The 115343-nt window shown below is 59.8% G+C and carries 100 protein-coding genes, 1 tRNA gene and 7 pseudogenes (1 of these 108 running past the window's edge); 49 read left to right on the forward strand and 59 right to left on the reverse strand.

Annotated elements, in window-relative coordinates; genetic code table 11:
- The first annotated feature begins 239 nt into the window (after positions 1–239).
- Both KVH01_RS25910 and KVH01_RS25915 read left to right on the forward strand, forming a co-directional pair.
- The gene (locus KVH01_RS25910; protein WP_217883378.1) at positions 240–770 is read left to right on the forward strand and encodes a GNAT family N-acetyltransferase; all 531 of its coding nucleotides are present in this window, start codon (positions 240–242) and stop codon (positions 768–770) included.
- Positions 771–913: 143 nt separating this feature from the next.
- The gene (locus KVH01_RS25915; RefSeq protein ID WP_217883379.1) at positions 914–2317 is read left to right on the forward strand and encodes an MFS transporter; all 1404 of its coding nucleotides are present in this window, start codon (positions 914–916) and stop codon (positions 2315–2317) included.
- On the opposite strand, the gene KVH01_RS25920 is transcribed toward KVH01_RS25915, so the two are convergent.
- Together KVH01_RS25920 and KVH01_RS25925 are read right to left on the reverse strand one after the other, a co-directional pair.
- A complete protein-coding gene (locus KVH01_RS25920; RefSeq protein ID WP_217883380.1) occupies positions 2304–3164 on the reverse strand; it encodes an alpha/beta fold hydrolase in 861 nt (286 codons plus the stop codon). The two genes, KVH01_RS25915 and KVH01_RS25920, sit on opposite strands and share 14 nt — an antisense overlap.
- Positions 3157–4143: a DMT family transporter gene (locus tag KVH01_RS25925; protein ID WP_217883381.1), complete on the reverse strand. Its 987-nt coding sequence runs from the start codon at positions 4141–4143 to the stop codon at positions 3157–3159. The genes KVH01_RS25920 and KVH01_RS25925 overlap by 8 nt, the downstream gene beginning before the upstream one ends.
- Before the next feature lie 92 nt (positions 4144–4235).
- On the opposite strand from KVH01_RS25925, the gene KVH01_RS25930 reads away from it, so the two are divergent.
- Complete coding sequence (locus KVH01_RS25930; RefSeq protein WP_217883382.1) at positions 4236–5144, forward strand: LysR substrate-binding domain-containing protein; 909 nt, start codon at positions 4236–4238, stop codon at positions 5142–5144.
- 30 nt (positions 5145–5174) lie between these two features.
- Here KVH01_RS25930 and KVH01_RS25935 read toward each other — a convergent pair whose 3' ends face one another.
- From KVH01_RS25935 to KVH01_RS25945, 3 genes are all read right to left on the reverse strand, one after another.
- Positions 5175–6467, reverse strand: coding sequence for a PQQ-dependent sugar dehydrogenase (locus KVH01_RS25935; RefSeq protein WP_217883383.1), 1293 nt, complete (start codon positions 6465–6467; stop codon positions 5175–5177).
- A complete protein-coding gene (locus tag KVH01_RS25940) occupies positions 6464–6889 on the reverse strand; it encodes a DUF2231 domain-containing protein (RefSeq protein ID WP_043051653.1) in 426 nt (141 codons plus the stop codon). The genes KVH01_RS25935 and KVH01_RS25940 overlap by 4 nt, the downstream gene beginning before the upstream one ends.
- A gap of 88 nt (positions 6890–6977) precedes the next feature.
- A complete protein-coding gene (locus KVH01_RS25945) occupies positions 6978–7301 on the reverse strand; it encodes a hypothetical protein (protein ID WP_043051654.1) in 324 nt (107 codons plus the stop codon).
- A 224-nt stretch (positions 7302–7525) separates the two neighbouring features.
- On the opposite strand from KVH01_RS25945, the gene KVH01_RS25950 reads away from it, so the two are divergent.
- From KVH01_RS25950 to KVH01_RS25960, 3 genes are all read left to right on the forward strand, one after another.
- Positions 7526–8005, forward strand: a complete 480-nt coding sequence (locus tag KVH01_RS25950) for an AAA family ATPase (protein ID WP_217883384.1) — start codon at positions 7526–7528, stop codon at positions 8003–8005.
- Positions 8002–8787 (forward strand): nucleotidyltransferase domain-containing protein, encoded by a 786-nt coding sequence (locus KVH01_RS25955; protein WP_217883385.1) that lies wholly within the window; start codon positions 8002–8004, stop codon positions 8785–8787. The genes KVH01_RS25950 and KVH01_RS25955 overlap by 4 nt, the downstream gene beginning before the upstream one ends.
- A gap of 741 nt (positions 8788–9528) precedes the next feature.
- The gene (locus KVH01_RS25960) at positions 9529–9978 is read left to right on the forward strand and encodes an NUDIX hydrolase (RefSeq protein ID WP_217883386.1); all 450 of its coding nucleotides are present in this window, start codon (positions 9529–9531) and stop codon (positions 9976–9978) included.
- A 5-nt stretch (positions 9979–9983) separates the two neighbouring features.
- On the opposite strand, the gene KVH01_RS25965 is transcribed toward KVH01_RS25960, so the two are convergent.
- Both KVH01_RS25965 and KVH01_RS25970 read right to left on the reverse strand, forming a co-directional pair.
- Positions 9984–11027 carry an NAD(P)/FAD-dependent oxidoreductase gene (locus tag KVH01_RS25965; protein WP_217883387.1) on the reverse strand — a complete coding sequence of 348 codons (1044 nt, stop codon included), beginning with the start codon at positions 11025–11027 and terminating at the stop codon, positions 9984–9986.
- Positions 11028–11040: 13 nt separating this feature from the next.
- Positions 11041–11271, reverse strand: a pseudogene (locus tag KVH01_RS25970) (isochorismatase family protein); the annotation flags it as partial.
- 337 nt (positions 11272–11608) lie between these two features.
- Between KVH01_RS25970 and KVH01_RS25975 the strand changes: the two are divergent.
- From KVH01_RS25975 to KVH01_RS30370, 6 genes and pseudogenes are all read left to right on the forward strand, one after another.
- Positions 11609–15112 (forward strand): AAA domain-containing protein, encoded by a 3504-nt coding sequence (locus tag KVH01_RS25975; protein WP_217883388.1) that lies wholly within the window; start codon positions 11609–11611, stop codon positions 15110–15112.
- Positions 15113–15256: 144 nt separating this feature from the next.
- Positions 15257–17455, forward strand: a complete 2199-nt coding sequence (locus tag KVH01_RS25980) for an OsmC domain/YcaO domain-containing protein (RefSeq protein WP_217883389.1) — start codon at positions 15257–15259, stop codon at positions 17453–17455.
- 354 nt (positions 17456–17809) lie between these two features.
- On the forward strand, positions 17810–18061 hold the full coding sequence (locus KVH01_RS30110) for a transposase (RefSeq protein WP_225924372.1): 252 nt from the start codon (positions 17810–17812) through the stop codon (positions 18059–18061).
- Positions 18062–18149: 88 nt separating this feature from the next.
- Positions 18150–18536, forward strand: coding sequence for a hypothetical protein (locus KVH01_RS30115; RefSeq protein WP_225924373.1), 387 nt, complete (start codon positions 18150–18152; stop codon positions 18534–18536).
- A gap of 69 nt (positions 18537–18605) precedes the next feature.
- Positions 18606–18683: pseudogene (locus KVH01_RS30365) on the forward strand (hypothetical protein); the annotation flags it as partial.
- A gap of 39 nt (positions 18684–18722) precedes the next feature.
- Complete coding sequence (locus KVH01_RS30370) at positions 18723–18932, forward strand: integrase core domain-containing protein (protein WP_264083781.1); 210 nt, start codon at positions 18723–18725, stop codon at positions 18930–18932.
- Positions 18933–19362: 430 nt separating this feature from the next.
- On the opposite strand, the gene KVH01_RS25990 is transcribed toward KVH01_RS30370, so the two are convergent.
- The 5 genes from KVH01_RS25990 to KVH01_RS26010 form a co-directional block, all read right to left on the reverse strand.
- On the reverse strand, positions 19363–20529 hold the full coding sequence (locus KVH01_RS25990) for a cystathionine gamma-synthase (RefSeq protein WP_217883390.1): 1167 nt from the start codon (positions 20527–20529) through the stop codon (positions 19363–19365).
- Positions 20526–21902, reverse strand: coding sequence for a pyridoxal-phosphate dependent enzyme (locus KVH01_RS25995; RefSeq protein ID WP_217883391.1), 1377 nt, complete (start codon positions 21900–21902; stop codon positions 20526–20528). The genes KVH01_RS25990 and KVH01_RS25995 overlap by 4 nt, the downstream gene beginning before the upstream one ends.
- A 280-nt stretch (positions 21903–22182) precedes the next feature.
- The gene (locus KVH01_RS26000) at positions 22183–22665 is read right to left on the reverse strand and encodes a VOC family protein (RefSeq protein ID WP_217883392.1); all 483 of its coding nucleotides are present in this window, start codon (positions 22663–22665) and stop codon (positions 22183–22185) included.
- 54 nt (positions 22666–22719) lie between these two features.
- Positions 22720–23121, reverse strand: coding sequence for an ester cyclase (locus tag KVH01_RS26005; protein ID WP_217883393.1), 402 nt, complete (start codon positions 23119–23121; stop codon positions 22720–22722).
- Between the two features lie 16 nt (positions 23122–23137).
- A complete protein-coding gene (locus KVH01_RS26010) occupies positions 23138–24343 on the reverse strand; it encodes an MFS transporter (RefSeq protein ID WP_217883394.1) in 1206 nt (401 codons plus the stop codon).
- A gap of 94 nt (positions 24344–24437) precedes the next feature.
- Between KVH01_RS26010 and KVH01_RS26015 the strand changes: the two genes are divergently transcribed.
- From KVH01_RS26015 to KVH01_RS26025, 3 genes are all read left to right on the forward strand, one after another.
- A complete protein-coding gene (locus KVH01_RS26015; RefSeq protein ID WP_217883467.1) occupies positions 24438–25331 on the forward strand; it encodes a LysR substrate-binding domain-containing protein in 894 nt (297 codons plus the stop codon).
- Between the two features lie 107 nt (positions 25332–25438).
- Positions 25439–25861, forward strand: a complete 423-nt coding sequence (locus tag KVH01_RS26020) for a hypothetical protein (protein ID WP_217883395.1) — start codon at positions 25439–25441, stop codon at positions 25859–25861.
- Between the two features lie 212 nt (positions 25862–26073).
- A complete protein-coding gene (locus KVH01_RS26025; protein ID WP_217883396.1) occupies positions 26074–27288 on the forward strand; it encodes an aldose 1-epimerase family protein in 1215 nt (404 codons plus the stop codon).
- A gap of 104 nt (positions 27289–27392) precedes the next feature.
- Here the strand turns inward: KVH01_RS26025 and KVH01_RS30715 are convergent.
- A pseudogene (locus KVH01_RS30715) lies at positions 27393–27629 on the reverse strand (thioredoxin family protein); the annotation flags it as partial.
- Positions 27630–28024: 395 nt separating this feature from the next.
- Between KVH01_RS30715 and hchA the strand changes: the two are divergent.
- Together hchA and KVH01_RS26040 are read left to right on the forward strand one after the other, a co-directional pair.
- Positions 28025–28903 carry a glyoxalase III HchA gene (hchA, locus tag KVH01_RS26035; RefSeq protein WP_217883398.1) on the forward strand — a complete coding sequence of 293 codons (879 nt, stop codon included), beginning with the start codon at positions 28025–28027 and terminating at the stop codon, positions 28901–28903.
- A 23-nt stretch (positions 28904–28926) separates the two neighbouring features.
- A complete protein-coding gene (locus KVH01_RS26040) occupies positions 28927–29619 on the forward strand; it encodes a PA1136 family autoinducer-binding transcriptional regulator (RefSeq protein WP_225924374.1) in 693 nt (230 codons plus the stop codon).
- Between the two features lie 109 nt (positions 29620–29728).
- On the opposite strand, the gene KVH01_RS26045 is transcribed toward KVH01_RS26040, so the two are convergent.
- Positions 29729–30481 carry a class I SAM-dependent methyltransferase gene (locus KVH01_RS26045; protein WP_217883400.1) on the reverse strand — a complete coding sequence of 251 codons (753 nt, stop codon included), beginning with the start codon at positions 30479–30481 and terminating at the stop codon, positions 29729–29731.
- A gap of 316 nt (positions 30482–30797) precedes the next feature.
- Between KVH01_RS26045 and KVH01_RS26050 the strand changes: the two genes are divergently transcribed.
- Positions 30798–32228: an IS1182 family transposase gene (locus KVH01_RS26050; protein ID WP_217881616.1), complete on the forward strand. Its 1431-nt coding sequence runs from the start codon at positions 30798–30800 to the stop codon at positions 32226–32228.
- 395 nt (positions 32229–32623) lie between these two features.
- On the opposite strand, the gene KVH01_RS26055 is transcribed toward KVH01_RS26050, so the two are convergent.
- Positions 32624–32797: a DMT family transporter gene (locus KVH01_RS26055; RefSeq protein ID WP_318836588.1), complete on the reverse strand. Its 174-nt coding sequence runs from the start codon at positions 32795–32797 to the stop codon at positions 32624–32626.
- On the opposite strand from KVH01_RS26055, the pseudogene pdxR reads away from it, so the two are divergent.
- Positions 32787–33743 (forward strand): annotated as a pseudogene (gene pdxR / locus KVH01_RS26060) (MocR-like pyridoxine biosynthesis transcription factor PdxR); the annotation flags it as partial. The gene KVH01_RS26055 and the pseudogene pdxR overlap by 11 nt on opposite strands.
- 83 nt (positions 33744–33826) lie before the next feature.
- On the forward strand, positions 33827–34420 hold the full coding sequence (locus KVH01_RS26065; protein WP_217883401.1) for an LOG family protein: 594 nt from the start codon (positions 33827–33829) through the stop codon (positions 34418–34420).
- Positions 34421–34673: 253 nt separating this feature from the next.
- Here the strand turns inward: KVH01_RS26065 and KVH01_RS26070 are convergent, their stop codons facing one another.
- From KVH01_RS26070 to KVH01_RS26085, 4 genes are all read right to left on the reverse strand, one after another.
- On the reverse strand, positions 34674–35561 hold the full coding sequence (locus KVH01_RS26070; RefSeq protein WP_217883402.1) for a serine hydrolase domain-containing protein: 888 nt from the start codon (positions 35559–35561) through the stop codon (positions 34674–34676).
- A gap of 266 nt (positions 35562–35827) precedes the next feature.
- On the reverse strand, positions 35828–37258 hold the full coding sequence (locus KVH01_RS26075) for an IS1182 family transposase (RefSeq protein WP_217881616.1): 1431 nt from the start codon (positions 37256–37258) through the stop codon (positions 35828–35830).
- Positions 37259–37315: 57 nt separating this feature from the next.
- Positions 37316–37786 (reverse strand): bleomycin resistance protein, encoded by a 471-nt coding sequence (locus KVH01_RS26080; protein ID WP_217883403.1) that lies wholly within the window; start codon positions 37784–37786, stop codon positions 37316–37318.
- Positions 37787–38021: 235 nt separating this feature from the next.
- The gene (locus tag KVH01_RS26085; protein ID WP_217883404.1) at positions 38022–38609 is read right to left on the reverse strand and encodes a TetR/AcrR family transcriptional regulator; all 588 of its coding nucleotides are present in this window, start codon (positions 38607–38609) and stop codon (positions 38022–38024) included.
- A gap of 135 nt (positions 38610–38744) precedes the next feature.
- Between KVH01_RS26085 and KVH01_RS26090 the strand changes: the two genes are divergently transcribed.
- From KVH01_RS26090 to KVH01_RS26100, 3 genes are all read left to right on the forward strand, one after another.
- Positions 38745–39776: an NADP-dependent oxidoreductase gene (locus KVH01_RS26090; RefSeq protein ID WP_217883405.1), complete on the forward strand. Its 1032-nt coding sequence runs from the start codon at positions 38745–38747 to the stop codon at positions 39774–39776.
- Between the two features lie 57 nt (positions 39777–39833).
- Positions 39834–40280 (forward strand): GNAT family N-acetyltransferase, encoded by a 447-nt coding sequence (locus KVH01_RS26095; RefSeq protein WP_217883406.1) that lies wholly within the window; start codon positions 39834–39836, stop codon positions 40278–40280.
- A 113-nt stretch (positions 40281–40393) separates the two neighbouring features.
- Positions 40394–40729 (forward strand): hypothetical protein, encoded by a 336-nt coding sequence (locus KVH01_RS26100; protein ID WP_217883407.1) that lies wholly within the window; start codon positions 40394–40396, stop codon positions 40727–40729.
- A 93-nt stretch (positions 40730–40822) separates the two neighbouring features.
- On the opposite strand, the gene KVH01_RS26105 is transcribed toward KVH01_RS26100, so the two are convergent.
- A complete protein-coding gene (locus KVH01_RS26105) occupies positions 40823–41482 on the reverse strand; it encodes a hypothetical protein (protein WP_217883408.1) in 660 nt (219 codons plus the stop codon).
- A 152-nt stretch (positions 41483–41634) separates the two neighbouring features.
- On the opposite strand from KVH01_RS26105, the pseudogene KVH01_RS26110 reads away from it, so the two are divergent.
- A pseudogene (locus KVH01_RS26110) lies at positions 41635–41802 on the forward strand (mannonate dehydratase); the annotation flags it as partial.
- Between the two features lie 97 nt (positions 41803–41899).
- On the opposite strand, the gene KVH01_RS26115 reads toward KVH01_RS26110, so the two are convergent.
- On the reverse strand, positions 41900–42517 hold the full coding sequence (locus KVH01_RS26115) for a LysE family translocator (RefSeq protein ID WP_217883409.1): 618 nt from the start codon (positions 42515–42517) through the stop codon (positions 41900–41902).
- 3 nt (positions 42518–42520) lie between these two features.
- Between KVH01_RS26115 and KVH01_RS26120 the strand changes: the two genes are divergently transcribed.
- The 3 genes and pseudogenes from KVH01_RS26120 to KVH01_RS26130 all read left to right on the forward strand — a co-directional run.
- Positions 42521–43048 carry a pyrroline-5-carboxylate reductase family protein gene (locus KVH01_RS26120; protein WP_225924375.1) on the forward strand — a complete coding sequence of 176 codons (528 nt, stop codon included), beginning with the start codon at positions 42521–42523 and terminating at the stop codon, positions 43046–43048.
- A gap of 87 nt (positions 43049–43135) precedes the next feature.
- Positions 43136–43801, forward strand: a complete 666-nt coding sequence (locus KVH01_RS26125) for a TIGR02466 family protein (RefSeq protein WP_217883410.1) — start codon at positions 43136–43138, stop codon at positions 43799–43801.
- Between the two features lie 30 nt (positions 43802–43831).
- Positions 43832–44035 (forward strand): annotated as a pseudogene (locus KVH01_RS26130) (zinc-binding dehydrogenase); the annotation flags it as partial.
- Here the strand turns inward: KVH01_RS26130 and KVH01_RS26135 are convergent.
- From KVH01_RS26135 to KVH01_RS26250, 24 genes are all read right to left on the reverse strand, one after another.
- Positions 44022–45173 carry a sensor histidine kinase gene (locus KVH01_RS26135; protein ID WP_217883411.1) on the reverse strand — a complete coding sequence of 384 codons (1152 nt, stop codon included), beginning with the start codon at positions 45171–45173 and terminating at the stop codon, positions 44022–44024. The pseudogene KVH01_RS26130 and the gene KVH01_RS26135 sit on opposite strands and share 14 nt — an antisense overlap.
- A gap of 359 nt (positions 45174–45532) precedes the next feature.
- Complete coding sequence (locus KVH01_RS30505) at positions 45533–47026, reverse strand: methyl-accepting chemotaxis protein (RefSeq protein WP_217883412.1); 1494 nt, start codon at positions 47024–47026, stop codon at positions 45533–45535.
- Positions 47027–47208: 182 nt separating this feature from the next.
- Positions 47209–49362, reverse strand: a complete 2154-nt coding sequence (locus KVH01_RS26145) for a TonB-dependent siderophore receptor (RefSeq protein ID WP_217883413.1) — start codon at positions 49360–49362, stop codon at positions 47209–47211.
- A 293-nt stretch (positions 49363–49655) separates the two neighbouring features.
- Positions 49656–52223, reverse strand: coding sequence for an autotransporter family protein (locus KVH01_RS26150; RefSeq protein WP_217883414.1), 2568 nt, complete (start codon positions 52221–52223; stop codon positions 49656–49658).
- 250 nt (positions 52224–52473) lie between these two features.
- Positions 52474–53235 (reverse strand): PIG-L deacetylase family protein, encoded by a 762-nt coding sequence (locus KVH01_RS26155; RefSeq protein WP_217883415.1) that lies wholly within the window; start codon positions 53233–53235, stop codon positions 52474–52476.
- Between the two features lie 179 nt (positions 53236–53414).
- Positions 53415–54074 (reverse strand): glycosyltransferase, encoded by a 660-nt coding sequence (locus KVH01_RS26160; RefSeq protein WP_217883416.1) that lies wholly within the window; start codon positions 54072–54074, stop codon positions 53415–53417.
- Positions 54071–54670 (reverse strand): SAM-dependent methyltransferase, encoded by a 600-nt coding sequence (locus KVH01_RS26165; RefSeq protein ID WP_217883417.1) that lies wholly within the window; start codon positions 54668–54670, stop codon positions 54071–54073. The genes KVH01_RS26160 and KVH01_RS26165 overlap by 4 nt, the downstream gene beginning before the upstream one ends.
- A complete protein-coding gene (locus KVH01_RS26170; protein WP_217883418.1) occupies positions 54667–55425 on the reverse strand; it encodes a PIG-L deacetylase family protein in 759 nt (252 codons plus the stop codon). The genes KVH01_RS26165 and KVH01_RS26170 overlap by 4 nt, the downstream gene beginning before the upstream one ends.
- Positions 55422–56420: an acyl-CoA dehydrogenase family protein gene (locus KVH01_RS26175; protein WP_217883419.1), complete on the reverse strand. Its 999-nt coding sequence runs from the start codon at positions 56418–56420 to the stop codon at positions 55422–55424. The genes KVH01_RS26170 and KVH01_RS26175 overlap by 4 nt, the downstream gene beginning before the upstream one ends.
- Position 56421: 1 nt before the next feature.
- Positions 56422–58581: a glycogen debranching protein GlgX gene (gene glgX / locus KVH01_RS26180; protein WP_043047734.1), complete on the reverse strand. Its 2160-nt coding sequence runs from the start codon at positions 58579–58581 to the stop codon at positions 56422–56424.
- Between the two features lie 121 nt (positions 58582–58702).
- A complete protein-coding gene (locus tag KVH01_RS26185; protein ID WP_043047733.1) occupies positions 58703–58972 on the reverse strand; it encodes a DUF2934 domain-containing protein in 270 nt (89 codons plus the stop codon).
- Positions 58973–58995: 23 nt separating this feature from the next.
- The gene (locus KVH01_RS26190) at positions 58996–61746 is read right to left on the reverse strand and encodes a malto-oligosyltrehalose synthase (protein WP_217883422.1); all 2751 of its coding nucleotides are present in this window, start codon (positions 61744–61746) and stop codon (positions 58996–58998) included.
- Complete coding sequence (gene malQ, locus KVH01_RS26195) at positions 61743–63827, reverse strand: 4-alpha-glucanotransferase (protein WP_217883424.1); 2085 nt, start codon at positions 63825–63827, stop codon at positions 61743–61745. Before malQ ends, KVH01_RS26190 begins: the two co-directional genes overlap by 4 nt.
- Positions 63824–65569 carry a malto-oligosyltrehalose trehalohydrolase gene (gene treZ, locus KVH01_RS26200; protein WP_217883425.1) on the reverse strand — a complete coding sequence of 582 codons (1746 nt, stop codon included), beginning with the start codon at positions 65567–65569 and terminating at the stop codon, positions 63824–63826. Before treZ ends, malQ begins: the two co-directional genes overlap by 4 nt.
- Positions 65570–65589: 20 nt before the next feature.
- Positions 65590–67146, reverse strand: a complete 1557-nt coding sequence (gene glgA, locus KVH01_RS26205; RefSeq protein WP_217883426.1) for a glycogen synthase GlgA — start codon at positions 67144–67146, stop codon at positions 65590–65592.
- 498 nt (positions 67147–67644) lie between these two features.
- The gene (locus KVH01_RS26210; protein WP_217883427.1) at positions 67645–68598 is read right to left on the reverse strand and encodes a D-2-hydroxyacid dehydrogenase family protein; all 954 of its coding nucleotides are present in this window, start codon (positions 68596–68598) and stop codon (positions 67645–67647) included.
- A 25-nt stretch (positions 68599–68623) separates the two neighbouring features.
- The gene (locus KVH01_RS26215) at positions 68624–69625 is read right to left on the reverse strand and encodes an alpha/beta fold hydrolase (RefSeq protein ID WP_217883428.1); all 1002 of its coding nucleotides are present in this window, start codon (positions 69623–69625) and stop codon (positions 68624–68626) included.
- A gap of 45 nt (positions 69626–69670) precedes the next feature.
- On the reverse strand, positions 69671–70114 hold the full coding sequence (locus KVH01_RS26220) for a YqaA family protein (protein WP_217883429.1): 444 nt from the start codon (positions 70112–70114) through the stop codon (positions 69671–69673).
- Positions 70115–70117: 3 nt separating this feature from the next.
- Complete coding sequence (locus tag KVH01_RS26225; RefSeq protein ID WP_217883430.1) at positions 70118–70564, reverse strand: DUF411 domain-containing protein; 447 nt, start codon at positions 70562–70564, stop codon at positions 70118–70120.
- Positions 70565–70646: 82 nt separating this feature from the next.
- Entirely contained in the window at positions 70647–71105 is a 459-nt protein-coding gene (locus KVH01_RS26230) for an SRPBCC family protein (RefSeq protein WP_043047699.1), read from the reverse strand.
- Between the two features lie 90 nt (positions 71106–71195).
- Positions 71196–73190 (reverse strand): methyl-accepting chemotaxis protein, encoded by a 1995-nt coding sequence (locus KVH01_RS26235; protein WP_043047698.1) that lies wholly within the window; start codon positions 73188–73190, stop codon positions 71196–71198.
- Positions 73191–73379: 189 nt separating this feature from the next.
- A complete protein-coding gene (locus tag KVH01_RS26240; RefSeq protein WP_217883431.1) occupies positions 73380–74906 on the reverse strand; it encodes a M91 family zinc metallopeptidase in 1527 nt (508 codons plus the stop codon).
- 122 nt (positions 74907–75028) lie between these two features.
- Entirely contained in the window at positions 75029–76531 is a 1503-nt protein-coding gene (locus tag KVH01_RS26245; protein ID WP_217883432.1) for a M91 family zinc metallopeptidase, read from the reverse strand.
- A gap of 168 nt (positions 76532–76699) precedes the next feature.
- The gene (locus KVH01_RS26250; RefSeq protein ID WP_217883433.1) at positions 76700–77605 is read right to left on the reverse strand and encodes an AraC family transcriptional regulator; all 906 of its coding nucleotides are present in this window, start codon (positions 77603–77605) and stop codon (positions 76700–76702) included.
- A 103-nt stretch (positions 77606–77708) separates the two neighbouring features.
- Here KVH01_RS26250 and KVH01_RS26255 point away from each other — a divergent pair, with 103 nt between their 5' ends.
- From KVH01_RS26255 to KVH01_RS26280, 6 genes are all read left to right on the forward strand, one after another.
- Positions 77709–78269 carry a carboxymuconolactone decarboxylase family protein gene (locus KVH01_RS26255; protein WP_217883434.1) on the forward strand — a complete coding sequence of 187 codons (561 nt, stop codon included), beginning with the start codon at positions 77709–77711 and terminating at the stop codon, positions 78267–78269.
- A 40-nt stretch (positions 78270–78309) separates the two neighbouring features.
- Positions 78310–79371, forward strand: coding sequence for an acyl-CoA dehydrogenase family protein (locus tag KVH01_RS26260; RefSeq protein ID WP_217883436.1), 1062 nt, complete (start codon positions 78310–78312; stop codon positions 79369–79371).
- Complete coding sequence (locus tag KVH01_RS26265) at positions 79368–80171, forward strand: ABC transporter ATP-binding protein (RefSeq protein ID WP_217883437.1); 804 nt, start codon at positions 79368–79370, stop codon at positions 80169–80171. Before KVH01_RS26260 ends, KVH01_RS26265 begins: the two co-directional genes overlap by 4 nt.
- Positions 80158–81357 (forward strand): ABC transporter substrate-binding protein, encoded by a 1200-nt coding sequence (locus tag KVH01_RS26270; protein ID WP_217883439.1) that lies wholly within the window; start codon positions 80158–80160, stop codon positions 81355–81357. Before KVH01_RS26265 ends, KVH01_RS26270 begins: the two co-directional genes overlap by 14 nt.
- 17 nt (positions 81358–81374) lie before the next feature.
- Positions 81375–82124 carry an ABC transporter permease gene (locus KVH01_RS26275; protein ID WP_217883471.1) on the forward strand — a complete coding sequence of 250 codons (750 nt, stop codon included), beginning with the start codon at positions 81375–81377 and terminating at the stop codon, positions 82122–82124.
- A 117-nt stretch (positions 82125–82241) separates the two neighbouring features.
- A complete protein-coding gene (locus KVH01_RS26280; RefSeq protein WP_217883440.1) occupies positions 82242–82436 on the forward strand; it encodes a hypothetical protein in 195 nt (64 codons plus the stop codon).
- A gap of 1 nt (position 82437) precedes the next feature.
- On the opposite strand, the gene KVH01_RS26285 is transcribed toward KVH01_RS26280, so the two are convergent.
- Positions 82438–82818, reverse strand: a complete 381-nt coding sequence (locus tag KVH01_RS26285; protein WP_217883441.1) for a fe2+ zn2+ uptake regulation protein — start codon at positions 82816–82818, stop codon at positions 82438–82440.
- A gap of 235 nt (positions 82819–83053) precedes the next feature.
- Between KVH01_RS26285 and pvdQ the strand changes: the two genes are divergently transcribed.
- Both pvdQ and KVH01_RS26295 read left to right on the forward strand, forming a co-directional pair.
- Positions 83054–85333, forward strand: a complete 2280-nt coding sequence (gene pvdQ / locus KVH01_RS26290; protein ID WP_217883442.1) for a bifunctional acylase PvdQ — start codon at positions 83054–83056, stop codon at positions 85331–85333.
- 213 nt (positions 85334–85546) lie between these two features.
- A tRNA-Cys gene (locus KVH01_RS26295) sits at positions 85547–85620 on the forward strand.
- A gap of 242 nt (positions 85621–85862) precedes the next feature.
- Here the strand turns inward: KVH01_RS26295 and KVH01_RS26300 are convergent.
- On the reverse strand, positions 85863–86825 hold the full coding sequence (locus KVH01_RS26300) for a bifunctional GNAT family N-acetyltransferase/nucleoside diphosphate kinase regulator (RefSeq protein WP_217883444.1): 963 nt from the start codon (positions 86823–86825) through the stop codon (positions 85863–85865).
- Positions 86826–87176: 351 nt separating this feature from the next.
- On the opposite strand from KVH01_RS26300, the gene KVH01_RS26305 reads away from it, so the two are divergent.
- Positions 87177–87992 (forward strand): META and DUF4377 domain-containing protein, encoded by an 816-nt coding sequence (locus KVH01_RS26305; RefSeq protein ID WP_217883446.1) that lies wholly within the window; start codon positions 87177–87179, stop codon positions 87990–87992.
- Positions 87993–88136: 144 nt separating this feature from the next.
- On the opposite strand, the gene KVH01_RS26310 is transcribed toward KVH01_RS26305, so the two are convergent.
- Positions 88137–88670, reverse strand: coding sequence for a hypothetical protein (locus KVH01_RS26310; protein ID WP_217883448.1), 534 nt, complete (start codon positions 88668–88670; stop codon positions 88137–88139).
- Positions 88658–88924: a helix-hairpin-helix domain-containing protein gene (locus KVH01_RS26315; protein ID WP_217883449.1), complete on the reverse strand. Its 267-nt coding sequence runs from the start codon at positions 88922–88924 to the stop codon at positions 88658–88660. The genes KVH01_RS26310 and KVH01_RS26315 overlap by 13 nt, the downstream gene beginning before the upstream one ends.
- 230 nt (positions 88925–89154) lie before the next feature.
- Between KVH01_RS26315 and KVH01_RS26320 the strand changes: the two genes are divergently transcribed.
- The gene (locus KVH01_RS26320; RefSeq protein WP_217883450.1) at positions 89155–89322 is read left to right on the forward strand and encodes a hypothetical protein; all 168 of its coding nucleotides are present in this window, start codon (positions 89155–89157) and stop codon (positions 89320–89322) included.
- 62 nt (positions 89323–89384) lie between these two features.
- On the opposite strand, the gene KVH01_RS26325 is transcribed toward KVH01_RS26320, so the two are convergent.
- On the reverse strand, positions 89385–89639 hold the full coding sequence (locus tag KVH01_RS26325) for a hypothetical protein (protein ID WP_043047685.1): 255 nt from the start codon (positions 89637–89639) through the stop codon (positions 89385–89387).
- A gap of 323 nt (positions 89640–89962) precedes the next feature.
- On the opposite strand from KVH01_RS26325, the gene KVH01_RS26330 reads away from it, so the two are divergent.
- Positions 89963–90571: a LysE family translocator gene (locus tag KVH01_RS26330; protein WP_217883451.1), complete on the forward strand. Its 609-nt coding sequence runs from the start codon at positions 89963–89965 to the stop codon at positions 90569–90571.
- A gap of 363 nt (positions 90572–90934) precedes the next feature.
- Positions 90935–91918: a GlxA family transcriptional regulator gene (locus KVH01_RS26335; protein ID WP_217883472.1), complete on the forward strand. Its 984-nt coding sequence runs from the start codon at positions 90935–90937 to the stop codon at positions 91916–91918.
- Positions 91919–91957: 39 nt separating this feature from the next.
- On the opposite strand, the gene KVH01_RS26340 is transcribed toward KVH01_RS26335, so the two are convergent.
- From KVH01_RS26340 to KVH01_RS26360, 5 genes are all read right to left on the reverse strand, one after another.
- Complete coding sequence (locus tag KVH01_RS26340; protein WP_217883452.1) at positions 91958–93205, reverse strand: NAD(P)/FAD-dependent oxidoreductase; 1248 nt, start codon at positions 93203–93205, stop codon at positions 91958–91960.
- 2 nt (positions 93206–93207) lie between these two features.
- On the reverse strand, positions 93208–94779 hold the full coding sequence (locus tag KVH01_RS26345; RefSeq protein WP_217883453.1) for an aldehyde dehydrogenase (NADP(+)): 1572 nt from the start codon (positions 94777–94779) through the stop codon (positions 93208–93210).
- A 132-nt stretch (positions 94780–94911) separates the two neighbouring features.
- A complete protein-coding gene (locus KVH01_RS26350; RefSeq protein ID WP_124378063.1) occupies positions 94912–95859 on the reverse strand; it encodes a dihydrodipicolinate synthase family protein in 948 nt (315 codons plus the stop codon).
- A gap of 35 nt (positions 95860–95894) precedes the next feature.
- Positions 95895–96821, reverse strand: a complete 927-nt coding sequence (locus KVH01_RS26355; RefSeq protein WP_217883454.1) for a 4-hydroxyproline epimerase — start codon at positions 96819–96821, stop codon at positions 95895–95897.
- Between the two features lie 11 nt (positions 96822–96832).
- Positions 96833–98458: an APC family permease gene (locus KVH01_RS26360; protein ID WP_043047679.1), complete on the reverse strand. Its 1626-nt coding sequence runs from the start codon at positions 98456–98458 to the stop codon at positions 96833–96835.
- A gap of 186 nt (positions 98459–98644) precedes the next feature.
- Between KVH01_RS26360 and KVH01_RS26365 the strand changes: the two genes are divergently transcribed.
- On the forward strand, positions 98645–99454 hold the full coding sequence (locus tag KVH01_RS26365; protein ID WP_217883455.1) for an AraC family transcriptional regulator: 810 nt from the start codon (positions 98645–98647) through the stop codon (positions 99452–99454).
- A gap of 1153 nt (positions 99455–100607) precedes the next feature.
- Entirely contained in the window at positions 100608–102671 is a 2064-nt protein-coding gene (gene treS / locus KVH01_RS26370) for a maltose alpha-D-glucosyltransferase (protein ID WP_217883456.1), read from the forward strand.
- A gap of 87 nt (positions 102672–102758) precedes the next feature.
- Here the strand turns inward: treS and KVH01_RS26375 are convergent, their stop codons facing one another.
- Positions 102759–103187, reverse strand: coding sequence for a glycine zipper domain-containing protein (locus KVH01_RS26375; RefSeq protein WP_043047676.1), 429 nt, complete (start codon positions 103185–103187; stop codon positions 102759–102761).
- Positions 103188–103415: 228 nt separating this feature from the next.
- Here KVH01_RS26375 and KVH01_RS26380 point away from each other — a divergent pair, with 228 nt between their 5' ends.
- Positions 103416–103874, forward strand: a complete 459-nt coding sequence (locus tag KVH01_RS26380; protein ID WP_043047675.1) for an Hsp20 family protein — start codon at positions 103416–103418, stop codon at positions 103872–103874.
- 49 nt (positions 103875–103923) lie between these two features.
- Here the strand turns inward: KVH01_RS26380 and KVH01_RS26385 are convergent, their stop codons facing one another.
- Complete coding sequence (locus KVH01_RS26385) at positions 103924–104820, reverse strand: LysR family transcriptional regulator (RefSeq protein WP_043047674.1); 897 nt, start codon at positions 104818–104820, stop codon at positions 103924–103926.
- A gap of 282 nt (positions 104821–105102) precedes the next feature.
- Between KVH01_RS26385 and moaB the strand changes: the two genes are divergently transcribed.
- Positions 105103–105642, forward strand: coding sequence for a molybdenum cofactor biosynthesis protein B (gene moaB / locus KVH01_RS26390; RefSeq protein WP_217883457.1), 540 nt, complete (start codon positions 105103–105105; stop codon positions 105640–105642).
- Entirely contained in the window at positions 105639–106844 is a 1206-nt protein-coding gene (locus KVH01_RS26395; RefSeq protein ID WP_217883458.1) for a molybdopterin molybdotransferase MoeA, read from the forward strand. The genes moaB and KVH01_RS26395 overlap by 4 nt, the downstream gene beginning before the upstream one ends.
- Positions 106845–107195: 351 nt before the next feature.
- Here the strand turns inward: KVH01_RS26395 and KVH01_RS26400 are convergent.
- Both KVH01_RS26400 and moaA read right to left on the reverse strand, forming a co-directional pair.
- A pseudogene (locus tag KVH01_RS26400) lies at positions 107196–107413 on the reverse strand (MoaD/ThiS family protein).
- A gap of 46 nt (positions 107414–107459) precedes the next feature.
- Positions 107460–108458 carry a GTP 3',8-cyclase MoaA gene (gene moaA / locus KVH01_RS26405; protein WP_217883459.1) on the reverse strand — a complete coding sequence of 333 codons (999 nt, stop codon included), beginning with the start codon at positions 108456–108458 and terminating at the stop codon, positions 107460–107462.
- Between the two features lie 411 nt (positions 108459–108869).
- Here moaA and KVH01_RS26410 point away from each other — a divergent pair, with 411 nt between their 5' ends.
- The 5 genes from KVH01_RS26410 to pstC form a co-directional block, all read left to right on the forward strand.
- The gene (locus tag KVH01_RS26410) at positions 108870–111194 is read left to right on the forward strand and encodes an FdhF/YdeP family oxidoreductase (protein WP_217883460.1); all 2325 of its coding nucleotides are present in this window, start codon (positions 108870–108872) and stop codon (positions 111192–111194) included.
- A 132-nt stretch (positions 111195–111326) separates the two neighbouring features.
- On the forward strand, positions 111327–112748 hold the full coding sequence (locus KVH01_RS26415) for a cytochrome ubiquinol oxidase subunit I (RefSeq protein WP_217883461.1): 1422 nt from the start codon (positions 111327–111329) through the stop codon (positions 112746–112748).
- Positions 112749–112763: 15 nt separating this feature from the next.
- On the forward strand, positions 112764–113780 hold the full coding sequence (cydB, locus tag KVH01_RS26420) for a cytochrome d ubiquinol oxidase subunit II (RefSeq protein WP_217883462.1): 1017 nt from the start codon (positions 112764–112766) through the stop codon (positions 113778–113780).
- A 179-nt stretch (positions 113781–113959) separates the two neighbouring features.
- Entirely contained in the window at positions 113960–114991 is a 1032-nt protein-coding gene (pstS, locus tag KVH01_RS26425) for a phosphate ABC transporter substrate-binding protein PstS (protein ID WP_043047667.1), read from the forward strand.
- Positions 114992–115066: 75 nt separating this feature from the next.
- Positions 115067–115343 carry the 5' end (the start) of a phosphate ABC transporter permease subunit PstC gene (gene pstC, locus KVH01_RS26430; protein WP_217883463.1) on the forward strand. 692 nt of this gene lie beyond the right edge of the window, so 277 of the gene's 969 nt are visible here — the first part of the coding sequence; the start codon lies at positions 115067–115069; the stop codon falls past the right edge of the window.

The raw sequence follows: 115343 nt of genomic DNA on the forward strand, positions 1-115343 counted from the left end.
CAATAGCAGCCGTTACCGCAGGAATGGATATGTACTCGGTCTGATCCAACATTCTGGTCGGCTGTCAGGCCGCCATCGGGAGCAAGCCCCCTCCCACATTTGATCTTCGCTGCCTTAAGCATTTCGTTCACTTAACTGACAGGCATTAGAGCAATCCCCCATATTGTTGAGCTTCCACGATAGCGATATTGGCTAAACTCGGTTCGCAGGTTCATGCCGTAAATCGGGACGTCATTTGTATGCAAAACCGCCATTCACGCCTCATCTACCGCCAACCGCAGCCCGCTGATGTTCAGCGACTGCTCGAGATTTTCGGCGACCCGCAGACCAATTTGTTCAACCCGGCCGGGCCCATGCCTGATCTTGCAGCGGCCCAGCGCTTGCTGGCTCAGTGGATGGAACAATGGGCCACTCACGGCTACGGCTGGTGGGCGATTGCCCGTAAAGAAGCGCCCGGACACATCATCGGGTTTGGCGGCATTGCGCCGCTAAACTATCTGACACAACGACGCGTCAACCTCGGCTATCGCTTTGCCGTCGAAGCCTGGGGGCAGGGCTACGCCACCGAGGTGGGGCGTGATGCGTTGGTGCTGGCGTTTGAAACCCTTGGCCTGCCGGAAGTCTTCGGCCTGGTACGACCCGACCATGTTGCGTCGATCCGTGTGCTGGAAAAGATCGGCATGCAACCTTTCGGACTGTTGGACGACGTGCCAGGCCAAGCACCTAGCTTGGTGATGCGGGTTTGTCATCCTACAACTGCTCAAGACTGACATTTTTTATACTCATCTGTTTCCCGGATAACCGGCCCTTTTTCTGATTGACACTGCGCAGGCGTCCCGATATAAAAGTCGCAGTTGTACGACGACATATGACGTTACATATGTCCTATCTAACAAAAATAAAAAGTGATGCCATGAATCTGAACGAGCCCATCAGTGCCCATCGTGTCGGCCAGGCAGTCGGCAGTTATCGCTGGACGATCTGCGCGATGCTGTTTTTCGCCACCACTGTCAACTACCTCGACCGCCAGGTGCTCAGCCTGTTGGCACCGCAACTCTCGACACAATTTGGCTGGAGCAACACCGACTACGCCAACATCGCGGCGGTGTTCCAGTTTGTCTATGCCATCTCCATGCTGTTTGCCGGGCGGTTTGTCGACAAGATCGGCACCAAGACCGCGTATGTAGTGGCGATTGGGATCTGGTCCACCGGGGCGATCATGCATGCTTTCTCGGTGCCGATGGGCGAGGGCATCGCCGCGATCAGCGGGGCAATCGGCCTGGCGGTGATCCCGGTGTCGATTGCCGGTTTCATGTTGTCCCGGGCAGTATTGGCGATTGGTGAAGCAGGCAACTTTCCCATTGCGATCAAGGCGACTGCCGAATATTTCCCCAAGAAAGAACGCTCCCTGGCCACCGGCATTTTCAACTCCGGTGCCAACGTCGGTGCGATCCTGGCGCCGATCTGTGTGCCACTGATTGCCGGCCTGTGGGGCTGGGAAGCGGCCTTTATGGTCATCGGCATGCTGGGGTTCCTGTGGGTCGCGGTCTGGGCCGCGGTATACGAAAAACCGGAACAGCAAAAACGCCTGTCGGCCGAAGAACTGGCCTATATACGCAGCGACCAGACCCTACCACCGTTGACTCCAGCGCCTACGGGCACCACCGCAAAGAAAGTTTCCTGGTTCAAGCTGCTGACCTACCGCCAGACTTGGGCGTTCGCTTTTGGCAAGTTCATGACCGATGGCGTGTGGTGGTTCTTCCTGTTCTGGCTGCCCACCTACCTGTCGGCACAGTACGGCATGAAAGGCGCCGATATCGTCATGCCGCTGGCGGTGCTGTACAGCATGACCATGGTCGGCAGCATCGGTGGCGGCTGGTTCCCCAGCTATTTCATGGCGCGTGGCGATGCGCCCTATGACGGGCGCATGAAAGCCATGCTGGTGATTGCGCTGTTCCCGCTGGTGGTGTTGCTGGCGCAGCCGCTCGGTTACCTGAGCTTCTGGGTGCCGGTGCTGCTCATCGGCGTGGGCGCCTCGGCGCACCAGGCGTGGTCGTGCAATATCTTCACCACCGTGTCCGACATGTTCCCGCAGAAAACCGTGGCCTCGGTGGTCGGCATCGGTGGCATGGCCGGTGGCCTGGGCGGCGTGGTCATGACCAAGATCGGCGGCTGGGTGTTCGACTATTACAAGTCGATCAACGACATCCACACCGGCTACATGATCATGTTTGCCATTTGCGCCCTGGCCTACCTGGTGGCCTGGAGCGTGATGAAGGCACTGGTGCCGCGCCACAAGGAAATCACTGATCTCTAGTGGCCGCTGTGGGCAAGCGTAGAAACTCCATCAGCGCGGCAACTATGGACTCTGGAGCATCTTCTTGCACCAGATGCCCGGCATGGGGGACGCGCAGGTAGCGTGCCCCGGCCAATCTGCCAGCCAGTGCATCGCCTCGCGCCACCGGGATCCACTGATCCTCCTCACCCCAGAGCAACTGCACCGGGCAGCGGATGCTGGCAAGCTTCACTTCAATGGCGTCGGTATAACGCTGATCCATTTGTGCAATCTGACGGTAAAAGGCTGCCTGGCCACTCTCGCCTGTCCATGGCGTGACATAGGCGTGCAGCACCTCGGCAGGCAGCGGCTTGAAGGCGGCGCCCTGGAGATACGCGCGCACAATCGCCTCATGGATATACGCCGGCGCGTCGCTGAATGCCTGTTCATGGCGGCGCACATGCTGGACCAGCGGCGAACCCCAGGGCGCGAGGGCGACGGGATCGATCAAGGTCAGGCTGGCGTAGTCGCAGCCATCCAGCAGATGTGCCCGTAGTGCCGTGGCACCGCCAAAGTCATGTGCGAGCACATGGGGCCGCTCCAGCCGCCAGTGTTGGAGCAGCGCGGCGAGCAGGATGTTTTGCACGCCGAGGGAGACGTCCTGGCCCGAGGCTTTTTCCGACTGGCCGTAGCCAAGCAGGTCGTAATAGAACACGCGACAGTGCCGGGCGAACAATGGCGCGATGCGTCGCCATACGTGGGCAGAGAAGGGCGTGCCGTGCACCATCACCAGGGCCGGCCCCTGGGTGCCGAGCTGGCCCCAGCGCACGACGTGGCCACGGAAATCAAAGGCTTCGGGCAGTGCCAGGGCGTCACTTGAGTCAGTCATGTTGCAGTTCTCCCAAAGTCTGGTGGGTTGCCGCAGGTTTTGCCTGCGCCAGGATGATACGCACCGCCACCACCACGCCAATCAGCACGGCGGCCAGGCCCGCGACCTCCAGGAGCGTCGGCCAGCGCTGGTGAAACCAAAGGCCGAGCAGGGTGGCGAACAAGGATTCAAGGGCAATCAATTGACCGCTCAACACCATGGGCAGGCGCCGCGTCGCTGCGTTCCAGGCCCACGCGCCGACGACGGTGGACATCACCGCGATCACCAGGCTCCAGGCATACAACGGCCATGCCTGGCTCCAACCAGCGCCAAGGGATGGCAACTGCAATAAGCCTAGCGCGTATATCCAGGGCAGCAGGCACAGCGCCGCTACGCCTGCACCCACCAGCATCAAGGCGGTCCAAAGACCGGTTGCGCCGGCTGGCAGGCGCGCCAGCTGCTTTTGGTTGATCACGCTGAACCCCAGCCATAAGGCCACCGCACCCAACGAAAAGCACAGTCCGGCCAACCAGGAGCCGCTACCCAGCGAGGGCTGGTGCAGGCTGCTGATGTTGGCCAGCAACAGCCCCACCGTGAGGCAAGACAGCGGCATCACCAACTGGCGCCAATGCAGGGTCTTATGGCTGGCGTTGCCTACCAGCGCCAGTAGCACCGGGACCATGCCGACGCAGGCTGGCGTCAATACCGGGCCGCCGAATATCACGCCGGCGGCAATACAGACCCCATAGCCCAGGCAACCCGATGCGCCCAGTACCGCCGCGAACAGCCGCTGGCCTGGGCTTAGCACAGGCAGTTGCGCCCGGCACAGGATCATCCAGACGACACCGAGCCCACCGGCTATCAAGAAGCGCACGGCCATCAGGTCGTAGAGGCTGTAGGCCCCGGTGACGTAGGGCGCAATAAAATTCAGCGCCCAGCCGAGGGTGGCGACCACCGCGAATATCACGCCGATAGAAACCGAGGTTGGGGAAGTGCTCATCAGGCTGATCCATGAAGTAATGCATCCATGGTGCCCAGCCACGTGGGTGTGCTACAAACGAGTTCTCGGCCTTGAATGCATAACCTCAGATTATGAATCTACTCGGCAAAACCCTACCGCCCCTCGCCAGTTTGTTGCCGTTTGAAGCGGCGGCGCGCCTGGAGAGTTTCTCCAAGGCGGCCGAAGAGCTGCACATCACCCAGGCGGCTGTCAGCCGGCAGATTCGCGGGCTGGAAGACAATCTGGGGGTGAAACTGTTCATCCGGCGCAACCGTGCGGTGTTCCTCACGCAAGAGGGGCGTGAGTTGGGGCGGGTGGTCAGCCTTGCGTTGCAAAGCATCAGTGATGGCGCGGCTAACCTGCGCGCCTCCCCGCAACGCAACCGGGTGGTGTTGCTGTGCCAATTGTGCGAGGCGTTCTATTGGCTGATGCCGCGTTTGTCGACGTTTCACCAGCAATACCCGCAGATTGAAATCCAGGTAGTGACCTGCACGCGGCCTATCACCCAGTTCGATGGACATTTCGATGTGGCCCTGCAAAGTACCCGGCGCGCCAGTGGCGCCCATAGGCTGATGTTCACCGCCTCCGACGAGGTATTCCCGGTGTGCAGCCCGGCCTACCTTTGCCCGGAACAGCCGTTACCGCTGACGCAATTACAGCCCTGCACGTTTTTGCACCATAGCTCCGAACCTCCGCACCTGATGGAGTGGAATGAGTGGCTGCAGGTGTTCGGTCGGGTGTTGGCCAGGGATGCGCGCAGTGCCACCTTCGACAGCTACCCGCTGATGTTGCAGGCCGCGGTGGAAGGGCACGGTGTCGCCATGGGCTGGCGTCGTACCGCAAGCCGGTTGATCGAGAGTGGGGCGTTGGTCCGGCCCTGCGCTGAAAGCGTATTTCTGCCTGAGGCAATTTCGGTCTACAGGCAGCAAGGGGCGGGCAGTCGAGGCGAGGTCGAAGCGCTGCTGGCGTGGCTGCAAGCGCAATTGCACAGTGACGGCTGACAGGGGCGTCGCCACCCCTGTCATATCCGGTTAACGGTTACGGGTGACTCGCCAAACCGTATTGGCCAGGTCATCGGCAATGATCAGCGCACCTTTGGGGTCCACCGTCACGCCCACCGGACGCCCACGGGTTTTGCCATCATCACCACGAAATCCGGTGGCGAAGTCGATGGGCTCGCCAGCGGGCTTGCCATTGCTGAACGGCACGAAGATCACCTTGTAGCCCACCGGATTGTCGCGGTTCCAGCTGCCGTGTTCGCCGACAAACACACCATCGGCGAATTTTTCACCCATGGCCGGGATGGAAAAATCCACGCCCAATGCCGCCACATGGGAGCCCAGGCTGTAATCCGGCTTGATCGCCGCGGCCACCTTGGCCGGGTTCTGCGGTTGTGCGCGTGGGTCGACGTTCTGGCCCCAGTAGCTGTACGGCCAACCGTAGAAGGCACCTTCGCGCACCGAGGTCAGGTAGTCCGGCACCAGGTCTGGGCCGAGTTCATCGCGTTCGTTGACCACCGTCCACAGTTGCCCGGAACCCGGCTGGATGGTCAGCGCCGTGGGGTTGCGCAAGCCGGTTGCGTAGGGCCTGTGGGCACCGGTGGCCGCGTCGATCTGCCAGACCATGGCGCGGTCAATCTCCACTTCCATGCCGCGTTCGGTGATGTTGCTGTTGGAGCCAATCCCCACATACAGCTGGCGTCCGTCGTCGCTCACGGCCAATGACTTGGTCCAGTGGTGGTTGATCTGCGCCGGCAGGTCGGTGACTTTGACGGGCGGGGCGCTGGCCTTGGTCTGGCCATCGGCATAGTCGAAGCGCACCAGTGCGTCCTGGTTGGCTACATAGAGTTTGCCGTCGGCGAACGCCAGGCCATAGGGTGCGTTGAGGTTATCGGCGAACACCGTCTTGAGCTCATAGGTACCGTCACCGTCGGCGTCGCGCAGCAGGGTAATGCGGTTGCCGCCCTTGACCTTGGTATTGCCCTGGGCCTTGATCACGCTGGCGATCACATCCTTGGGCTTGAGCTTGGCCGCACTGCCGCCACGGCCTTCGGCCACCAGGATGTCACCGTTGGGCAGCACCAGAGTCTGGCGCGGGATCGCCAGGTCGGTGGCGATGGCGGTCACGCTGTAGCCTTCGGGCACCTTGGGTTTTTGTTCGCCCCATGGGGTGGGCTCGGCGATCTTCATGCTCGGCAGCAGGCTGCTTTGTTGTTCGGGCAGCTTGGGATCGGGGCCGCGGGCCTGGGTTTTTTCGCCTTCACCACCGCAGGCACTGAGCAGCAGGGCGGCGCTGAGCAAGGTCAGTGTGTTGAGGGGCTTCATCGGGCAACTCCTGAGCGCAGGTTGGTCAAGCCGATCCAGGTCGCGATGATCGCCATCACAGTGACAATCGCCGACAGCACCAGGCCGGTGGGCATCATGGCGTAGGCGTCCTTGGCATGCTGGAACGCATTGACCAGCCCAAGCACCCAGGTGCCCAGCAACAGCAGGAAGTAAGCCACAGGCCGCCCGCCCTTGTGCTCGGCGCGCACCAGGTTGACCAGCGCAAACAGCAGGGCAAAACCGCAGAACACCAGCGCCCCGGCGATCAGCCACGAGGCGAAGTTGGCCCATTGGATCTGGTAGGTCTGGCCGTAGGCGATATCACTGAGCAAGGCCCCGAGAAACAGCGGCACGGTGCCTGCCAGCAAGGTCCCATGCAATGGGCCAGGTCTGACGACGGGGTAAGTGGGGAGGGTAGTCATGGGGGTGGCGGCTCCTTATCGTTCTGCACCCTGGGCTCAGGGTGCGCTGACTTCGCATAGGAAAGGAGCATGGCATTTGTAAGAAAGTTCACTGGGAGGTCGTGTCGAGATGTTTTTCGAACCATGCCGCGTAGGGGGTATTGCTGACTTTGCAGCGGTTGTAATCCGGAGCGCCGTCGTGCCACCACGCCGGCCCACGCTCGCCCAATGCCACCTTGGCATGCTGCACCTGCTGCCGCGCGGCTTTCAATGCCTGGGCGTCAGTGTCGCCCTTGGCCGCTTTGACCGCTCGGCGTGCATCCATCAGTACATTAACCCAATGCTGGCGGGTTGCCTCATCCAAGGCCGGATTGGTACAGCGCCACAGTTGCCCCTTGACCACAAAATAACGGCCGTCCGGTGTGCTAAGCATGATGCCGGTGCAGCACCCGCAGCACGCCCCACAGCATCGACATCACAATTGCCATCCAACCGGCAAACAGGCTGAAGAGTGTCATTGCAAGGTTCATCACAGTCTCCCCATTGCGTTGTTGTCTCTTTATAGGTGACCTCGCTCGTACACCAGGATTCAACTGGATGTGTTTACGGCTGCGGCTGCATGATTCATCCTGCCGGGCCGACAAGAGGAAACGCCTTATGCCAACCCTGCATCTGCTGTGCGGCAAGATCGCCTCCGGCAAGTCCACCCTCGCCAAGACCCTGGGCGCCGAGCACCGAGCCATTGTGCTCAGCGAAGACCACTGGCTGGCCAGTCTTTACCCCGGTGAAATCCAGGCCATCGCCGACTACCTGCGCTGTGCCCAGCGGGTGCGCGGTGTACTCGGGCCGCTGGTGGTCAATCTGTTGGAATCCGGCGTGAATGTGGTCCTGGATTTCCCGGCCAACACCCTGGCCAACCGTGAGTGGTTGCTCGGCCTGGCCCAAACGGCCAAGGTGCCCCACCGTCTGCATTATCTGGAACTGGACGATGCGACCTGCCGTGCCCGCCTGCACGCGCGCAACGCCCAGGGCGAGCATGACTTTGCTGCGACTGACGCCGAATTTGACCTGATCACTCGCCACTTTGGTGTGCCGAGTGAAGAGGAAGGCCTGGTGATTGAGGTGCATCGCCCGTGACCCTCCTGCAAAGCACGGGCGTCGATGCCGACGGGTTTATCCTCACCGTCGCCGATGTTCCCGTACAAATCGAGTTCCAGCCCGTGCTGGCGGATGTCTGCGCAACCCTGTCCCAGGCGGCGTTCGGGCTGCATGGGATTTATCTGTATGGCAGCGTCGCACGAGGCCAGGCCGAGGTCGGTTTTTCTGATCTCGACCTCTCGTTGATCCTCAACGATCCCCCGGATGCCGCGGTGCTCGAGCAAATTGAAACGACCCGAACTGCCTTGGAGCAACGGCATCCGCAAGTGACCAAGATCGACTTCGATATCGGTCATCGCGTTCAAGTGTTGGCACCGGAAAACCGCAACAGTTGGGGCTTCTGGCTCAAGCATCATTGCCGCTGTGTATGGGGCGAAGACCTTGCACCGCACTTCGACCCGTTTCGCCCGTCCCGCGCCATCGCCATGGCGGTCAATGGTGACTTCGAGCAAGCGCTCACGGCGTATCTCGTGCGTATCGAACAGGCCGGTACTGAACACGCACGTCATCGCCTGCAGCGTGAAGCATCGCGGGCCTTGATCCGGGCCACTCACACCTTGCGCGCAGACGATGCGCAAATGTGGCCGCACACCCTGGAAGAGTACGTCGCGCTGTTTGTTCAGCTGTACCCCTCGATGCGCGTGCAAATCGCGTACTTCCTGTTTGAAGCGCGTAACCCCAGCGCTGAGTGCGAGGTGTTTTCCACGCGGCTGCGGGTGTTTTTGAGTTGGATGGTTCAAGGCAGTGATAGGCGGGCATGAGGGCAACTGGATATTGCATAGGATAATCCTACGCAACACCCATTGCGATTTGGCTGCAGATAAAGGTTTGCAAGCGTACTACCCTCTAATGAACAGGGTATCTACCTTTGAAACCATTAACACCCTAATTTCGGCACACCGTTACAGTTTTGAAGTTTTGGAATCTGATAAGACATCCATTGGGTTGTAGTATCTATACGGTTTTGTATTTCTCTGGATCGAGGCTTGTCGGGCTCTTCAAGATGGGTGCCTGGAGCCTCACAAGATAAAGGAAGCGTACAAACAGGGTGGTGTTGAAATTGTGGATCTGGTGGCGGAGACTCTGGAATCGAAGCGGTGGTATTAAGCCTACAAGTGTTTCTGGCCCCATTGTTACTGGCCCACGCGTCGTCACATTGGTTGGCTTGAGCAATGCTTGAAAAAGCCAAGGCAAAGAGTACGGAAGAAATAGTCATGCAAATATTGGCAAAGCGCATTTGGAATAACCTCCTAACCAGATAAACGAAGAATACGTAAATAAGCATTTTTAGCTCAATTTTTCTACTTTCTGCCCACTTAGCTTGCACCGGGTTGTTGTGAAATGAACCTGTGAAAAGTCACAGTTTTTTATGCTTATTTGAACTGAGCTCTATTCGAAAGCTGCACGTGCTCTATTCACCAGGTAAACCGGTACATTACTTACCTGGAAGACGTCGACCCCTTAGAATGGCGGTCACTTTTGATGAAGAACGGATCAATCAGATGCGTGTACGTAATGCTGCGAGACTACTAGTTATAAACCCCGCCAGGCAGGTGCTACTGTTCCGCTTCGTGCATAAAGACGGCGCATTGGCCGGCAGGAATTACTGGGCCACGCCGGGCGGTGGCGTTGAAGCCGGGGAAACCTATCACAGCGCCGCAATCCGTGAACTGCGCGAAGAGACTGGCATCACTGTCAGCAGCGTTGGAGAGTCTGTAGCAGAAAGTAGCTTTGAATTGATGCTGCCCAGCGGCGAAACCGTGCTGGCGGTCGAGCGCTACTTCGTGGTGCAGGCGCCCAGCGAGGCGCTGTCCAGGGCCGAGTGGACGGCGCAAGAGACCCAGGTGATGGCGGATCATCGTTGGTGGTCGGCAGAGGAACTGCGCACTACGACGGACACGGTGTGGCCGCAGGGGCTGGTGGAAATGCTCGAGGAGGCCGGCGCCTTCTAACCGTTTTAAGCTTGGAAGAACCGCTCGGGCCGACAAGGCGCCAGGGCAGGGCAGACCCTATCCTCCATGATCTCTTCGCTGGCAAGACGCCCCACGATGGCTGCCAGCGTCACGCCAGGATGCATCGCGCAGACGTACACACCGCTGATGCCTGGCAAATGGCCAATGATCGGAATGCCATCGGCCGGGATGGGCCGCAGCCCGACGCAGGCCAATTGTGGCTCGATGAACGTGACCCCTTCGAGTTCACCCGCAATAGCCTGGGCGGTGCGCCGAGCGATGGCGGCCGCCTGGTTTTCCGGGGCGTCGCCCAGATAGTCTTCGGCTGCCAGCCAGATCCCCTCTGCACTTTCGCGCACCTCCATTGCAGGGTTGGAAATAAGCGTGCGCACGATGCCGGGTGGGGCGTTGTAGCGGATAAAGATCGCGGGAGAGGCTTCAATCGGCAGGGGCATACCCAACAGCTTCGTCAGCGCTGGGATCCCGGTGCCGGCTGCGAGCACCACCACGTCGGTATCGATGACGCCCAGGCTGGTTTCAACGCCGGTGACCTGTGAGCCGTGCATCCTGAAACCCAACACCTGGGTGTGTGTCAGCAGCGTGGTACCGTGGGCCTGGGCACCTTCCATTAAGGCATGGGTGGTGTGTACCGCGTCGAGTGCACCTTCTTCGGCTTTGAATTGGGCCTGTTCAGGCGGGTTTCTCAAACGCGGCTCAAGTGCCTGGATACGCTGGCGAGTGATCCGTGAATCCGCCCCAGGCTGAATGTCTGCGCCGTAACACAGGGCGCCTGTCCAGCGAATTTTCACGGCGGGCAGCTCATGCTCCAGGCGGTGATACGCGTCAATTGCTGCGCTGCGCAAAGCGGCAATGGGGTCGGGTGCGTCGTGGGTCGTGTTGAGCCAGGCAAACGAGGTGGCCGTGACCCCGGACGCGACTTCGCCGGCCTCGACCACCGTCACATTCGCGCCCTTGCTGGCGAGGTGATAGGCCAGTGAAGCCCCCACGATACCGGCGCCAATCACCACAATACGCTTGCCCTGATGCATATCCGCTTCCTTGTTAATGATTCGCCAGGATCTCGCTGGTCTGGAACACCCGGGCATAGTCCATCGCCAGGTTACTGAGCGACAACGCGTGTACATCTTCAGCCGGCCACAGGCGTCCCGACAAGTCGGTTTGGTCGAAAGTAAAACAGGCGTCCGCCGCCACGATCACATCAAACCCCAGGTTGCCGCCTGAGCGCACGGTGGCCTCCACGGAGTTATTGGTGATGACCCCGACGATCACCAGTGCAGCGTTCGTCGCTAACGGTTCCATGGCCTGTCCTTTTGCGGGTGAGGCGCGAAACATATCAGCCGATGCGGGGCTTATACAGTGGCCTGTTCGAAAATATGACGGGCCAATGGCAGTTTGACGCTTGACCGTTATTCAACTGGCCTGGCGCAATCTAAATGTGGGAGGGGGCTTGCTCCCACAGAAGATCGCCCTGACCCTCGGCGCTTGCTGAGCGCCAGGCAATCAGCGAACGGCTCTGGATTGGCCATCTGGCTGCTGAAACGCTACCCTCGTTCTCAATTCCCCAGCCACCGGCTGTGACAGTGAGTCACGGTCTGCATGAATCAGGACGATGAACGATTATTCTCTGAAGCTCGCGAACTACTGGCGAAACTCCCTGGCCGATGCCGAAAACGGCAATGGCGCTTTATTCAACAGCCATGTCAAAGCCTATACGGTCTCGCCCATGGCCGCCCTGGCCGCGGGCTGTTTGCCGGCTGAGCAGGTGGAGCTGCTATTTGCCGGCGAACCAGCGCAGTTACTGCACGTCGACGTGACCTTACGACCGTTTGTCTATGCCTCGCGTCCGGAACACCGCAAGGCGCGCAATGGGTTGCCGGCGTTCATCACACCGATTCTTTGCCGTGTGTCGGTCACCCGCGACGGGCGCATCTACGCGACCGGGCCGGCGTTGGTGCCGCGTGACATCCTCGAGCCGTTGGATCATGACAATTTCACCCTCGGGGCGCAGTACGACTTGGACCGCTTTCTGGCCACCCAAGAGGCGCCCCGGTTCGAACCGCCTGCCTCCGGTACCGACGTGGACCCGGAGCAGTATCGCGAAAAGTGGATCAGCTACCTGCGCTACTGCAAGAACATGTTCCACACGGTGTGCAACGCTTGGGACGGTGTGGAAGACGGCTTCGACCCGGTCAACTACTGTTACCTGTTCAAGGAGCAGAAGGCTGACGGTTTCAGCTTCAACATCGTTGCGCTCTACGATCACCTGCGTGCCAGCAAACCCGATGTGCCATTGTTCGAGCGCTTTGCACAGCGTGGGTCCACCGCCGATGAGCCGTGCCTTGCGGCCAACAGCCTGTTCGCCAGCCGACGCGGGCATGCCGGTGACGAATACGCGCTGGCGCCTGCCCAGCGCGACAGCCTGGCGCACCTTTTGGCCGGGAACGCCGGGGATATACTGGCGGTCAACGGGCCCCCGGGCACCGGGAAAACCACCTTGGTCCTGTCCGTGGTGGCTTCGCTCTGGGCCAAGGCTGCCGCAGAGGGCGGCGAACCGCCGGTGATTGTCGCCAGCTCGACGAACAATCAAGCGGTCACCAATATCATCAAGGCGTTCGGTAAAGACTTCGCCGCGGGCACCGGGCCCTTCGCCGGGCGCTGGTTGCCCGACATCAATAGCTTCGGCGCTTACTTTCCCAAGGCCTCGGCGGAAGCGGAGATGGCGCGCACTTACCAGACCAAGAGCTTCTTCCTTGAGCTTGAGTCGCACGCCTATCTCGACAAGGCCCAGCAGGCTTACCTGGGCCGCGCGGCGATGGCTTTTGCTGGCGACCCGCAACCCACGCTGAAAAATACCGTGGACAAGCTCCAGGCCGAAATTCGCCTGCGCCAGCAGCAACTCGCCGCGATCGAACACACTTGGCCACGGCTGGTGGCTGCCCGCAAAGCTATTCAGGATCTGCTCGGCAATGATCCACGGGCGGCCATCGGCCGCCTTGAAACCCAGCAGCGGTTGCAGACTGAACAGCTGGCGAACACCCAGGCACGCTTGAAAGACTTCAAGCACTACCTGGCCCATGAATCGTTGATCTACACGCTGTTTGGCTGGTTCGGCCCGATTGCCGCCAAGCGCTTGCGCCTGGCCAAGCTTCACGTCGATGAGGCAGACACTGAGCTGCAAAGCGCCGTCGATGTGCATGACATGGAGCGCCGTCTGACCGCCGCCGTGAGCCACGCCGCGCAAAGCCTGAGAACACTCCAAGCCCAGCGGGAACGGGTAGATGAGTTGCTGCGCGACGAACAGCGCGAGCTGTTGAACTGGCAGGCGGTGATTGGCGTATTGCCCGGCGCGGCCGGCAAGCCTGCCGCACAGGTGACGCTGGAGGACTGCGACGCCTGGGCGGACACTTCGTTGCGCTTCGAGACCTTCCTGCTGACCACCCATTATTGGGAGGGGCGTTGGTTGATGGAAGTCGCCGAGGAGTTGCCGCTGATCCTCAAAAACCGTAAAAAAAATGGCCGCAAGACCCTGGAAAAAAACTGGCGGCGCTGGATGAAGCTCACGCCCTGTGTGGTCGCGACATTCCACCGATTACCGGGCGAACTGTCGTGCAGCCGTCGTGATGGCGATGGTTATGTCAAAGACTATGCGCTGAATTTCATCGACCTGCTGATCGTCGACGAAGCGGGGCAGGTGCTCCCCGAAGTGGCGGCGCCGTCTTTCGCCCTGGCCAGGCAAGCTCTGGTGATCGGCGACACTCAGCAGATCGAACCCATCTGGTCGATCCCGGCAGCAGTGGATATCGGCAATTTGCTCAGCGCCGGGCTGTTGTCACGCAGCAGCGTGGACGACGATTACGAGGCGTTCTGTGACAGCGGGCGCAGCGCCGCCAATGGCAGCGTCATGGCGATTGCGCAGTCGACCAGCCGCTATCACTACGACCCTGACCTGGCGCGCGGCCTTTACCTCTACGAACACCGCCGTTGCTATGACTCGATCATCGATTACTGCAATGCCCTCTGCTACAAGGGCAAGCTGCAACCGCGCCGGGGCGCCAAGCCCGAAGGTGGCTTGCCTGGGCTGGGCTACCTGCATATCGACGGGATGTGCCAGCAGAAACAGGGTGGCAGCCGTCATAACCTGCTTGAGGCACAGACCATTGCTGCCTGGATCAAGGCCAACGAACAGCAGCTCGTTGAGCGCTACGACAAAGCGCTCTGGGAGATTCTTGGGGTGATAACCCCCTTCGGCGCCCAGACCCGAGCGATCATCGAGGCGTGCAGCGCATTGGGCATTCGCACCGGCAAGCTCGACGGTGAAATGACCGTCGGCACGGTGCATTCTTTCCAGGGCGCCGAGCGGCCCGTGGTGATTTTCTCGGCGGTGTACTCCAAGCACGCCGACGGCGCGTTTATCGACCGTCGGGACAGCATGTTGAACGTGGCTGTATCTCGCGCCAAAGACAGTTTCCTGGTGTTCGGCGACATGGACCTGTTCAGCCAGATACCCGCCAGTAAGCCTCGTGGTCGCCTGGCCCAGTACCTGTTGCACAGCCCGGAAAACGCATTGGCGTTCGACTTCCAGCCCCGGGTGGACCTGCTCACGGCGCGCACCGGCTTGAGCCACCTGCATGAATTTGCCGAGCATGACCGGTTCCTGTTGCGCACCCTGGAAACGGCACGCCAGCAGGTGCAGATCGTGACGCCTTGGGTCAAGTTGCGCGGGATGCGCGAAAGCGGCGCCTTGGATGCAATGGTCGGCACGGTGCAGCGGGGCGTGCCGGTGACGGTCTACACCGACTTGCGCTTCAACACCGACATCAACCCCGGCAGGTCCGAAGGCAACCCGGGCAAAATCGCTGAATTCAAGGAGGCGGTTGCGGCGCTCAAACACCATGCCGTACAGGTGCGTGTGGTCAACAAGGTGCACAGCAAGCTGGTGATGGCCGATGAGGAATTACTTTGCGTCGGCTCATTCAACTGGTTGAGCGCCGCACGTTCGGGTGATTACGTGCACCACGAAACGTCCATGGTCTATCACGGGCCGGACGTCAGCAGTGAGCTGACCATCAACCGCACGAGCCTGGCGCGACGCCTGAGCTCAAGCCAGCCTTAGCCTGGCGCAATGCTATGCCAGGGGCCACAGGCTGCTGGCATAGCGACACCGATCGGCAGCCCACACGCAAAACCCTGAGACTTCCCGGCGAAAATCTTCATAATGGCGGCCAATTCGTTTAGCTCGTTATTCTGGTGTGCCCGCATGGAAATTAAGGTCAACTTTCTCGACAACCTTCGGCTTGAAGCCAAGTTCGATGACTTCACGGTCATTGCCGACCAGCCCATCCGCTACAAGGGCGATGGTTCGGCACCGGGGCCATTCGATTACTTCCTGGCTTCGTCGGCGTTGTGTGCGGCGTACTTTGTGAAGTTGTACTGCCAGACGCGCAATATTCCCACGGAGAATATTCGTCTGTCGCAGAACAACATCGTCGACCCGGAAAACCGCTACAACCAGATTTTCAAGATCCAGGTCGAGCTGCCTACGGATATCTCCGACAAGGATCGCCAGGGCATCCTGCGTTCCATCGACCGATGCACCGTGAAGAAGGTGGTGCAGGCCGGGCCGGAGTTTGTGATTGAAGAGGTAGAGAATCTCGACGCCGACGCCCAGGCATTGCTGATGCCCAACTCGACGTCTGAGGCCGGCACCTACATCGCCGGCAAGGACCTGCCGCTGGAGCAGACCATCGCCAACATGTCCGCGATCCTCGCCGGCCTGGGCATGAAGATCGAGATCGCTTCGTGGCGCAATATCGTGCCCAACGTCTGGTCGCTGCATATCCGCGATGCCCATTCGCCGATGTGCTTTACCAACGGCAAAGGCGCAACGAAGGAGGGCGCCCTGGCGTCGGCGCTGGGCGAGTTCATCGAACGGCTCAACTGCAACTTCTTCTACAACGACCAGTTCTGGGGCGAGGAGCTGGCCAATGCGCCGTTCGTGCATTACCCGGATGAGCGCTGGTTCCAGCCGGGCAAAAACGACGAATTGCCGAGTGAAATCCTCGATGCCTACTGCCTGAAGATTTACAACCGCGATGGCGAGCTGCGCGGCTCACATCTGTTCGACACCAATTCCGGTAACGAAGCCCGCGGCATTGTCTCGTTGCCGTTTGTGCGCCAGTCCGACGGTGAAGTGGTGTATTTCCCTTCCAACCTGATCGAAAACCTCTACCTGAGCAACGGTATGAGCGCCGGCAACACCTTGGCCGAAGCCCAGGTGCAGTGCCTGTCGGAGATTTTCGAGCGGGCGGTGAAGCGCGAAATCATCGAAGGCGAATTCGCGCTGCCGGACGTACCGGCCGAAGTGTTGGCCAAATACCCTGGCATCCTCGCCGGCATTCAGGGCCTGGAAGCCCAGGGCTTCCCGGTGCTGGTCAAGGATGCGTCCCTGGGCGGTGAGTTCCCGGTGATGTGCGTGACCTTGATGAACCCACGCACCGGTGGCGTGTTCGCCTCGTTCGGCGCGCACCCAAGCCTGGAAGTGGCGTTGGAGCGCAGCCTCACCGAGCTGCTGCAAGGCCGCAGCTTCGAAGGCTTGAACGACCTGCCGCAGCCGACCTTCGAAGGCCAGGCGGTCACTGAGCCGAACAACTTCGTCGAGCACTTTATCGACTCCAGCGGTGTGGTGTCGTGGCGCTTCTTCAGTGCCCAGTCCGATTATGAATTCGTCGAGTGGGACTTCTCCGGCCACGGCGAAGATTCCAACGCCCAGGAGGCCGCGACGCTGTTCGGCATCCTCGAAGGCATGGGCAAGGAGAGCTACATGGCGGTGTACGAACACCTGGGCGCCACCGCCTGCCGTATCCTGGTACCGGACTACTCGGAAATCTACCCGGTGGACGACCTGATCTGGGACAACACCAACAAGGCGCTGTTTTTCCGCGAAGACATCCTCAACCTGCACCGCCTCGATGAGGACGAGTTGCAGGCACTGGTCGAGCGCCTGATCGAAAGCGAGCTGGATGACTACACCGATATCACTACCCTGATCGGCATCGAGTTCGACGACAACACCGCGTGGGGCCAACTGACCATCCTGGAGCTGAAGCTGCTGATCTTCCTGGCCTTGAAGCAGTGTGAAGAGGCCAAGGAATGCGTGGAGATGTTCCTGCAGTACAACGACAACACCGCCGAGCGTGGCCTGTTTTACCAGGCGATGAACGCAGTGTTGGAGATGGAGCTGGATGACGACCTGGAGCTGGCCGACTACGAAGCCAACTTCCGGCGCATGTTTGGCAACGAGCGCATGGATGCGGTGATCGGCTCGGTGGACGGCAGTGTGCGGTTCTATGGATTGACGCCGACCAGCATGAAGCTGGAAGGACTGGATCGGCATTTGCGGCTGATTGACAGCTATAAGAAGCTGCATGCGGCGCGGGCCAACGTAATCTCGAGCTGATTGCGCACTCAATGTGGGAGGGGGCTTGCTCCCGATAGCGGTGGGTCAGTTGCAAATAAGCTGACTGATGCACCGCCATCGGGGGCAAGCCCCCTCCCACATGTTGATCGATGTTTGGCGTTAGATGTGCGCCAGGGCTTGGGCCAGATCCGCGCGCAGATCCTCAACCCGCACCAACATAATTTCGAGCTGATTCTGCGTTCAATGTGGGAGAGGGCTTGCTCCCGATAGCGGTGGGTCAGTTGCAAATAAGCTGACTGATGCACCGCCATCGGGGGCAAGCTGAACTGGCCTAATGATTTTGGACACTTCAATCGGGCGCTATGATAGCGCCCAAATATGAGGTGTTTGGATATGCGTAAATCTTATTCGAGTGAGTTCAAGCTCAAGGCTGCCAGCATGGTGCTGGATGAAGGCCAGCCGGTTACTGAGGTCTGTGCCAGCCTGGATATCGGCCCCACAGCCCTACGCCGCTGGATCGATCAAGTGCAAAAAGAACGCTTGGGCTCGACTCCGGTAGGGGCCAAGGCGATTACCGCTGATCAACGAGAAATCCAGAGGCTCAAAGCTCTGCTTAGAAGAAAGACCTGGATATCGAAATCCTAAAAAGCCCAGTGCTCTCTGCTGGACGCCAAAGATCATTCACGCTGATCGATGAGCTGGACGAGCAGTACGGCGTTAAAGGTGTTGTCGGGTGTTTGGGATCAACCGCAGTAGCTTCTACACTTGGCGCCAGCGCAAAGGCAGAGCAAATCCCGAACGGGACAAGCTCAAAGCCGCGCTGGTCAGGCACCACAAGGCGTCAGAGTCGGCCGGCGCACGTACTTTGTCCAAGGGCTACAAGCCAAAGGGCATCGTATCGGACGTTACATGGCTCGCGGTTGTGCGTGAAGCTGGCATCGCTAGTCGTCAGCGCAGGCGCCATAAGTACAAGTCGCCGGGCGTGGAGGCTTTGGTAGCGCCGCACATGCTCAAGCGGAAATTTGACGTGACGGCGGTTAATCAGGTGTGGTGTGGCGACGTGACTTACATAAGGTCGGCAAGCGGTGGATGTACTGCGCAGCCTATTTTGGATCTATAAAGCTCGCAGGATCGTAGGCTGGTCGTTCTCGATGATTTCGATGCCAACCTGACCTGCGAAGCACTAGGCATGGCAGTGGAGCTACGTGGCCATCCTCAGGATGTGTTGTTTCATTCTGACCAAGGTTGTCAGTACACCAGTCATAAATTCAGAAATTTGCTGCTGAAACATGGATTTAGGCAAAGCATGAGTCGTAAAGGCGAGTGCTGGGACAACGCTCCAATGGAGCGTTTCTTTGGCAGTTTGAAGTCGGAGTGGGTGCCTGAAGCGGGTTACAAACTCGAACATGAGGCCCGAGCAGACGTGCAGCGCTATGTCTCGCGCTACAACATCAGCAGACCTCATAGCTACAACGACTACCGGTCGCCGGTCTCGAAGGAAAGGTTGGCGGCGTGAACCTTAATCAGTGTCCAAGATTACTTGACCAGTTCAAGCCCCCTCCCACATGTTGCTCGATGTTTGGCGTTAGATGTGCGCCAGGGCTTGGGCCAAATCCTTGCGCAGATCCTCAACCCGCACCAACATAATTTCGAGCTGATTCTGCGTTCAGGGGGGCTTGCTCCCGATAGCGGTGGGTCAGTTGCGCTGCTGATACCTAGCAAGCCCCCTCCCACATGTTGCTCGATGTTTGGCGTTAGATGTGCGCCAGGGCTTGGGCCAAATCCTTGCGCAGATCCTCAACCCGCACCAACATAATTTCGAGCTGATTCTGCGTTCAATGTGGGAGGGGGCTTGCTCCCGATAGCGGTGGGTCAGTTGCAAATAAGCTGACTGATGCACCGCTATCGGGAGCAAGCCCCCTCCCACATGTTGCTCGATGTTTGCGTTAGATGTGCGCCAGGGCTTGGGCCAGATCCGCGCGCAGATCCTCCACATCTTCAACCCCCACCGACAACCGCACCAACCCATCGCCAATCCCCAACTGCGCCCGCGTCGCCGCCGGGATGCTCGCATGGGTCATGATCGCCGGGTGTTCGATCAGGCTTTCCACGCCCCCCAGGCTCTCGGCCAGGGCGAAGATCTTGACGTTTTCCAGGAAGCGCGTTGCACCGGCCAGGTCGCTGTTCAAATCCACCGAAATCATCCCGCCAAACCCGCGCATCTGTTGTTTTGCCAACTCGTGCTGTGGGTGGGATTTCAAGCCTGGGTAGTGAGCACGCGATACCTGTGGCTGCTGTTCCAGCCAGGTGGCCAGGTCCAGGGCATTGCTGCAATGGCGCTCCATGCGCAGCGCCAGGGTCTTTACCCCGCGCAAGGTCAGGAACGCGTCGAACGGCCCGGCAATGGCGCCCACTGAGTTCTGCAGGAAGCCCAAGCGTTCTGCCAGATCAGGGTTGTCGCCCACCACGGCGATACCGCCGATCACATCGGAATGCCCATTGAGGTACTTGGTAGTGGAGTGCACCACAATATCGAAACCCAGCTCCAGCGGCCGCTGGATCCACGGGCTGGCGAAGGTGTTGTCGGCCACGCAGATAATCCCGCGGGCACGGCAGATGCGCGCAACGGCGCGCAGGTCGGTGAGACTCAGCAGCGGATTGCTCGGGGTCTCGACCCAGACCATGCGCGTGTCGTCCTGCAACGACGCTTCAAAGGCCGGCAAATCGCTCAGGTCGACATAGCTGAAACGGTGCCCGGCGCTGCGCTGGCGTACCTTGTCGAACAGCCGGAACGTGCCGCCATACAGGTCATTACCCGAGACGACATGCGCGCCGGCATCCAGCAGTTCCAGCACCGTGGAAATCGCCGCCAGCCCCGAGGCAAACGCAAACGCCTGGCTGCCGCCTTCAAGGTCCGCCACGCAGCGTTCCAGGGCAAAGCGCGTGGGGTTGTGGGAGCGGCCGTAGTCGAAGCCCTTGTGCACACCGGGGCTGTCTTGCAGGTAGGTGGAGTTGGCGTAGATCGGCGGCATCAGCGCGCCCGTGGTCGGGTCGGGTGACTGCCCGGCGTGGATCACACGGGTGGCAAACGCGCTGTTATCGGGCTGACTCATGCAAGGGATCTCCGTAGGTGGTTAAGCAGGTCGACGCGGGTAATCAGGCCATGGAAGCCTGAGGTGTCAGCAATGATGGCGACCAGGCCGCGATCCAGTTCTGCCTGCAGTTCGGCCAGGCTGGCGCTGGGGGCCAGGGTGTGCAAGGTGTCGGTCACGGCGCTGGCGACGGTCATGGAAAAATCCGCGGCGTCGTGGTGCAGGCCCAGCAGGATGTCGGACTCATCGATGACGCCCACCAGCTGTTGGCCGTCTACCAGCACCGGCAGTTGCGACACGTCCGCCAGGCGCATGCGCTGGAAGGCGGTGAGCAGGGTGTCATCGGGGCTGACGCTGATCACGCGGCCGTCTTCGAAGCGGCGGGCGATCAGGTCGCGCAGGTCGCCGTAGTGCTTGTACTGCAACAGGCCGGCGTCGTTCATCCATTGGTCGTTGTAAACCTTCGACAAGTACCGCGTGCCGGTGTCGCAGACGAAGGTCACCACACGCTTGGGCTCGGTTTGCTCACGGCAGTAGCGCAGGGCGGCGGCGAGCAGGGTGCCGGTGGACGAGCCGCCGAGAATGCCTTCGGCCTTGAGCAACTGGCGGGCGTGGTCGAAGCTTTCTTCATCACTGATGGAGTAGGCGTGGCGCACACTGGAGAGGTCGGCAATCGAGGGGATGAAGTCCTCGCCGATGCCTTCCACGGCCCAGGAACCGGGGGTTTCCAGCTGACCGCTGCGGCTGTATTCGGCCATCACCGAACCCACCGGATCGGCCAGTACCATGGCGAGCTCTGGCTGCACGCGCTTGAAAAAGCGGGTCAGGCCAGTAAGGGTTCCGGCCGAGCCGACGCCCACCACAATCGCGTCGACATCATGCTGGGTCTGCGCCCAGATCTCCGGCGCGGTGCTGGTCTCGTGGGCCAGGGGATTGGCCGGGTTGTTGAACTGGTCGGCGAAGAAGGAATCCGGAATATCCTTGGCCAGGCGTGCAGCAACGTCCTGGTAATACTCGGGATGGCCCTTGCCCACATCGGAGCGGGTGATATGCACCTCTGCGCCCATGGCCTTGAGGTGCAGGACTTTTTCCGTGGACATCTTGTCGGGCACCACCAGCACCACCCGGTAACCCTTGGCCCGGCCCACCAGCGCCAGGCCCAGGCCGGTATTGCCGGCGGTGGCTTCGATGATGGTGCCACCAGGACGCAGGCGCCCGTCGCGCTCGGCGGCGTCGATCATCGCCAGGCCAATGCGGTCCTTGATCGACCCCCCGGGGTTTTGTGATTCAAGCTTGAGAAACAATGTGCAAGGGCCAGTGTCGAAGCGGCTGACCTTGACCAGCGGTGTGTTACCGATCAGCTCAAGCACGGCGGGGCGTGAAGGTGTGGGCATGTCGTCACCTGGTTACGGGATGGGCGTAGGGTAGGGGGACAGCAAAAGGCATGACTTCGAACATAGGCCGGTATCGCCCAGGTCGCAACCTGGCGGTCCGATGCATGACTTTTTTTGGCGCATGGGTGACGCGAGGCGGGCCTAATGTGGGAGCCCGATGAAGAGCATATGTGGGAGCTGTCGAGCCCCAGCGAGGCTGCGATGGCGGCGGCACTGCTGGCATTTGTAGTGGCTGACCCACCGCCATCGCGGCCTCGCTAAAGCTCGTGCCGCTCCCACATCAGTCACCGGCAATGGCAGCTTCGATAGTCGCTATGTCGATTTTGGTCATCTTCATCATCGCCTCAAACGCACGCTTGGCGACGGCGGTGTCCTTGCTGGTCACCGCATCGACCAACACCCGTGGCGAGATCTGCCATGACAGGCCCCATTTGTCCTTGCACCAGCCGCAGGCGCTTTCCTTTCCACCATTGCCAACGATGGCATCCCATAACCGATCGGTTTCCTCCTGGTCGTCCGTGGATACTTGAAAAGAAAACGCCTCGCTGTGCTTGAACGCCGAACCGCCGTTCAGGCCGATGCACGGGATGCCCATGACGGTGAATTCCACCGTCAATGCATCGCCCTGTTTACCGGAGGGGTAGTCGCCAGGGGCGTAGTGCACCGCGTTCACTTTGCTGTCGGGGAAGGTCTTGGCGTAGAAGGTCGCCGCCTCCAGGGCATCGCCGTTGTACCAGAGGCAGATGGTATTTTTGTTGTTCATCGCAAACTCCTCGGGTTGATAGGAGTATGAAGTCTAGACGAGGGTGCCGCCCTGTCAGCCGGCGTTCCCTTTCAGCTGATGGGCGACCGCTGCCTTATCGATCACCGACCAGACGCGAGCGAATTTCCCGTCGACGCATTCATAGAAAACGTTTTCGTCAAACACGACCGTCGTGCCGTTGATCGGCAGCCCGAAAAACTCGCCCCTGGGACTGACCCTGAAGTTCAGCCGACTGGCGACGGTCGGCGGGTCGGCAACCAACAGCTGAATGCGGAACACCAGGTCGGGGATTTCCCGGAAGTCGCGCTCCAGCATCGCCCGGTAGCCCTCCAGGCCAACCGGGCTGCCGTTGTAGGTCACATCAGGATGGACAAAATCGCCCAGGTGCTGCCAATCCTGACGGTTCAGACAATCGATATAGCCTTGGTAGAAGTTGGCGAGTTGGTCGCGGGTCATGGGCCGTTCTCCTGGTTTAAGCGCGCTCGTCCACTATCGCCGGCAAGCGGATGTCCCCGCAAGTGCGTGACCGGGTATGCCGCGAACGCCAGCTCAAACCCAGCACCATCAGCAAACCCAGGCCCGCCATCAGCGCACCTGCCAGGGAAATGGCCGGGTAGCCCAGCCCGGCGTTGATCACCGCGCCACCCAACGCGGCGCCAATCGCATTACCGAAATTGAATGCGCCGATGTTCATCGCGGAGGCCAGGTTAGGCGCATCCTTGGCAGCCTCCATCACTCGCATCTGCAAGGGCGGCACCAAGGCAAAACTCGCGGCTCCCCATAGCAGGATCGACACGGCAGCAGGCAGCGGCCATTGCATCAGCACCGAGAAGGCCAGCAGCACGGCGATCAACACCACCAGGGAGGTGATCAAGGTACGGTCCACCGAACGGTCCGCAGACTTGCCTCCCCACACATTACCCAGGGTCAGGCCGATACCGAACAGCACGAGCATGCCGGTGACGAAGTTGGTCGAGGCGTGGGTGACGTCACGCAGAATCGGTGCGATATAGGTGAACACCGTGAACATTGCACTGGAACCCACCACGGTCAGCGCCAGCGCAGCCAGCACCGGCCCGCGCCCCAGTACGCGGATTTCGGCCATCAGGCTGCCACCTTTCGGCGCGGGAGCATTGGGCAATGCCCACCACAGCGCCGCCATCACCACTGCACCTAACCCGCTGATGCCCCAGAACGCCGTGCGCCAACCAAAGTTCTCGCCAAACCAGGTGGCCAGGGGCACACCGCCAATGGTCGCCAGGGTCAGTCCCAGGAACATCGCCGCGACCGCCCCCGCACGTTTCTCCGGCGCGACCACGCTCGCGGCCACAATCGAGCCAATGCCGAAGAATGCCCCGTGGTTCAGCGACGTCACCAGCCTGGCAATCATCAAGGTCTGGTAGTTGGTGGCCAACGCCGAGAGCAGATTACCCAGGGTGAAAATCGCCATCAGCCCGATCAGCAGGTAACGGCGTGGCACCCTGGCCGTGGCGAGGGTCATGATCGGCGCGCCGATCAGCACGCCCATGGCATAGGCGCTCACCAACAGCCCCGCGGCGGGAATGGATACGCCAAGATCGGCGGCAATACCGGGCAACATGCCCATGGGTGCGAACTCCGTGACCCCGATGCCAAAGGCACCGATGGACAAGGCTACAAGGGGGGGATTGATACGCATGGTTGACTCCTCATCTATGTGTCAAATGCTACAATCCAGCCTTTTTCAGCAGTAGCCCTTGGTTGGGAACTACAGCTTTGCGCAGGAGGCACAAATGGACATCGGTGGTCGCTCGGGAGAGATGGAAGTGTTCGCCATGGTCGCCGAGCACGGCAGCCTGTCGGGCGCTGCGCGAGCCCTTGGGCTGACGCCATCGTCCATCAGCCGCATCATCACCCGCACCGAACGACGCATCGGTACCCGGCTGCTGCTGCGCACCACCCGCGCCATCACCTTCACCGCCGAAGGCGAAGCCTACCTGCGCGGCGCCCGGCGCATCCTTGCGGACATGGCCGAAGTCGAAGACGCCATCACCGACCAAGGCGCCCCCCGCGGCCGCCTGCGAGTCAGCGCCGCCCTGGCCCATGGCCGTATGACCATCGTGCCGCTGATCGCCGCCTTCAGCGCCCGCTATCCCGCCATCGTCGTCGACCTGATGCTCGGCGATGAAGTCGTGGACATCCTCGGCGGCCAGGCCGACGTCGCCATCCGCTTCGGCCCCCTCGTCGACAGCCCTCTGACCGCCCGCCACATCGGCTCCACCGGCCAGGTGATCGTCGCCTCACCCGACTACCTCGCGCGCCACGGCACCCCGGTCGTGCCGCAGGATTTACTCAACCACAACTGCCTGCGTTTCAACTTCCGCCGGGCGGCGCCTGACTGGCCGTTTCGGGTGGACGGGCGGGAGTTTTCGTTGAAAGTGGCGGGAACGATTGAAGGCAATAGTGGGGAGGCGTTGGCGCAGTTGGCGAAGCTGGGGGCGGGGATTGCACGGATTGGGGCGTTCAGTGTGGTGGAGGAGGTGAGGCGGGGGGAGTTGGTGGTGTTGCTGGAGGAGTATAACCCGGGGGATGTGGAGCCGATTCATGCGGTGTTTGTGGGGGGAGGGGCGATGCCGGCGCGGGTGAGGGCGTTTGTGAATTTTTTGGTGGAGCGGCATGGGGTTTGATGAGGGGTGATTGCGGATTTTTTAGAAGATGGGTATTTGATCGGCGAATTTCAACCAGAAATTGCGGGCTCTCCCTGGAATAAGCGATAACTAAGATGGACTCCGCGATGAAAAACTGGATATCTAATACGAAAATTAATGCGCTGTTAGAGGCTGGCTTTCAAGAATCTGATGGCGTGAAAGTTAAGCGGGATCTTATAGAGTACTGCGACAGGTATCAAAAGATTTATCCTTTTGAAATTTTGGAAGAACCACTTAAGTTTCTGATAAATAACGTAAGTTCAGATGGTAAATATTGGGAAATGCGAGCACTGCTTAGGATTGCTGCTGAAGAATACTGCATTAGTTTAAACGAGATAGCCGAGGCTCTTCTTGACCTGATAGACACGCGTATCCTTTCTACGGACCAGGCGAAGAAAATTATCAACCACCTTTTCGAAGCATTTTCCTGCAATGAAAAACCTGAAGATTTCATTCCAAGGGAGGATGCCTATTTGTGCAAAAAACTATTTGCGATTACCTCTAGCTAGCAAATGGTTCAAACCACTCCGGCCGGATATGTTGAAGCCCATGCCGCTCAACCCCCTTTTTCGGTCAAATCTGCTCGCGATAGCACCTACTCAATCCTCCAATCTCTCTCAGCGCTATGTTGGTGGATACCTGCGGTGTTTAGCTTTTTAAGCTTGCTGAAACGTTTCATCGAGTTTATAAAACCGCTACAACTCCAAGAAAGGCTACCGCCATGACCCCGCTCAAACTCCTCATCGCCCTCAGCACACTGTCCGCTGCCTCCCACGCCATGGCCTGGGATTACGTCCTGCTCGACACCGACAAAGCTGCCCAGAACTGGCAGGTCACCAGCCAGCAGCTCGGCATACAAGCCGACAAACCCTTCAGCGTCACTCTGCGCACCTTGCACGGCGGTCGGCAGGAGGGCGTCAGCATTGTCGATATCGATAACGGCACGATGAAACTCTCGGTGGTGCCGACTCGCGGGATGAACGTGTTGCAGGCCTCGGTGGGCGATGTGCGCATGGGTTGGGATTCGCCGGTCAAGGAGGTGGTCAATCCGTCCTTCATCGAACTCAATGGTCGTGGCGGCCTGGGCTGGTTGGAAGGTTTCAATGAGTTGGTCACCCGCTGCGGATACGAATGGGTCGGCCACCCCGGCATCGACAACGGCGAACTGCTGACCCTGCACGGTCGGGCCGCCAACATTCCGGCGAACAAAGTCACCCTGCACATCGATGAAAAACCACCGTACGCCATCACCCTGCGTGGCGAACTGAAGGAGCAGGCGTTCAAGAAGGTCGACTTCTCCGTCGCGACCGAACTGGTCACCGAGGCTGGCAGCGTGGTGTTCGCCCTCAACGACACCCTGACCAACAACGGCGACTACCCGAAGGAATACCAGGCGCTGTATCACAGTAACTTCAGCACGCCGTTCCTGGAGCAGGGCGCTCGTTTCGCCGCGCCGGTGAAACAGGTGTCGCCGTTCAACGACAAGGCCAAGGGCGAACTGGCCGACTGGCAAACCTACCGCGCACCCACCAAGGACTACGACGAAACCGTTTACAACGTAGTGCCGTATGCCGATGCCAAGGGCGATACGTTGACGGTGTTGCATAACAAGGCCGGCAGTCTGGGCGTTTCGGTGGGCTTCAATACGCAGACACTGCCGGTGTTTTCCCTGTGGAAAAACACCGATACCCAAGGCCAGGGCTATGTCACAGGGCTGGAGCCGGGCACAAGTTTTTCCTACAACCGCCGGTATCAGCGGCCACTGAACCTGGTGCCTACCATTGGGCCGAAGGAACACAAACAGTTCCGCATCAGCTACAGCTTGTTGGCGGATAAGGTGGCGGTAGACAAGGCCTTGAAGCAGGTGAGCGAGATTCAGGCCGGGCGGGAGACTGAGGTGCGGCAGGCGCCGTTGGTTGATTTGACCAAGGGGTGACACAGGTTAGGAATAAACAGAGAATATGAGTGGCACTTACTTAACCTTCTTCGGTTTCAGTAATTGGTTAACGGTCACGTAAGTGCTGTTCAGGTTCGTCTATTTTAGTTTCTTATTGCATTAATAGCGTTTTCATAAGCACTCTTAGGATTAGCGCCCACTATTTTGCCCACCACTTCTCCGTGCTTGAAAATTACTACTGTAGGCACAGTTCGTACGCCACATCGCGATGCTGTTGTTTGAGATTCATCAACATCTACAATGCCAACTGAATAGCTACCATCAGAGGCCTGTGCGAGTTCCTTGATGGCTGGGCCTACCGTTCGGCAAGGGCCGCACCACGGGGCTGTAAAAAAATCAGGATAGGGACCTGTGAAGGAAGCACAGTACTGTCGAAGTTATCGTCGTTAATTTCGAACGCGTTCATTTTCATTCCTCTTGATGAGATGGTTCTCCACGGTTTAATGATATTGTGATTTTCATGCTGAACCCGTCTACTGTGAAAGTTAACAGTTGGTTATGTGTGTTTGAAGTATACATAATTTCAATAAATTCTAAAGGAGCGGGAAAGCGGGTAAATAAATTTTACTTTCATTATATGAGTTCTTGCCTTTTTGCTCTTCCAGCAGAGCGACTCAGCAATGCTTCGTCTATTAGAGGGAAATCCCTCATTGCAGCACCTCCATCACCCCACTAGCATGAGCCTCGACACCCAGCCAGTTCAGAGGGAAAGCTCATGACGATCCAACAACATGACGACAAGCAACCCACCCCGGATCCTGCAGAAAACAACGCATTTTTCCCCTCTCCCTATTCCCTCAGCCAATTCACCTCACCCAAATCCGACCTCAGTGGCGCTGACTACCCCAACCCCTACAAGGGCGGGCGCTGGAAGGTCCTGGTGATCGGTGCTGATGAGCGTTACCTGCTGACCGACAACGGCACGATGTTCTCCACCGGCAATCACCCGGTGGAAACCCTGCTGCCCATGTATCACCTGGATAAAGCCGGCTTCACGTTCGATATCGCGACGCTGTCGGGCAACCCGGTGAAGTTCGAGTTTTGGGCCATGCCTTCCGAAGATGTGGAAGTGCAGGGCTTTTATGCCAAATACCGCGAGCAGTTCAAGCGCCCGCTCAAGCTGGCCGAGGTGATCGAGAATGCGCTGGGTGAGGACTCGGACTATATTGGCGTGTTTATCCCCGGTGGGCACGGAGCGTTGATCGGCTTGCCGCAGAGTGCCGAGGTGAAGGCGGTACTGGAGTGGATGGTCGCGAAGAACAAGTTCGTGATTTCGCTGTGTCATGGCCCGGCCGCGCTGCTCGCGGCGGGTGTGGGCGAGTCCAGGGACTCCTATCTGTTCAGCGGTTACAGGATCTGCGCCTTTCCCGATGCGCTCGATGCCAAGACGCCTGATATCGGTTATATGCCGGGCCATCTGACCTGGAAATTCGGCGAGCAACTGCAAGCGCTGGGGGTTGAGATCGTCAATCAGGACATTACCGGGGCGACCCTGCAGGATCGCAAGTTGTTGACCGGCGACAGCCCGTTGGCAGGCAATAATCTCGGCAAGCTGGCTGCGGATGCATTGCTCAAAGCGGTCGCGGCGGGGTGACTGAGGCCACTGCCGAGAGGGCGATGCGCGCCGTTTTCGCTATCGAGGCGGCGCAGACGCTGGAGGCTATCCAGCAGGCGGTGCGTGGTTTCGCCGAGGCCTACGGCTATGATCGGTTCGTGCTGTTTTCCGCCTCGTCAGCGAGTGAAGAAGTGGTGGAGCGTATCTATTGGGTAGAGGGCGATTGGTTCGGTAGTGGCCAGGGTGTGGATGCCCAGACCTATGTGCGTCGCTGCCCGATCACGCGCCATGTGCTGGATAATCGCGAAGCCTTCTTCTGGATCAAGGTGCAGGACAAAGGCGGGGAGCGCTACCACGTGGTTCGTGCACCAAGCGGCCCTGGTGTGCAAGGACTGCAGGTGCCGGTGTTCGGTCCGCAAGGGCTTGAGGGTGCCATGAGCCTGGGCGGCGAGCGGGTGGACGGCTCGGCTAGAGTACGCCTGGGGTTGAGCATGGTCGCCACGGCGGCTTTTTTCTGCGCACACAGGCTGCTTGAGCCGCCGGTGGCTGAATGGGTAGGCAAGCTTTCCCAGCGTGAGCGGGAAGTGCTGGCGTGGACGGCTGCCGGCCGGCGCCAGGCCGATATCGCGGCAACCCTCGGTTTATCAGAGCGCACCGTGGAGAATCACTTGCGCTCGGCGCGCCGGCGTCTTGGGGTGGCGACGACCGCGCAGGCCGTCAGGATTGCGATTCGCAAGGGGGAGATTGAGGGTTGAAGAAGAGGTATTTTGAAAACACGTTAGTTAATACACGGTGACGGCCCACAAAGCTTCTCCTGGAGCGGACATTGGTAAAGCGCTGGGGCAGCATCGACATTTGAAAGAGTCAAACTTTGCGCGCCCAGCTTCCGAACATCACATCGCCGATGTAGATGCCTGAAGAGGCTGAACGCTCCTGATCCAACCGCTCTTGCAGCGTTTCAATGTCGACCTCTTCTACACTGGCCACCCCTAATGCGGTGATCCGCGGTAAGCACGCTCGAACGATGGCGCCAAGGCTGTAGGGTGTATCAGGTGTTTGTATCAGGCATTCAGCCCGCACGCTTTCAACGCTCAAGCCTGCCTGTGTAAAAATGCCGTGCAGATTAAAACCGATATGTAGATCGGCGCCTTCGCGAGCGATCATTTCCTGTATCCAGGATTGCGCCCTTTTATGCAAAGGGAAGGGATCCAGGCTTGTGGGCACCATCGTCGTATCGTGCTCTTGAAAGACCATGATGCCAGTGCGGCGCAAGTACTTCGACAGCGCACGAATCGTTGCCACCGCGTCCTTCTGATACATCAGGACACGCCGCCCAACGATTGCGTCAAAAGTGCCGAGAAAGTCCTGCAGTTCTGAAACATCACACTGCAGAAATTTCAGCGAAGGGTGGTTTCGTGATGCGTTGCGCTGGCGTGCACTGGCGATGGCTGCGGCGTCACGATCGATTCCGATGATCTCTGCGTCATTCTCCACCAGATCACACAACAGAAATGAAACGTCACCCGAGCCGCAGCCTACGTCCAGGATTCGCATCCCTTTTGCGATTCCCGCGTCGATCAGCAAGCGTGTGGTGAAGTCGGGTAGGTTGGTCGACATTACTAAGCCTCACTGAGTTTATGAGTAAACGTATCGCATCTTTTTGGCCATCATGCCTCTTCGTAGCGAAAGCTGCCTGCGACGATCCTGAACTCAAAGAGCTGGCTTATCTGCTCGGTTACGAGGACGTCAATTCTTATTACCGGGCTTTTCGGCAGTGGGGAAGGTTTCACCCAGTCAGTGGCGACTCTCCAATGCAGGAAGTGTGACGCTGGCGGTATGTGGACTGGGATGTCCGTTTCTGGTCCAGAGTGTGTAAAAACACCTTCGCGAACCCTTGCTATGATTTCTGAGGATTTCATCGCAGGGATCGCCCATGAAGCGCTTTATCCAAGGTGAACATCGAGGCCAAGGCACCTTACTTCCCGAGAGCCTCGACGACTACGTCAGCGATACCAATCCGGTGCGCGTAGTCGACGTTTTTGTCGACGAACTCAACCTGGTTTCCTTGGGTTTTGACGGTGCTATTCCGGCTGACACAGGCCGTCCCGCTTACCACCCCGCGATCCTGTTGAAGATATACATCTACGGCTATCTCAACCGCATCCAGTCGAGCCGACGCCTGGAGCGAGAAGCTCAACGAAACGTCGAGCTGATGTGGTTGACCGGGCGTTTGATGCCGGATTTCAAGACCATCGCCAACTTCCGAAAAGACAACAGCAAGGCCATTCGAGGCGTCTGTCGCCAGTTCGTTGTGCTCTGTCAGCAGTTGGGACTTTTCGGAGAAAATCTGGTCGCCATCGATGGCAGTAAATTCAAAGCAGTCAACAACCGCGACCGCAATTTCACCAGCGCCAAACTGAAGCGGCGAATGGAAGAAATTGAATCGAGCATCAACCGTTACCTGACAGCACTCGATGCTGCCGATCGGCAAGAGCCAACAGCCTCCGAGCCCAGCGCCGTGCGGCTGGAGGAGAAAATTGCCAAGCTGAAGACGCAAATGAAAGAGCTTAAAGCGATCGAAATCCGGCTCAACGAATCGCCGGATAAACAGGTCTCACTGACCGATCCAGACGCCCGCTCCATGATGACGCGCGGCGCGGGAATTGTCGGCTACAACGTGCAAACAGCGGTCGACACCCAGAACCATTTGATCGTTGCTCATGAGGTCACCAACTTCGGTTCCGACCGAGATCAACTCAGCTCGATGGCGAAGCAGGCTCGCGATGCCATGGCGTCCGAAACGCTGGCGGTGGTAGCTGACCGAGGTTACTTCAAGAGTGAAGAAATCCTTGCCTGTCACGACGCGGACATCACTGCCTACGTGCCAAAGCCGATGACTTCAAGCGCCAAGGCAGATGGTCGATTCAACAAAGATGCGTTCGTTTATGACGCGACGAAAAACGAATACATCTGCCCGGCTGGAGAGGCGCTGCCTTGGCGCTTCTCCAGTATTGAGAAAGGCATGAATATGCACTGTTATTGGAGTTCGAAATGCCAGGGTTGCACGCTGAAAACGCAGTGCACGCCGAGCAAAAATCGTCGAGTAAGGCGCTGGGAACATGAAACGGTGCTCGAGGAAATGCAGCGTCGGTTGAATGATGCGCCGGACATGATGCGAATCCGAAAAAGGACAGTTGAGCATCCCTTCGGGACGCTCAAACAATGGATGGGCTCAACGCATTTCCTGACGCGCAAGCTGGTTGGGGTAAGCGCTGAGATGAGTCTGAATGTACTCGCCTACAACATGAAGCGAGTTATGAGCATTATTGGTACAGCAAGCTTGCTGAAGGCGATGGCGGTGTAAAGTCTCGGTTTTCTCTGCCCCAGAAGGCGCTCAACCGCTACATAACCGCTTTGGAAGGTCATTAATGCTTATCACGGAAAACGCTTGGACAATTGCATCGCCCAGGAACGCCTGAATGACGCATTCGATATACGAAAGCGTTTTTACACACTCTGGGTCGATTGCTGCCTGTCAACAAGAGCAGCAGTCGACCCACTGCTGACGTTGGCGACAGAATCGGCCAATAGCGGACGTAGATGGCGGATTCGCTTCTGGGCAAAAGCTGCTCTTGCTGAAGGGCAACGGCAACGCTGGCAGGTCGGATGTTGTACGTCACACAGTGCCCCGCAGTTTATTCAGCGGCTGGCCCAGTATTTATCGAATCTAATAAATACCTGCTCACTATCGACTCGGCACTAATTTGCCGTAACCAGCTTGAGACCGATCACGCCTGCCAGTATCAGCATAATGCACAGAATCCGTAACGGCGCGGTGGAGTCCCCCAGCAGCGCCATGCCAATGATAGCGGTACCGGCGGCGCCGATTCCGGTCCAGACAGCGTAGGCGCTGCCCACCGGAAGCGTGCGCACGGCGATTGCCAGCTACTTGCAGGTTGCCCGGGGTATCCACTGCTCGCCTGCACAAGTCTTCGTCACCTCGGGCTACCGCAACTCGCTGGGGCTGATCGCCCACGCACTGCTGGAACCGGGCGATCGGGTGCTAGTGGAAGACCCGGGCTACCTGTTCACTCGGCCGTTGCTGGATTACCTGAATATCAACGCCATACCGATACCCGTAGACCAGGACGGCATGCTGGTATCCCACGCCGTACAAAAGGGTAAAGGTGCCCGCGCTGTGGTGGTCACGCCGGCCCATCAAAGCCCGCTGTGTGTTTCGCTGTCCTTGCCTAGGCGCCTGGAGCTGCTGGATTGGGCCAGCCGTCAGCAAGCCTGGATCATCGAGGACGACTACGACGGAGAATACCGTTATGTCAGCCGGCCATTGCCGGCCCTCAAGAGTCTGGATCGCGACGGCCGGGTGCTCTATGCCGGGACCTTCAGCAAGGTGTTGTTTCCCGGAATCCGCCTCGCCTATCTGGTGGTGCCTGCGGCTCAAGTGGAACGCTTCGAACACGTGAGCCAGACCTTCCTAGGCGGTTGCCCGGAACTGACCCAGGCGATCGTCGCGACGTTTATGACTGAGGGGCATTTTGCGCGGCATATCCAGCGGATGCGAAAACTCTACGGTGAACGTCGGGAAGCCACTGCCAGGGGGCTGCGCAAAGCATTGGGTGAGCATATTTCGATTGATACCCAACCGGGCGGGATGCACTTGATCCTGCGCCTGAACGCTCAACAGTCAGACCGCCTGTGCATGGAACGCCTGGCACAGGCCGGCATTTATGCAGAAGCCTTGAACGACTGGAATATTGAAGGCCAGACTGGCCCCGGCCTGCTGCTCGGCTTTGCCAATATCGAGTCGGAGGCTGTCGCCGAGGTCTTTGGAAAACGCATCTTGGATGCGCTCATGGCCTGATCCGCAAGCTAGTTCTTGGCTCTTTCGCCCTATGGTCGGGGCCGCTAGGCTGCACGGCTTGTTCTCACCAGCCTGGAGTCTTCATGCCCACTCTCCTGCACAGCGTTGCGGTTTTCTGCGGTACCAATTTCGGCTTCAACCCGGAGTATGCGCAGGGCGCTCAGGCCCTGGGCCGGGAAATCGCCCGGCGCGGCATTCGCCTGGTCTACGGCGGCACCCAGAAAGGCTTGATGGGGGTGGTGGCGGATGCCGCATTGGCTGAAGGTGGTGAAGTCGTCGGCATCATCACCCTGTTGCTGCATGAGCGCGGTCATTCCCACGCCGGACTCACCCAACATGAAGTGACCCAGGACATGCGCAGCCGCAAGACCCGAATGAGTGACTACGCCGACGCTTTCATTGCCTTGCCCGGCGGGCTGGGAACACTGGAAGAATTGTTTGAAGCGGCCACGCTGACCCAGATAGGCGAACACCACAAGGGCGTGGCGTGCCTTAATACGGCAGGGTTCTTCAACCCGGTGCGCAGCCTGTTCGATCATGCGGTGAAGGAAGGCTTCATGAAGGTCGAACACAGCCAGATGCTGATGTTCAACGAGCACCCCGGTGCCCTGATTGATGCTCTGGAGCGGTGGCAGGCGCCGGTGGTTTCCAAACTGATCGAGCCGATGGCGAAGTAATTGTTTTTGGCCTTGGCGATGCTGCTCCCTAATTATTTCGCCAAGGCCTTTTTATTTACCACGGATGGGTAGCACTGGCCTGCACAGTGCGCTGCGAGTCAACCCAGCACAGTGATCACTCAACCTGGGTCGAAAACCGCACTCCACGAAGGGCAGCTATGGGCCGGCTCCTGCCTTTCGCGACCAGCTACAATCGACCCAAAATGGTCATCTGGCGAATCAGGAGTCCAACGCCAATAGGACTTCGACGTTCTCAGCCCCTCTGCCGCAGAACTTGCATCAGCTGTCCAACAACAATGGCTTCGACGGCACCTTCGCTGGCGCCCGCCTCAAAAGCAGCGCAACAAGCCGATGCGTTACCGTCGCAGATACGGTAGACAGCAATGACATTGTCCGGCCCGCAGCCTGTGTGCCCGCATAGGGAATATCCGCCTTCAATCGTTCCCTGCATCATGCCAAGGCCATATCCCGGCGTGATCCATGGGCGCCCGGGAATCGGGCCGCCCAATGTTCGTGCGCTCTGCATTTCCTCAAGCAAGTCCGTGGAGAGTAGGTCTGCACAAAAGAGTCGATCCAGAAATAACGCTGCTTGCGAAATGTGGCCGATCAACAAGCCGTGGTAAACCCAGGCGGGATCATAATTTGATGCGCTTCCAAGGTGGGTCGTTTGCAAATCTGCTGGCGTTTTTGCAAAGCGAACGCTCGATAAGCCCAGCGGAGAAAGTGTGCGTTGAATTACCGCTTCATCAAGTTTCAGATCAGTCAGCCGTTCGATTAGCCTGCCGACAAGCAGGTAGCCAACATTCGAGTAACGCCAACCTTGTCCGGGACTGTATCGGAGTCGAGCACCGTCAAGGCGTTGCATCATTTCATCGGCCGGCCAGGCGGGCTCACTGTTTTCAACGGCGCAGTGATACTCCGCAAGTTCTGCGTAATCAGCCAGACCGGCCTCATGCCGCAGTAACTGGCGTAGCGTAAAAGGCTGATCAAGAACGGGGTCGTCCAATCCGACCAGCCCGTCACGCACCAACGATAGGGCCGTAGCAGCCAAGACCGTTTTCGTGAAACTCCACCATGGGACCATCAGTTCTGAGCGATCAGCCGCTTGTAGCTGACCATTTGAAACGAGTGAACTGAACATTGGCTTCCTTGGAGTCTTAAGCGGATCGCAAGCTTGACAAGATACCTCAACCATTCCTCTTCGCGCACGCAAGGTCAGCCGTTGCACTGTCCTGAACGACTGCTCTTGGCCCAGAGTGTGTAAAAACGCTTTCGTATATCGAATGCGTCATTCAGGCGTTCCTGGGCGATGCAATTGTCCAAGCGTTTTCCGTGATAAGCATTAATGACCTTCCAAAGCGGTTATGTAGCGGTTGAGCGCCTTCTGGGGCAGAGAAAACCGAGACTTTACACCGCCATCGCCTTCAGCAAGCTTGCTGTACCAATAATGCTCATAACTCGCTTCATGTTGTAGGCGAGTACATTCAGACTCATCTCAGCGCTTACCCCAACCAGCTTGCGCGTCAGGAAATGCGTTGAGCCCATCCATTGTTTGAGCGTCCCGAAGGGATGCTCAACTGTCCTTTTTCGGATTCGCATCATGTCCGGCGCATCATTCAACCGACGCTGCATTTCCTCGAGCACCGTTTCATGTTCCCAGCGCCTTACTCGACGATTTTTGCTCGGCGTGCACTGCGTTTTCAGCGTGCAACCCTGGCATTTCGAACTCCAATAACAGTGCATATTCATGCCTTTCTCAATACTGGAGAAGCGCCAAGGCAGCGCCTCTCCAGCCGGGCAGATGTATTCGTTTTTCGTCGCGTCATAAACGAACGCATCTTTGTTGAATCGACCATCTGCCTTGGCGCTTGAAGTCATCGGCTTTGGCACGTAGGCAGTGATGTCCGCGTCGTGACAGGCAAGGATTTCTTCACTCTTGAAGTAACCTCGGTCAGCTACCACCGCCAGCGTTTCGGACGCCATGGCATCGCGAGCCTGCTTCGCCATCGAGCTGAGTTGATCTCGGTCGGAACCGAAGTTGGTGACCTCATGAGCAACGATCAAATGGTTCTGGGTGTCGACCGCTGTTTGCACGTTGTAGCCGACAATTCCCGCGCCGCGCGTCATCATGGAGCGGGCGTCTGGATCGGTCAGTGAGACCTGTTTATCCGGCGATTCGTTGAGCCGGATTTCGATCGCTTTAAGCTCTTTCATTTGCGTCTTCAGCTTGGCAATTTTCTCCTCCAGCCGCACGGCGCTGGGCTCGGAGGCTGTTGGCTCTTGCCGATCGGCAGCATCGAGTGCTGTCAGGTAACGGTTGATGCTCGATTCAATTTCTTCCATTCGCCGCTTCAGTTTGGCGCTGGTGAAATTGCGGTCGCGGTTGTTGACTGCTTTGAATTTACTGCCATCGATGGCGACCAGATTTTCTCCGAAAAGTCCCAACTGCTGACAGAGCACAACGAACTGGCGACAGACGCCTCGAATGGCCTTGCTGTTGTCTTTTCGGAAGTTGGCGATGGTCTTGAAATCCGGCATCAAACGCCCGGTCAACCACATCAGCTCGACGTTTCGTTGAGCTTCTCGCTCCAGGCGTCGGCTCGACTGGATGCGGTTGAGATAGCCGTAGATGTATATCTTCAACAGGATCGCGGGGTGGTAAGCGGGACGGCCTGTGTCAGCCGGAATAGCACCGTCAAAACCCAAGGAAACCAGGTTGAGTTCGTCGACAAAAACGTCGACTACGCGCACCGGATTGGTATCGCTGACGTAGTCGTCGAGGCTCTCGGGAAGTAAGGTGCCTTGGCCTCGATGTTCACCTTGGATAAAGCGCTTCATGGGCGATCCCTGCGATGAAATCCTCAGAAATCATAGCAAGGGTTCGCGAAGGTGTTTTTACACACTCTGGGCCGATAGCTGACGCTCACTAAGACCATTTTCGACCAACAGCGGACGCTCGCCCAACCGCTCTACCAACCTCACGAGATAACCGTCGGCATCCTGGACGATGAATTCTCGCTGGCCTACTTCTACATTTTCAGCCCGATACCAAGTGTCTTTGCATTCTCGATAGAGTGAAACACCAGCCTGATCAAGTTTTTGGATGATGGGGGCGACAGCTTCAACATCAATCTGTAGGTTCATGCCTCTTCCAAACGGCCTGGCTAACGGCGCCGTCAGCCATTGACCCGCTTGCGGATCAATCTGCTCAAGCATCACTTGAGCCCCATTCAAATCAAGGTATGCAAACCCATCTTCCGGACGTTGATAAGCTACTTTGAACCCCAGGCAAGAAACCCAAAAAGCCAAGCTGCCCTGCAGGTTGGTGACCATTAACTCCGGCACCAGTTTGTTGCGTTCGAACATGAGATGACTTCCATTTCACAAGGCCCATTTTTGCAGGCGGACAGGTTTCAGTATTTAACCAATGCGCCGCGTTTCAAATGTGGGAGGGGGCTTGCTCCCGATAGCGGTGGGTCAGCCAACATCAATGTTTGCTGGGCTGACGTCTTCGCGGGCAAGCCCCCTCCCACATTTGGATCGTAGAAGATCAGTTAGATAGCGGTCGGCTGTCAGGCTCCAGGAGAGCAAGCTTACTCCCCTATCGCAGCAGCCCCGATAGCAAAATACGAAAGCTGGCGATCGCTTGCGTCGACGCCAAATGTGGATCAGCCGCACTGGCAATCCACAAAGACGCATTCAACGCAGCGCCGTTGACCAGATAGGCAGTCGCCTGTGCATCCACGGGTTTGATGACGTTGTGATCGATCAACACCTGAATGCTGTGCATCGTGCTGGCAAGGCACGCGCTTTGGCTGGCGGCCCGCGCCGGATCGCCAAGAACCGCAGGGCCATCCAGCAGCACGATACGTTGTATTTCCGGTTCAAGCGCCAGCTTGATCCACTCGACGCACTCCTCAACGAAACCTTCCCACGGCGTATCCGCTGTTTCCACGACTGCACGTAGGCGCGCCGAGGATTCTTCGTCTATCTGGGCAATCACGGCTTCCAGCAGGCCTTTCTTGCCACCGAAGTGGTGATAGAGCGCGCCGCGTGTCAGTTCGGCATCCGCGGTCAGATCCTCCATGGCAGTTTCGGCGTAGCCCTTCTCTGCAAAAGCTTTACGGCCTGCCGCGATCAATTTGCTGCGCGTTGACGCAATCATATCTGCACGTTTTTGTCGCGCCATCAGGCTCTCCTCACTAGATCATGAATGCATTGACATGCAGGACGTATGTTAATACATTAATCGCATACATTTTGTATGCGAGTGCGACAGCAGCTGCCTGCCGCATCATTTGCTCAACCTAAGCGCGAGAATGTCATGACAAAACTATCGAATCAGCAGGTTGTATTGGCGGCGCGTCCAGATGGAGATTTGAAGCCATCCGACCTTCGTCTTGAGGATGTAGCAGTACCGATACCTGGCGAGCGCGAAGTTCTGCTGGAAACCATTTACCTCTCGATTGACCCCTATATGCGCTGGTGGATGAGGGCTGAAAAGTCCTACAACGATCCTATCGAGATCGACCAGGTCATCGTCGGTGCTACGGTGTCCCGTGTGAGAGAGTCCCATCACCCAGATTGGCAAGTGGGTGCTTGGGTATTGGCTTTTTCCGGATGGAAACGCTTTGCCGTTTCAGACGGCAGCGACCTGCGTCGACTTGATCCAGACCTGGCGCCGCCTTCCACCGCACTGGGCGTGCTTGGAATGACTGGTTTCACTGCCTATGCGGGCTTGCGTAACATTGGCAAGCCCAAGCCGGGCGAAACCGTAGTGGTTGCGGCTGCCAGCGGCGCGGTCGGCTCTATGGTCGGACAAATCGCCCGCCTGCGTGGTGCACGAGCGGTAGGCATCACTACCGGGGCGCAGAAGCTCTCTTACGTGAAGGACGAGCTGCATTTCGATGCAGTGGCCGATTACAACGCGCCAGACTTCGCGGAGCAACTGGCCAAAGCCTGCCCGGACGGGATTGACGTCTACTTTGAAAGTGTCGGCGGAAAAATCTGGGATGCCGTGCTGCCGCTCTTGAATACTTACGCTCGCGTACCTGTGTGCGGGGTTATTTCTCAATACGAGAAACCGTCCGGTGCCCAGGAAAACACCGATCGCCTCTCCAATACGATGGCGCAGATTATGGGCAAGAGCCTGACCCTGCGTGGTTTCATCCAGACGGAATATGCGCAAGAGCAGCTAGCTGACTTTCTTGAGGAAGCGGGCCAGTGGATCGCCGATGGAAAATTGAGTTATCGCGAACAGATTACCCATGGGTTGCATACCGCACCGCAAGCTTTGATCGACCAACTCAAGGGACGTAACTTTGGCAAGACGATTGTCCAGGTGAGTGAGGCATAAACCGGTGTAGCTGGAACCCTGCCCGTTAAAACGAGCTCATACCAGGATAGGGGTGTTATGAAACGATTTGAGATTCAACAGATCGCGCAGCTTCCACCACAGATCCTGGCGTTGGAAAAGGAGGCCGTTGGTGAAGGTTTCAGGTTCCTCACCCGTCTGGTTACCGAGTGGCACTCTGGAGCAAACCGCTTTGATGCCCCCGGCGAGTGCCTGATGGCGGCCTATTTGAACCAGCAACTGATAGGTATTGGAGGTCTGTCAGTTGATCCATATCCTGGAAATAATGCGGCTAGACTGCGACGGGTATACGTCGCCGCTTCGTCAAGGGGGCAACATGTGGGGCAGACGCTAGTAAAGGCGCTGGTTGCACGTGCCGCGCTCAGGTTTCAGATCGTGCGTCTTTTCACTGATACGCCTGAAGGGAACGCGTTTTATACGCACTGTGGTTTCAAGCGAACAGATGATGCCCACGCCACCCATATCATGCTGCTTGCGGACACCTGAGTCTTGAACCCTTGACGTCACCGTCCATTGACGCAGTTGAACCGCGCACGCCGGGAACGAGCGACTGTGCCTGGAAGTCTACCTGTATCTAATCATGGGTAAGGTACAGGGCAATGGACAAGGCAATCACCGTGGATCAACTGGCTACCACTGACCTTGGATCCATCAACGAGATATGGCTCGGCGGCACGCATACCCAGCTATGCCTATGGCGTGGCGAACAAGTGTTCACCCACGAAATGCTCAGCGAGGGCACCCACGATCAGAATGTGCGACGCCTGTGTTTGCAGTTGGTCAACCCCGACGATCAGGCCGCAGTGGCCAGCGTGGAGTTGATCGCGCGGGAACGGCTGGAAAAGATGGGGAAGAAGGGCGAGTTTTATCCGGCTGATGAGGTGGACACCCGAACTGGCGACGCGGTCGCTACCACGCCTCGCAGAACGTGGTAATACAGCTCTTGCAGGGCCAGCGGGCTGCTCTTGTCCGATTGCTGCAAGTCACTGAGCGCAGCAACCGGCCAAAAGCGGTCATTTGGCGATATCTCAGGATTTAGAACAGAGATTATTCAAAAGAGGGGTGGAAACTTGGTTGGGTATTGCATTAATCGAGTCAATAACGGAACTCGAACCCGATGTCGCGAGTACCAATTTCGGGTATGTGATAGCCATCGCACAAAAGAAAATAAACGCTACAATTAAAAAGGTCACAAGCCAAGCAGTCTTATCTAAAACTTTAGATTTTGGTTTTGCCTCCATTGTTTTATACAGCCATATAAAATTGTATCCGGCGAGCATGATAATTAACACTAATGCGGCCCAGGTAAAAGCCACCACAAAAAATCGCTGATCATAGGTTAACGCCGCCATTGCTTGCATTATTGGAAGCGCCACGAGCATAGCAAGGCATAACGCCAAGTTTTTAAGACCGTCAAAAAGAGTTTTAATGTCAACGATAAATGGCTTGCTGAAGAATGGCTCTACCTTGCGTATTAAGAGGTCTTTTTTGATGATCATAAAGTCTGTGTTATTAACTTTGTTGACCTTTTCTCCCGTATCTAAAAAATATGTTTTTTGCGAGGTGATAACCGTCTGCTCGCCAAGGCCTCTTGGCTCTTTAGTTTCCTTGGTTTTTTCAATGACGATGTAAGTTTCTTTTGATTTGGTTTTGGCTTTAAAGCGGTCGGTCTCAATAGCAGCTGTCATTTTGGTCTTCGCGTGTTGGGTATTAAGATGATGTCGAATTGATATTATCAATGTCTAGGCTCTTATTTCCATATCCGCATGATCTATTTTTTGATTCAGGCCCCACGGAAGTGAAGTTCAAACGCGGCTGCGACCTGACTTGACGGGTACATGCCAATTACCAGCAAAGCGTGGGCAATCTGGCGAATGGCGGTATCGATATCGTGTGCTACAACTTCATGCCGGCGATGGATTGGACTCGTACTGACCTTGCCTGGTGTCTGGTTGATGGCGGTTGGGCGCTGCGTTTCGATCTAATCGCGTTTGCTGCTGCGCACCTCAGCCAGCCGCTTGATTGCAGCGTTGCAGCAGGATGAAGGGGTAATTCGATTGTGTTTCTATCCGACGCCTGTATTTGCAGTGGGTTGACGCTGGCGCTCAAGCCCTGCGCGCCGTCAACAACACCGTCGCCGCCGCCGACAACAACCCCGCACAGCAACGATTGAAGAGGCGCTTGCCACGTGGCTCGGCAAACCAGCGGCGCATATGCAGGCCCATATAGGCGTAGGCGCTGATGGCGACCCATTCCAGCGCCAGGAACATCGCGCCCAGCAGGGCGAATTGCGTGGTGATAGGTTGGCCTGGCACCACGAACTGGGGGAGGAAGGCGGTGAAGATCAAGATAGCCTTGGGGTTGCCCGCCGCCACCAGGAACTCCTGTCGCGCCAAGGCCAATAAGCCGACTTTGTTGGTGGCCGTTTGCGTCTGTGCCTGTGGGTCCGCACGCCATAGCTGATAGGCCAGGTAAAGCAGATACGCCGCGCCGAGAATCTTGATTGCGTAGAACAACAATTCCGACGTCTGCAGCACCACCGCCAACCCTGCAGCGGCGAGGGCGATCATGCCGGTGAAGGCCAGCAAGCGGCCGAGACCGGCCAGGCAGGAGGTGCGAAAGCCGTAGCTAGTGGCGTTGCTCACCGACAGCAGGTTATTGGGGCCGGGCGCCCCGATGGGGTGGAAGGACTGTCCAGAGAGGTCCGCCTCAAGCCGGGACAATCTTTGGTTTCCCTGGTCGCCGGCATGAAGCTGGAGGACCTGGCGCGCAGCTTCCCACAGGCGCAGCCAATGCGGGCGATGCTGTCCTATGCCGCGCAGATCAACCAATCGACAGTGGTGGTGACGCCAGCGGGGCAGGCCCATGAGGCGTTGTTAGCCACCCTGGGGAGGTTGATCGTGCTGGATCAGGAAGACGCCTTCGAACTGGCCACCGTCGCGGCCTGCATGAACGGTTGGTTCTATTTCTTTCTCAATGATCTCCAGCAGTGGTTTACCGATAAAGGACTGAGTCCGGAGCATGCCCGGCAATTGGTGATGGGCAATATCCAGGACTGCCTGGCCAGCGCCGGTCACCAGCCCCAGGCGCGCATGGACACCTTGGGCAATGCCATCGCGACACCGGGCACCTTCACGGCGGCCGGGCTCGAAGTGCTGCGCGACAAAGGCGCGCCGCAGGCGTGGGCAGCGGCATGTGATGAGGTGCTGGAGCGCTTGCAGAAAACGTCGCAGGGGCACTCCGGCGATCAATAACCCTCAAGTTCTTAACAAAGGTTTACACCACTGGTTGCGCTGATTCGGTATGTTTTTCAGCCACTTGCGTAACCGGGTAGTGCCTCGATGCAGACTTCTCATCAGCGGTTGGATCCGCAGCTCATCACCATCCGCCGGCTGTTTCCAAGCCCGTTGGCCAGCATCCAGGTGCCGGATGCGCATTGGCTCAACGGGGAGCTCAAAGCCCTGATTGCCCAGCGCATGGCCGCCGACACCCGGGGGGCGCAGCGCAGCAATACCGGCGGCTGGCAGTCCGCCCATGATTTCACGGAGTGGGGCGGGGCAGCCTGCGAGACGCTGGTGAGGTTTGCCACAGAATTCGCCACTCAGCTGACGGCCGTGCATAGCGAACAATACGGCTTTATCGAGCCCGGTTTCGAATGGAAGATCAATGCCTGGGTGAACGTGAATGAGGCCGGGCACAGCAATGCATTGCACGGCCACCCGGGGGCGTTCTGGTCCGGGGTGTATTGGGTCGATGCCGGTGGCCGGGAGGACGACCCGGCGGTGGGCGGAGACCTGGAATTCCTCGACCCGCGCGGCATGGTGGCCTCGACCTACAACCCGGCTTTGCGAATGAGAGTGGAGGACTGCCTGACAGCCGGGTTCAGCAGTACCTGCGCGGCGGCCAGCGGTACCTTCGTCATGTTTCCGTCTTGGCTCATGCACTCGGTACGACGCTTTGAAGGCTCGCGGCCGCGGATCTCCATTGCGTTTAACTTTGGCGCATGACTGCACTTGGCGCAGGGCGTTAACAACTGACTGCGGCCGCTGATCTTCCGCCAGACGACACTGCGTGGCATTGCCGTAGCGCCACGCTCATCGTTCGACCGGATGAATGAGTTCCTCAACCAACACGATATCCGCCCTGTTATCGACCGGGTCTATCCGTTTGCACAGGCGCGTGAAGCTTACGAGCACTTGGCCAGGGGCGCGTTTGGGAAGGTGGTTATCAAGGTGGGTTGAGGATGTCGGGGGCACTGTAGAGGGGAAGCCTCACGCTAAAGACCGTGCCCTGTTCTGCATCCGAGCTGACTTCGATGGATCCGGCATGGGATGCGACGATTTCCGAGGCGATGAACAGGCCCAGGCCCAATCCTTCTGCGGGGCCATGATCGATTGCCGAGCGCTGGGAGAAACGGCCCATGGGGTTGAATATGAAGGGCAGCACGTCCTCGGGTATCGCCTCGCCATTGTTGTGTACCGTGAATACCGCGCAATCCTCCAGGGTTCCCAGCTCGACCTTGATAGGCAGTGTGGTATCCCCATGCTGTACCGCGTTGCTGATAATGTTGGAGAAGACCTGTTCCATTCTGGCGCCATCAAATTTGCCTGAAACGGCAGCCTTCATGTCGAATACGACATTGGCCTCTGGATGAAACGCCTGGATTTCTTCCACCACCCGCTGGCACAGCGGTGCCAGATCGATATCCGCTGTTTTTACCGGGATGCCCGGGCCCATCTGGCAACGTGTCAGGTCAAGCAGATCGCCAACAATCCGGCTCGCTCGGCGCACACTGGTGTACATCTGGTTGGCAATTTTGGTGTCCCGGGCTCCGGCGTGCTTTGAACGCCTGAGCACGTCGGCTCCCAGCAGGATCGCGCCCAACGGCGTGCGCAGGTCGTGGCCGAGTATGCCCAGGAACACATTGCGTGACGCCTCGACCGCACGTGAATAGCTGGCGATGGACTCGGCGAGCGCCTGATCGATGGCCTCGTGGAACCGGGTCATGTCGTCGACATTGATTGGCGTGCCCTCGTTGACCTGCCTCATCCATTGGCTGACCACACTGGTTCTGAGTGCACGGTATTCCGAGACCATTTGATCAATCGTGAAACCGGCCATCAGGCGCGTCATTGCGTGGGTTTCGGCGGCAGTTTCCTGATCATCGGCCGGAATCAGCCCTTGGGCCTTGGCTATTTGTTCTCGCTTGGTCTGCGTGGTGCGCAAGTCGCTCACGATGGCTCGCAACATCTGCTCGGCATGATCGCGCAGCGCTACGCTATCGAGGTCTGCGCCCGGGGTCTTGATGGTTCTGGCGAAATCTTCCCAGGCCTGCAGGATCGGCTCAAGGTGCTCAAGGATGAAGTCGGACAGGCGCATGTCTGGAGTCCTGGTAGGAGGCGAGGCGGGCAGAAAAGCGAGACTGCGCAGGTAAGTGTGAATGTCGGCAGTGTAGGAGGTTGTCCGTTGCTTTAATAGCTCGACCGGTGGCGTGCACTCTGCGGCACCTGGCAGGTGGGAAGGCAGCCGCGGTCCAACTGTGGGGGGGACTTGCCCTAATGCCAGCCAGTTAAGGTTTTTGTAGGAGCGAGCTTGCTCGCGAAAAACCCATAGACGCCGCGTTTGTTCAGGAATCACGCGTTATCGTTGACGTTTTTCGCGAGCAAGCTCGCTCCTACAGAGGACACTGACGCTTAACTGACTGCCACATCTCGCCCGTGGTATGGCTGGTGCTCTACTTAAGGATGAAACCTGCGCCCCAGCGCATCCAGCCGCACCGCAATCGGCGGTAGGCGTTCGCTGCTGCGGGCAAGGGTCTCGACGTCGTCGGCGGTGCTCTGGGCGATGTTTTGCACAGACTGCAAGCGTTCGACAATTTCCAGGTTCGCCGAGGTCTGCTCGCGGGTGGTGGTGACGATGTGGCCGTTGAGTTGATCGATATGGGCAATGTCCTGGCCCACGGCGCGGAGCATGTCCACCGCCAACTGGCTGTCTTCCACACAGCGCTCCACGCCTTCGCGGCTGGCGTGCATGGCTTCAACGGCCTGGCGACTGCCCTGTTGCAGGCCCTCGATGATGGTCTTGATTTCCTGGGTGGAGAGGGCGGTGCGCTGGGCCAGGCTGCGCACTTCATCTGCCACCACGGCAAAACCGCGGCCCTGCTCGCCGGCGCGGGCGGCTTCAATGGCGGCGTTGAGGGCCAACAGGTTGGTCTGGTTGGCGATGCTGTTGATCACCTCCAGCACCGAGCCGATCTGCTCGGCCTGCACGGCCAGGGATTGCACGGTGGATTCAGTGCCGTTGATGCGTGATGCCAATTGGCTGATTTCATGTTGGGCGCGACCGACGCTTTCCTGGCCGCGGACAATCTGCCGGCTGGCCTGGCCTGCGTGTTCCACCGCTTGTTCGACCTGCACCGTGATGTGACCGGTGGCGGCTTCCAGGCGCTGCATCGAACCGGTCATCTCGCCGATCTGCGCCAATTGATGGTGCGCGCCTTTTTCCAGGGTGCCGCTGGCGGTGGCCAGTTCCTGACCGAGTTGCCCCAGGCCGTGGGAATCGCGGGCAACGCCATCGATCAGGTGGGTGAGCTGTTGCAGGAAGTGGTCGAAACGCGTGGCCAGGGAGACCCGTGACTTGCCTTCGCCTTTGGCCGACTCCACGGTGATCTGCGAGGTGACGGCGAGCATCTTCTCGAGCATTTCCTGGCTCTCGACCGCTTCGGCCTGGCTATGCACCGCCAGGTAAAGCAGGGCGACGGTTTCCATCACCACGTAGAACGCATGAACGAAGATCATCGTCCAGCCGCCGTGATGCTCCATCACAAACACCGGAAAACCCTGGTGCTGCAACGCGTGGAATACCAGGTGATGCACAGCGATGGTCAGCGCGGCCACGAGGATCGGCAGCCAGTCACGGTAGAAGGTCAACACCGCCAGTAACGCGAAGATGCCGAAGTGGGCTTCGATCACCCCATGCGCCTGGTTGATGTGCAGCGCCGCCATCACCATCAGGCCGGCGCCCAGTGCGCAGCGCATCACACGGGTGCCGCCGATGACGCGGTAGAGCGCGGTCAGCACCACGCCGGTGCCGCCACCGACGATCAGCGCCTGTAGCCAGGTGTCATGCCAGAACGCCAAGCCCAGGGAGAATAGCGACATCAGCCAGATCAATGCCAGCATGATGCGGTCGGCCTTGCGGTAGTGCTCAAGAAAACGGGGGCGGACGGGCATTCACTCTTACTCCATGAGGGTGGGGTGCCGAGGTCAAGCAAGCACGCGGCGTGCCACGAAGGCCTGCCGCTGTGGAGTGAAGCAGATATTCGGGATTTTTGCGGTTGCCAACGTTTTATCGGCAGACCTTGTGGGGACTTTAGAACGGCTGCCCGAACAGGCAGCCGCAGCAGCATGGGCGCTTAGAAGCTGTACTTGGCGGTCAGCATCATGTTGCGCGGAGCGCCATAGGAATCACCGCCATAGCTCGCAGAGTCAGCGATGGCCTGGTAGTACTTGCGGTCAAAGATGTTGTTGGCGTTGAGCTGCAGGTCCAGGTGCTGGTTGACCCGGTAACCGGCCATCAAGTCGGTGACGGCATAGCCGCCTTGTTTGAGCCGATATTGGCTGCCATCTGCCAGTGCGATGTCGTTGTACATGCGGCTCTGCCAGGAGATGTTGCCGCCCACACGGAGTTTTTCCAGCGGGCCCTGGAAGTTGTAGCGGGTGGTCAGCTTGAACAGATGCTCCGGGGTGTCAGTGTCGAACTGCTTGTTGACCTTCTGCGGGTTGGCATCGTCCTTGATGGTGTGGGTGCGCGCGTAGGTATAACCACCGCCGACCTGCCAGTTCTCAGTCAAGGCGCCTTGCAGTTCGAAGTCGATGCCCTGGCTGCGGATTTCCCCCGAGGCTTGGTAGCAGGAGGCCTGCGGGCAATCTGGCACGACGATCTGTACGGCGCGGTTTTCCTGGTCGACGCGGAACACCGCCAGGCTCGCATTCAGCGCACCACCCAGGTATTCGCCCTTGATACCCACTTCATAGTTCTTGCCGACAATCGGCTTGAGCGGGGTCGCGCTGGTGTTCTTTTCCTTCTGCGGTGTGAAGATATCGCTGTAGCTGACATACACCGAGTGCTGGTCGTCCAGCTCGTAGATCAGGCCGGCGTAGCGGGTGAGGTTACGGGTGACCTTGTAGTCGCCGTCGCCATCGCGGTTATCGTAGTCGTACCAGTCCAGGCGCCCGCCGAGGATCAGCTTGAGCGGGTCGGCCAGGCTCAGGCGCGTGGTCAGATAGAAGCCGTCCTGGGTGGTGACGTCGCGCGCGTTGTTGGTGTGGACGAAATTCGGCTTGCCGGCATTGAGCGGCCAGTTCATGTCGTACGGGCTGTAGTTGTGAGTGGTCATGTCGTAGATACGCTTGCTGGCGCCCACCACCAGTTCGTGGGTGCGCCCGAATGCCTGGAACGGGCCGCTGGCAAAGGCGTCGAGACCCGCCTGGTTTTCATCATAAGTGGCTTGGTACACCGTGCGGGCCAGGGTGTTGTTGGTCCAGCGCGACTGGTAGGAACCGGAAAACAACGCATCCTGTTCGGAATAATTGGCGTTGACCTGCAGGTTCCAGTCATTGGCCAGGCGCTGGCGCAGCTCGGCAAATACCGTGTTGATTTCCTGGTCCTTGTTTTCCCAGTCGGTGCCCGGGTTGTAGGAGCGCGACAGGTTCAGGTGGTGGCCGTCCTGGCCGATCATCGACGAGCCCCAGAAGTAGTTGGTCTTGTCTTTCTGGTTCGAGAAACCGAGGGTCAGGCTGGTGTCTTCGCTCAGGTCGGCTTCGGTCACCGCATAGAACAGGCCGTGATCCTGCTCGGCGTTATCGATGAAACTGTTGGCATCGCGGTAGGAGGTCACGACCCGGCCGCGCCAGGTACCACTGTCATTGAGCGGGCTGGAGGCATCAAGCTCGCCGCGGTAGTCATCCCAACTGCCGGCGGCGCCGGTCAGGGTGACTTTCTGCTCATACAAAGGCCGCTTGCGAATCAGGTTGATGGCCGCCGATGGGTTGCCTGCGCCGGTGACCAGGCCGGTAGCGCCGCGCACCACCTCGACGCGGTCGAACATCGCCAGGTTCGGCTGGGCGCCCACCGAAACGCCGTTATAGCCGCTGGGGATACCGTCATACATGAGGTTGTCGATATCGAAACCGCGTGCAGTAAAGGCTTGGCGGCCAGGGCCATTGGAGTAGTTCAGGAACAGCCCAGGCGTAGCATTGACCACATCATTGATGCTGGTCATCGCCTGGTCATCCATGCGCTGGCGGGTTATCACGGTCACGGCTTGCGGGGTTTCCCGCAGGGTCAGGGGAAGCTTGGTCGCGGTGCTCATCGAGCCGGTGGTGTACGACTCGGTGCCTTCGGTGGTTTGACCCAGCTGTTGACCGGAGACCTGGGTGGCGCCCAGTTCAATGGTGGCCGGTGCTTCGGCATCGGCGGCCAGGGCCGCGTGCGAGGTTGCCAGGCAGATAGCAATTGCCATCAAGCTGGGTGAAAAAACGTTGCCGCCGCGTTGTTGCACAAACATTGTTATAGGGCTCCCCAGAGGCCATCCGTGGCGAACAATAAATCTGTTGATAATTATTCGCATCAGTGTGGCAGATTGAATCCGTAGGAAAAAGCCTTGGGGAAGAATTAGTTAACGAAATTTTCCATAGGTTGCGGGCAGGCGTTTAGCCATTATTTGATGCCCGCCGGGTTTCTCCGGCGAGGCATCGTTCTGCAGTTTCCGAGCGTTCAGGGGGCCAACTTGGTAGAAATAGTTGTGCAAGGGTTATGTACCGCAGTGGCTCTCGTACACACTGCGGTACAAAGATCGCCTCAGAACGCCATTCTCAGGCCGAACGTGCCCTGGCGGCCGCGGAGCATATTGCTGTCCAGATTCTTTTCGGTGCCGATCTCACCATACAGGCTCACACCCTGCGCAACTTCCAGGGTAGCGCCAAGGCTGACATCCACCGTGGTGGATTTCTGCTCGGTGTCGATACGGGTTTCATGGTTGAACAACACGCTGTTGTCTCCAGCGCTGGCGTGCCAGACATTTGCCCTTACATAGGGTTGCAGTGGCATGCCGTTGACCAGGTAGTCGCCGCGCAGGCGCACACCCAGGCGCGTGGTGACGTTGGTATCAGCATCATAGGAGATGTCTGAAATCCCATCGTTCTGGCTATCCAGCTTGGTTTTGCCGACGATCAACTGTGCCTGCGGTTCCACCACCCAGTTGGCGCTCACGGCCAGCGGCAAGCCGACTTCGGCGGAGGCGGTGACGTTATGCCCGCGGGTTTTGGTCTTCACGCCCTGGTCCGACTCGCTGTTGCCATCAAAGCGAGTACCCATAATCATCAAATCGAGGTAAGCCCGGTTGGCGCTGAGCAGCGTCCAGTAGACCCCCAGGCTGTCGCCGCGCAACGTGGTCTTGCCGGCATCCTTGTCCTCCCAGCCGCCGTTGAAGCCTTTCACATTGCCCTTGAGGCGGCTATGACCGACGAAAAACCCGAGGCGCTGCAGCAGGCCGTTGTCCAGGCTGCTGGCGAACACATCGGTGCCCACTTGGAAGCCTGTCAGCGAACCATCCAGGGTAGGGCTGACCGTACCAGTGAAACTCTGGCGGCTGCTGTTGCCGTAGACCCGGCCCCAACCGGCCGGCAAGGCGCCGGTTTGCTGCTGGCGGCTTTGATCGCCCATACGCTCGTGATAAGTACCGAGCATGCCCTGCACGATTTGCTGGGCGGCGGGAAACAGCGCAGCGTACAGCGGTACTTCGGGACGATAGATCGGCACCTCCTTGTCAGTCGGGCCAGGCAGAGGCGGGGTTCCTTCCACCGGTTCCGGCGCTGGGATGGTGGGTACTTCAGGGTCAGGGTTGGGCAGCGGAGCGGGCGGCGTAGTGGAGCGCAGGTAGAAGTTCTCTGCCGTTCCAGGGGTGACCCCGCCTTTGTACAGATAGTAGTCATACGCGCCGGCGCTTACCCTGTTGCCCAAGGTAAACGCGCTTTCAGGTCCGCTGGCGCCATTAAGCGCTTGCACTACCAGGATGCCGTCTCGCACTGTCGCTGCACCCGCGCCCCCAAGGTTGTTGATCAGCACACCGGTATTGCCTGCGTATGTACCGTTGCTGACCACCAGTTTGTCGCTGGCCGAGTCGTCTGCCCCCAGCACGGTTTGTAACGCCAGGCGCCCGCCGTTGCCGGTGTAATTGCCGTTGATAGTCAAGGTGTCGCTGGCGGTGGAGCTGGCGGTGGTCATGTCGAGGGTGCCGCTGTTGGTCACATTGACCAGTTGGCCGGCGGTGAACGGGTCGATGCTGCCTGTGCCGACCAGCAGTGCACTGCTGCCATCGATGGACAGGGCACCGGTGCCGGTCGCGCTGTCTCCCAGCTTCAACGTGCCGCCGAGGGTCATTTGCGAGCCGTTGTCCAGGCGGATGTTTTCCCACTGGGTGAAGAGGGCGGGGTCACCGACCTTGGTGTTGTCCAGAGTCAGGGTATCGATGCCCAGGCCCCCATCCAACAATTGCGTCGCAGCCACCTGCGCTGCTGCCAGCCCCTGAAGCAATGCGGTGTCGTCGCCTTCCCCCATCAGCACGGAGGAATGCAGGTTGCCGCCGGACCAGACCAAGTCATCATTGCCAAAGCTGAGCAACAACTGCCCGTTGACGGTACCACCGGAGATGATCACTTGATCGTCGCCGCCGCTGACGCTGATATTGCCGCCGACGAAGGCATCATTCGAGATCAGGACAGTGTCCCGGCCGAAGCCGGTCACCAGGTTGCCGATGATCCTGCCGCCAGACATATCGAAACGATTGTCATCGAGTTTCATGTTGACCCGGCCAATGGTGCCGCCGGTCATTGTCGCTTCGTCCCCGTCCTCGAAAGCGCCGGTGATCGTACCGCCGCTCATGGAGAAAACGTCCAGCCCGTCACCTTGTTCCAGTGAGGCGATGGTGCCGCCGCTCATGGCAAAACGGTCGATGCCTGCCCCCTGGGTGACTTTACCTGCCTGGCCACCGGAAATCTGCACGACATCGGCGCCCGAGCCCTGGCTGACCGACCCGGTGATACTGCCCAGGTTGAGCCGGAAAATATTATTGCCGTCGCCTTGGTCGAGGCTGCCATCGATCCCGGCGCTCGGGCCGTTCACATCGACCAGATCATTGCCGCCCACGTACACCACATTTCCGCTCACTCTGCCGGTTGCGGTGATTTCAAGGGTGTTATCGCCGCCGGTATCGCTAAAGCCCGGCGCGGTGGCGCTGTCACACGTGGAGGTGTCGCTGCCTGGCGTGTTGTTAATGGTGCACGCCCCATACGAGGCCAGCGGCCAGGCCGCCAGTACCATTGCTGAGGCAATGCCTGAGTACAACAGAGAAGTGATCCGTGTGCGCATGGTCGGTCCTCGCTTGAGCACAATGATGTCCCAGCACCTGGCACACCAGGCGCGGTTCAAAACCATGGCAACGACGAACGCGATACGGATCAGGAACTACGAGTTACCTGCATCTGAAAACACCGGCCAATGTAAGGGGTTGGCATGGCTTTCTCGACTGCACCTTAACCTGTGCAGGACTTTTTGCACCTTAGCGGTAGATTTGATCGGCTGCTACTGTAAGAAATAACAGGTATAGACGAGTCGGCGCTTAGGCAAATACGATCTCGTAGGGTTCACGAATACGCTCGAGCAACACTTGGGCCAGCTTGGGCGGTAAACCGATCTGCGGATCGCCGACCAATTGGCTGGCATAGGCATGGGTCGCGTGCAGCTTGCGCGCCACGCTCCAGGTATCCAGGCGTATCTTGCGGGCGCGCTGCCAGGGCATCACCGAAGCTTCCCGTGCAGGCCAGTGCCAGGCCCAGACCGGCAGTTCATACAGCCTGGCCCCCACCAGGCTGCAGGCCTTGGCGCTGGCGCGGCCAACGGCATCGTGATCGTCATTACCGTCGTGGCACCACGTGGTAAACACCCTGTCGCCCGGTTGCAGGTAGCGCGCGATGAACTGGCTCATGGGCTGTTCGTGGGCGGCCAGTGCGTCATCGCGAAACCCGCCGCGGATCCATTTCAAGCTGTGCAACGGCATGCCCAGGCGGCGCAATGCTTCGGCGCTTTCCTGGGGGCGCACCACGCTCAAGCGGCTGGCCGGCCAGACGTGGGAGCCGGGATGGCTGGCGCTGCCATCGGTGATGGAGATCAATTGCAAGGGGTGTTCGCGGGTACTGAGCAGTTGCAGCAAACCGCCGCACGCCAGCACTTCATCGCCCGGGTGCGGGGCGATGACTACGACGCGTGCGCCGGCCGGCACCAGGCGGGTAAGTGCGATGGCGGGAACCTGTGCCAGCTGCGGCGCACTGTTCCAGATTTGCGCGGGGCCGCGACGGCCTTTGCTTAAGGAGGCAGGCTTCATGGGGTGTCACATCCTTGTCGGTTGATGCCGGGTCGTACCCCGTTGAAGGGACGACGCTCTTGTTTTCACCCCAGGCTCCGCTGGAGTGAGTGCACGGCACGCCAATCCTGGCGTGCCGTGCAAGGCGCTATGAGCATAGACAAGAATCCGGGGCTTTTACACGTTGGCGTGTCGTTTTATTACGAAAGCTGCATCAGACTTTTCAAGTAGTCGCCGAACCCGCCCTGGGCGCGGCAGTCCAGGCGCGCACTGGTGACCACTTGCGGCGCATGGCTCCAGGCAATCGAGGCGCCACAACGTTCCAGCTCGCGCACCAGTTGCACATCTTCATGGCAGGCCAGCGGTTCGAACCCACCGGCCTGCACGTAGGCGCTGGCGCTTACTCCCAGGTTGGCGCCATGGATATGCCGATGCCCATCGCGGGCCTGGTAAGCCTGGTGATAACGAATCTGTGCCGCCGAGTCGAAGCCTTCGCTCCAGGCATCCACCGTCACCGTGCCGCATACAGCATCGCAGCCCAGGGCCAGTTGCGCCACCAGCCAGTCAGGGGCCACGCGGCTGTCGGCGTCGGTGCAGGAAATCCAGCGTGCGCCCTGTTCCAATAAATACCGTGCGCCGTCGCCTCGCGCTTGCCCGACATTGCGCGCCTGCACCGGCAGGCTGTGCACCCCATGCGCCTGGGCGATCGCGGCGCTGCCATCGGTGCAGCTGTCGAGCACCACCAGGATCTGCACCGCTTCCCCCAGCAGGCCGGGATGGTTGGCGGCGATCTGCGCGGCCCTGAGGCAGTCACCCAGCAGCGCTTCTTCGTTATGCACCGGGATCAGAATACCGATCATCGCAAACCCTCGTGGTGTGCGACCGAGGTACCGTCGCGGCTCCACAGGTCGAGCAGGAAATCCTGGTCATGGTATTGCGCCAGGGGTGGTGTACCCAGCCGCTGCTGGAGCAGGGCGTGCACCTGTTCGGCGGTTTGCGGGCAACCCTCGATGGGCGGGCGCCAATGGCAGGCCAGCAACTGACCGTCAGCGGTCAGGGCGGCGAGGGCGCAATCGATCAGGCGATGCAGGTCATCGACATCCAGGTAATAACACAGCTCGCTCAGCACGATCAGCTCGAACTGTCCGGCGGGCCATTGCCCGGGCAGGCGGCGCTGTTCCACCTGGGCATGGGGGAAATCTGCCAGCCGCGTTTGTGCCAGCAACACCGCCGCCCGGGACGCGTCGCAACACACCAGGCGATCGCAGCGGCTCGCCAGTTCAGCGCTCAACTCGCCGTTGGCGCAGCCAGGTTCAAGGATCGAGACGTAGTGCGGCCGGGTCAGCACGGCCAGTGTCACAGCGCGCTTGCGTTGTTCGTACCAGCGCTGACGAAAGGCCCAGGGGTCGTCGTTGCCGGCAAACAGTTGATCGAAGTAAGGGGTTGCCACACTCATACGAACACCACTTCAAAAGGTTGCAGCAAACGCTCCACCACATAGGGCGCGAGTACCGGTGGCAGGCCGATTTGCGGATCGCCTTCCAGCTGGCTGGCGAAGGCGTGGATCGCGTGGCGTTTGCGCGCCACGGCCTCGATGGTCAACGGGATTTTGCGCGCCCGATGCCAAGGCACCATGTCGTCTTCAGCCGTGGCCCAGTGCCAGGTCCACACCGGCAGCTCATACAAGGTCGCGCCGACGGCCTGGGCCGCCTTGGCGCTGGCGCGGCCTACGGCTTCATGGTCGCAATGGCCGTCTTCGCGCCAGGTGGCGAACACCACGTCGGTGGGTTTGAGGTGGCGCTGGATAAACTCGCACAGCTGGGCTTCGTGCTCGGCCACTTTGCTGTCGGCAAACCCGGCGCGCAGCCATTTCAAACTGTGCAGCGGCAGGCCGAGGCGATGCAGTGCCTGGGCCGACTCCTGGGGGCGCACCACACTCAGGCGCTCCACCGGCCAGCGCCGGGAGCCGGGATGGCTGGCACTGCCATCGGTCACGGAGATCAACTGGATGGGCCGCCCCAGCGCTGCCAAACCCTGCAGCAGGCCACCGCTGCCGAGCACTTCATCGTCCGGATGCGGGGCGATGATTACCGCGCGATGCCCCTCGGGTACCAACTGGGCGACGCTGATGTGCGGCAACTCGGCCAGCCGCGTTGAGGTTTGCCAGTGATTGAGCGATGTACCTTGGCCGACAATCGGATTGGGCTTCATAACTGCCACCTCCCTGTGGGTTCGCCAGCAACCTGTTCGCCCAGGGCGGCAAGGTCGCGTTCGGCATGGCTTTGGCGCACATACACCGGCAAATCCGCCATCAACTGGGCAAAGTGCGGGTCCTTGCAATAAGGCCCCGCACCGACGCCACGGCCAACGTGATGCATGACTTGTTCGACAGTGTTCTCGATACAGGCCCGTGCCTGTTGCGCCAGTTGCCGGGCATCTGCGCCGGGCTCGCGGTCGATCTGCTCGGCGCTGGCGCGCAGCACGCAGGCGGCACTGTTGAGGGCGCTGTCGACGGCGCCGAGATGGGCCAGGGCATGGGGTTCGGGGCGCTGGGCACAGTGGGCGCGCAACACTTCACCCAGGCGCTGTGCGGCGCCGTACCAGCATGCGGCGATGCCGATCCCGCCGTGCCAGAAACCTGGGCGGGACAGGTAATCGCCCGGGCCACCGACCGCAACACCCCAGGCCTCGCGGAACAGGACTTCGACGCTGCCCGTGGCCGACATGCCCACGGCACTCCATCCTTCATCGGTGACCGTCACGCCAGGTTGATCCATTGCCACCGCCACCAGTTGCTGGCGATCCTCCTCGTCCCAGGCGGTCAGCAAGCCATGGCTGACCACCGCCGCGCCGGAGCACCACGCCTTGCGCCCATCTACCACGAGCCGCTGGCCAGCGTGTCGCACCCGCACTTTGGCCGTCGGCGGCTCAGACGCCCACATGCCCCATGTACTGCCCAGCGGCGGCAGCGGGCTGTCGAGTTCGGCAATGATCGCCAACGCATCGGTATGGCCTTCGAACAACTTGCACAGGCGCAAGTCATGCCCCGCCACCTGCGCCAGCCCACTGAAGCGGGTCAGGGTCTGGCCACCGCCGGGCAGCGGCAGTTGATCCAGACCTTCTTCTTGGAGTGCCTTCAGTGCGTCACCCAGGGCCTGCGTATCCGCATAACCCCGGTAGCCCTGAAGGAAACCGTGCAAGGCCATCTCACACCTCGCCTTCGCGTTGCAGTTCAAACAACAGCAGCGAGCGGCCGGTCACCGCGTATTCATGTTCGAAATCAAAGCGCTCCTGACCGCGTACCGCCGGGTCGTTGGTGTCGAGCATGCAGGTCCAGAACTCACCCTCTGGCACCGGCGGCAGGCGGAAATTGACCATGTCGTGATGAGCATTGACCACCAGCAGCAAGGTAGCGTCCGCACCGGCACGCCGAATTCCGGTTTCCTGGGCGCGGCCATCCATCAGCATGCCCAGGCAGCGGCCCTGGCTGTCTTCCCATTGCTCGGTGGTCATCTCGTTGCCATCCGGCGCCAACCAGGTGACGTCCTTCACGCCGATATCTTCGTTGTAGTCACCGACCAGGAAGCGCCCGCGGCGCAGGATCGGGTAGGCCAGGCGCAGCTTGATCAGGCGCTTGACGAACTTGAGCAGGGCCTTGCCGTCGTCGTCCAGGTCCCAATTGACCCAGCCGATCTCACTGTCCTGGCAATAGGCGTTGTTATTGCCATGCTGGGTACGGGCGAACTCGTCCCCGGCGACGATCATCGGCGTGCCTTGGGCCAGCAGCAGGGTGGCGAAGAAATTGCGCATCTGGCGCAGGCGCAGTTCGTTGATTTCCGGATCGTCGGTGGGGCCTTCGACGCCGTGGTTCCAGGACAGGTTGTTGTTGCTGCCGTCCTGGTTGTTTTCGTCGTTGGCCTCGTTGTGCTTGTCGTTGTACGAGACCAGGTCGTGCAAGGTGAAACCGTCGTGGGCGGTGATGAAGTTCACCGAGCTGTAGGGCCGACGTCCGCGATGATTGAACATCTCGCCCGAAGCGGTCATGCGCCCGGCGAAATCCGCCAGTTGGCCGTCGTCGCCTTTCCAGAACGCACGCACGGTATCGCGGAAGCGGTCGTTCCATTCCACCCAGCCTGGCGGGAAGTTGCCCACTTGATAACCACCGGGGCCGCAGTCCCAGGGTTCGGCGATCAGTTTCAACTGGCGCAGTATCGGGTCCTGACGGCAGGCGACGAGGAAGCTGTGGCGTTCATCAAAGCCATCGCGGTAGCGCCCCAGAATGGTCGCCAGGTCGAAGCGGAAACCGTCTACATGCATCTCGGTGGCCCAGTAGCGCAGCGAGTCGGTGACCATTTGCAGCACGCAGGGGTGGCTCAGATCCAGGGTGTTGCCGGTGCCCGAATCATTGATGTAGAAGCGCTTGTCATCGGGCATCAGCCGGTAGTAGGAGGCGTTGTCGATGCCGCGCATGGACAGGGTCGGGCCGCGCTCGTTGCCTTCGGCAGTGTGGTTGTAGACCACGTCGAGGATCACCTCCAACTTCTGCTCATGCAGGTGCGCGACCATCTCCTTGAACTCGGCGATCTTGCCGCTGGCCAGGTAACGCGGGTCGGGGGCGAAAAAAGCAATGCTGTTGTAGCCCCAGTAGTTGGTCATGCCTTTTTCCAGCAGATGCTGGTCGTTGACGAAGGCGTGCACCGGCAGCAGTTCGACCGAAGAAATACCCAGCTGGCGGATGTGCTTGAGCACGTCATCTTCCATCAGACCGGCGCAGGTGCCGCGTACCGACTCGCCCACCGATGGATGGCGCATGCTGATGCCGCGCAGGTGGGTTTCATAGATGATCGTACGGTCCCACGGCACCCGTACCGGTTGATCATTGCCCCAGGTGTGCGCCGGGTCAATGACCTTGCACTTGGGCACGAAAGGCGCGCTGTCACGCTCATCGAAGCTGAGGTCGTCGTCCGGATGGCCGATGGTGTAGCCAAACAGCGCCTCGGACCATTTGAGCTCACCCACCAACTGCTTCGCGTAGGGGTCGATCAGCAGCTTGTTATGGTTGAAGCGATGACCATTGGCCGGGTCATAAGCGCCATACACGCGGTAGCCGTAAATCAGCCCGGGATGGGCGTCGGGCAGGTAGCCGTGGAAGATCTCATCGGTGTATTCGGGCAGCTCGATGCGCTCCAGCTCTACTTCGCCGGCATCGTCGAACAGGCACAGCTCGACTTTGGTGGCATTGGCCGAGAACAGTGCAAAGTTGACGCCCAGGCCGTCCCAGGTGGCGCCGAGGGGGAAGGGCAAACCTTCACGAATCCGCGACGGTTCATGTTCCGGCGTCGCTGTGGTTTTATCGGGTTTGCTCATTGAGTTGCTCCTGCAAGGGGTCTTTTTTCGGGCCGAACGCGACCGTGCTGACGGTGCTTCAGCGCATGGCATGGACGGAAAAGGGCCTGCAGCTCGCGATGCGGGCTGCAGGCCCAGGCAATCAAGGGGCGGGCGGCTTCGGCTTTTTCGGCGCGGCTGGTTTTTTTGCCGCAGGCTTTGCGGCGGAAGGCGCAGCAGGCTTAGGCTTTGCGGCAGCCTTGGGCGCGGTTTTCGGCTTGGCGGCTGGCTTGGGCTTGCTGGGGGTCAGCGCTTCGGCTTCGGCCAGCTTGCGCGCCATTTCCCAGTGGCGATCATGTGCACCGTCAGGCTTACCTTCAGACTCCCAGATCTGATGCGCTAATTCGCGAATGCGTTTGTCTTCTTTACTCATCACAAACTCCTCACAGAAAATATTCAGCTTTCTTGATTATCAGGATTGATAAAGACATTGACCGGGAGATCCCCCAGGGCAGCGCTGATCAACAGCTCCTTGTTGGGTGTGACTGCGCGTGTTTGAAAAAGTCCCTTCCAGTTTTGTGTTGTGGCGGCGAACGGTAATCTAACCCGCGTATCGCCCCAAACCGGCGCATTGATCTGGGGAAACATGCCGTTTTCCAGCAGTTGATAAGGCCAGCGCGGTACCACCACCAGCAGCTGCTGGCCTTGATGTTGGCGATAGAACGCGACCACCCGCTCGGCATGCTGGCCGACCACTTCCAGCGCGGTATAGCTGCCGTAGCGGAACAGCTCGGGACAGGTTTTGCGCATGCCCAACACCTGGGCGATCAACGCCTGTTTGATACGCCCGTCACGCCAGTTGAACAACAGTTCGCCGATATCCGGTGGGGTATCGAGCGCGTGTTGGCGCGCAGCGAAATCCACCGGGCGACGGTTGTCCGGGTCCACCAGGCTGAAGTCCCAGAACTCATCGCCCTGGTACACATCCGGTACGCCCGGCACGGTGAGATGAAGCAAGGTTTGCGCCAGCCCGTTCAGGGCGCCGGCGGGGGCGATGGCTTGGGCGGCGCTGTCCAGCGCACGACGCAATGGCGCACCGGCTTCACTGAGTAACAGGCGCTTGAGGAACTCTTCCACACCTTGTTCATAGGCGTCGTTGGGGGCGCTCCAACTGCTCTGCAACTTGGCCTCGCGCAGGGCTTTTTGCTGCCACTGCCAGAGGCGCTGCTGGTAGGCCTTAAGGTCTGGGTTGTGCTCCAGCGGCCAGCTGCCGAGCAACACCTGATACAGGATCAGCTCGTCACCGGCCGAGGGGCTATCAGCATTTTCCCGCAAGGGCGCGGCCAGGCTGCGCCAATGCTCGACTTGTTCGGCATACCAGGGCGCGCACTCGCTGAGCACCGCCAGGCGCGCGCGGGTGTCTTCGCCGCGTTTATGGTCGTGGGTGGCGGTGGCCAGCAGGTTGTCGGGGAAGGCCTCCAGGCGTTGTTGATTAGCGGCGTGGAAGTCCGCCAACGGCGCACTGAACTGTTCGGTGCTGAAACCCACATCATTACGCGACAGCAGCACTGCCGAGCGATAGAACGCGGTGTCTTCCACGGCCTTGGCGGCGGCGGGCGATGTCAACTGCTGGAAGCGCACGCAGGCATGCTTGAGGATCTTGCGCTCACGGCCCACCGGGCGATTGCGCCAAGGCTGGCCGCCCAGCCATTTTTCCAAGTGCTCAAGCACCGGCCAGTCGCCTTCGTTGAGGGTGCTGCGCGCACCGTCCATGGCCTGCTGGAATATCTTGTCGTCGGCCGCACTGCGGCCCCTGGCACTGATGTAGGTGCGGTACACCGGGAAGTGCACGATCAATTCCTGCAAGGCCCGGCGGATGGCGCCCAGGGTCAGGTCGCGGGTCATCACATCGTCGCGGGCCACTTGCAGCAGGGCCTGGGCCACGCTTTCGAAGTCGCCGCCCAACGAGCCGTTGAGGATCTGCTGGCGCGCCAGCCGGGCCTCTTCGATAAACGCCGAAGGGCGTTCGCTGTGCCGCGTCCACAACTCGGCCAGCGGGGCAAAGCCATCTGGATGGTGCTGCAGCAATGACAGTTGGTTCATGAATTCGTAGCCGGTGGTGCCGTCCACCTGCCAGTTTTCACGCAGGGTTTCCCCTTCGCCGAGGATCTTTTCCACGAAGATCGGCAAATGGCGCTGGGGCGACAAAGCATCCACGCGGCGGCGCAACTTACGGCAATAGCCACGCGGGTCGGCCAGGCCGTCGATATGGTCGATGCGCAGACCGTCCACCAGGCCTTCGCTGATCAGCTCGAAGATCTTGCCGTGGGTGGCTTCGAACACCGCCGTGCGTTCCACACGCAGGCCGCCCAGCTCATTGACGTCGAAGAAGCGCCGCCAGTTGATATCGTCAGCGGCGGTGCGCCAGCTGGCCAGGCGGTAGGCCTGTTGCTCGAGCAGATGGTGCAGGCGCTCGAACCCTTCGGGCTGGCGACCGTCGAAGGCGGCCAGCCGCTGTTCGATAGCCGGCAGTACTTCGGTAGCACGTTCAGCCAGCGCTTGCTTGAGCCAGGCGGCTTCGGCGTAGGCGTCGTCCTGATAGGCGAGGGCGGCAAAGCGCTCGGCCAGCGGCTTGAGCCCCTCGTCGTGGCCAAGGATCAAGGCGTAGTCCCTTGGGCAGATCGGAAAGCGATGTTCGTAGTGCTCGGCGTAGAAGGCCCCGTGAGCGGCATCGAACTTGAGGGTCAGCGTGCCGCTCTGCAGGGCTTCACCGTAATCGCTGCCCAGGAACGGCATGAGCAGTTGGCCTTTGAGCAAGGGGTCGGGCGAATGCCACTGGATATCGAAGAATTCGCTGTAGGGGCTCAAGCGGCCCCACTCCAGCAGGTCCAGCCACCAGGGGTTATCCGCACCGCCCACGGCCATATGGTTGGAGACGATATCAAGGATCAGCCCCATGTCATGTTCGCGCAGGGCGGCGACCAGGCGCCGCAGCGCCGCTTCGCCGCCCAGCTCCGGGTTGACACGGGTGGGGTCGACCACATCGTAGCCATGCATGGAGCCGGCGCGAGCACTCAGCAACGGCGAGGCATACAGATGGCTGATGCCAAGCTGGGCGAAATACGGCACCAGCGGTACCGCGTCATCAAGGGTAAAGTCTTTATGAAATTGCAGGCGCTGGGTTGCGCGCAGGGGCAGTGCTTTCATCGGTCACGCTCATAAGCTTGGTTGCGCGCTACCGCCAGCAGTTCAAGGCGGCGCGCAGCACTATTATTGTCGAGCAGGCTGGCGGCCTCGCCTGGCAAGCGACGGCGCCAATTGGGGTGGGTGTCGAGGGTGCCGGGCAGGTTGGCTTGCTCCTGGATGCCCAGTGCGTCCTCCAGCGGCAGCAGTACCAGTGGCGCACGGGTGTGCCCCAGGTAGCGCACACTGGCGTCGATCATATGGTCGGTGTCGTTGCGGATCTCATCGACAAAGTTCTGCGGGTCCTGGCCCAAGGCTTGGCGCAGCGCCTGGCGTTCTTGCAGGCGGTGCTCACTCCATTGCTCCACGGTCGGCGCGTCGATCAGGCCGAGTTGGATATTCCATTCGATATCGCGGCTGTGCCACCAACCGTTGAGGGTGGGCAAATCGTGGGTGCTGGTGGTGGCCAAGGCGTTGTCAGGCCAGTCCAGGATCGGCTTGAATTGGCCTTCATGGTTCTGTTCGAACAGCAGCACGCGCATGCCCAGGATCGAGCGGGCGCTGAGCTTCTCGCGCAGGCCGTCGGGCACGGTGCCCAGGTCTTCACCGAGGACGATGGCCTGGTGGCGGTGGGATTCCAGGGCCAGCAGGCGCAGCAGATCGTCCACTGGGTAATACAGGTAGGCACCTTCACGGGGCGAGGCGCCCAAGGGAATGACCCACAGGCGTTGCAGACCCATCACATGGTCGATACGCAAGCCGCCGGCATGGGCGAAGTTGGCCCGCAGCATTTCGATAAAGGCGCGAAAGCCGTTGCGCTTGAGGCCTTCGGGGGAGAACGCGGAGATGCCCCAACCTTGGCCCGCACGGTTGAGAATATCCGGCGGAGCGCCAACCGTGAGATCGGCGAGCAGTTCGTCCTGACGGCTCCAGGCCTGGCTGCCGCCGCCGTCCGCGCCCACCGCCAGGTCGGCGATCAGGCCGATGCCCATGCCGCTGCCACGGGCGGCTTGTTGTGCGCGCTCCAGGCTGCGGGCGATCAGCCATTGGGTGAAAGCGAAGTAACCGATCTCATCGCGGTTTTGCTCGGCGAACTGCGCCAGGGCCGGGCTTTGCGGGGTGCGCCAGGCTTCGGGCCAGTGGCGCCAGTCGAGTTCTTCACCGGCAGCGGCGCGCTGGGCTTGTATGGCTTCGAAACGGCAGTGGTTCTCCAAAGCTTCGCCGCCGCACTGGCGGAAGCTCTGGAAGTCGGCATGCTGTGGGTGCGCGCCGTGGCGGAAGTCTTCATACAGCGTGCGCAACAGGCGTTGCTTGGCCTTGGCGGCGGCGGGCCAGTCGATCAGGGGCACCTGCTCCAGTGCGTGCAGTTCGTCCGCCAGCCCGGCGGCTTCGATGGCGTTGCGCACTTCACGCTCGCCCAGGATGCATGCGGGCGAGGCATACAGGCTGTTGAGAAACAGGCGGCTGGACGGCGAGTAAGGGCTGAAACGTTCGGTGTCGGCGCTGAACATCGCGTGCATCGGGCTGATCGCCACCGCCTCGGCACCGCGCTCGGCGGCCGCGCGCACCAGATGCTCCAGGGCCAGGGTGTCGCCGAAGCCGCCATCGCCGAGGCGGCGCAGGGCATACAGCTGCGCGCTCAGACCCCAGGCCCGGGCGGGGCGGCTGTCCACCGCGTCGGCCACGCTGAAGCAGTGAGCGGGGGCAACGGCCAGGGTGAAGGTTTGCCCGTCGATATGTACCTGATGGTAGCCCAGGGCGATCACACCGGGCAGCACGGCATCGCCATCAAGGCGCAGCTCCAGGGTTTCACCGCCTTCGAGGCTGACGTGACACGGGGTGTCCGGTGCAAAGTAACGCGCCAGGTCCAGGCCTTCACCGCTGTCTGTGGTCATCAACGGCGGCAGGTGGGTGTCTTGTTGTACTTGCTCAAGCTCGCGCAGGCTGGCGTCGATCTCGGCATCGTTATCGGCCGGGTGCCCCAGCCCTTTGAGGACCGCACGCAGGGCATCGGCTTGCACATGTTGCGGGCGACCGTTGGCATCGATCCAATCGACGGCCAGGCCCGCGCGGCTGGCGAGTAGTTCCAGGTTCGCTTCGCTCAAAAGTGTTCTCCAGCAGGGGATAGGGACACGCGGGCGCTGTGGGGTGGCAACTGCGCACCTTGCTTGGCCGGTGTTTGGAAGATGAGGTGTCGAGGGGCCGGGTGGTCGAGGGGCAGTTCGCCCAGGTTCAGGTCGATCTGCAACAGGCTGCCATTGCCCAGGCGCCAACGCGCCGTGACGGCGCCCTCGGCCAGCACCAGCGCGCCCAGGGCCACGGCGCCGGGCAAATGCGGTGCCACATGCAGGTGGCGCAGGCTCAGCAGGTGACGGTAGAGCTGGGCGTGGTCGTTCTCGACAAATGAAGGCATTGATTGCAAAAAGGTGGGCAGCGCGTTGGGATCGGGGATGCGTTCGCGTTGCTCGGGGTCGTGAAACGCGGCGAAATCAGCAAACTCATTGCGCCGACCTTCGCGTACCGCCTCGGCCAGTTCGCCATGATGGTCGGTGAAAAACAGAAAGGGTTCGGCGGCGTTGACCTCATCGCCCATGAAAATCATCGGAATCATGGGGCCCAGCAGCAACAGGGCGGTTGCCGCTTTCAGCGCCTGGGGCGAGCACAGCTGGTGCAGACGCTCACCCAGGGCGCGATTACCGATCTGGTCGTGGTTCTGCAGGAACGCCACGAAGGCGCTGGGCGGCAGATCGGCGCTGGGTTCGCCGCGTGCATGTCCATGGCGGGTGATATCGCCCTGGTAGATAAATCCTTCGCCCAGGCAGCGCGCCAACTTGGCGGTAGGCTGTTCGGCAAAGTCGTTGTAATAGGCATCGGTTTCGCCGGTCAGCAGTACATGCAGCACGTTATGAAAGTCGTCATTCCATTGGGCGTCGAAATCGTCCTTTAACAGGCTGGCCTGGTTCAGCTCGTTTTCCAGCATCAGCCAGACGTGACGCCCGCTGTCCACTTGCTCACGCACTCGCTGCGCAAGTTCCTTCAGGAAACCGGGATTATCTATGGCGTGCACCGCATCCAGGCGCAGGCCGTCGAAGCGGTATTCCAGCAACCACATCAAGGCGTTATCGAGAAAGAAATCCCGTACTTCACGGCGTTCGAAATCGATACCGGCGCCCCAGGGCGTGTGCACGTCTTCCTGGAAGAACCCCTGGGCGTATTGGCCCAGGTAATTGCCGTCGGGCCCGAAGTGGTTGTACACCACATCCAGAATCACGGCGAGGCCATGGGCGTGGGCACTGTCGATCAGGTGCTTGAGTTGCTCGGGTGAGCCATATGAGGCGTGGGGCGCGTAGGGCAGTACGCCGTCATAGCCCCAATTACGCTCGCCGGGAAATTGCGCCAAAGGCATCAGCTCAATGGCGGTGATGCCCAGTTCGGCCAGGCGTGGCAAGTGCTTTTCGACTTCGGTGTAACCACCCATGGCGCCAACGTGCAGCTCGTAGATCACTGCTGTATGCCAGGGGCGGCCCTGCCACTGGCTGTGGCGCCACTCATAGGCATGTGGGTCGACCACTCGGCTCCAGCCATGTACATCCACTGCCTGGGCCCTGGATGCGGGGTCGGGCACTGCCCGTTCCCCATCGATATTGAAGCGGTAGAGCGCGCCGGCAGGGCACGCCGTCTCGACTTCGAACCAGCCATCTGCCTGGGGCAGCATGGCAATGGATTTCCCGTGTTCCAATTCAACGCTGACATAAAACGCGTCTGGCGCCCACAGGGCAAAACGCGTGTGTTGCGCGTCCAGCATGATTGCGCCGTGGGGCGAGGTTTCCAGAGTCCGTAGTGGCATCTATGAAGCCCTCCCAATGATTATTTAGTCGATTTCCCCAGGGCCTTGGCCACCAGTTGTTCGTAGAGCTCAGCGTAGGGTTCTACCGCCTGGCACCAGTTGAAGGGTTGGGTCATGGCGCAGCTGCGCATGGCGTTAAGCAGGCCAGGCAGGGCAAAGACCTTGAAGGCGCGGCTCAGGGCTTCCTTGTAGCTGTCCACAGTGGACTCATTGAACAGAAAGCCGGTGACGCCATCCTCAATGGTGTCTGCAAGGCCGCCGGTGTTACGCGCCACCGGCAACGAGCCGAAGCGCTGTGCATACATCTGGCTCAGGCCGCACGGCTCATAGCGTGACGGCATCAGCAGGAAGTCGCTGCCGGCGAACATGCGGCGGGCATCGGTTTCGTTGAAGCCGATGCGCACGCCCACCTGGCCAGGGAAACGCAGTGCCAGTTCACGCATGGCCTGTTCTTCTTCCGGCTCGCCACGGCCGATGATCGCGATCTGGCCGCCGTTCTCAACAATGAAACTGGCGACCGCTTCGGTCAGGTCCAGGCCTTTCTGGTAGACCAGACGCGATACCACGGCGAACAGCGGGCCGCTGGAAGGCTGCAGCCCAAACAATTCGCGCACATGGACGGCGTTGATGGCTTTGCCTTCCCAGTCGCCGATATTGAAATTGTGGGTCAGGTGCGTATCAGTCGAGGTTTCCCAGCTTTCGTCAATCCCGTTGGGAATGCCGCTGAGCAAGCCTTGCTGGGTCTTGCTGGCAAGGAACCCATCCAGGCCGCAGCCGAATTCGGGTGTGGTGATTTCCTGGGCGTAGGTGGCACTCACGGTGGTGATATGGCTGGAATACGCCATGCCGGCCTTGAGAAACGACATCTTGCCGTAGAACTCCATGCCTTCCTGTTGCAGGGCATGGGGGGGAATGCCCAGCTCGGGCGTCGACGCCAGGCTCACCACGCCCTGGTAGGCCAGGTTATGAATGGTGAACAGCGTCGGCGTGCGTGACCCACGCCAGTGCATATAAGCCGGGGCCAGGCCAGCCGGCCAGTCGTGGGCGTGCACCAGGTCCGGGCACCAGTGGATCTGTGCCAGATTGGCGGCCATGTCAGCAGCGGCCAGGCCCAGGCGCGCGAAGCGAATGTGGTTGTCCGGCCAGTCACGGCCGTTGTTTGCCCCGTAGGGCGTGCCCTCGCGCTCGTACAGTTCAGGGCAGATGAGCACATAGATAACCAGGCCATCCTTGAGGTCCATGCGCCCGATCTTGCACGGCGGCAATGCCGCGTGGCCACCCAACTCGCCGACGATGTGTATCGGATTGTCGCTTTCCATCACCTGCGGGTAACCGGGGATCAGCACCCGCACATCGTGCAGGTGGGCCATGGCGCGGGGCAGGGCGGCGGACACGTCGCCCAGGCCACCGGTTTTCACCAGGTCGGCGAATTCGGAGGTGACGAACAACACTTTCTTTCGATTCGGGTTCTGACTCACGATCGGCCGCACAGTGTTGGGCAGGTCGGCCAAAGACTTAGGCCCCCCTGCCGGCTGACTAAAACGCTCTCCCTGAGTATCTACTGCGGCGCTGATCATAATGCACTCCCATCTGTTGGTCGGCTAATGGCCCGCTGCCATCAGCTCCGATTGACCGCATCCTGCGGCCAGGCACACAAGCGCTGTACTAACTGGCAAGGCGTATGCCAGTTGCGGCTTAGGCTTAAAAAGATTGGATGGACGGGCATTGGGCGTGAGTTGCGCGTGCTCGTCCTTACCTAAAACTGGACCTGCGGCGGAGTTCGAAAGTTTCGATTTTTTGCGGGGTTTTTGTTTTGGAACGGACCCATCGGTCATCAGTCTAGGACAGATCCCAGCACCTGTAGGGTTTTCAGCGGGATTTTGTAGGACAAAAATCTTTTAAGCTTAAGCTGCTGGCGATTAGCCTCCATTCTCTGTAGGAGCCAGCTTGCTCGCGAAGCACTCAAGAGCGCCGCGCATACCTTGAATGTCGCGCGCTATCATTGACCGCTTTCGCGAGCACGCTAGCGTCTACAAAGAGCAGGCCAAGCACGGCGCTCGCACTGATTTGGTGCGTCACCCAAGACTACGAACGGGCGTACCGTTGGCCCAGGCCTGGATATCTTCGATCATCTGCTGGTAGAACTGCCGGTAATTTTGCTCGCTCACATACCCGATATGGGGCGTCGCCAGCACATTGGGCAAGCTGCGCAACGGATGGTCAGCCGGCAGCGGTTCCTCGGCGTACACGTCCAGCGCCGCCCCAGCCAGGCGGCCACTGCTCAGTGCCTGTACCAGGGCCTGCTCGTCCACAATCGGTCCGCGTGCGGTGTTGACCAGGCGCGCCGTCGGCTTCATCCAGCCCAGTGCCTGGGCATCCACCAACCCGCGACTACGTTCACTGAGTACCACGTGGATGGTCAGGATATCGGCTTGCTCGAACAGCTCGCGCTTGCTGACCCAGGTCACCCCCGATTCTGCCGCCCGCTGCGGCGTGAGGTTCTCACTCCAGGCAATCACCCGCATGCCGAACACCTGGCCGAAGCGGGCGACCTTTTGGCCGATACTGCCCAAGCCGAGAATTGCCAAAGTCTTGCCGTGCAGGTCGCCGCCCAGGCCGATCTGCCAGCCGCCTGCGCGGAGCGAGTTGGCTTCGGCAAGCAGATTGCGCGTGCAAGCCATGATCAAAGCCCAAGTCAGTTCCGGTGCTGCGTGTTTGTAGCTGTCGGTGCCGCACACCTGGATACCCAGGGCCTTGGCGGCGGGAATGTCGATAGCGGCATTGCGCATGCCGCCGGTCACCAGCAATTTGAGCGACGGCAGGCCTTGCAGCAGTGCCTTGTCGAAGGTTGAGCGCTCGCGCATCACGCAAATCACCTCGAAGCCCTGCAGACGCTCGACCATTGTGGCGGTGTCGGCGGGGTAATCATGGAGAAAATGCACCTGGCCCACGGCGTCCAGCACCGACCAGTCCACCACGCCCCTGGCTACATCCTGCCAATCATCCATCACTGCAATCTGTACCGACATTTACGCGTGCCTCGCAAAGGTTGGATCAAAGGGTTTTCAAACCCTGCAACAGCGCTTTATGAAACTGCTCCGGCTTTTCCATCTGTGGTGCATGGCCCAGGCCCGGGAATTCCACCAGGGTAGCGCGGGGAATCAACTTGGCCACCTGCTTGCCCAGCGCCTGGTAATTGCCAATCCTGGCCTTGACCTCCGGTGGCGCTACATCTTTGCCAATGGCGGTGGTGTCGCTGGTACCGATCAGCAGCAGGGTGGGCACCTGCAAGTCCTTGAACTCGTAGTAGACCGGCTGGGTGAAGATCATGTCGTAAATCAGCGCCGAGTTCCATGCGACCTGGGTATGCCCAGGGCCTTTGTTCAGGCCGACGAGCATATCCACCCAACGCTCGTATTCGGGTTTCCAGCGCCCGACGTAATAGGTGTCGCGCTCATATTTGCGCACGCCGTCGGCGCTCATCTTCAACTCACGCTGATACCACTGGTCGACGCTCTGGTAGGGCACGCCCAGGGCTTTCCAGTCTTCCAGGCCGATAGGATTCACCAGCCCAAGCTGCTCGGTTTGGGTGGGGTACATCAGGGCATAGCGGGTGGCGAGCATGCCGCCGGTGGAGTGGCCGATCATCGTGGCCTTCTGGATGCCGAGTTTTTCCAGCAATTGGTGGGTGTTGGTCGCCAGTTGCTGGAAGCTGTACTGGTAGTGGTCGGGTTTGCTGGAAGTGCAGAAGCCGATCTGGTCCGGCGCGATCACGCGGTAACCAGCGTCGCTCAGGGCCTTGATCGAACCTTCCCAGGTCGCACCGCAGAAGTTCTTTCCGTGCATCAGCACCACGCTGCGGCCGTTGGCTGTGCCTTTGGCGGGGATATCCATGTAGCCCATTTGCAGGGTTTTGCCTTGGGACTGGAAGGTGAAATGCTCCAGCGGATAAGGGTATTGAAACCCTTGCAGTTCGGGGCCATAGGTGGCGGCGAACACGGGAGCGGCAGTGCCTGACAACAGGCCAGCGAAGCACAACGCACGGATAATAGGCATGGGTTCCAGCTCCGAGAGAGATGACCGGATGCTCTTTGGACGAGATTAACCGGGGATTAACACCCACTGCAGGGTCAGCGCTGCGAGCACGCCATAACGCATGCCTTTGGCCAGGGTTACCAGCAGCAGGAAACGCCATAATGGCTCACGCATCACCCCGGCCACCAGCGTCAGCGGATCACCAATAATCGGCATCCAACTGAGCAGCAACGTCCAATGCCCCCAGCGAGCGTAATGTCCACGTGCTTTTTCCAGTTGTTTGGTGTTGATCGGAAACCAGCGTCGCGCCTTGAAGCGCTCCACCGAACGCCCCAGCAGCCAATTGACCACCGACCCCAATACGTTGCCCAGGGTGGCGATGCCCAGCAGTAGCCACAGGTGGTAATGCCCGCTGAGCAGCAGGCCGACCAGCACCGCTTCCGATTGCAAGGGCAGTAACGTCGCGGCGCCGAATGCCGCGGCGAACAGCCCCAGGTAACCCATCAGCACCGGTCAGTGAGCCGGATACTCGGCCACCACCACATCTTTGCCGTCATGGGTCAGGCCAATGACTTGATAGGCCTCGCTACGGCCTTCTACTTCCATGCCCGGTGAACCCAAAGGCATGCCGGGTGCCGCGAGCCCCAGCAGGTCGTCACGCTTGCGCAAGGCCAATACCTGCTCGGCGGGCACATGGCCTTCGACGAACTTGCCGTCGATCACCGCGGTGTGGCACGAGCCGAGGCGCGGAGCCACTCCCAGGCGCTGCTTGACTGCGCTCATGTCTGCTTCAACGTGATCGTTGACCTTGAAGCCGTTGCTTTCGAGGTGGCTGATCCACTTTTTGCAGCAACCGCAATTGGCGTCGCGGTGCACGTCGATGGGAATCAGGTCGGCGGCCTGGGCCAGGGTAGTGCTGAACAGGGCGCAGAGCAGGGCCAATCGCAATGGGTTTTGCATCGTGGGTCTCGCTGAAAATGCGGCAATAAACCGCGCATTCTCCCTGCTTTTTGCAGTGGGGCGCTGCTGTAGTGTTTCTAAATTATACAGAGCCGGAGGTTTCCAGCCGCTGCTTGAGCCGGTCCAGCGCAAGGGCGGACAGCTCGATCATGCTTTCGTGAAGGGCCGCCAGTTGCAATTCGGTCTCATAAGTCAGTACACGCTTGAATAGCGTGCCGCCACGCTGAACGTGCAGGAAATAATGGATAGCGCCGTCGACAGCCAGGGACGTGAACGCAGTGCGGAATTCATTCGGGCAGCGAGCTATTTGCACGCGGTAGCTCATGGCCACGCGTATGCCCAGCAGGTCAATGATTTCAGTAAACCGCGTACCCACCGGCAGTGAACCGCGGGTGCCGGTGTCGGCGCTGAGGGAGGTGGGGTGCCATTCGTGCCAGCGATCAGGCTGGGTGACGTAGTCGTAGACTGTCTTGATAGGGGCCTGGATGAAGCGTTCCTGACTGATCTGCTCCAAGCGGATCGGATGCTCAGTCACGTGCATGACACACCTCCTGTGTGGCGGGTTATAACACTGGGAGTTGTCAGGATAGTCCGACTCCCGCGCTTTGCACGGGAGTATTCAGACCGCTGATCAACGCACTTTGAAGCGACCCATCAAGCTGATCACCCGGCCATTGGCCTCCAGCAGGCTCTGGGTATTGGTTTGCGTGGCATGCCCGCTTTCCACCAGCTCTTCGACCATGTGGCGGATCTGCACCATGCTGCGATTGATTTCTTCGGTCACCGCGCTTTGCTGCTCGGCGGCCGTAGCGATCTGGGTGCTGAGGTTGTTGATGTGGCTGACCGAACCGGCCATCTCATCCAGGCCGGTGTTGACCCGCGCCGTGGCATCCGCTGCTGATTGGCAACTGGCCTGGGTGTTTTCCATGGCGGCGACCGAGGAACTCACGCCGGTGGTCAGGCGTGCCAGCATCTCGTTGATCTGCGAGGTGCTGGCCTGGGTGCGGGCCGCCAGTGCGCGCACTTCGTCGGCGACCACGGCAAAACCGCGGCCTTGCTCGCCGGCACGTGCTGCTTCAATCGCGGCGTTTAGCGCCAGCAGGTTGGTCTGGCCGGCAATGGCGCCGATCACGCCGAGGGTTTCAGTGATGCGTGCGGCGTCCTGGCGCATGTTTTCCACGGTGTGAGTGGCGCTGGCTACTTCACCGATCAACGCGCTGACGCTGGTGGAGGCTTCACCCACCACCACTCGGGAGCGGTCGGCATGTTCGTTTGCACGCTGGGTGAACGAGGCGGTCTCGGCGGCGTTTTGCGCCACGGTGTCGGCGGTGGAGCTCATTTCGGTGATGGCGGTGACGGTCTGGTCGGTTTCCGAGGCATGCCTGACCAGGATCTGGTTGGTATGGGCTGATGTTCGTTGCAACTGCTCAAGCCCGGACGACATGGCGCCGGTGGCTTGGGTCACTTCGCCGATCATGTTTTGCAGGTAGACGATAAAGCGGTTCACCGAGTGGCCGATGGCGCCCAACTCGTCTTCGGCCCGGATGGTGATGCGTCGCGTCAGGTCGGCGTCGCCGGTAGAGAGGGCGTCGATATTGGTTTTCAGGGTTTTCATGCGCTGCACCAGTTGGCGGATGGCATAGGCGGCCAGCAGCACCAGCAGCAACACCATGGGGATCTGCACCAGGGCCAGGCTGCCGAGCACATCATTACGCTGGGCGGTGATCAGCGAGGTGGGCAGGGCGGTGGCGAGGAACCACGGCGTGCCCTCGATGGCACGCATGTAGAAGGTGCTGGCCACGCCCTGGTTGTCGAATTCACTGCGTTGCGACCCCTGGTCGCGATGGGCCAGGGCTTTGCTGACCTGCGCGGCGAAGGCCGAGGTGCCGGCCAGTTCGCTGATGTTCTTCAACACTACCGGGCTACTCAAACGGGTGCTGTTGCTGATGATCTTGCCATCGGCCTCGACGATCAGCATTTGCCCGCCGATGTCTTTTTCCTTGCTGGCCACCAGCTCATTGAAGAAACCCAGGGTCACGTCGATGGTGGCCACGCCATAGGCCGCGCCGTCACGCTGGATCGCCATGGCGCAGTTGGTGCGCGGCTCCTGGCTGGCATCGTCCTTGTAGGCGGCAGCCCAGGCACATTGGCCGCGTGGGGAGGCGAGGCCGCCCTTGTACCAGCTCTGGTCGTAATAGTTGGGGGCGGGGTCGCTGTTCCAGAAGGTGTTGACCGCCAGTTTGCCCGAGGCATCGCGGTGCCAGAAGGTACTGTGCTTGTTGCGCCCCGGTGTCCGCTGATTGGGCAACGGCCAGATACCGCCGCCAAATACTTTCAGCTCGCCGTATTGATCCACCAGGCCAGGCAAGACCTTGTCGATAGCATCGCTGTCGAGCAGGGGGATGGTCTGGGTGATGCTGCGTTGCTGGGCCTGGACCTTGTTCAGTTCGCCCTGGATCTGTTCGGCCACTTCGGCCACCCGGTTGAGCACCACCTGTTCTTCGGTGTGCTGCAGCTTGGGCGCGACCAACTGGCCGATACCCACGACGGTCAATACGAATAACACCAGGACGAATAGCACCAGGAACAGGGTGTAGCGGGCTTGGATGGAGCGCAGTGGGGGCATGGGAGGTCGTCCTTACGAAGCGTTATTGTCGACGCGGCTTTGTTAGAGCTTCGTCGGGCTATCGGCTTGGCAAGGAGGAGCTTTAGGCACCAGTGTATAAGGGAAGGAGTGCTGACGCAGGCGCGTGGCGTCAGCAACCCCCCTGCGCACACATTCTTGAGGCAGGGTGGCCAGCGCTGCCGTGGCACCTCAGGCGCCGTTGCCCTGGTCGCTGAGGTCAAAGTTGTAGAACTTTCTCAACGGCTTACCCATCTCTTCGTTCAACGCGTTTTCAGTGAATGGCTTGGGATTGATTGTGTCTGGAGGCGTTGAGGGGTCGTTGTCGAAATCGAAGGGGGTTGCACCGCTGCGGCGCCCTATGGCTTGAAGCTCGTCATTGCTGACAAGGTTCCACGCTCCCGACTCCAATTGTTCGATACTTTCACCTGCCAGGAAGGTACCGGTTGCGCCATTGTAGGCATGGGCAATCTCATGGAAGAGTCCAGTGACGGGGACCATCGTATTGGTGCGGTCGGCACTTTCCAGAATAGACGGATGGGCGTAGAAAAGACGCGCCTGATCGGCGCGGGAGCCGGGTACGCCATCCTTGATCACGCCCAGCCTGGTGTCGTCAATCGTGGCGCGAACCTGGGGGGCCATGTTGTCCAGTTCGGTGCTGCCAAACAGGTAGGCGGTCTCGCTGCCGCCGCCCTGTTCGATGCTGACTGTGCCGCCATTGAGAGCCGCCAGTTCATCCATCTTGCCCAGGGCTTGCTGGCCTATGGGTGAACTGCGAAGAAACTCGAAGTCGTCGGCAACCTGCTGTTTGAAACCATGGGTACCGTCCTGCACAGTGAAACCCCGGTCCCCCGCGTTGCTTGGATTCACCTGGGTAAACACCGAACCTTGGGAACGATCGAAATAATCAGTGGCGCCGGCATAGATGCGGTCCTCGGGCCGGTTATTCCAGATAGCGTCATTGCCTTTGCCGGTGTAGAAGCTCGTACGGTCATATCCGACCAGATGGTCATCATCGTTGCCGCCATGTAGCACGTTATGCCCGCTGCCTGCGAAAAGCCGATCCTCATCGTCGCCACCATCGAGGTAGCTCTGCTTGGTCGAGGGGCCAGCTCCGGCGTGAAGGGCATCCTTGCCCTGATTGCCGTACAACACGCTATTGCCGCTTCCACCCATAAGGGTGTCATCGTCTTCGTTGCCCGCGGCATAGCCGAGGCCGCTGCCCAGCCGCAACAAGTCCTTGCCTTTGCCGCCATAGAGCCTGCTCCTGCCGCCGCCGGCCTGAATGTCGTCGTCTCCATCGCCACCTTGAACGTCGAGTGTCAGCTTGACGTCATCGTCGACGACCACTGAATCATTGCCGCCTCTGGTGTCTATCCACAGGGCTTGTCGATGGCCCCCTTCTTGTGTCTCAAACAGGTACGCCTTGCCATTGATGAGAATCTGCAACTTGTCGCCGCGGTAACTGCGCACATGAATATGGTCCGCGTGATCACCGGTTTCTATATACAGCCAGTTACCCATGATCTGCGGGTCTTTGGGGGACGATGAATCCCACTCAATGATCCTGCCGATTTGCGTATCACCGTCGGCATGGAGCAGGTGGGTTCTTCGATCGATGGTGTCGGGCGTCAGATCCGGTGGGGGGTCAAAGGGGGAGGGTTTGGATGGCGCCGCAGGGCTGTAAACTGTAGCCAGGTAAGTCAGGGGGAACAGCATGAGGTCATCCTCTCGTTGACTCAGGGAGAAAGTCTGAATGCGCCTCAGGGGCGCCATTGTGTGAAGGGGCCGGGGGGCAATCAAGCCCCCGGTTGCTACGTGCAATACCCGGATCGAATGCCTTACATGCCGATGCTGTCTTTATGGTAATTAGGCCTTGAAGGGGTGCCCATTTCTTCATACAAGCCGTTCTCGGTGAAATGCCTGGGATTGTCGTCGGTCAAACCCACGGCCTGGCGTTCGAAGTTATTCACCGGGTTTGTTCCACTCGATCGTGAAGCTTCCAAGGTCTCGCCTGGCAGGAACGTCCCGGTGGCGCCGTTGTAGGCGTGGGCAAGCTCGTGGAAGAGCACGCTAATGGGCGGCAGCAGGTGGGTGTGTTGACTGTTTTCCGCGATCTGTGCCGGGTCGTAATAGATCACCCCGCGATTGGCGCGCGAACCGCCAACGCCATTTTTCATTTCTCCAAAGGCCGCACCGTCAAGGTTTTGCGCTTGCTGCTCTGTCAGGTTATCCAGTTCAGTACTGTCGAATTCGTAATGGGAACCGTCCTGGCTGATCGGGGCAATGCTGACTTTGCCGTGATTAAGCGCCGCGAGTGCATCCATTTCAGTGAGTGCCTGCTGACCGATAGGTGAGCTGCGCAGGAACTCCAGGTCGTCTGCCACTCGCTGTCTGAAATCTTCATTTTCCTGCTCGGTTGATTCGACTGACTCCAACAGCGTGAAACCTCGCATGCCTGCGTCGCTGGGCTTGACCTCGGTGAATGTCGAACCGCTGGTGCGTTCGAAGTCATCACCGGCGTTGCCATAGATTCGATCCCCGGGCCGGTTATTCCAGATGCTGTCCTGGCCCTTGCCGGTATAGTAGGTCGTGCGACCAGCACCCATGAAAACATCATCGCCATTGCCACCGTGGGCCACCGTTTGCCCGCTACCCGAGAGCAGCGCATCGTCGTCGTTTCCACCGTCCATGTAGGTCTGTTTGGCTTCGGGGCCGAAACCGCCAATGAGCAGGTCCTTGCCGTTGTTACCGTACATCGCGGCATTGCCGCTGCCGCCGATCAGCGTGTCGTCATCGTCGTTGCCCTCTGCATAGCCAAGGCCGCTGCCCAGGCGCATGACATCCCGGCCCTTGCCGCCGTAGAGGCTGGTCCTGCCACCGCCTGCTTGCAGGTAGTCGTCGTCATCACCACCTTCTACCGTCGCCCGCAGTTTGACGTCGTCATCGATGATTACCGAGTCACGGCCGCCTTTGGTCGCGATCAGCAGACTTTGCTCAGGCCCTTGGGGTGGCGTTATCGAAAAGAAGTAGGCCTTGTCGTTGATGAGTATTCGCAGCCTGTCGCCAGGCCAGCTGTCTACGTGGATGTGATCGGGGCTGGCGCCAGTCTCCACCATGAGGTAGTTACGCTTGATCGTGGGGACATCGGAGCTCGGGTCCCATACGAGCAGCCGCGAGATCCTGACCTCACCCTCGTTGTGCAGTGTGAGCAGCCGGTGGTTATACACGCCAGGCTCCAGGTCCGGTGGCGGGTCATAAAACGATGGGGCAGAGTGGCTGGCGGGCGCACTGGATCTGGAGTTTGTGTAGGTTGTGGCGAGATACGCCAGGGGAAATAGCATGTGCGCGTTCTCCATGGTTGCGCGTTACGAAAACCTGACTACCTGTCAGGTTCCCATTGAGTGACGTGGGCAGGGTAATGGTTCCAGTGGGCTCTACAGAGGGTAATTCTGTATATGTCCCTGAATGCGCGCAGCTGCGATTCCCGGCAGGCCCATGCCGATAGGCGGCTAGACCTGCGCCCTGCGATAAGCACCAGGCTGTTGCCCGGTGACTTTATGAAAGGCGCGGGTAAACGCGGCCACCGACTGATACCCCACCGCCAGGGAGGCTTCAGCTACGGTTTGGTCGGCCTTGAGCAATTGGCAGGCATGGCGCATGCGGATCATTAACAGCACTTGGCCGGGTGACTGCCCGCACAGTTCATTGAAGCGCTTGAAGAACGCCGAGCGTGACAACCCGGTGCAGGCCGCCATGCTTTCCAGGCTCCAGGGCTCACCCGGCCGCGCGATCAACTGTTCCAGCAGGTGTGCAAACGCAGGCGCACGGCCCAGCGCTGCCAAGCCGCCGAGGCCGGTGTTATCGATTACCTGCTGACGCAGTACATACAGGAACAGCAGATGACACAGGCGTTCGAGCAGCGCAGAGGAGGGGGCAGGTGCCCGGGCACATTCTTGCAGGATCAGCTCGAACAAGTTGCGTGCCGCGGTAAGCGACGGGTCGCCCGCCCGCAGGATAATCCAGGTGGGCAGGGTATCGACAATCAGCGTCGACAGGCCGGATTGAAAGTGAAAGAAACCGCAGACTAATCCCACACCGTCCGTGGCGTTGCTGTCCAGGGCCTGCATCGGACGGCGCGGGCACTCCTGGGCGCCGGCTGCCGTGGCTTCCCCGGACAGTCGATAAGCAAAGTCGCGCAACAGAAACACCGCGTCACCATTATTCAAGTGCTGAGGCGTTGGATCACCGTCGATATGCAGCCAGCATTCACCCTGCACGATCAAATGGAAGCTCGCCTGGGCCAGGCCGTGGGTGCTTGCGTGCCAGTCGCCACAATAGCGACCCACGTGAAACAGACTGGTGTTGAGTTCGAGGCTATCTAATAACCAGTCGACAAGAGCATTGGACGAATTCATCTAATGGAAAGACTCAAGAGCAAGTAATCGCTACTTTAGCCTATTGAGCGATTTTTTTAGAACCAACAGACTGGAGCATTAGATCCCACCAGGAGACCACGCCATGTCCCGCGTACCGTTACTGACCCTCGAAACCGCCCCGGAAGCGGCCAGGCCCTTCCTTGAAAACGCGCTGAAAGGCTCGGGTTTTATCCCGAATCTGCTGGGCGTCCTGGCCAACGCACCGGCTGCGCTTGAGACCTATATCACCGTCTCCGGCTTGAACGCCAAGGCAGAACTGAGCCTGGCCGACCGTGAAGTGGTGCAACTGATTGCCGCCACCAGCCATGGCTGCGATTTCTGCGTGGCCGGTCACACCGCCGTGGCGCGCAACAAAGCCAAGCTGCCTGAAGACGTGATCGAGGCCTTGCGCCGGCGCGGTGAGCTACCGGACGCTCGCTATGAGACACTCGCCGCTTTTACCCGGGAAGTGATCGCCACTCGTGGTGATGTCAGTGATGCCGGCTTTGAGGCGTTCCGCGCTGCGGGCTACACCGATGGCCACGCGCTGGAAGTCATCTTGGGCGTCAGTCTGGCAACCCTGTGCAACTTCGCCAACGTGTTTGCCCGCACCCCGCTGAACCCGGAGCTGGCGCAATACCGTTGGGAAAAACCGGCAAGCTGAAGCGGCCTTGGTCCACCTGCTGTAATAAGGAGATACATGAATGCTTGACCCAATCTTGAGCCGTTGGCTCGATGTTCAAGCGCAGGCCCTGGACGTGGGCAGTTGCGATCCACAGGAAGTGCTGCCACGCCTGGCAGAGGCCAATATTCTGAAAATCGGCGTGCCCACCCAACTGGGTGGCCTGGGCGGTGATGTGGCAGGTGCGGTCGAGGCCATTGCCAATGTTGCCAGTCATTCCCTGGCGGCTGCGTTTGTATGCTGGGGCCAGCGCTCGTTTATCGAGTATTTGTTGCAGAGCCCGAATGAACGGTTGCGCGAGCAACTGATGCCGGACCTGCTCAGTGGCAAGTTGGCCGGGGCAACCGGGCTGTCGAATGCAATGAAGTTCATATCGGGCATCGAGGCGTTGCAGATCAGCGCCGAGCCCAACGAGCATGGGTGGACGCTCAATGGTCGCTTGCATTGGGTGACTAACCTGCGCAAGAACGGCTTTGTCGCGGCAGCGGCCATTGAGCATGCGGGAGGCGGCACGCCGTTTATCCTGGCAATCCCGGATTCGGTGGCAGGCTTGCAGCGTTCCCGCGACCTGGAGCTGCTCGGGCTGCAATCAAGCAATACCGCTGCGCTTGGCCTGGAAGGCGTGGAGTTGAGCCGCGACTGGTTGCTGCATGAAGATGCGCGCAAGTTCCTGCCAGCGGTGCGCCCGGCGTTCCTGGGTTTGCAGTGCGGCATGTCGATTGGCCTGGCCCGACGTTCGCTGGCCGAGGTGGCCCACCACTTGGGTGCCAGTCGCACGGTATTGCGCGAAGAGTTGGAAGCGTTGCGCGTGACGCTGGATCACCTGGTCACCGAGCTCAAGACTGGCCTGCTGGCCGGGCGCTTTGCCGCCGATCCGGTGCCCTTGTTCAAGCTGCGTATCGCCCTGGCCGAAACCGCCGCCGGCGCCGTGCAGCTTGAACTGCAAGCCAGCGGTGGCAAGGCGTACCTGACCGCACATGGCAGCGGCTTTGCCCGGCGCTGGCGCGAATCGGCGTTCGTGCCGATTGTGACGCCAAGCCTGGTGCAACTGCGTACCGAGTTGCATCGCCAGGGTCATCTATGAGCCAGGCGGTCATGACGGCCCAGGGAGTTTGCCTGGGGTATGCCAGCGGGCCGGTGCTGCAAGGCTTCGACTTGCAGCTGCAGCCGGGCGAAGTGGTATCGATCCTCGGTCCCAGCGGTGTGGGAAAATCCAGCCTGTTGCGCGTGCTTGCCGGTTTGCAAGTGGCCCAGGCTGGCAGTGTGCAGGTCTTGGGCGAGCCACTGCGCGGTCCCCATCCCAGGGTGGCGGTGGCGTTTCAAGACCCGAGCCTGTTGCCATGGTTGAACCTGGAAAAGAATGTGGCGTTCGGCCTGGATTTCGCCCGCCAGCCGCACCTGACCTCGGAAGAGCGGCGCCACCGCGTCGACCATGCGATTGCCGCCGTTGGCCTGGAACATGCGCGGCAACAGTTCCCTGCGCAGCTGTCCGGCGGCATGGCTCAGCGTACCGCGCTGGCGCGCTGCCTGGCGCGCCAGCCCCAGGTGTTGCTTCTCGACGAGCCCTTCGGTGCGCTGGATGAAGTGACCCGCGCCGATATGCAGCACCTGTTGCTCAAGGTCAATCGCGAACAAGGTTCGGCGGCGGTATTGATCACCCACGATATCGATGAGGCGCTGCTGCTGTCCGACCGCATTCTGCTCCTGGGAGACCGCCCGGCGCGGACCCTGGGCGAATGGCATATTGACCTGCCACAACCACGAGATGAACAGGTCGAGGCCATCGGCGCGCTGCGTATCGATATTCTTAAAACCTTACGGCAGGCGAGCCGCACTCAACCCAACCCCTTGGAACAACAGGAGCTTAGCCATGTGTCTGGATGACTTGACCCACTCGCGCCGTGACTTCCTCAAACTGTCTGCCGTGCTCAGTGCTGCCGGCGCCTTGCCGCTGCTGAGCAGCCTGCAGGCCCGTGCCGCCAATGAACCTGACGCGCCAGTACGCATCGGTTACCTGCCGATCACCGACGCCACGCCGCTGCTGGTTGCGCACAATAATGGCCTGTTCGAAGCCGAAGGCATCAACGCTGAACGCCCGGTACTGCTACGTAGTTGGGCCCAGGTGATCGAGGCATTTATTTCGGGCCAGGTCAACGTGATCCACCTGCTGTCGCCGATGACCGTGTGGGCGCGCTACGGCAGCAAGGTGCCAGCCAAGGTCGTGGCGTGGAACCATGTCGGCGGTTCGGGCTTGACCGTATCGCCAGGTATCACCGATGTGAAGCAATTGGGCGGCAAGTCGGTGGCTATTCCGTTCTGGTATTCGATCCATAACGTGGTGGTGCAGCAACTGTTCCGCGACAACGGCCTCACGCCGGTGAGCCGTGGAACCGGCAGCGCGATTGCCGCCAATGAAGTCAACCTGATCGTATTGCCGCCTTCGGACATGCCGCCAGCGCTGGCCAGCAAGCGCATCGACGGCTATATCGTCGCTGAGCCGTTCAATGCCCTGGCGGAAAACCTGAAGGTCGGTCGCGTGCAGCGCTTTACCGGCGATGTATGGCGCAACCACGCGTGCTGCGTGGTGTTCATGCACGAGCATGACCTCACCAACCGCCCGGAATGGTCGCAGAAGGTGGTGAACGCCATCGTCAAGGCCCAGGTGTGGACACGGGACAACCGCGAAGAAGCGGTGAAGTTGTTGTCCAAGGACGGCCCGAACCGTTACACGCCCCATGCCGAACCGGTGTTGAGCAAAGTCCTGGCCCCGGCGGCCAGCGATCGCGCCGGCTACCTCGCGGACGGTGCGATCCAGCACGCCAATTGGGACGAACACCGCATCGACTTCCAGCCTTACCCGTTCCCTAGCTATACCGAGGAACTGGTCAAGCGCCTGAAGGACACCCTGATCGAAGGCGACAAGAAATTTATCGCCGACCTCGATCCGGCCTTCGTTGCCAAGGATCTGGTGGACGACCGTTTCGTCCGTCATGCGATCGAAGCAGTGGGCGGCATGAAGACGTTCGGCTTGGCCGACGGTTATGAGCGGCACGAGGAGATTGGCGTTTGAACAACGGCAAAACCGGCGTGTGGCCAGGTTGGTTGCTCGGTATCAGTGGCTTGGCAGGCTTGTTGGTGTTGTGGTGGCTGGGGGTGAGGGTGTTTGGCGATGCCGACGGTCTGTCGGCGCGCTTTTCCCTGGCGTCCACCGCCAGCAGCCTATGGGAATTGTTTGGGCGCAGCGAGTTGTATCTGCATATCGCGGTGAGCCTCAAGCGTATCGTTGTAGGGTTGTTCCTGGCGCTGTTGGTGGGCGTACCCTTGGGGCTGCTGGTAGGCAGTTCGCGTAACCTGGAGGCGGCGACTACACCGGCCTTCCAGTTTCTGCGGATGATCTCGCCACTGTCCTGGATGCCTATCGTGGTGATGCTGATGGGGGTAGGGGACCAGCCCATCTACTTCCTGCTGGCCTTCGCTGCCCTATGGCCGATCATGCTCAACACCGCAGCTGGCGTGCGGCAGCTGGACCCGCGCTGGTTGCAGTTGAGTAAAAGCTTGAGTGCCACACGTTGGGAAACGCTGCGCCGGGTCATCATTCCGGGCGTGGTCGGGCATGTGCTGACTGGCGTGCGCCTGGCAATTGGCATCTTGTGGATCGTACTGGTGCCATGCGAAATGCTTGGGGTCAGTGCAGGGCTTGGGTATTACATCCTCGATACCCGCGACCGCCTGGCCTACTCTGAATTGATGGCGATGGTGGTGTTGATCGGGTTGCTGGGGTTTGCACTGGATGCGTTTGCGCGATGGTTGCATCAGCGATGGGTGCACGCGAGTTAAACGCCAGGGGAGCCAAAGCGAATCATCGGCTGTAACATAACCCTCCCTGTAGGATGGGGCTTGCTCCCGCCTACGGGGAAGTAATCTTGTTACATATCCAAGGTCCAGGAACCCGTCATGACCCAAAAGCAACGCTTGAAATATTCGATTCTGATTTCCCTGATAGTGCTGGCGTCGATGTTTGGCCTGTCCTACCTGCAGAATATCGGGGTGATCAGCGAAAAAACCTTCCAGTACCTGGCCATTGCGATTGCCGTGGTGGTCGTGGTGATCAACGGCATCATGCGCCGCAAGGTCAAGCCCAACTTCTGAGTCAGGCCCGACCCTCGAGCACTTTGGCAGCCTCTTCATGGAGGCTGTAGCTCTTGTCGGCATTCAACGTGATCACGCCCTCGCTGCACAGACGCTTGAGCACCTCACGCACACTGAGAAACGACAACGGGATGCCCAGCTCCAGCAAATGGCTGTGCACACCCCGCACCCCAAGGCTGCGCTGGTTGTCGGCAGCGGTGAGGAGGGCGTCGATGACCTTCAGCCGAATCAGGCTGGTGCGCAAACCGAAACACTTGAGCAAATGGCGAATGCGCTGGTTGCCCTGCTGTTCGGGTACTTTGCCGAACGCTTGTGTGTTACTGCCGAAGCGGGTTTCGGTAGTCGGTGAATGTCCGTCCATGGGCACTTGCGGGTTATACATGCATAAACTCCTTGTCAGAGCCTTATCAGGAAAAAGATGGCGCTCTTAGTAATAAGACGAACGAGTGGCGAAAATCATCAAAGATGGATGTAGAAAATTTGTCGGTATCGGATTGGACACACCTCGACCACCACTGATAATCGTCTCTGCCGACTAAATTCATCCTGGCTATTCGCGTCCTTACAGTGGGGTAACCATCCCTCGTAAGGGTGTCTAATTTGACTGTGGAGTCGGCGTGATTATTTCCAACGGGTTATCCAGGGTAGGCGTGGCAGGGCTGTTGCTGGGGTTGAGCCTGGCCGCATCGGCACGGGAACAGGTAACGCAGGCGTCGGCGGATATCCGGCGTACCAGTTATGGTGTGCCGCATATTCGCGCTAACGATGAGCGTGGCTTGGGAGTCGGTATCGGGTACGCCTATGCCCAGGACAACTTGTGCCTGCTGGCTAATGAGGTAGTGACGGTCAATGGCGAGCGCGCCAGGTTTTTCGGCCCCGAACAAGCCACCCTGGAAGAGCGCAACAACCTCGCCAGCGATGTGTTCTTCGCCTGGCTGAACAACCCCGAAGCGGTAGCCAGCTTCTGGAAAGCACAAACCCCCGAGCTGCAACAGCGCATCCAGGGCTATGTGGCCGGCTATAACCGTTATCTCAAGGAGCATGGCGCCCCGGCACAATGCCAGGCAGCCTGGGTTCGGCCGTTGGTGGTTGAAGATCTTGTGAAGTTGACCCGCAGGCTATTGGCGGAAGGGGGTGTCGGCCAATTCGCCGAAGCGTTGGTGGGGGCCACACCACCCCAAGCCATTGCCGGTGTGCAACCCAGCGCTAAAGCCTTTGAACTGGCCTCCGCCAACCAGCAGCGCTTCACCCTGGACCGAGGCAGCAACGCCGTCGCCGTCGGCCGTGACCGTTCCTTCAATGGCCGTGGCATGTTGCTGGCTAACCCGCACTTTCCCTGGGTAGGCGGCATGCGCTTTTATGAGATGCACCTGACCATTCCCGGCCAGTTGGATGTGATGGGCGCTGCGCTGCCGGGCCTGCCGGTGGTTAACATCGGCTTCAACCAGCACGTGGCGTGGACTCATACGGTGGACACGTCCAAGCATTTCACCCTGTTCCGCCTGACCCTCGACCCCAAGGACGCAACCCGCTACCTGCTGGACGGCAAGTCCATCCCCCTGGACAAGACGACTGTGACGGTACAGGTCAAGCAGGCCGACGGCAGCCTCAATGACGTGACCCATACGGTCTACAGTTCGCAGTTCGGCCCCGTGGTGCAATGGCCCGGCAAGCTCGACTGGGACAGCCACTACGCCTTCAGCTTGCGCGACGCCAACCTGGGTAACGACCGGGTGCTGCAACAGTGGTACGCCATGAACCGCGCCGGCAGCCTCAAGGAACTGCAAACCTCGGTACACACGCTGCAAGGCATTCCCTGGGTCAACACCCTGGCTGCCGATGACCAGGGACAAAGCCTGTACATGAACCTGTCGGTGGTGCCCAACGTCAGCGCCGCCAAGCTCGCCCAATGCAGCGACCCGCGGGCCGGCCTGCAAATGATCATGCTCGACGGCGCCCACAGCGCCTGCGCCTGGGACATCGACCCGCGTGCCGCCCAGGCCGGTATCTTCCCCGCTGATCAATTGCCCCAACTGCAACGCACCGACTATGTGCAACACTCCAACGACTCCGCCTGGATGGCCAACCCCAAGGCGCCGCTGACAGGCTTCTCGCCGGTGATCAGCCAGGACAACATCGGCCTCGGTCCACGCGCCCGATTCGCGATCCAACGCCTGCAATCCCTGGACAAACAACCCATCAGTGTCGCGGACCTGCAAAGTATGGTCATGGACAACCAGGTGTACCTGGCGGGCCAGGTCATGCCCGACCTGCTGGCGTTCTGCGCCAAACACCTGGGCGCCGACGCCGCTGCGCTACAACCGCTGTGTGCCAGCCTGAAAGACTGGGACCAGCACGCCAACCTCGATAGCGGCGTGGGCCTGGTGCACTTCATCAACCTGATGCAGCACCTGCAGCAAATCCCCGACGCCTGGCGCGTGGCCTTCGACCCGGCCCGCCCTCTGACCACCCCAACCGGCCTCGCCATCGACCGCGCCCCCGTTGCCAAGGCCCTGCGAGAAGCCATGCTGGCCTCCAGTGCAGAGATCAACAAACTTGGATTGAAACGCTGGGGGGATATCCAGGTTGCCGGGCAAACCCCCATCCACGGTGGCCCGCAGGAACTGGGTATCTACAACGCCATGCAAACCGTGCCCCGCGCCGACGGCAAACGCGAAGTGGTCAGCGGCACCAGCTACCTGCAAATCGTCACCTTCGACGACAAAGGCCCAAACGCGATAGGCGTGCTGGCGTTCTCCGAGTCCAGCAACCCTGCGTCCAACTATTCAAAGGACCAGACTCAAGCCTTCTCCGAGAAAAAACTGCGCCCACTGCCGTTCACTGACGCCCAGATCAAGGCCGATGCGCAGTACCAGGTCCAGACAGTGAAGGAGTAGGGCAGGCGTGCAACCCCTTGATGCCAAGGCAGAATATTTTTTGAAATCAAGGGGTTGCAGGCATAGGCAAATGAGTACATAATGGCGCCCATCGAACGCAATGAAGCATTAAAAACTTCAATGTATTCAATGAGTTAGAGTAGAGGCAGCTTCACATAGCCCACTCAAGTTTGTATGCGGTGAATGTCAGAAGCAAGGGCATTGATCGTTTGAGGCCGAGTAGCAAAATGGTTATGCAGCGGATTGCAAATCCGCCTACGCCGGTTCGATTCCGACCTCGGCCTCCACTCTTGGAAACCCCGTAGATTAACGTCTACGGGGTTTTTTATTGGCTAATGCTTTTCATGAACTCGCCCTCGCTGTCGTTGGCTTCTATAAGAATGCCACCGTGGCGCGTAGACACCCCGGCTTGGGCGAGCCCATCCAATTACCCTTGACCCTGCAACGGGCCGCTCAGGCACGGAAAGCGAGGCGCCGTCCTTTGGGGAGTCCTCGCGTCTGATGGGCGAATACTGAGCACAAGGCGCAATTATAAGTGGAAGTGGCCCGCAGCCTCCGGCTGGTAAAGCACTTTCTTGATCTCAATCCGGCGGGTCCGATCAGAAATTCGCCACTCGATGGCGTCCCCCTCCTGATAACCAAGGATGGCGGCGCCTATGTCGGAATACACGGAATGCTTCCCTGCGTTGTTGTCCGCGTCTTCAGGGTAGACCAAGGCCACTTCGAACTCTTCGTCGTCCAGTTGCAGCAACGCCCTAGAGTTCATCGTGATGACATTACACGCCACCTGCTGCGGCTTGACGACAATGGCTCGCTCAAGCTCATGTTCGAGTTCAACAACCGCCGGGCCTTGCTCGAAAGCGATTAGTTCCTCGAGCCTGGCCTTGTCGATTTCAGTGATGTAAATCCTAGCGGAGTCGCCACCGGCTCCTTCGCGCAAGAACTGGAAATAGCGGGCCGCCGTCATGGAAAACGACTTCAATGTCGGCGTTTCGCTCTCAAGCATAAAGCCGCTGCGCAGAAAGGCTTTCAGGGAGCGCGAGTTGTCCGGGTGGATCTTGGCGATGAGTTTCTCGGCCCGCATGTCGAGGAAGGCCAGTTTCATGCCTTCGCGGATCGTACGGGCGCCTAGGTTTCGGCCCCATTTGTCGCTGTCTCCGATGACCAGGACTATCTCGCAATTTGAATCGGTCTTGACCAGACGGACAAAGCCCACCGGGGCGTCATGCCGGTCATAGGCCATAAAGAATCTGCCGTCCCGGTTGAATAGATGGGTCAGGATCGGCAACTGAGTCCGATCAACGGCTTGCTCGATGGAGCGGGAGACATGACGCGAATCGCTCAGGTAGCAGGTGACGCGCTCATCCTCTAACCAATTCATCAATGTCAGTGCATGCGCCCGAGTAATTTCAGGACACAGCGAAATGAAAGGCTTGTTCATCTTAACCACACTTATTTTTAAAGGATTGAAGCCCTTCATGGATATGGTCATGGCGGTTCTTCGGCAACCGGATATTTTAAGACATGCCGCGAGTAATGGCGAATGTCCCAGAGAGTTCCAGGAGGCCACTGCTTATCAGGGGGGGGGGCGGAACTGTTTAGTCAACTATTTGTGAGAAGGAAAAATCAGCGGATTGCGAATCCGCCTACGCCGGTTCGATTTCGACCTCGGCCTCCACTCTTGGAAACCCCGACGATTAACGTCTACGGGGGTTTTTATTGGCTAGGATTTGATGGTCGCTTCCATTGATTGCTTGTAAGGTCTCAAAATGCCGATTTAGCCGCGCGTTCATCCTGCCGGCGCAGGATAACGCCCGTACTCATCAAAGCTGACAAGGTAACCATGAAACAGAACATTCTTCTTGTGGCCGTTTGTGCTGCACTGATCCAAGGCTGTACCGCCACCTCCAAAAGCCATGAAGAGTCACCTTCCATGCCCACTGCTACCTCGGCGGCGATAACCCAGCCTGCCTTATCCGCTTACTACTGGAACCTGGTCTCGGCGACTGATGCTTCGGGTAAACCTCTTGTTGCTTTAAACAAAGGCATCGAGCGCAAGTTGCGGGTTTCCTTCGGTGAAAAGAATCTGAACATCAGCGGTGGCTGCAATGGCCAGTTCGGCGGCTATCACTATCAGGGAGGGGTTTTAAAGGTACAGCCACTGGCCTCCACGCTTATGGCTTGTGACAAGAGCCTGATGGATCTCGACGCCCAGGTAGCTCGACTGTTCAAGGGTGACCTGCGCACCGTCATCACTGGCGATAACACGCAGCCAATGTTGCAACTGACTACCGTGGACGGCTCGGTGCTCAAACTGCAGGGCGAGCCTACTGAGCAGACGCGCTTCGGTAGCAAGGGCGAGGTCAAGTTCCTGGAGGTGGCGCCCAAGACTGTCAAATGCAGTCACCCGATGATTCCTGAGTATCAGTGCTTGCAAGTGCGCGAGCGCCGCTATGACGACGCTGGCCTGCAACTTCCGCCCCAGGACCCATGGCACCCGCTGTATCAGTCTATTGAAGGTTTTGAGCATCGTGATGGGGTGCGCGCGGTAGTGCGGGTCAAGCAATACGAATGGAAGAATCCGCCAGCAGATGCGCCTTCGACGGTCTACGTGTTGGATCTGGTAGTCGAGCAGGACGCTTCCGGGGCTGATAAGTAGGGAGAGCCAGGGCAGGTCGGTGTGCGCAAGTCGATTCCGACCACAGCCTGCACGCTTGGAAACCCCGTAGATGGATGTCTACGGGGTTTTATTGCCAGCGTTTATCGAGTGTCCCGCAATGCAGAAGGCTGTGTGCGTCGGGAGCTAACGCTTGAGCCCCATGCATGCGTCGTAGGCGTCTTTGCTTCTTTCGAGGTTATTCAATAGCTCTTGGCGACGAGCGCCTTTAGGGGAGTACACATCAAGGCCCGACATCGCCAGGCTGTTCTCCAGATGTGTAATCTCTTCCCTGTAGGGCGCGCAGCGCTTGTCTGCAGTCACCAGGGCTTTATAGGCTTGTGCTTCGGATTGGGAGTTGAGCGCGGCCTGGCTCGCAGAGGTCAGTTGCTTTTCAGTCTCATTGAACCGAACTTCTTTTTTGGCCAGATCTACTTCAGCCTTTCGCAGAGAGTCTGCCAATTGCTTGTTGTTCAAGCGAGCGGCGTCCAGCTCCTTGCGGGCCTGCGTCAATGAGTCGTTTAAATGTCTTACGTCGCTTCGCAGTTGGCCGCGGTCTTCTACAACCGTAAATGCGTAGATAGCCAACGTTATGAAAGCGGCAAACCATGTTCCGTCCTTGAGCAGGCCCCAGCGCGACGGCTTGACTGGATCGGGGTGGTCGTTTTTCAGTTGGCGCATATCAAATTCTCCTGTGTTGTCGCTTGAGCCTTCGCAAGCTCTACCGCAGCCGCTATAGCCGCACGGGCCTGAGGGCTGTTCTTCCAGCACGTAGACCTCAATGCGGCACAAGCTTGCGCCAGGATATCCGCCACTTGCGACTTTCCGAGTACCTCCATCGAGTCAATACCCATTTGCTCCAGCCGTGCGATCACGGTAGGGCCAACGCCTTTGAGCGCAAGCAGCGCGGTTCTTTCTTCCAATGAAAATGGCACTTGGAAATTCCTTTCTCCATGGGTGAACAATCTGAGCGGGCTACCATCAGCCAGCCGCTAGCACCATTTTGACACATTTTCGACGAGTGACATGTCTGGATCAAGGGTCTCAGCTCGGCCGGGGTTGCCACACAAGCAGTTGCCGACTACCCTGAAAATGTTTGAATTATTACAAACAATTTCGGTTTGGCTATTTTTCAGTCAAGCGACTTCAGGATGAGGAACGAAAAATGTTTTCACATGAAGGTACCGCATTAGAGCTATTGATCCTGGTTTTCGGTGTGACGGGCGTGCTTTTGATTGCCTGGTTTTTTCACCATCAATATGAGCTCAGGGCGCGCAAGCGTGTAAAAAAACAACATGCTCATCATAAGCAAGCCACGACTCAAAATCACTGATTGCCCGTAAACCTGCGCCAGTCATTGCGGCTGGCCTCAGGCCTATGATCCGAGGCGTGGCGTCATCCATTGGCTTCGGATCTACTGATCCTCTGTGCTTTGACTTCATTGGCGTAGGCTTCAAGCCTTTGCTGCTGAACAGTGAGTAATGCGCAGACCTTCCTTAAAGCAACCGCATCACTTGAATGTCCGCCAGCGGCCAATGCTGTCAGCTCCACCACGGACCAGCCGATAACAGCGCTGGCGTCTTCAAGGTCGTAGAACAATTCCTGTTGCGCAGTCCTGGGGCCGTCTAGGTCTTCTATCAAAGCGTTCACTCTGGTCTGTTTGGGTTAAAACGAATAAATGCGTAGGGCATGATATTCATCCTGGTGGTTAATGTTTTTAGCCTGGCGCGAATAACAGGCAAAGAAAAGCCCGCGATGGGGCGCGGGCTAAAAGGAGTTCATTAAGGAGCTGAAACCACGATAAATGCTGGTCTGTGAAAGGTTTGTGAAACCCATCGGTGATCTGCGTGAACACAAGTGAATGTAGACCTCCAAAAGTGTATGCCTCGATCTCTCTCCAGCTGTACCGGGCGATGGACGCCGCAACCCACTACCGTCGCTGACATACCATTGTCGCTTGGATACTGCGCCTCATGTTGATGTCTACCAGCTTGTTGTCAGCCTTTGTGCTTTTTGCCTTCGTGTCTTCCATCACCCCTGGCCCCAACAACACCATGTTGCTGGCGTCGGGGGTGAACTTTGGGTTTCGTCGCTCGATTCCTCACGCCTTGGGTGTCAGCATAGGGTTCATGTTGCTGGTGATTTGCGCGGGGTTGGGCCTGGGGGAAGTGTTCAAGCTGTTCCCGTGGGCGTACACGCTGCTGCGCTATGTTGGCGCCACCTATCTGCTGTACCTGGCGTGGAAGATTGCTACCGCTGGTGGGGTATCGGACAGTGATAACGAACAGCGCAAACCGATGACGTTCCTGGGTGCGGCGGCTTTCCAGTGGGTTAACCCCAAGGCCTGGATCATGGCGCTGGGTGCAATCACCACCTATACGCCGGCCGAGGGTTACGCCATTAATGTACTGGTGATCGCCGTGGTGTTTGCCGTGGTCAACCTGCCAAGCGTGTGTGTATGGGTCGGTTGCGGTAGCGGCCTGCGCAATGTGTTGCGCGAGCCGCGTTGGCTGCGGATGTTCAATTGGTCCATGGCTGGGTTGCTGGTGTTGTCGTTGTATCCGATGCTTTTTGTGGGCTGATTCGGGTTCAGACCGGCGAAATAGTCGCCAGCAAGCCAATGCCAATGGTCAATACCAAAAAGCCGAACAGGAAAATTGCCATTTTGGTCATAAGGCCTCCGAAGGGCGGGGAGCGACAGGGATGTCGGGATGGCGCCTATTGTCCGCCTGGGACGGCGTTCAATACAGGTGCAGATGACAGAGAAAAAACCGTATCAGATAGTGCCGAAGTAGCTGGGCTGCGGCTTTTGAAGCATCTTGGATTTATCAATATCAGGGACGCCGATTGAGACAGTGACGGCGTTTGCCCCTAAGATAGCGCCCATTGCATCAACAATAAGAGTGGGCCAACCCTCGATGGAAAGACGCCAGTTCAGCGGTGGCATGCAAGGCAAGAACCTGCGCTACCTCAATGACAAAACCCAGCAAGCAACGCCGGTCACCCGCGTCGGTTTCCTGCTGCTCGAACACTTCTCCCTGCCGGCCTTCACCCAGACCCTCGACACCCTCGTAACCGCCAACCTGCTGCGCCCCGAGCTGTTTGCCTCGCGCACCTTCGGCTGGGGCGAGGGAGAAGTGATCAGCGACCTCGGGCTGGTGATCCGCCCCGATGCGAATCTGGAGTTGTCGGCGCTGCAGGATCTGGACCTGCTGGTCATCTGCGGTGGTTTCCGTACCGAGCTCAAGGCCAGCGAACCATTCATTCAACTGTTGCGCAGCGCTGCGGAGGCGGGTATTTGCCTTGCCGGTTTGTGGAACGGTTCCTGGTTTCTCGGTCGCGCCGGGCTGTTGCAGGGCTACCGTTGCGCGATCCACCCTGAGCACCGCCCGGCGCTGGCGGAAGTGTCCAAGGGCGCCCAGGTCACCAGCGAGCCCTATGTGATCGACCGCGATCGCCTCACCGCATCGAGCCCCTCCGGCGCCTTCCACATGGCTCTGGACTGGATCAAGAGCCTGCATGGCAAGGCGCTGGTCGAGGGTATCGAAGACATCCTGGCGTTCGAAGAATCACGCTACCGCCGCATCAAGCCAACAGAGAACGTCTGCGTCAGCGCACCCCTGCGCGAAGTGGTGAAGCTGATGGACGCCAACCTTGAAGAACCGCTTGAACTCGATCAGCTCGCCGTCTACGCCGGCCGCTCCCGCCGCCAGTTGGAGCGCCTGTTCAAGGAGCAACTGGGCACTACGCCGCAGCGCTACTACATGGAGCTGCGCGTCACCGAAGCGCGCCGCCTGTTGCAGCACACCGAGTTGTCACAGGTGGATGTACTGGTGGCATGCGGTTTTGTTTCGCCAAGTCATTTCAGCAAGTGCTACAGCGCGTACTTCGGCTATCGCCCCTCCAAGGAGAAGCGATTGGTCAAGTAGCAGGACGGCGCCCGCCCTGGTGTTTCGGGGTCAGTTGTCTCAGAAACGGTCCAGTCGATAGGGCTGTAACTCAGGCACTGACTCTCCTGCCGCCAGTTGCCCGATCCTTTCAGCCGTCACCGCCGCCTGAGTCAGCCCCAGATGCTGATGACCAAACGCAAGCAGCACCTTGCCCTCGCACACCCGGTCAATGATCGGCAGCGAGTCGGGCAGGGACGGCCGAAAGCCCATCCACGGTGTGGCGTCACTTGCGTTCAGGTTGTGACGAAACAGGCCTTGGCTCAAGCGGTGCAACTGCCAGGCCCGTTGCATATTCGCCGGGCGGTCGAGGCCGGCGAATTCGACCGTTCCGGCCAGGCGCAAGCCGCCGGTCATGGGCGTCATGATGAACTTGCGTTCCAGCGAGGTGACGGCGAAGGGCAGGCGCTGGTGTTCGTGGGGCAGCATCAGGTGATAGCCGCGTTCGGTGTCCAGCGGTACCTGTTTGCCTGTCAGGGCCGCAGTGAGTTTGGCCGAGTGTGCGCCGCAGGCGATCAGCACTTGGCGCGCCGTCACTACGCCTTGATCGGTCATCAGTGAAACACCGCTGTCATCCAGGCGCCCATCCAGAACACGCTGCTGGAGAAATTGCACACCCTCGGCCTTGGCCGCATTCACCAGTTCGCCGACCAGGGTATAGGGGTCGAGAAAATGCCCGGTACTGGGGAAGAACAAACCACCTTGTATGGCGTCGCTCAATTGCGGCGCGACCGTACGCACCGCCTCGCCGCTCCAGAACTCCACGGCTACGCCTTGCTGGCGCATGCGTTGCTGCAGCGCATCCAGGGCGACGCGGGATTCGGCGCGCTCAAACACCAGCAACGAGCCGTCTTCGCGCAGCAGTTGCGCCTGCCCAATCGACCGCAGCAAACGCTGCCACGCACCCAGGCTGCCTTCGTTCAAGGCACGCAGGCCGGCCACGGTGCGCTGGTAGCTCGCTGGTCGCAGGTTCAGCAGCAGGCGGATAAACCAGGGCAGGGCATGGGGCAAGTAGGTCCAGTCCAGCCGTAGCGGGCCCGTGGGGTCCAGCAGCATGGCGGGTAAGCGCTTGAGGATCGACAGGTTGGCGATGGGGAACACTTGCTCCGTCGCCAGGTGACCGGCGTTGCCGTAGGAGGCGCCCATGCCCGGCGCCTGCGCGTCGATCACCTGCACCTGGCGGCCTTGGCGCGCCAGCTGCAAGGCACAGGCGACGCCGATGATGCCGGCGCCGACCACCACAATGTCTGCTTGATTGGGCTCGGCCATGGCTACGCTTCTCTCTGGCCGTCGAGCAGGCGTCGTAACCCTAGCGGGTTGTCGTGCCCGAGCGCAGCGGGCAGCAGGGCATCCGGGAAGTCCTGATAGCACACCGGGCGCAGGAACCTGTGGATCGCCGCCGTGCCCACCGAGGTGCTGCGTGCATCCGACGTCGCCGGGAACGGCCCGCCATGCACCATCGCATCGCAGACTTCCACGCCGGTCGGCCAGCCGTTGACCAACAGGCGCCCGGCCTTGCGTTCCAATACCGGCAGCAGTGCGCGGGCCTGGGGCAAATCCGGCTCATCCAAGTGCAAGGTCGCGGTGAGTTGACCTTCCAGGTGTTCGGATACCTGGCGCACTTGCTCCACATCGCGGCATTCCACCACCAGCGAGGCGGCGCCGAAGACCTCGGCTTGCAGATGTTCGTTGCTCAGGAATGCTTGGGCCTGGGTCACGAACAGGTGGGCCTGGCCTTGATTTGGCCCGGCGGCCGCCAGGCCCTTGGCGGCGACTTGGGCGTGCTGGGCTAATGCACTCACGCCGGTTTCGTAGGCGCTGAACATGCCCGGGGTGAGCATGGTCTGGGCCGGGCAACGTGCAAGCAGATCACTGGCGCCCTTGATAAAGCGGTCCAGGGCGCTACCTTTCACGGCGATTACCAAGCCGGGGTTGGTGCAGAACTGGCCGGCACCTTGGGTCAGTGACGCGACAAAGCCTTCGGCCAATGCTTCAGCCCGTGCTTCAAGCGCGGCAGCAAACAGGTAGACCGGATTGATCGAACTCATTTCCGCATATACCGGAATCGGCTCCCGGCGTGCCTGGGCGGCCTGGCACAGCGCGACACCGCCACTGCGCGAACCGGTAAAACCTGCGGCCTTGATGCGCGGGTCGGTCACCAGGGCGATACCCACCTCGTTACCCGCGCCATAGAGCAGTGAAAACACGCCTTCGGGCAAGCCACACTGTTTGACCGCCTGCGCAATGGCGCGGCCCACCAGCTCGCTGGTGCCAGGGTGGGCGCTGTGGGCCTTGACCACCACCGGGCAACCGGCAGCGAGTGCCGATGCGGTATCGCCGCCCGCCACGGAGAAGGCCAGGGGGAAGTTGCTGGCGCCAAACACTGCGACCGGGCCCAGGGCAATATGGCGCTGGCGCAAGTCGGCGCGGGGCAGCGGTTGGCGCTGGGGTTGCGCGCTATCGATCCGCACGTCGAGCCATTCACCCAGGCGCACGGTGCGGGCAAAGGCACGCAACTGCCCGCAGGTACGACCGCGTTCGCCTTGGATGCGTGCGCGGGGCAGGCCGGTTTCGGCGCTGGCGCGTTCGATCAATTCATCGCCCAGGGCTTCGATGTTATCGGCAATGGTTTCAAGAAACCCGGCGCGGTCTGCCAAGGTTGTTTCGCGGTAAGCATCGAAGGCGGCCCGCGCCAATGCGCAGGCCTGTTCGACCTGCTCGCCGTCGCCGCCGGTGTAGGCAGGCTCCAGTGGCGTGTCGGTGGCGGGGTTAATGGCGCGGATCGCATCGCGATGGCCGTAAAGGGATTGCTGACCGATCAGCATCTTGCCTGTCAGAGTCATGGGGCATCCAGGAAAATAGAGGGGTGTTGTAGGAGCGAGCTTGCTCGCGAACAAGGTGCATATAACGCGTTCATTCAGAATGAACGCGTTATCGCTGACGACCTTCGCGAGCAAGCTCGCTCCTACAGAAATTCAAGCGACGTTCTGTTCAGCCGACCAGTTGGCATACCACTGGCGGAACAGCGCGTACTGCTGCTCGGCATATCGACGCTGGGCCTCGCTGAGCACATCGGTTTGGTTGAAGTGCAGGGCGTATCCCTGGTCACCGTTGAGCACCATCAGGTGCTTGTAATACAGCACCAGGTCACAGCCTTCGTCGAACGATGACAGCACCGCCAGTGCGGCTTCCAGCTCGCGGGCCTGGCGACGGGCTTTGGCATCGCCCTTGGCAGCTTTTTTGCTCAGGGCCACCAGCTGCAGGACTTCCCGTGGCAGCGCGTTGCCGATGCCGGTGATCGCGCCGGTGGCGTTGCAGTTGACGAAACCGTGCACCACCTGGGTGTCGACACCGACCATCAAGGTTACGTCGTCGTCCTGGGAGGTGATGTTTTCTGCGGCGTAGCGCAGGTCGGCAGCGCCGCCGAACTCCTTGAAGCCGATCAGGTTCGGGTGCTCGCGACGCAGCTCGAAGAACAGGTCGGCGCGGGTGGCGAAGCCGTAGTAGGGGCTGTTGTAGATCACGGCCGGCAGGTTGGGCGCAGCGTTGAGGATCGCCGCAAAGTGAGCCTTTTGCGCGGTGACCGAAGCCCCACGGGACAGCACGCGGGGAATCACCATCAAGCCATGGGCGCCGACCTTGGCGGCATGGGCCGCGTGGGCCACCGCCTCGCGGCTGTTCACCGCGCCGGTACCGACGATGGTCGGCACGCCGGCCGCGACCAGGCGCGCCACGCCTTCCTGGCGCTGTGCCTCGGTGAGCAGCGGCCAGTCGCCCATGGAGCCGCAATACACCACTGCGCTCATGCCGATATCGATCAGCTCGCGGCCCTTGGCGACCAGCGCGTCGAAGTCCGGCTGGCGCTCGGCGGTGCAGGGGGTCATCAGGGCGGGCATGCAGCCGGTGAAGATGTTGTCGCTCATGGTGCTAACTCCATTCAGGTCAATAAAAAACAGGTTCAAATGCCCCAGGCAAACGGGTCCTGCTCGTCGATCAGCAAGGTGCTGTCGGCGGTCATGTAGGCGCGGCCGGTGATGAACGGGCGCACACGTTCGCCGTCCCATTCATAGCGGCCCTGGAACTGGCTGCCGGTGATGCTGGCTTGTACCCAGGTGTCTCCTGCAGCAAGTTTGCCGTCGGCGGCCAGGCAGGCGAGCTTGGCGCTGGTGCCGGTGCCGCAGGGTGAACGGTCGTAGGCTTTGCCGGGGCACATGACGAAGTTGCGGCTGTCGGCGTGGCCGTCGTCAGCGAACAGTTCGATATGGTCGATCAGCGCGCCATCGGCGCCGTGAATACCCTGGGCCTCAAGGGCCTTGAGCATCGCCCAGGTGTAGTCGGTCAAGGCTTCCACGTTGTCCATCTGCAACGCCTGGCCGTGGTCCGAGACCAGGAAGAACCAGTTGCCGCCCCAGGCAATGTCGCCCAGCACCGCGCCATGCCCAGGCACCTGCACAGCTACCTGCTGGCGGTAGCGGTAAGCCGGCACGTTGCGCAGGGTCACGTTGCCGTCCTCGTGCAGGGTGGCCGCCACCGGGCCCACCGGCGTGTCGATGGTGTGCACACCCGGGGCGATCAGCTCGAGGTAATGCAGTGAGGCCACCAGGCCGAGGGTGCCGTGACCGCACATGCCGAGGTAGCCGGCGTTGTTGAAGAAGATCACCCCGCAGGTGGCGCCCGGCGTGACGGGCGCGCAATACAGCGCGCCGACCAGTACGTCATTGCCCCGTGGCTCCAGCAGGCAGGCGCGGCGCCACTGGTCGTGGTGGGTGCGCAGGTGTTCCAGTTGCTCGGCGATGGAGGCGCCGAGCAACGCAGGGAACCCGCTCATTACCAGACGCGTAGGTTCGCCGCCGGTGTGCGAGTCGATCACGTGCAGCCGTTTCATAGAACGCTCCATCAGTGGGTAGTTGGGGACAGTGGGGCGCGGTAAGGCGCATCGCTGACGGCTTCGCTTTCGTCGTCTTCGTGTTCCAGGCGCACCAGGTGGGCCGGCACGCCGGTGGCGGCGCCCCAGTAGTAGATGCCTAGGGCACAGGCCGCCACGACCAGGGTGTCAAATGGGTGGCTGATCACGCCGATGCCGCCAAAGCTGCCGAGCTTGGAGAGCAGGATGGTCACGGCGTAGAAGCCGATCAGCCAGGCCGACGAGCGCACTTGTTGCTTGAGATTCAAGTGCGCGGTCGGCACCCAGCGTGCGCACAGCAGGTACACCACAAACATCAGGATTTGCAGGCCCAGCAGCCAGGACACCGTGCTCCAGCCCGACCAGTACACGATCAGCGCGGCGATGATGAACGACAGCGGGCCCAGCACCGCCATGCCCTTGACCCGGAACGGGCGCGCCATGTCCGGCGCATTGCGGCGCAGGGCGGCGACGGTCACCGGGGCCACGGCGTAACTGAGGATCAGCGCCGCGGACACCACGTTGATCAGCGCTTCCCAGGACGGGAACGGCAGGGTCCAGAATACCGACAGGCCGAAGGTCAGCCACAGCGCCGGGCGCGGGATGCCGGACTTTTCATCAATGCGCGTGAAGATCTTGAAGAAGGTCCCGGTCTGCGCCCAGCCGTACACCACGCGCGGGGTGGCGTTCATGTAGATATTGCCGCAGCCGCTGGGAGAGATGACCGCATCGGCCACCACCAGATAGGCCAGCCAGCCCACGCCCAGGGCCAAGGCGATATCGCGATAGGGCAGCGCCAGTTCCTTGCTGATCCCGGCCCAGCCATTAGCGAGCATTTCGGTGGGCACGCCGCCGAGAAACGCGGTTTGCAGCAGCACATAGATGGCGGTCGACAGCAGCACCGAGAGAATCAACGCGATGGGAATGGTACGCTGCGGGTTCTTGACTTCGCTGGCCACCGAAATGATCGGCGTCAGCCCCAGGTAGGCGAAGATCACGCCGCCAGCCGACACCGCCATCTCAATGCCAGAGAGGCCGAACGGTGCAAAACCATGCATCTGGAAGTTCGCCGGTTTGAAGAAGGTGAACAGCACACCGATCACCAGCAATGGCACGATGAACTTGAACACGCTCACCAGGTTATTGGCGATGGCAAAGGTCTTGACGCTGCGGTAGTTGAGGATAAAGAACAGGCATAGCAGCGCGAACTGCACCAGCCAGCCCAGGGTGGTCGGGTCGCTTGAACCGGCCTTGGTCAACTCCGGAAACCACGCTGCCGCGTATTGGCGCGAAGCAACCACTTCAATCGCCACCAGGCTGGAAAACGCGATCAGCGTGATAAAGCCCATCAGGTAGCCCAGCAGCGGGCCATGGGAGTACACCGGGTAGCGCACCACGCCACCGGCGCGGGGCAGGGCGGCGCCGAGTTCGCAGTAGACGATGCCCAACAGCAGTACGGCGAAACCACCCAGCAACCAGGAAAAAATCCCTGCCGGGCCGGCGATGGCCGACACATGGCTGGCGGCGAACAGCCAACCCGAACCGAAGATGGCACCCAACCCGATAAAGGTGAGGTCCATCAGTGATAGCTGTTTCTTGAACTTGCCTTGGCCTGACATAGCGGCGCCTTCTTGTGAGTTATTGGATAGGCATGCAGTGGCGCTATCGTGAACTCATCGACATGGCGGCGATTGATGTTTTGCGTGGGGATGGATGACGAATTCAGCACAGTTTGACGCGCTCGACAGCGCCTGGCGTATGGCGCAATCTGCTCGTTGTAAAAGTATAAAAAGGCAGTGATAGTCATGTTGCACAGCGCGTTTGCGAGCCTTTTCCAAGGCAGTCGACCCCACAGCATCGAACAGCTACTGAGCGGTGTAGAGCAGTTACTGCCGATGCTCGACGTGTTGCCCAATGCCGCGATTTTTATCAAGGACCTCGACGCCCGCTATGTGCTTGCCAACTGCACCCTGGTGCAGCGCTGCGGCCTGCGGCAGTTGCAACCGCTGCTGGGCAAGACCAGCGCCGAGGTGTTTCCCGCGCAGCTGGGGCCGGGCTATACCGAGCAAGATCGGCGTGTACTCGAGCAAGGGCTGGTGCTCGAAGACCAGCTTGAACTGCACCTCTATGGGACCCGCGAGCCCGGCTGGTGCCTCACGCATAAATGGCCGCTATACAACCATCTCGGCGCAATCATCGGCCTGGCCGGGATTTCGGTCGACCTGCAATCGGCCAGCGAAACCCACCCGGCCTATCAACGCCTGGCGGCAGTGGACGAACACATCCGCACCCACTTCAACCGCCGCGTGACCCTTGGTGAATTGACCCGTATCGCCGGGATATCCGTGGCGCAGCTGGAACGCTACTGCAAGCGCGTCTTCCACCTCACGCCGCGGCAAATGATCCAGAAAGTACGTCTGGAGCATGCCCGGCGGCTGTTGCATACCGACCTGCCGATTACCGAGGTGGCGCTGCAATGCGGATATACCGACCACAGCGCCTTTACCCGGCAGTTCAAGGCATTGACCGGGTTCACCCCCAGGCAGTATCGACAGGCAACACCAGAAGGGCGGACACACGAAAGTCCAATGTGGGAGGGGGCTTGCTCCCGATAGCGGTATGTCAGTCACCCATGAATCGACTGAAGCACCGCTATCGGGAGCAAGCCCCTCAAGCTACAAGTAAACTACTGATTTTAAAAAGTTAAAATTTAGTCCTGACGCCGGATATTTTGGAGGTGGTCCAAGTTGCTGCGCGACGGCGCCACGTCGACGATGTGACCGGGTTGTTGGGTTGTTGGGGCGAGTACATATCCGTTGCTTAGGTAACGGCCACTATAGGTTCCGCCCTTACGGCGGCTCACTTTGCAAAAGCGGCAAAGTAAGCAAAACGCTCTTGCCCCACCACTCGGCACCTCGCCCAGGCTCGGTGTGCCCTCTCTCCGGCTTGAAACCGTGGGCCGCCGTCATGGGCCATCCTTGGCCCAGGACGGCTAACCCGGCGTCCTGCCGGGTTACCCACGGCTTCAAGCCTGCGTTCGGCCAGCGTGGTTTAACGGGGCGCCTGAGATCAAGATCAAAAGCGACTCGCTGCGCATCGCAGATACGCTGGCGGCGCTTGTGCTTCTCTGTAGGAGCGAGCTTGCTCGCGAAAAACCTGAGAACGCCGCGTTCTGTCTGGTTTCCCGCGTCATCGTTAACGACCTTCGCGGGCAAGCCCGCTCCCACAGGGGTACGCGCACGCTTCAACGATCAGGTCGGCTATAAGGCCGCCTCGCTGTGTTTTTGATCTCAGGCGCCCCGTTAAACCACGCTGGCCGGAATTCGACAGGGATTTGGGGGGTAAACCGGCAGGGATGCCGGTTTAGCCGCCCCGCGCCATGAATGGCGCGTGGCGGCGGCCCACCAAATCCCTGTCGGATTACGGGCACACCGAGCCTGGGCGAGGTGCCGAGTGGTGGGGCAAGAGCGTTTGGGTTACTTTTGCGCTTTTCAAAAGTGAGCCGCCGTAAGGGCGGAACCTATAGTGGCCGTTACCTAAACAACGGATATGTACCCAGGCCGAAAACCAACATCCTGCTCGGCTGTCAGGCCGCCGCGGGAGCAAGCTCCCTAGTTTGCTGCGCGACAGCGTCACATCGAAGATGTGGTGGGGGCTCCCACATTTTTGGATTGCTGCCTGCCTTGGCTCCATTTCAATGCAACGAATGGCGCGCCCGCCCCTCCTATGCTTACGAGTAACCTTTTGACCACCACAGGTATCGAGCTTATGACCGCGGCGAACAACGACCATGTGAACTGGCTGGTGCAGCAATCCATGCTGCATGCGGCGCGACAGCGGGCCAAACTGTATTCCGGACAGGGTCGTTTGTGGCAGCAGCCGTACGCACATACACGTCCGCGTGATGCTTCAGCCTTGTCATCGGTGTGGTTCACCGCGTACCCAGCGTCGATCGTCACCCGCGAAGACGGCACGGTGCTTGAGGCGTTGGGGGATGAAAGCCTGTGGCATGCCCTGTCAAAAATTGGTATCCAGGGCATCCATAACGGCCCATTGAAGAAGTCCGGCGGCTTGTCCGGTACCGAACACACACCGACCATCGACGGCAATTTCGACCGCATCAGCTTCGATATCGACCCACAGCTGGGCACCGAGGCGCAGTTGCAGGCGTTGACGCGCATGGCCGCCGCGCACAATGCGGTGATCATCGACGACGTGATCCCGTCCCACACCGGCAAGGGCGCGGACTTTCGCCTGGCGGAGATGGCCTACGAGGACTACCCCGGGCTGTACCACATGGTGGAAATCCGCGAGGAAGACTGGCCGTTGCTGCCTGAGGTGGAGGAGGGGCGTGATGCGCAGAACCTCAGCCCGCTGCAGGTGGACGCGCTGCGTGACAAGCACTACATCGTCGGCCAACTGCAACGGGTGATTTTCTTCGAGCCTGGCGTAAAGGAAACCGACTGGAGCGCCACGCCCGTCGTGATCGGCGTAGACGGCAAGCCGCGCCGCTGGGTGTACCTGCATTACTTCAAGGAAGGCCAACCCTCGCTGAACTGGCTTGACCCTTCGTTCGCCGCGCAGCAGATGATTATCGGTGATGCGCTGCACGCCATCGATGTGATGGGTGCGAAGATCCTGCGCCTGGATGCCAACGGTTTTCTCGGTGTGGAGCGCAAGCTCGACGGCACGGCCTGGTCGGAAAGCCATCCACTGTCGATCACCGGCAACCAGTTGCTTGGTGGCGCGATCCGCAAAGCCGGCGGTTTCAGCTTCCAGGAACTCAACCTCACGGTGGACGATATTGCGTCCATGTCCCACGGCGGTGCCGACCTGTCCTATGACTTCATCACCCGGCCGGCCTATCAGCATGCGTTGCTGATGGGCGACACTGAATTCCTGCGACTGATGCTGCGCCAGATGCATAACCTTGGCATCGATCCGGGGTCACTGATCCATGCCTTGCAGAACCATGACGAACTGACCCTGGAACTGGTGCATTTCTGGACGCTGCATGCCCATGACACGTTCCTGTTCCAGGGCCAGACTTTCCCCGGCAACATCCTGCGTGAGCACATCCGCGAGCAGATGTACGAACGCCTGACCGGCGAGCATGCGCCGTATAACCTCAAGTTCGTCACCAACGGCGTGTCCTGCACTACCGCCAGCATCATCACTGCTGCCCTGGGTATTCGCGACCTGGAAGCGATCACCCCGGCCGATATCCAGCAGATTCGCCAGATCCATCTGCTGCTGGTGATGTACAACGCCATGCAGCCCGGCGTGTTTGCGCTGTCCGGCTGGGACCTGGTGGGTGCGCTGCCATTGGCAGCCGAGGAAGTCGCGCACTTGATGGCCGATGGCGATACCCGCTGGATCCATCGCGGCGCCTACGACCTGGTGGACCTCAACCCCGATGCCGAGCTGTCGGCCGGGCAGATGCCACGCTCGAAAAGCCTGTATGGCAGCCTGAACAGCCAGTTGGAAGACCCGGAGTCATTTGCCTCGCAACTGCAAAAAATCCTCGCCGTGCGCCGTGCTTACGACATCGCTGCCAGCCGCCAGATCCTGGTGCCCGACGTGGAAAACCCCGCATTGTTGATCATGGTCCACGAGTTGCCGGCCGGTAAGGGCACGCAGATCACCGCGCTGAACTTCGGCGCGACGTCGATCACCGAAACCTTGCACTTGCCCGATATCGCGGCGGGGATGGTGGTGGACATTATCAATGAACGGGTGGAAGGTGACCTGACGGCCGAGGGTGATTTCACTATCACGCTGGATGCCTATGAAGGCCTGGCGTTGCGGGTGGTGAGCAGTACGCCGATGTAACGCGGACCGGGGCGCTGACAAGCCGGGTGTAAAGGAATTCAGCGTCCTTGAGCCCGGCTTGTTTGCAATCAGAACAGCATCAGACCATCAATGATGCTTATTCTTGTGCTTATGCTTGTTGCCTTTGTGCTTCGCGCCGCCTGAACGATGATTGCTCTCGTCGTCGGCCAGGTTATTACCCAGCGCGCCACCGGCTGCACCACCGACGCCTGCGCCGATGGTCGAACCGGTGGTGCCGCCCAGGCGATTACCAATCACCGATCCGCCGGCAGAACCCAAACCGCCGCCAATCGCCGCTTCGGTTTTATTGCCCTTTTGCGCGCCAACCGCGCCACCGGCTGCGCCACCCACGCCTGCACCGATGGCCGCGCCGGTCGATCCGCCGAGCTGTTGGCCTACCACATTGCCCAATGCGCCGCCGACACCGCCGCCCAGCGCGGCAGTGCCATCTCCGGCGGCCAGGGCCCCTTGGGAAATCAGGATGCCCAACGCCAGGGCAGGGAATGTCATTTTCATTTTTTTGTACCTCAAGGGCTGTCTCAGGCGCTCACGGTTTAAAGCACGCCTGGCATTCAGATTAGAGCACATGCGGTATCCCTGCGGTCTTTGCGATAGTCATTGGCGCAAGAAAAAATTTCTTGCAGCCCTCTTGAATTCCGTTTCCGCGTCCATAAATTTTTGATCACGCGATGCCGAACGCGGGTCGCGTACTAAATCACTTGGAGAAACTCAGGAGATTTTATAATGGCTACTACCCTTTCGTTGGCCCCACTGTTCCGTCAATCGGTGGGCTTTGATCGCTTCAATGACCTGTTCGAGTCGGCGCTGCGTAGCGAGGCTCCGAATTCCTATCCGCCTCATAACGTGGAAAAGCACGGTGACGACGCGTATCGCATTGTCATCGCCGTCGCTGGCCTGACCGAGGAGGATCTGGATATTCAGGTCGAAAGGGGCGTCTTGACGGTTTCCGGCGGAAAACGCGAAACCGACGATAAGGTCGCTTACCTGCACCAGGGCATTGCCCAACGTGCCTTCCGGTTGTCGTTCCGCTTGGCGGACCACATCGAAGTACGTGGCGCAGCCCTGACCAACGGGTTGCTGAGCATCGACCTGCTGCGCGAGGTGCCTGAAGAGGCCAAGCCAAAACGCATCACGATTGGTGGCGAAACCAAGCCTGAACTGCGTCAGGTAAGTGTGCAGTAAAGCAAACGGCGGTAAGAAGGCGCTCTACGGAGCGCCTTTTTTGTGTGCGTCAGACCTCGGTCTTGACCGCGAACAATTTCCTGGCCTCGGCAAAACACTTCTCGGCAATGGCCGAGCGTGGTTCGGTCTTGCGCATCACCATGCCCAGGGGCGCGAGGACGCTGGCGTCCGGCAGGTTGATGAACGCCAGATTCTCGATCGGGCTCTCCAGGCCGCTGTCCAGGGGCATGATCGCGCAACAGAAGCCTTCGTGGATGGCCTGGAACAGTTGGTACGTCGAATCGCTTTCGAGGATCGGCTGCGGATCGAGGCCGCGGCTGCGGAAGCTCAGGTCGATGGACTTGCGGTAGTGCATGCCATTACTGATCATCCCCAGAGGCAATTCGGCAGCGTCTTCCCAGCTCATTTCCGTGCCGTCAAAATGAAAATGACGAGTGTCGTACAGCAGGCCGACACGGGTTTCGCCCAGTTCGAAAAAATCCAGGTAGTTGGCGTTTACATGGTCCAGGTAGCACACACCCAGGTCCAGCTGGTTGGTGCCCAGGGCTTCGATGATTTTGTCCGAGCTCATGGAGGTCAGGCTGAACTTGAGCTCCGGGAAGGTGTGGGACAAACCCTGGATGTAGCTGATCGGGTTGAATCCGCTAAGCGGCACCAGGCCCAGGCGCAGGTTACCGACCAATTGACCACGGCACGCGGCGGCCTCGGCGAACAAGCCATCGTGGGCGGCAAGCAGGGTCCGGGCCCAGGCCAGCACGCGCTCACCGGCCTGGGTGAAGCCTTCGAAGCGCTGGCCGCGGGTGACCAGCTCCAGGCCCAGCTCATCTTCCAGGTTGCGCAGGCGCATCGACAGGGTCGGCTGGGTGATATGGCAGCGTGCGGCAGCCTGGCCGAAGTGTCGGGTCTGCTCCAGCGCGATAAGGAATTTAAGTTGCTTTATGTCCATAAGGCACCTGCCTGGGATAAGTGAAAAGCCGTAAAGGCACGAGGCGCTGGAACCCCGCGTAACCCGGCGAATGAATGAACAGAAGATCTCATTGTAACGGCAGGCACGTCCAATCACCTGTATTGACGATGCGATTGATGCACTCGATAACTGTCCAGGGCCGGCAGTAAAAGCGGTAATAGAAACGCTCGATAACCCGGTCAGCCGTAACGATTAGACAGCCATCGTTTCAGCGCTTTAGCCTGCGGCCATTGTCTTGATAATCGCCTGCCGGAGAATCACATGAGCATAACGTCGGATGCATTGTTTGTACCCTTGAATATTGCCGTATTGACGGTCAGCGATACCCGCGAATATGCCAATGATACCTCCGGGCAATTGCTGGTCAGCCGCCTGTTGGAAGCCGGGCACAGCCTGGTGGAGCGCAACCTGCTCAAGGATGACCTGTACAAAATCCGCGCCCAGGTGGCGACCTGGATCGCCGATGAGCGTGTGCAGGTGATATTGATCACCGGCGGTACCGGCTTTACCGGCCGCGACAGCACTCCCGAGGCAGTGGGATGTTTGCTGGACAAGCATATTGACGGTTTCGGTGAGCTGTTTCGTGCGATCTCGATTCTTGATATTGGTACTTCCACTGTGCAGAGCCGCGCCTTGGCCGGCCTGGCCAACGGCACGCTGGTGTGCTGCCTGCCGGGCTCGACCGGTGCTTGCCGCACTGCGTGGGAAGGTATTCTTGCCGAGCAGCTCGATGCGCGCCACCGCCCATGTAACTTCGTGCCGCACCTCAAGCCGGTGGCTCTGTGCGGCACGCGAGGATGAGCCGCGCAGGGCTGATGTCGGTGGAGGAGGCCATTGCTGCGTTGTTGGCCATGGCCCAGGAACACCGCCTGCAAGACAGCGAGTCGGTGTTGCTCAGCGACGCCCGGCAACGGGTGCTGGCCAATGACCTGGTGGCGACCCTGGACCTGCCGCCCTGGCCCAACAGTGCCATGGACGGCTACGCCCTGAACCTCACGGGTTGGCAGGGCCAGCCATTGCCGGTGTCGCAACAGGTCTTCGCCGGTCAAGCGCCCCCAGCACTGTTGCCCGGCACCTGCGCGCGCATCTTCACTGGCGCACCGGTGCCGGACGGTGCCAATTGCGTTGAGATGCAGGAAAACGCCGAGGTGCTGGACGATGCGCGCGTGCGCTTCACCCAGCCGTTGCGCGAGGGCCAGAATATCCGCGCCCAAGGCCAGGAAAACCGTGCCGGTGAGGTATTACTGCAGGCCGGCAAGCGACTCGGCCCTTTCGATTTGGCCGTTGCAGCGGCCCAGGGCTGCACCCATGTGTCGGTGGTACGCCGGCCACGGGTGGCGCTGCTGTCCACCGGCGATGAACTGGCCGAGCCGGGCACGCCGCTCAAGCCTGGCTGCATCTACAACAGCAATCGCACCTTGCTTAGCCATTGGCTGGGCGCACTGGGTTGTGAGGTCATCGACGGCGGTATTCTCCCCGACCAGTCGCAACTGACTCGGCTCAAGCTGGAGCAGTTGCAACAGGCGGCCGACCTGATCCTGACCACTGGCGGCGTGTCGGCCGGCGATGCCGATTACCTCGGCCAGGTACTGCGTGAATGCGGCAAGCCGTTGTTCTGGAAACTTGCGATCAAACCGGGCAAACCCCTGACCGTCGGTTCATTTGGCCGTGTGCCAGTGATCGGCCTGCCCGGTAACCCGGCCTCGGCACTGGTGACCTTCGGGCTGCTGGCGCGGGCATATCTGTTGCGCATCCAGGGCGTCGATGATGTCACGCCGATGAGCTTTGAGGTGAGTGTGGGGTTTGAGTGGCCGAAAGCCGGCAGTCGCCGCGAATACCTGCGCGCCAGGATCGAGGCGGGCAGGGCGGTGCTGTATCCGAACCAGAGTTCCGGGGTGATGCTGGGTGCTTCGTGGGCGGATGGGTTGGTTGAAATTTGTGAGGGCAGCACGTTGCAGATGGGTGATATGACGCGGTTTATACCGTTCTCTGAGTTGTTCTGATTCGGGCAGCGCCGAGCCTTGGCGAGGTACCGAGTGGGCGGGTAAGAGTAATCAGTTTTGATCCAACAGGCTGTAGCTATCTGGCTGATGCCCCGCGCTCCAAATGTGAGAGGGGCGGTGCGACGATTCGACATGCTCCCGATTGGGCCTGTCGGTGTACATATCCATTCCTGCGACAACGGCCACCTTGAGCGGCCGTTACCTGAATACCGGATAGTTACTTGGCCTGATCCAGCATTCCGGTCGCCTGTCTGGCCGCCATCGGGAGCAAGCCCCCTCCCACAGGTCCAGCGGCACACCCAAGTCGTGTAGAAGGTCGAACAACTCGTTCCGCGCCTGAACCGGCATGGGTCAGCCTCCGGTCACTTGGGGAAAGGATGCAATTTCGTCGAAGTCTTCGATCACCGCTTCCGGTGTACAAATTTTCTGGTTCAGCGCACACATCAGGCTGGTTTCACCCAGCACCTGCTGCCAGGTCTCACCGCGGGTGCATAGCAATTGCCTGACGTCTGCAATGGTGCGCAGAGGCTCATCCAGTACAGCTGTTCACCGCCAATGCCCTCGTGCATGGGGCACTTCGGGGCAGCTCGATACAAAAAAGGGAAAGCCGGTCGATTAGCCGCCGGTCATGTTCATGAAACGCACCACCTGCACGTCATCGTTGAGCTCGAAGTTGTGTCGGTACGGCTTGATCTTCATCGACTCAAGGATGGCGTTTTCCAACCGTTGCGGCTCACCCGGGTAACGGCGCAGCACCTCCTTGAGGTCGACCGAATGCTCGTTGCCCAGGCACAGCAGCAAGCGGCCTTCTACGGTCAGCCGCACGCGGTTGCAGGTGCCGCAGAAGTTGTGGCTGTGGGGGGAAATAAAGCCCAGGCGGATATGCGGCGCTTCGGCCAGGCGCCAGTAGCGTGAAGGGCCCTGGGTCGATTCGGCGGAGTCGATCAGGGTGTAACGTTCGGCGATGCGCTCGCGCACTTGTGCGCTGGAGTAGAACGCCTCGGCGCGGCTGTGTTCGCTGATCACGCCCAGGGGCATTTCCTCGATAAAGCTGATATCCACGCCGCGTTCGATGGCGAACGCTACCAGGTCGTTGATCTCGTGATCGTTGCGGCCTTTCATTACCACGCAATTGAGTTTGGTGTGTTGAAAACCCGCAGCATTCGCGGCGTCGATACCGGCGATGACCTTGGCCAGATCGCCGGTGCGCGTCAGTTCGCGAAAGCGCTGGGGGTCGAGGCTGTCGAGGCTGATATTCAGGCGCTTGAGGCCGGCATCGAACAACGGCGCGGCGAGCTTGCCCAGCTGCGAGCCGTTAGTGGTCATGCACAGCTCGCGCAGTCCGGGAAGGGCGGCGATGCGCTGGCACAGGTCAACCACACCGGGGCGAATCAGCGGCTCGCCGCCGGTCAGGCGGATTTTGCGCGTGCCCAGGGTGACGAAGCTTTCGGCCAGTTGATACAGCTCCTCCAGCGTGAGGATGCGCTGGCGCGGCAGGAACTGCATGTCTTCGGCCATGCAATACACACAACGGAAATCGCAGCGGTCGGTTACCGACATTCTGAGGTAGTCGACCCGGCGAGAAAAACTATCCATCAGGATCTTATCGGTCATTGAAACCTCCGGCAGCGACTCAATAGGAGCGTAGCCATGGCGTTGTTTTTGAGGGCTCGATAGAGATGAGAGCCTTGTTTGATTCAAGGCTAAAATTATTTTAAAAGGGCGTCTAATCACTATTAACAACCGACTGATCGATGGGATCTATAGCGATTTTATTTTGGCTTTTTAAGTTCCTATCACTATGAAAAATAACCACTTTAAAGGTGATAGATGTTGTCGATGGCGTGGTCATTATTTGTGATTAGACAGATGTTTTTGCAGGGCCTAGCCTGAATATGTAAACCGATTTCGAGACCGTGGAAAGATCGGTGCAAACACTGTTTGCGTTCTGCAATGCCTGAAAATAACCATCAATAAAGGCTTTAAGTTAGGCGCTGCCTATGCGTGAAGTCCTGGAGAAGCATCATGAGCGAAGTTGAGCGTTATAAACCCTACAAGGGGGCGGCCGCCGGTTGGGGCGCGCTGATCGCGGTGACGAAAAACTGGCTGGGCAGTGAAAACGCGCTCAAGAACATCCGCGCGATGCTCAAGACCAACCAGAACGGCGGTTTCGACTGCCCCGGTTGCGCCTGGGGCGAGTCGCCGGAAAGCGGTATGGTCAAGTTCTGCGAGAACGGCGCCAAGGCGGTCAACTGGGAAGCCACCGGGCGCCTGGTCAACCCGGCGTTCTTCAACAAATACACGGTGTCGTCGCTGGCAGCGCAAAGTGACTATTGGCTCGAATACCAGGGCCGCCTGACACACCCGATGCGCTATGACGACTCCCTTGACCGTTATGTCGAAATTTCTTGGGACGATGCCTTTGCCCTGATCGCCAAGCACCTCAACGAGCTGGAATCGCCGGACCAGGCCGAGTTCTATACCTCGGGCCGCGCCAGTAACGAAGCGGCTTATCTGTACCAACTGTTCGTTCGCGCCTACGGCACCAATAATTTTCCCGATTGTTCGAACATGTGCCACGAAGCCAGCGGCCTGGGCATGGACGACAGTGTCGGCGTGGGCAAAGGCACAGTGACCTTCGATGACCTGGAAGAGGCCGACGCGATTTTCGTCATTGGCCAGAACCCCGGCACCAACCACCCACGTATGCTCGAACCGCTGCGCGAGGCGGTAAAGCGCGGTGCCCAGGTAATTTGCTTCAACCCGCTCAAGGAACGTGGGCTGGAGCGTTTCCAACACCCGCAGCATCCCCTGGAGATGCTCACCAATGGTTCCGAACCTACCTCGTCGGCGTACTTTCGCCCGGCCTTGGGCGGCGACATGGCAGCTTTTCGCGGCATCGCCAAGTTCCTGCTCAAATGGGAACGTGAAGCCCTGGAGAACGATGGCGAGGCAGTCTTCGACCGCGATTTCATCGCCCGGCACACCTCGGGCCTGGAGCGCTATCTGGCGCAAGTGGACGCGACTTCCTGGGAGCATATCGTCGAGCAATCGGGCCTGAGCCTTGAGGATATCGAGCTGGCCGCACGCATGTATCGACGTGCCAAGCGGGTGATCATGTGCTGGGCGATGGGCGTGACCCAGCACACGCATTCGGTGCTGACCGTGCAGGAGATCATCAACGTGCAACTGTTGCGCGGCAACATCGGCCGGCCAGGGGCGGGGCTGTCGCCCGTACGCGGTCATAGCAACGTGCAAGGCGACCGCACCATGGGCATCAACGAACTGGCGCCGCCGGAGTTGATCAACGCATTGGAAGCACGCTTTGACTTCAAGGTGCCGCGCCGCCATGGTCACAACACGGTCATGGCGATTGCGGCCATGGAAGAAGGGCGCGCCAAGGTCTTCATCGGTCTGGGCGGCAATTTTGCCCAAGCCACGCCGGACACCCCGCGCACCCACGCGGCACTGCGCAAGTGCGACCTCACCGTGCACATCGCTACCAAGCTCAACCGCAGCCATTTGGTGACGGGTCGCGAAGCCTTGATCCTGCCGTGCCTGGGCCGCACCGATATCGACATCCAGGCAGAAGGCCCGCAAGGCGTGACCGTTGAAGACACCTTCAGCATGGTGCACATCTCCCACGGCCAGCTGAAACCCAAGTCGCCGCTGATGCGTTCGGAACCGGCAATCATCGCCGGGATCGCCAATGCGACCCTGGGCAAGCACCCGATTGACTGGCTGTGGACCGTGGCGGACTACGGCCGCATCCGCGACCTGATTGCCGACACCATTCCCGGCTTCAAGGACTTCAACACCAAACTGCTGCACCCGGGCGGTTTCCACCTGGGCAACGACGCAGCGCGACGCATCTGGAAAACCGACACCGGCAAAGCCCAGTTTGTCTCCAGCGTGTTGCCGGCGCACCTGGTCAGCGAAGGCGTGCGCAACCTGGACGTCAAGCCGGAGCTGATCCTGCAGACCATGCGTTCCCACGATCAGTACAACACCACCCTGTACGGCCTCGATGACCGTTATCGCGGCGTCTATGGCATGCGCGATGTGGTGTTCGTCAATGAACAGGACATCCGCAAGCTGGGCTACGAGCCAGGGCAGAAAGTCGACATGATCTCGCTGTGGGGCGATGGCAGGGAGCGTCGGGTCAGCGGCTTCACCTTGATCGCCTATGACATTCCCGCCGGGCAGGCCGCCGCCTATTACCCGGAGACCAACCCATTGGTGCCTCTGGAAAGCTATGGCGACCGCACCTTTACCCCGACGTCGAAGTTCATCGCCATCCGGCTTGAACCCGCGCCGGCCAGCAATCTGATCCAGTCCCACGGCGCTTGAGCCGTACCGGGGCGGCCAGTACGGCGCCCTGGGTTTCCCTGATCACTGCACATCCGTTTGCCTCAGGCCACCAGGCCTGAGGCACGCCGGGCTGGGTGCGCGTGCGCATCAAGTTTCCATAAGGGTATTGCCATGTTAAATCTCCAGGCGCTGGACCTTGCGCGAATTCAATTCGCCTTCACGGTCTCGTTTCACATTATTTTCCCCGCCATCACCATCGGCCTGGCCAGTTTCCTGGCGGTGCTCGAAGGCTTGTGGCTGAAAACCAACAATGCGGTCTACAAGGACCTGTATCACTTCTGGGCGAAAATCTTCGCCGTCAACTTTGGCATGGGCGTGGTCTCGGGCCTGGTCATGGCCTACGAGTTCGGCACCAACTGGAGCCGCTTCTCGGACTTTGCCGGCAGCATCACCGGGCCGTTGCTCACCTATGAGGTGCTGACGGCGTTCTTCCTGGAAGCGGGCTTCCTCGGGGTCATGCTGTTTGGCTGGAACCGGGTAGGGCGGGGCCTGCACTTCTTTTCCACGGTGATGGTCGCCATCGGTACGTTGATCTCGACGTTCTGGATCCTGGCGTCCAACAGCTGGATGCAAACGCCTCAAGGCTTCTCCATCGTCGATGGCCGGGTGATGCCGCTGGACTGGTTCGCTATCGTGTTCAACCCGTCATTCCCGTTCCGCCTGGCGCACATGGCGATTGCCGCGTTCGTTGCCACTGCGTTCTTTGTCGGCTCATCGGCGGCCTGGCACCTGCTGCGTAACAACGACACGCCGGCGGTGCGCAAAATGCTCTCGATGGCCATGTGGATGGCGCTGATCGTGGCGCCGATCCAGGCAATCGTGGGTGATGCCCATGGCCTTAATACTCTGGAGTATCAGCCGGCGAAAATTGCCGCCATTGAGGGGCACTGGGAAAACGTCGGCGATGGCGCGACGCCGCTGGTGTTGTTTGGCATCCCGGACATGCAGGCCGAGAAGACCCGCTTTGCAATTGAAGTGCCGTACCTGGGGAGCTTGATCCTCACCCACAGCCTGGACAAACAGATCCCGGCGCTCAAGAGCTTCCCCAAGGAAGACCGGCCGAACTCGACCATTATCTTTTTCAGCTTCCGCATCATGGCCGGACTGGGCATGTTGATGATCCTTACTGGCTTGCTGGGCTTCGCCTTGCGGCGTAACGGCGCGTTGTATCGCAATCGCTTGTTCCTGCGCCTGGTGTTGTTCATGGGGCCGACCGGGCTGATCGCCATGCTGGCCGGCTGGATCACCACCGAAGTAGGGCGCCAGCCGTGGGTGGTCTACGGGCTGATGCGCACCGCCGACGCGGCGTCCAATCACAGCGTGACGCAACTGAGCATCTCCCTGGGGTTGTTTGTGCTCATCTACTTCTCGGTATTCGCCGTGGGTATCGGCTACATGATGAAGTTGGTGCGCAAGGGCCCGCAGCCCCATCACGACCATCCGCCACAGGGCGGCCCCGGTCAGGAACGCACACCGCGCCGTCCTCTGTCCGCTGTCACCGAGACGCTCGCGTCCGGCGACCACACCAACTGATCAAGGGGATTGCACATGGGCATTCAAGGTATAGACCTGTCGTTGATCTGGGGCGTGATCATTGCCTTCGGGGTGATGATGTACGTGATCATGGATGGTTTCGATTTGGGCTTGGGCATCCTGTTTCCGCTGATCCCGGACGAGCAGGAACGCGACGTGATGATGAACACCGTGGCCCCGGTGTGGGACGGTAACGAAACGTGGTTGGTGCTGGGCGGCGCGGCGTTGTATGGGGCGTTTCCGCTGGCGTACTCAGTGATCCTGGAAGCGTTGTACCTGCCGTTGATTTTCATGCTGGCCGGGCTGATCTTTCGGGGCGTGGCGTTTGAATTCCGCTTCAAGGCCAGCCCGCAGAAGCGGCATATCTGGGACATGGCGTTTATCGGCGGCTCGTTCCTGGCGACTTTCTGTCAGGGCGTGGTGATCGGCACCTACATCGCCGGCATTCCTGTGGTAAATCGCCAGTTTGCAGGGGGCAACCTTGATTGGCTGTCGCCGTTCCCGCTGTTCTGCGGGGTTGGGTTGGTGGTGGCCTACGCGTTGCTGGGCAGTACCTGGTTGCTGGTCAAGACCGAAGGCATGCTCGAATCGCGCATGCGCCTGTTCAGCCGTTACCTGGCCTTCGCGCTGATGGCGGTGGTGACGGTGTTGTGTGTGTGGACGCCGTGGCTGCACCCGGAAATCGCCCTGCGCTGGTTTGCCCAGGCGCACATTGTGGTATTCGGTGCCCTGATGCTGCTGGGCGTACTGGCACTGGTGGGGCTGTTGAAGACTTTGCGCCAACACCACTCGCACTGGCCGTTCGTGTTCACCCTGGTCCTGGTATTTCTGGGGTATATCGGCCTGGCGTTCAGTATCTGGCCGAACATTGTGCCGCCATCCATCAGCTTATGGGACGCTGCATCGCCGCCGTCTAGCCAGTTGTTCATCCTGATTGGCACGCTGTTCATCCTGCCGATCATCCTGATGTATACGTGCTGGAGCTACTACGTATTCCGCGGCAAAGTGAGGATTGGCGATGGCTACCATTAAGGTAAGGTACTGGAGGATTCGTGCATTTTAGTCACATCTTGTTACTAACCAATGCACTAAAAATATAGGGCTGTAGTGGCAAACCGGGACAAAACCCCGGTTTGCCACTCAATTTTCATAAAAATGTAACAACCCTGCTGCACAGTTCGGGAGCCCGTCACCACAACGAGTTCCTTTTAATGAAAAGCTTGATGAAGTCTGCAGCACTGGCCGTTACGGTTTCTCTTTGTGCCTCCTCCATGACCTTCGCCGCCGAGAGCGTGCGCCTGACCGGTTCCGGCGCCAGCTTCCCTGCACCGATCTACCTCACCTGGTTCAAGGATTTCAGCAAGAAGACCGCGGGCGTCACCGTGGATTATCAATCCAAGGGCAGCGGCGCCGGTGTGCAGGACTTCCTGAACAAAACCGTCGATTTCGCCGCCAGTGACTCGGCCATGAAAGACGAAGACATCGCCAAGGTGGCCGAAGGCGTGCAGTTGCTGCCGATGACCGCGGGTGAAATCGTGCTGGCCTATAATCTGCCGGGCAATCCCAAGGGTCTCAAGCTGCCACGCGACGTTTACTCCAATATCTTCCTGGGCAAGATCACCAAGTGGAACGACCCACAGATCGTGGCCGCCAACCCGGACCTGAAGCTGACCGATACGCCGATCACCGTGGTTGTGCGTGCCGACTCCAGCGGCACCACGGCGGTCTTCACCAAACACCTGTCGACCATTAACCCTGAGTTCAAGCAAGCGCTGGGGGAGGGCAACACCGTTAACTGGCCGGCCAGCGACAAGTTCATCAAGTCGCCCAAGAACGACGGCGTGACCGCCACCGTGCGCCAGACGCCGGGCGCTATCGGCTACATCGAATACGGCTTCGCCAAGCTGGCCAAGGTTGACTTTGCCCAGTTGCAGAACAAGGCCGGCCAGTATGTGGTGCCGAACGCCGAAAGCGGTGCCGAGGCCCTGGCCGCGGTGAAGATGCCGGAAAGCCTGGTGGCCTGGTTGCCGGATCCGGACGGTGCCAAGTCCTACCCGATCACTTCCTACACCTGGATGATCTTCCGCAAGGATAACGGTAACCCGGCCAAGGCCAAGGCCATGCGCGAAATGGTCGAATACAGCCTGACCGAAGGGCAGAAAATCGCCGATTCGATGGGTTACATCCCGCTGCCGCAATCGGTGGTCGATCAGGTGCGCAAAGCCTCCGCCAACATCCAGTAATACCCGTGCGGCCGCTTCCGGTGTGTGCTGTCAGCCATGCCGGGGGCGTTTCCCCCTTTGTTCCGGAATTGACCAATGATCAAACCTTTCGTCGTACCGGTTAACCCGGACTCTGCTTGCCAACCACCCTCGGCAAAGGATTTCCTGGTAGACCGCACCTTCCGTGCGCTTGCGAAAATCGGGGTGGTACTGATTCTGGCGTTGGTCGTCGCCCTGGTCTTCGAGGTGGGACGCAAGGCCCTTCCAGGCATGGAGAAGCACGGGTTCGACGTGTTGTTTGGCAGTGTCTGGGACGTTAACCAAGGCAAGTACGGCATCTTGCCGGCTATTTGGGGCACACTCTACAGCGCCT

Origin of the sequence: Pseudomonas khavaziana (genome assembly GCF_019145205.1) — a bacterium.
GTDB lineage: Bacteria > Pseudomonadota > Gammaproteobacteria > Pseudomonadales > Pseudomonadaceae > Aquipseudomonas > Aquipseudomonas khavaziana.

Excerpts from the sequence above, each read along its gene's own strand:
- KVH01_RS25910 (WP_217883378.1), top strand. The coding sequence starts at position 240 with ATGCAAAACCGCCATTCACGCCTCATCTACCGCCAACCGCAGCCCGCT.
- KVH01_RS25915 (WP_217883379.1), top strand. The coding sequence starts at position 914 with ATGAATCTGAACGAGCCCATCAGTGCCCATCGTGTCGGCCAGGCAGTC.
- KVH01_RS25920 (WP_217883380.1), bottom strand. The coding sequence starts at position 3,164 with ATGACTGACTCAAGTGACGCCCTGGCACTGCCCGAAGCCTTTGATTTC.
- KVH01_RS25925 (WP_217883381.1), bottom strand. The coding sequence starts at position 4,143 with ATGAGCACTTCCCCAACCTCGGTTTCTATCGGCGTGATATTCGCGGTG.
- KVH01_RS25930 (WP_217883382.1), top strand. The coding sequence starts at position 4,236 with ATGAATCTACTCGGCAAAACCCTACCGCCCCTCGCCAGTTTGTTGCCG.
- KVH01_RS25935 (WP_217883383.1), bottom strand. The coding sequence starts at position 6,467 with ATGAAGCCCCTCAACACACTGACCTTGCTCAGCGCCGCCCTGCTGCTC.
- KVH01_RS25940 (WP_043051653.1), bottom strand. The coding sequence starts at position 6,889 with ATGACTACCCTCCCCACTTACCCCGTCGTCAGACCTGGCCCATTGCAT.
- KVH01_RS25945 (WP_043051654.1), bottom strand. The coding sequence starts at position 7,301 with ATGCTTAGCACACCGGACGGCCGTTATTTTGTGGTCAAGGGGCAACTG.
- KVH01_RS25950 (WP_217883384.1), top strand. The coding sequence starts at position 7,526 with ATGCCAACCCTGCATCTGCTGTGCGGCAAGATCGCCTCCGGCAAGTCC.
- KVH01_RS25960 (WP_217883386.1), top strand. The coding sequence starts at position 9,529 with ATGCGTGTACGTAATGCTGCGAGACTACTAGTTATAAACCCCGCCAGG.
- KVH01_RS25965 (WP_217883387.1), bottom strand. The coding sequence starts at position 11,027 with ATGCATCAGGGCAAGCGTATTGTGGTGATTGGCGCCGGTATCGTGGGG.
- KVH01_RS25975 (WP_217883388.1), top strand. The coding sequence starts at position 11,609 with ATGAACGATTATTCTCTGAAGCTCGCGAACTACTGGCGAAACTCCCTG.
- KVH01_RS25980 (WP_217883389.1), top strand. The coding sequence starts at position 15,257 with ATGGAAATTAAGGTCAACTTTCTCGACAACCTTCGGCTTGAAGCCAAG.
- KVH01_RS30110 (WP_225924372.1), top strand. The coding sequence starts at position 17,810 with ATGCGTAAATCTTATTCGAGTGAGTTCAAGCTCAAGGCTGCCAGCATG.
- KVH01_RS30370 (WP_264083781.1), top strand. The coding sequence starts at position 18,723 with ATGAGTCGTAAAGGCGAGTGCTGGGACAACGCTCCAATGGAGCGTTTC.
- KVH01_RS25990 (WP_217883390.1), bottom strand. The coding sequence starts at position 20,529 with ATGAGTCAGCCCGATAACAGCGCGTTTGCCACCCGTGTGATCCACGCC.
- KVH01_RS25995 (WP_217883391.1), bottom strand. The coding sequence starts at position 21,902 with ATGCCCACACCTTCACGCCCCGCCGTGCTTGAGCTGATCGGTAACACA.
- KVH01_RS26000 (WP_217883392.1), bottom strand. The coding sequence starts at position 22,665 with ATGAACAACAAAAATACCATCTGCCTCTGGTACAACGGCGATGCCCTG.
- KVH01_RS26005 (WP_217883393.1), bottom strand. The coding sequence starts at position 23,121 with ATGACCCGCGACCAACTCGCCAACTTCTACCAAGGCTATATCGATTGT.
- KVH01_RS26010 (WP_217883394.1), bottom strand. The coding sequence starts at position 24,343 with ATGCGTATCAATCCCCCCCTTGTAGCCTTGTCCATCGGTGCCTTTGGC.
- KVH01_RS26015 (WP_217883467.1), top strand. The coding sequence starts at position 24,438 with ATGGACATCGGTGGTCGCTCGGGAGAGATGGAAGTGTTCGCCATGGTC.
- KVH01_RS26020 (WP_217883395.1), top strand. The coding sequence starts at position 25,439 with ATGAAAAACTGGATATCTAATACGAAAATTAATGCGCTGTTAGAGGCT.
- KVH01_RS26025 (WP_217883396.1), top strand. The coding sequence starts at position 26,074 with ATGACCCCGCTCAAACTCCTCATCGCCCTCAGCACACTGTCCGCTGCC.
- hchA (WP_217883398.1), top strand. The coding sequence starts at position 28,025 with ATGACGATCCAACAACATGACGACAAGCAACCCACCCCGGATCCTGCA.
- KVH01_RS26040 (WP_225924374.1), top strand. The coding sequence starts at position 28,927 with ATGCGCGCCGTTTTCGCTATCGAGGCGGCGCAGACGCTGGAGGCTATC.
- KVH01_RS26045 (WP_217883400.1), bottom strand. The coding sequence starts at position 30,481 with ATGTCGACCAACCTACCCGACTTCACCACACGCTTGCTGATCGACGCG.
- KVH01_RS26050 (WP_217881616.1), top strand. The coding sequence starts at position 30,798 with ATGAAGCGCTTTATCCAAGGTGAACATCGAGGCCAAGGCACCTTACTT.
- KVH01_RS26065 (WP_217883401.1), top strand. The coding sequence starts at position 33,827 with ATGCCCACTCTCCTGCACAGCGTTGCGGTTTTCTGCGGTACCAATTTC.
- KVH01_RS26070 (WP_217883402.1), bottom strand. The coding sequence starts at position 35,561 with ATGTTCAGTTCACTCGTTTCAAATGGTCAGCTACAAGCGGCTGATCGC.
- KVH01_RS26075 (WP_217881616.1), bottom strand. The coding sequence starts at position 37,258 with ATGAAGCGCTTTATCCAAGGTGAACATCGAGGCCAAGGCACCTTACTT.
- KVH01_RS26080 (WP_217883403.1), bottom strand. The coding sequence starts at position 37,786 with ATGTTCGAACGCAACAAACTGGTGCCGGAGTTAATGGTCACCAACCTG.
- KVH01_RS26085 (WP_217883404.1), bottom strand. The coding sequence starts at position 38,609 with ATGGCGCGACAAAAACGTGCAGATATGATTGCGTCAACGCGCAGCAAA.
- KVH01_RS26090 (WP_217883405.1), top strand. The coding sequence starts at position 38,745 with ATGACAAAACTATCGAATCAGCAGGTTGTATTGGCGGCGCGTCCAGAT.
- KVH01_RS26095 (WP_217883406.1), top strand. The coding sequence starts at position 39,834 with ATGAAACGATTTGAGATTCAACAGATCGCGCAGCTTCCACCACAGATC.
- KVH01_RS26100 (WP_217883407.1), top strand. The coding sequence starts at position 40,394 with ATGGACAAGGCAATCACCGTGGATCAACTGGCTACCACTGACCTTGGA.
- KVH01_RS26105 (WP_217883408.1), bottom strand. The coding sequence starts at position 41,482 with ATGACAGCTGCTATTGAGACCGACCGCTTTAAAGCCAAAACCAAATCA.
- KVH01_RS26125 (WP_217883410.1), top strand. The coding sequence starts at position 43,136 with ATGCAGACTTCTCATCAGCGGTTGGATCCGCAGCTCATCACCATCCGC.
- KVH01_RS26135 (WP_217883411.1), bottom strand. The coding sequence starts at position 45,173 with ATGCGCCTGTCCGACTTCATCCTTGAGCACCTTGAGCCGATCCTGCAG.
- KVH01_RS30505 (WP_217883412.1), bottom strand. The coding sequence starts at position 47,026 with ATGCCCGTCCGCCCCCGTTTTCTTGAGCACTACCGCAAGGCCGACCGC.
- KVH01_RS26145 (WP_217883413.1), bottom strand. The coding sequence starts at position 49,362 with ATGTTTGTGCAACAACGCGGCGGCAACGTTTTTTCACCCAGCTTGATG.
- KVH01_RS26150 (WP_217883414.1), bottom strand. The coding sequence starts at position 52,223 with ATGCGCACACGGATCACTTCTCTGTTGTACTCAGGCATTGCCTCAGCA.
- KVH01_RS26155 (WP_217883415.1), bottom strand. The coding sequence starts at position 53,235 with ATGAAGCCTGCCTCCTTAAGCAAAGGCCGTCGCGGCCCCGCGCAAATC.
- KVH01_RS26160 (WP_217883416.1), bottom strand. The coding sequence starts at position 54,074 with ATGATCGGTATTCTGATCCCGGTGCATAACGAAGAAGCGCTGCTGGGT.
- KVH01_RS26165 (WP_217883417.1), bottom strand. The coding sequence starts at position 54,670 with ATGAGTGTGGCAACCCCTTACTTCGATCAACTGTTTGCCGGCAACGAC.
- KVH01_RS26170 (WP_217883418.1), bottom strand. The coding sequence starts at position 55,425 with ATGAAGCCCAATCCGATTGTCGGCCAAGGTACATCGCTCAATCACTGG.
- KVH01_RS26175 (WP_217883419.1), bottom strand. The coding sequence starts at position 56,420 with ATGGCCTTGCACGGTTTCCTTCAGGGCTACCGGGGTTATGCGGATACG.
- glgX (WP_043047734.1), bottom strand. The coding sequence starts at position 58,581 with ATGAGCAAACCCGATAAAACCACAGCGACGCCGGAACATGAACCGTCG.
- KVH01_RS26185 (WP_043047733.1), bottom strand. The coding sequence starts at position 58,972 with ATGAGTAAAGAAGACAAACGCATTCGCGAATTAGCGCATCAGATCTGG.
- KVH01_RS26190 (WP_217883422.1), bottom strand. The coding sequence starts at position 61,746 with ATGAAAGCACTGCCCCTGCGCGCAACCCAGCGCCTGCAATTTCATAAA.
- treZ (WP_217883425.1), bottom strand. The coding sequence starts at position 65,569 with ATGCCACTACGGACTCTGGAAACCTCGCCCCACGGCGCAATCATGCTG.
- glgA (WP_217883426.1), bottom strand. The coding sequence starts at position 67,146 with ATGATCAGCGCCGCAGTAGATACTCAGGGAGAGCGTTTTAGTCAGCCG.
- KVH01_RS26210 (WP_217883427.1), bottom strand. The coding sequence starts at position 68,598 with ATGTCGGTACAGATTGCAGTGATGGATGATTGGCAGGATGTAGCCAGG.
- KVH01_RS26215 (WP_217883428.1), bottom strand. The coding sequence starts at position 69,625 with ATGCCTATTATCCGTGCGTTGTGCTTCGCTGGCCTGTTGTCAGGCACT.
- KVH01_RS26225 (WP_217883430.1), bottom strand. The coding sequence starts at position 70,564 with ATGCAAAACCCATTGCGATTGGCCCTGCTCTGCGCCCTGTTCAGCACT.
- KVH01_RS26230 (WP_043047699.1), bottom strand. The coding sequence starts at position 71,105 with ATGCACGTGACTGAGCATCCGATCCGCTTGGAGCAGATCAGTCAGGAA.
- KVH01_RS26235 (WP_043047698.1), bottom strand. The coding sequence starts at position 73,190 with ATGCCCCCACTGCGCTCCATCCAAGCCCGCTACACCCTGTTCCTGGTG.
- KVH01_RS26240 (WP_217883431.1), bottom strand. The coding sequence starts at position 74,906 with ATGCTGTTCCCCCTGACTTACCTGGCTACAGTTTACAGCCCTGCGGCG.
- KVH01_RS26245 (WP_217883432.1), bottom strand. The coding sequence starts at position 76,531 with ATGCTATTTCCCCTGGCGTATCTCGCCACAACCTACACAAACTCCAGA.
- KVH01_RS26250 (WP_217883433.1), bottom strand. The coding sequence starts at position 77,605 with ATGAATTCGTCCAATGCTCTTGTCGACTGGTTATTAGATAGCCTCGAA.
- KVH01_RS26255 (WP_217883434.1), top strand. The coding sequence starts at position 77,709 with ATGTCCCGCGTACCGTTACTGACCCTCGAAACCGCCCCGGAAGCGGCC.
- KVH01_RS26260 (WP_217883436.1), top strand. The coding sequence starts at position 78,310 with ATGCTTGACCCAATCTTGAGCCGTTGGCTCGATGTTCAAGCGCAGGCC.
- KVH01_RS26265 (WP_217883437.1), top strand. The coding sequence starts at position 79,368 with ATGAGCCAGGCGGTCATGACGGCCCAGGGAGTTTGCCTGGGGTATGCC.
- KVH01_RS26270 (WP_217883439.1), top strand. The coding sequence starts at position 80,158 with ATGTGTCTGGATGACTTGACCCACTCGCGCCGTGACTTCCTCAAACTG.
- KVH01_RS26280 (WP_217883440.1), top strand. The coding sequence starts at position 82,242 with ATGACCCAAAAGCAACGCTTGAAATATTCGATTCTGATTTCCCTGATA.
- KVH01_RS26285 (WP_217883441.1), bottom strand. The coding sequence starts at position 82,818 with ATGTATAACCCGCAAGTGCCCATGGACGGACATTCACCGACTACCGAA.
- KVH01_RS26300 (WP_217883444.1), bottom strand. The coding sequence starts at position 86,825 with ATGACCATATCCATGAAGGGCTTCAATCCTTTAAAAATAAGTGTGGTT.
- KVH01_RS26305 (WP_217883446.1), top strand. The coding sequence starts at position 87,177 with ATGAAACAGAACATTCTTCTTGTGGCCGTTTGTGCTGCACTGATCCAA.
- KVH01_RS26310 (WP_217883448.1), bottom strand. The coding sequence starts at position 88,670 with ATGCGCCAACTGAAAAACGACCACCCCGATCCAGTCAAGCCGTCGCGC.
- KVH01_RS26320 (WP_217883450.1), top strand. The coding sequence starts at position 89,155 with ATGTTTTCACATGAAGGTACCGCATTAGAGCTATTGATCCTGGTTTTC.
- KVH01_RS26330 (WP_217883451.1), top strand. The coding sequence starts at position 89,963 with ATGTTGATGTCTACCAGCTTGTTGTCAGCCTTTGTGCTTTTTGCCTTC.
- KVH01_RS26335 (WP_217883472.1), top strand. The coding sequence starts at position 90,935 with ATGCAAGGCAAGAACCTGCGCTACCTCAATGACAAAACCCAGCAAGCA.
- KVH01_RS26340 (WP_217883452.1), bottom strand. The coding sequence starts at position 93,205 with ATGGCCGAGCCCAATCAAGCAGACATTGTGGTGGTCGGCGCCGGCATC.
- KVH01_RS26345 (WP_217883453.1), bottom strand. The coding sequence starts at position 94,779 with ATGACTCTGACAGGCAAGATGCTGATCGGTCAGCAATCCCTTTACGGC.
- KVH01_RS26350 (WP_124378063.1), bottom strand. The coding sequence starts at position 95,859 with ATGAGCGACAACATCTTCACCGGCTGCATGCCCGCCCTGATGACCCCC.
- KVH01_RS26355 (WP_217883454.1), bottom strand. The coding sequence starts at position 96,821 with ATGAAACGGCTGCACGTGATCGACTCGCACACCGGCGGCGAACCTACG.
- KVH01_RS26360 (WP_043047679.1), bottom strand. The coding sequence starts at position 98,458 with ATGTCAGGCCAAGGCAAGTTCAAGAAACAGCTATCACTGATGGACCTC.
- KVH01_RS26365 (WP_217883455.1), top strand. The coding sequence starts at position 98,645 with ATGTTGCACAGCGCGTTTGCGAGCCTTTTCCAAGGCAGTCGACCCCAC.
- treS (WP_217883456.1), top strand. The coding sequence starts at position 100,608 with ATGACCGCGGCGAACAACGACCATGTGAACTGGCTGGTGCAGCAATCC.
- KVH01_RS26375 (WP_043047676.1), bottom strand. The coding sequence starts at position 103,187 with ATGAAAATGACATTCCCTGCCCTGGCGTTGGGCATCCTGATTTCCCAA.
- KVH01_RS26380 (WP_043047675.1), top strand. The coding sequence starts at position 103,416 with ATGGCTACTACCCTTTCGTTGGCCCCACTGTTCCGTCAATCGGTGGGC.
- KVH01_RS26385 (WP_043047674.1), bottom strand. The coding sequence starts at position 104,820 with ATGGACATAAAGCAACTTAAATTCCTTATCGCGCTGGAGCAGACCCGA.
- moaB (WP_217883457.1), top strand. The coding sequence starts at position 105,103 with ATGAGCATAACGTCGGATGCATTGTTTGTACCCTTGAATATTGCCGTA.
- KVH01_RS26395 (WP_217883458.1), top strand. The coding sequence starts at position 105,639 with ATGAGCCGCGCAGGGCTGATGTCGGTGGAGGAGGCCATTGCTGCGTTG.
- moaA (WP_217883459.1), bottom strand. The coding sequence starts at position 108,458 with ATGACCGATAAGATCCTGATGGATAGTTTTTCTCGCCGGGTCGACTAC.
- KVH01_RS26410 (WP_217883460.1), top strand. The coding sequence starts at position 108,870 with ATGAGCGAAGTTGAGCGTTATAAACCCTACAAGGGGGCGGCCGCCGGT.
- KVH01_RS26415 (WP_217883461.1), top strand. The coding sequence starts at position 111,327 with ATGTTAAATCTCCAGGCGCTGGACCTTGCGCGAATTCAATTCGCCTTC.
- cydB (WP_217883462.1), top strand. The coding sequence starts at position 112,764 with ATGGGCATTCAAGGTATAGACCTGTCGTTGATCTGGGGCGTGATCATT.
- pstS (WP_043047667.1), top strand. The coding sequence starts at position 113,960 with ATGAAAAGCTTGATGAAGTCTGCAGCACTGGCCGTTACGGTTTCTCTT.